The sequence below is a fragment of the Streptomyces sp. NPDC048434 genome, from assembly GCF_043200375.1.
Classification (GTDB): domain Bacteria; phylum Actinomycetota; class Actinomycetes; order Streptomycetales; family Streptomycetaceae; genus Streptomyces.
In genome coordinates this window covers 1-112,447 of record NZ_JBICXQ010000016.1, presented here as the reverse complement: position 1 = coordinate 112,447, position 112,447 = coordinate 1, and the positions used below count along the sequence as shown (strand labels likewise).

Sequence of the window (112,447 nt, the reverse complement as noted above, 5' to 3'; positions counted from 1 at the left end):
CGGGCGTCTCCATGGCGGCACGGCCCTGGGGCACCCAGGTCGTCCTGGAACTCGCCAACGTCAAGGGGCCGCTCACCTGCGACCTGGTCGCCGTCGGCAAGGACGGCAAACGGCAGACCATCACCACCTGGGCGGTGCCCAAGGGGGGCTACGGCGTCCCGGGCGGCGCCGCGAAGTGGAACCGCGAGCCGCTGTACGCGGCGGGCGGCGCGGGCTTCAACCGCGGCGACATCGACCACTTCGAGGTCACCACGATGGACGGCAAGCAGCTGGCGAAGGTGAACGTCTGAGCGGTGCGGGCAGGCGCCCCGGGCCGGGTACGGCACGGGGCGCCCGTCAAGGACCGCCATGCTTCCGATCGGCAATCCCTTCGGCCGGGTCACGCCCGACGTAAAGGCTTGAGTCAACATCCGACCAAACTCGCCCGACTTTGTCCCTTTCACCAGGTGCGCGCGGTGCCTGGTTCGCGTACGGTTGACGGCTGCCCTACGCACAGCAGAAGGGGGCCTGGGTGGCCGCGCACAACGCCACGCACGCACCGGATCACGCTTCGGATTCCGTTCGCGACCGTGAGATCGAATCCGAGCAGACGCATCTGGACCGCGTCTACCGGCGCCTCGAGGAGAAGATCCACGAGGCGGAGTTCCTGATGAACGACGCCGCCCAACGCGGCCAGGTCGGCACGCCCGGCGCACTCGCCGAACGTGACGCCCAGGTCTTCCAGGCCGGCGTCCATCTCCACCGCCTGAATTCCGAGTACGAGGACTTCCTCTTCGGCCGGATCGACCTGCTCCTCGGCAAGGACGGCCAGAAGGGCTCGGACGGCGCCTTCACCTCCGTCGAGCCCGCCGACGGTGCCATCGAGGACAACCGCGCCGCGATCGCCGAGACGCTGCACATCGGCCGCCTCGGCGTTCTCGACGCGGACTACTCCCCGCTGGTCATCGACTGGCGGGCGCCGGCCGCCGCGCCCTTCTACCGGGCCACCCCGGTCGCGCCGGGCCGGGTCGTGCGCCGACGGGTGATCCGCTCCAAGGGCCGCAAGGTCCTCGGCGTCGAGGACGATCTGATGCGCCCGGAGGTCACCGCCACGCTGGACGGCGAGGAGCTGCCGGCGATCGGTGACGGTGCGCTGATGGCCGCGCTGGGCCGGGCCCGCAGCCACACCATGCGGGACATCGTCGCCTCCATCCAGGCCGAGCAGGACATGGTGATCCGGGCTCCCGCCGCCTCCGTCACCGAGGTCGAGGGCGGTCCCGGCACGGGCAAGACCGCGGTGGCGCTGCACCGCGCCGCCTACCTCCTCTACCAGGACCGGCGCCGCTACGCGGGCGGCATCCTGATCGTCTCCCCGACGCCGCTGCTGGTCGCCTACACCGAAGGCGTCCTGCCGTCGCTCGGCGAGGAGGGCCAGGTCGCCATCCGGGCGCTCGGCTCGCTGGTGGACGGCGCCGAGGCGACCGCATTCGACCCGCCCGCGGTGGCCCGTATCAAGGGCTCCTCCCGGATGCAGAAGCTGCTGCGCAAGGCGGCACGCGGGGCACTGGAGCTGGCGGCCCCCGCGGCCGCGGCGCCGGAATCCTCCCCCCGGGCGGGCGAGGACGCCCAGCTCTCCCTGGAGGACCTCTTCACCGCGCCCGCCGAGAACGGCGCCGACGACGGGGAACGCAAGGGCCGCCGCACCCGCTCCAGACCCTCCCGCCCCGCCCCGGTCGTACCCGCCCGGCTGCGGGTGGTGGCCTTCGGCCAGCGGATCGAGCTGGACGCCGACGAGCTGCATGCCATCCGGCAGTCCGCACTCGGCGGCACCGCACCGGTCAATCTGCTGCGCCCGCGCGCCCGCCGGCTGATCCTGGACGCCCTGTGGGCCAAGTCCGGCGCCACCCGCCGCTACACGGACCCCGAACTGGCCGCCGAGGCCCGCGAGGGCTTCGACGAGGACATCACCACCGAGCCCGACTTCCAGGAGTTCCTGGACGCCTGGTGGCCCGAGCTGACCCCGCGCGGGGTCCTCGCCGCGATGGCCGACGAGCGCCTGCTGGGCCGTTGGGCGCGCCGGATCCTCCATCAGCGCGAGGTGCGCCAACTGGCCCGCTCGCTGCGGCGGTTGGACGACACGGGGCACGGTCCGCTGTCGGTGCACGATGTCGCGCTGCTGGACGAGCTGCAGCTGGTTCTCGGCGCCCCGATCCGCCCGCCCCGTCCGCGCGAGGCCGATCCGCTGGACCATCTGACGGGCCTGGAGGAGCTCTCGACCTACACGGAGCGCAACGGCGGCGGCCGCAGTCGGCGCGAACGGCTGGAGGAGGAGCGCACCGACTACGCCCATGTCATCGTCGACGAGGCGCAGGACCTGACGCCGATGCAGTGGCGGATGGTCGGCCGCCGCGGCCGGCATGCGACCTGGACGGTCGTCGGGGACCCCGCGCAGTCCTCGTGGTCCGACCCGGACGAGGCCGCCGTCGCCCGTGACGAGGCGCTCGGTACCCGTCCGCGCCGCCGCTTCACGCTCACCGTGAACTATCGCAACCCCGCGGAGATCGCCGAACTGGCCGCCAAGGTGCTGGCGCTGGCGATGCCCGGTATGCAGTCGCCGAAGGCGGTTCGCTCCACGGGCCTTCAGCCGCGCTTCGCGCTCGTCGCGGACGGGGACCGCGAGGCCCGGTCCGCCGACGAGGCGGCGCTGGCGCAGGCCACGGTGGCCGAGGCCGAGCGGCTGCTGGACGAGGTGGACGGCACGGTCGGCGTCGTGGTGGCCATGAACCGTCGGGCGCAGGCCCGCCGTTGGCTGGCCCCGCTCGGCGACCGGGTGGTGGCTCTGGGCTCCCTGGAGGCCAAGGGGCTGGAGTACGACGCCACGCTGGTGGTCTCGCCGGCCGAGATCGCCGATGAGTCCCCGGCCGGACTTCGGGTCCTGTACGTGGCGCTGACCCGGGCCACCCGGCAGCTGACCGTGCTGTCGGCCGGACGGGACGAGCCGGACGCGGCCGGGGTGCCGGATCTGCTGCGGGACTGACCGGCCGCCGGGCCGTTCCGGCACCCGTACGGCGGGCGCAGCCGCGCGCTGCGCGCCGCCGTACGAGGGGTCTTGAAATCGGCCCCGCGGGACGGGATTCGCTTCCGGGGTTGGTTTGTTAGCCTGGGTGACGGCACCGGCCCGATCCAAGCCCCCGGGCCCAACCATCGTCGCTACGAGCGACCACTTGCCGCGAGGCGAGCATGGCGGGTCGGTGTCATAGACCAGACAAAGAGGCCCACGTCACTTGATGGCGTGGGCCTCTTTGCTGTGGGCGCGAATTCTCGTATGGTGGAAGTCGTTTTCCGCAGGCACAGGCCCTCACGAACAAAATGTTCGCAATGTGGGGCGGCTACCGCATACTCCGCGGTAGGTGCGACGATCGGACGGCAATCCAGCGACACGGTGAAAGCAGAGGAAGTCGGCCATGGCAACGGCGCCCAGCGTCTCCTACTCGATGACGGTCCGGCTGGAGGTGCCCGCGAGCGGAACCGCGGTCTCCCAGCTCACCACGGCCGTAGAGTCCCACGGAGGCTCGGTGACCGGCCTCGACGTCACGGCGTCCGGACACGAGAAGCTCCGCATCGACGTCACCATCGCGGCGACCTCCACGGCCCACGCCGACGAGATCGTCGAGCAGCTGCGCCACATCGAGGGCGTCTCGCTCGGCAAGGTCTCCGACCGTACGTTCCTGATGCACCTCGGCGGCAAGATCGAGATGTCGTCGAAGCACCCCATCCGCAACCGTGACGACCTGTCGATGATCTACACCCCGGGTGTCGCCCGCGTCTGCCAGGCCATCGCCGACAACCCCGAGGACGCCCGCCGGCTGACGATCAAGCGCAACAGCGTCGCGGTCGTCACGGACGGCTCCGCCGTGCTGGGCCTGGGCAACATCGGCCCCAAGGCCGCGCTGCCCGTCATGGAGGGCAAGGCGGCCCTCTTCAAGCGCTTCGCCGGCATCGACGCCTGGCCGCTGTGCCTGGACACCCAGGACACCGACGCCATCGTGGAGATCGTCAAGGCCATCGCCCCCGGCTTCGCCGGCATCAACCTGGAGGACATCTCCGCCCCCCGCTGCTTCGAGATCGAGGCGCGGCTGCGCGAGGCCCTGGACATCCCGGTCTTCCACGACGACCAGCACGGCACCGCCATCGTGGTGCTCGCCGCGCTCACCAACGCGCTGCGCGTGGTGGGCAAGAAGGTCGAGAACGTCCGGGTCGTGATGTCCGGCGCCGGTGCGGCCGGTACCGCCATCCTCAAGCTGCTGCTGGCCGCCGGCGTCCAGCACGCCGTCGTCGCCGACATCCACGGTGTGGTGCACGCCGGCCGCACCGACCTGGTCGACGCCGACCCGGACTCGCCGCTGCGCTGGATCGCCGACAACACCAACCCCGAGGGCGTCACCGGCACCCTCAAGGAGGCCGTGGTCGGCGCGGACGTCTTCATCGGGGTCTCCGCGCCCAACGTCCTGGACGGCGAGGACGTCTCGAAGATGGCCGAGGGCGCGATCGTGTTCGCACTCGCCAACCCCGACCCGGAGGTCGACCCGGCCGTCGCCCGGCAGACCGCCGCCGTCGTGGCCACCGGCCGCTCCGACTTCCCGAACCAGATCAACAACGTCCTGGTGTTCCCCGGCGTCTTCCGCGGCCTGCTGGACGCCCACTCCCGTACGGTGAACACCGAGATGATGCTGGCCGCGGCCGGCGCCCTCGCGGACGTCGTCCTGGAGGACGAGGTCAACCCGAACTACATCATCCCCAGCGTCTTCAACGAGAAGGTCGCGGGCGCGGTGGCCGGAGCGGTCCGGGAAGCGGCGAAGAGCGGCGACCCGGCTGTGACGGCTGCCACGGCGGTCTGAGTACGGCGCGTCGCTGGACACGCCGTCGTTGGGGCCCCCATAGGGTGGCGGGCAGCAAGCGACCGCCGCCCTGTGGGGCCGGCCCGGAGCGGGAATGATACGGAGCGTCACCACTACGAGGCAGTGGCGCTTTTCGTGTGACCCTCCTGGGTGCCGGATTGGCTTTACCGCCGCAGGTGGGGGCAGGATGCGTAATCGGGCGCGAGGGTCTGGCACCAGACCCGGGTCCGGGGACTGTCCGAGGACCCTGGCAGCATCGGCTTCGATCTCACGCCTCATTGGCAAGAAGAACACGGGAGTACAAACATGAACCGCAGTGAGCTGGTGGCCGCTCTGGCCGATCGCGCCGAGGTGACCCGCAAGGACGCCGACGCCGTTCTGGCCGCCCTCGCCGAGGTGACCGGCGAGGTCGTCGCCAAGGGCGACGAGAAGGTCACCATCCCCGGCTTCCTGACCTTCGAGCGCACCCACCGTGCCGCTCGCACCGCGCGCAACCCGCAGACCGGCGACCCGATCCAGATCCCGGCCGGCTACAGCGTGAAGGTCTCCGCGGGCTCCAAGCTCAAGGAAGCCGCCAAGGGTAAGTAACACCCCCTAGCACGGCACAAAAGGCGGTCATCCCTTCCAGGGATGGCCGCCTTTCCGTGCGCCACGGGGGTGTTGCGGCCCCGGGAGCGGTCTGCGCCCGTCTGGGGCCGCCTGTGCCCGCCGGGATCAGACGGACCGGGCGAAAGGGAAGTCCGCCAGGTCCACGTCCTCCAGAGAGGCCGCCACGGCCGTGCGGGGCCCCGCAACGATGCCCGGCACGCTCGGTACGGCCAGCAGCCGGCAGCCCGCGGCCAGCGCCGCCGCGGCGCCCGTGGGGGTGTCCTCGACGGCCAGACAGTCCGCGGGGTCGACCCCGAGACCGGCCGCGGCGGCCAGATACGGGTCGGGGTGCGGCTTGCCGCGCGGCGCCTCGCCCGAGGTGACCGACAGCGCGAAGCGGTGCGCGCCGAGCGTGCGCAGCACCAGATCGGCGACATGCCGCTCGGAGGCGGTGACCAGGGCGGCCGGTATGCCCAGCGCCCGCGCCCGGTCCAGCAGCCGCAGCGCACCCGGCTGGACGGTGACGCCGGCCGCGACCTTGGCGGTGAAGTCCCGGTCCAGCCGGGCAGCCGTCCGGGTGACGTCGCAGCGCACCCCGTACTCGCGCACCAGACGCTCGGCGGCGTCGTCCACCGGCGCTCCGGCGAAGTCCGCCAGCACCTCGTCCGTGGCCGCGAGGCCCTGTTCCCGCAGGAAGCCGGCCACCGTGTCCAGCCACTGGTGCTCGGTGTCGACGAGGGTGCCGTCCATGTCGCACAGCAGGGCCGCGGGGAGCACGGGGGCGGGCGGGGGGATCACGGGCATGGGTGGGCTCGCTGTTCGCTGGTGAGGGCGTGAGGGCGTGAGGGCGTGAGGGCGTGAGGGCGTGAGGGGCTGAGGGGCGCCGGGGCGGCGGTGCCGGGTCAGTCGGCCGGGGTGCGGGCCAGCGGGTTGGCCTGGGTGGAGTTGCGGACGGTGAAGACCACAGCTCCGGGGCGGTAGCGGTCGTCGGAGGTCTCGACCGGGCGGCCCTCCGCAGTGGTGGTGGTGCGGCGTACGCGCAGCAACGGGCTGCCCCGTCGCACCCGCAACTCCCGGGCGTCCACGGTGCCCGCCGCGAGGGCGTCCAAGTGGTGCTCACCGTGGGCGAAAACCAGACCGCGGGAGTCCAGGAGCGCCTGGGTGACCGACTCGCAGTCGGCCGGCAGCTCCTCGACCGCACCGGCGATCCAGCCCGCGTAGACCGTGCGCTCCAGCAACACCGGCTCGCCGTCCAGGGTCCGCAGCCGCAGCACCCGCAGCACCTCGGCGCCCGGCGCCAGTTGCAGCAGCGCGGCCTCTTCCACGGAGGCCGTGCCGCGGATGCTCTCGTGTACCCGGCCGCCGGGGGTGTGGCCGCCCGCGTGCGCCCACTGGGCGAAGCTGCGCAGCTCGGTGAAGCTCTGGCTGGGCGCGGTGCTCAGCACGAGGTGCCGGGCGCCCTGGCGGGAGCCGATCAGTCCTTCGGCGAGCAGCGCGGCCAGCGCCTGGCGGACCGTGCCGCGCGAGACGCCGTGGGTGGCGGCGAGTTCGGTCTCCGAGGGCAGGGCGCTGCCCACGGGGAGCCGCCCCTCGGTGATCGCCCGGCGCAGCGCCTCGGCGATCTGCTGGTGGCGTCGGGTCAACAGGACTCCTCGCGGCCTGGTCAGGACGTGGCCGGCGGGACGGATCCGTACCTGCCGGAAGGGTCGGAACGAGCGGGTCAGCTGTGCACAGAGGTAGAGAGCCACGCCGTCACGGGGTATGCGTCTAACCACTGCGCCAAACTCTAAACCTTTTCCATTATAACGCTTATGACCTGCGGTTTTTATGTGCCAGGGGTTTGTCTGAGACTCATCTTGCGGTTATTTTGACGGGGCTTACTGACGGCGGCTTGTCCATACAGGTGGTGGGCCAAAGATCCAGGAGTAACCAGTGAAGCCACCCCGACCGGCCGGTACGCGCCGGGCACTCGCCGGCGGCGTTGCGGTCCTCGTGGCCGGCGCGGCCACCGGCGGCTGCGGCTACGCCCCGGCCGCCGTCACCAGCAAGGCGGCCACCGCGCGGTCGGCCGCGGACCTCGGCGGCATGGACGCACTCGTCAAGGCCGCCAAGAAGGAAGGCCGGCTCAACGTCTACGCGCTGGCCCCCGATTGGGCGAACTATGGCGAGATGATCAAGACCTTCGAGCGGAAGTACGGCATCGAGGTCAACAACGAGAACCCCGGCGGCACCAGCCAGCTCGCCCTCGGCGCCGCCGACAAGCGCCGCGGCCAGGACCGCGCCGTCGACGCCCTCGACCTGGGCACCGCGTTCATGCGCAACGCCCAGGGCAAGCGGCTGCTCGCCCCGTACGAGGTGACCGGCTGGCGCGACATCCCCCGCGCGCAGAAACAGGCCGACGGCTCGTACCTCAACAACTACGGCGGCTATATCTCCATCGGCTGCGACGCCAAGGCCGTCAAGAAGTGCCCCAAGACCTTCGCCGAGCTGCTGCAGCCGCAGTACCGGAACAAGGTCGCGCTCAACGGCAACCCGGCGGAGTCGTCCTCGGCGTTCTCCGCGATCTTCGCCGCCGCGCTCGCCAACGGCGGCTCGTTCGACGACGTCCGGCCCGGCCTCGACTTCTTCAAGAAGCTCAAGCAGAGCGGCAACTTCGTGCCCGTCGACTCCTCGCCGGCCACCATCCGCAAGGGCGAGACCCCGATCTCCCTCGACTGGGACTACCTCAACCTCGGCTACCGCAAGGAACTCACCGCCAAGGGCGTCGACTGGCAGGTCACCGTGCCCTCCGACGGCCAGTACTCCCAGTACTACAACCAGGGCGTCAACGCGTACGCCCCGCACCCCGCCGCCGCCCGGCTGTGGCTGGAATTCCTCTACAGCCCCCAGGGCCAGAACATCTGGCTGCGGGGCTACTCCCGGCCCGCCCTCCTCGACCGGATGGAGAAGGACGGCACCGCCGACAAGAAGGCCGCCGCCCGCCTCCCCGAGGTCCACGGCACCCCCCGCTTCCCCACACCGGAACAGGAGGACGCCGCCAAGGTGGCCATCAACGAGGGCTGGGGCAAGGCCGTCGGCTGACCCCCGCTCACCCCCCTCCCCGCCCCTTGGAGACCTCCCGCGTATGAGTGACCGACCCACGACGGCCGCCGGCCCGCCCGGCCGCCCGCGCCGCAGAACCGGCCGCCGCCACTGGCCGGCCGTCCTCCCCTTCTTCGTCTTCCTCGCGCTCTGCTTCGGCCTGCCGGCCGGCGCCCTGGTCCACGGCGCCTTCACCGCCACCGATCCGGCCACCGGCCACAGCCACGCCACCCTCGGCAACGTCCGCCAGTCGCTCAAGGGCATCTACGCCACCGGCCTCGGCGGCAGCGTCCAACTCTCGTTGATCTGCGCACTGCTGGCGACGCTCTTCGGCACCCTCATCGCGCAGGCCGTCGTCGCCTCCAGGCGCCCCGCCCTGCGCCGCGCCGTGGTCGCCGCCTCCGGGGTGCTCGCCAACTTCTCCGGCGCCCCGCTCGCCTTCGCCTTCGTCGCGACACTCGGCACCACCGGCACCCTCACCCGGCTGCTGTCCCTCGGCGACACCGGGTTCAGCCTCTACACCACCGCCGGACTGGTGCTGGCCTACCTCTACTTCATGATCCCGCTGATGGTGGTGACCGTGCTGCCCGCGCTCGACGGGCTGCGCACCCAGTGGCGGGAGGCCGCCGCCTCCTGCGGCGCCACCCGCGGCCAGTTCTGGCGGCACATCGGCCTCCCCGTCCTGCTGCCCTCGCTGCTCGGCGGCGCGGTACTGCTCTTCGGCACCGCCTTCGCCTCGCACGCCACCGCCGCCGTCATGGTCGGCAGCTCGGTGCCGCTGATCACCGTGCAGATCTCCAACGCACTGGCCGGAAACGTCCTGGTCGGCCAGGAGAACCTGGCCCTCGCCATGAGCCTCAACATGGTCGTCATCGCGCTGCTGGTGATGGCCGTGCAGATACCGCTGCAGCGCAGGAGCGCCCGATGGCTGGGATGACCACCGCCGCGCAGCCACCCGTGGCACCGCCCTCGGACCGCACCCCCGAGCAGCGCCCCGCACCCTCCGCCCGCGGCCGCCGCCCCTACGGGCGCCTCGCCGTCCTCCTCCTGGCGTTCCTCTACTTCGCGGTCCCCGTCGCCGCCTCCCTCTGGTTCACCGTCGACGACCCCGTCAAGGGCTTCTCCCTCGACGTCTACACCGGCCATCTGGTCTCCGGCGACATGCTGGGCAGCCTGCTGCTCTCCGTCGAACTGGGCCTGGCCACCGTCGCGCTGGGCCTGCTGCTGGTCGTCCCCGCCATGGTCGTCGTCCATCTCCGGCTGCCGCGGCTGCGCCCGCTCGTCGAGATCCTGTGCATGACGCCGCTGGTCGTCCCGCCGATCGCGCTGGTCGCCGGCGTCAACACGGTGCTGTCGTGGGCGCCCGGCCTGGCGAGGACGCCCTTCTACCAGACCCTGATGGTCATCCAGGACGAGAACTTCCCGCTCGTCCTTGTCCTGCTCTACACCGTCATGTCGCTGCCGTTCCTCTACCGCTCGCTGGACGCCGGACTGCGCGCCGTCGACCTCAAGACGCTGGTCGAGGCCTCCCGCAGCCTGGGCGCCGGACGGCTCACCACCCTGGCGCGGGTGGTCGTGCCCAATCTGCGGCCCGCCGTCGTCAGCGGCGCGGTCCTCAGCCTGGCCATGGTGCTCGGCGAGTACACCGTCGCCTCCGTGCTCGGCTACCGGCCGTTCGCCGTGTGGATGGTGGAGGTCGGCAACGAGGAGGCCGAACTCGCCGGTGCCGCCGCCATGCTGAGCCTCTTCCTCACCTGGGGCCTGCTGCTTCTGCTCACCCTCTTGGCGGGCGGCCGGACCCGCCGTACCCGCCGGCAAAGGAAGACGTCATGACCGTACCCGTACAACTCAAGGGGCTCCGTCGGCGGTTCGGCTCGACCACCGCGCTGGACGGCCTGGACCTGGACGTCGCGCCCGGCGAGATGGTCGCCCTGCTCGGCCCGTCCGGCTGCGGCAAGACCACCGCGCTGCGCATCATCGCGGGCTTCGAGACCGCCGACGGCGGCGAGCTCGCCATGGACGGCCAGGACGTCACCGGCCTCCCCGCGCACCGCCGCGACATCGGCATGGTCTTCCAGTCCTACAGCCTCTTCCCCAACATGACGGCCGCCCAGAACATCGCCTACGGTCTGCGGGTCCGCAAGGCCACCGCGGCCGAACGCGCCGCCCGCGCCGCTGAGTTGCTGGAACTGGTCGGCCTGCCCGGCCGTGAGGGCCACTATCCGCAGCAGCTCTCCGGCGGCCAGCAGCAGCGCGTCGCCCTCGCCCGCGCCCTTGCCGTCCGCCCGCGCGTACTCCTCCTGGACGAGCCGCTGTCCGCGCTCGACGCCAAGGTGCGGCTCAGCCTCCGCGAGGAGATCCGCCGCATCCAGCTCGAACTCGGCATCACCACCGTCTTCGTCACCCACGACCAGGAAGAGGCGCTGTCCATGGCGGACCGCGTCGCCGTGATGCAGGGCGGGCGGCTCGAACAGTGCGCCGCACCCGCCGAGTTGTACGAGCGCCCGGCGACACCGTTCGTCGCGGAGTTCGTGGGCACCATGAACCGCCTGCCCGGCACCGTCCGGGACCGCGGGGTGGTGGAACTGTTCGGCCGCCGCCTGCCGGTCCACGGGGCGGCACCGGGCGGCACCGAGGGCCGTACGGTCGACGTACTGCTCCGGCCGGAAGGTCTCGTCATCCGTACGGACGCGGGCGCGGAGGGGATGTCCGCGACCGTACGGGTGGCGACCTTCCTCGGCGCCACCACCCGTCTCCATCTCACCACCGAGACCGGCATCCAGCTCAAGGCCGATGTGCCCAGCTGGGAGGCAGGCGAGCTGACCCCGGGCGCACGGTGCACGGTCAGCCCGCACGAGAAGCCGGTGCTGGTGGCGGAGGGCTGAGCGGGGCTTCATTCGGGGGGAGTCCCGCTCGGCCCCTACGGGGTGTCGGGGGAGCGGTGGAAAGCCGCTCCCCCGGCGCTCAGTTGGGCAGTGCGCCGTTCGGCAGCTCGACGTCGGCACCCAGTTCCACGAGCTTCTCCATGAAGTTCTCGTAGCCGCGGTTGATCAGGTCGATGCCGTGCACCCGGGAGGTGCCCTGCGCCGCCAGCGCCGCGATCAGATACGAGAAGCCGCCGCGCAGGTCGGGGATGACCAGATCGGAGCCCTGCAGCTTGGTCGGTCCGGAAACGACTGCGGAGTGCAGGAAGTTGCGCTGCCCGAAGCGGCAGGCGGAGCCGCCCAGGCACTCCCGGTAGAGCTGGATGTGCGCGCCCATCTGGTTGAGCGCGGACGTGAAGCCGAGCCGGGACTCGTAGACCGTCTCGTGCACGATCGACAGGCCCGACGCCTGGGTCAGCGCGACGACCAGCGGCTGCTGCCAGTCGGTCTGGAAACCGGGGTGGACGTCGGTCTCCAGGGCGATGGCGTTGAGCAGGCCGCCCGGGTGCCAGAAACGGATGCCCTCGTCCTCGATCTCGAAGGCGCCGCCGACCCTGCGGAAGGTGTTGAGGAAGGTCATCATCGACCGCTGCTGCGCGCCGCGGACGTAGATGTTGCCCTCGGTGGCCAGCGCCGCGGACGCCCAGGAGGCCGCCTCCAGGCGGTCCGGGAGGGCGCGGTGGGTGTAGCCGTCGAGTTTGTCGACACCGGTGATCCGGATGGTCCGGTCGGTGTCCATGGAGATGATCGCGCCCATCTTCTGCAGCACGCAGATGAGGTCCTCGATCTCCGGCTCCACGGCGGCGTTCGACAGCTCGGTGACGCCCTCGGCCAGCACGGCGGTCAGCAGCACCTGCTCCGTGGAGCCGACCGACGGGTACGGCAGCCGGATCTTGGTGCCGCGCAGCCGCTGCGGGGCCTCCAGATACTGCCCGTCGGCGCGCTTCTCGATCGTCGCGCCGAACTGGCGCAGCACGTCGAAGTGGAAGTCGACCGGCCGGCCGCCGATGTCGCAGCCGCCCAGGCCGGGGATGAAGGCGTGGCCGAGGCGGTGCAGCAGCGGGCCGCAGAACAGGATCGGAATCCGTGAGGAGCCGGCGTGCGCATCGATGTCGGCGACGTTGGCGCTTTCGACGTGTGACGGGTCGAGGATCAGCTCGCCCGGCTCATCACCCGGGCGGACCGTGACGCCGTGCAGCTGCAGCAGCCCGCGCACCACACGTACGTCGCGGATATCGGGCACGTTGCGCAGTCGGCTGGGGCCGCTGCCGAGGAGGGCGGCGACCATGGCCTTCGGCACAAGGTTCTTCGCGCCGCGAACCCGGATCTCGCCCTCGAGCGGGGTGCCGCCGTGGACAAGCAGTACGTCGTCAGTAGAGACGGTCATGGATCTCGCGTTCCTGGAGACGGGCAGGGCCAAGCTGAAATGGTAAGGGCGGGCGGGGGTGAGTCCGTAGACCCCTGCAGTCTCGGAGCATGTAATGGCTTTGCCACAACACGCTCCGCTACGATCCGCCTTTGATCTGTAATCGACCTTTGGCCGAATTTGCCAGATAATGTCTTGAATGGCCTATCCGGCCCCGACGTTGTGCGCCGGTGCTGCCGCCGTACGCCCTGCCCTGCTCTCGCCCGGGTCCGGGCGTTGACTCCCCGCTTCGGGCAGAAGTGCGGGATCATGTGGCCATGACCGAGGTGTCCTCGCTCACAGGGCGGCTTCTTGTCGCGACGCCCGCGCTCGCCGATCCGAACTTCGACCGCGCGGTGGTGCTGCTCCTCGACCACGACGAGGAGGGCTCCCTCGGCGTGGTCCTCAACCGTCCCACGCCGGTCGGCGTCGCGGACATCCTCGCGCCCTGGGCCGGACTGGCCGGCGAGCCCGGGGTGGTCTTCCAGGGCGGCCCGGTGTCGCTGGACTCGGCGCTCGGGGTGGCCGTGGTGCCCGGCGGGCTGTCCGGCGAGGGCGGAATCCCGTCCGTGGACAGCGGCGCCCGGACCAAGGGCGACGGCGCGGAGATGGCCGGCGTACCGGCCGCGGACCGGGCGGAAGTGCAGTCGGGTGACGAGCCGCTGGGCTGGCGCAGAGTGCACGGCGCGATCGGCCTGGTCGATCTGGAGGCCCCTCCGGAACTCCTCGCGGCGGTCCTCGGCAGTCTGCGGATCTTCGCCGGGTATGCGGGCTGGGGTCCGGGCCAGCTGGAGGACGAACTGGTCGACGGCGCGTGGTACGTCGTCGAGTCCGAGCCCGGCGATGTCTCCTCGCCCGACCCGGAGCAGCTGTGGCGCGCGGTGCTGCGGCGGCAGCGCAACGAGCTCGCGATGGTGGCGACGTATCCGGACGATCCGTCGCTGAACTGACCTCGCCGGGTTGCGCTTCGCGTGGGTGCCGGGTCGGTGCCGGATGGGTTCCTGGTCTGCGTCTGGCCGGTGCCTGAGGGGTCGGCCGGGTCCCGGGCGAGGCAGGCGGACGGCGGGCCCGCGGGGGGCCCGGATTTTGTTGACGACTTGATTATTGTGACGGCTTCGTCATGGGGAATTGTCAGTCCCCGTCGCTATGGTTCGAGATGACAGGGGACGGTGCGCGGACACGTCGGCGGGTCCGCGCCGGACAAGCGGGGGAGGGGCCATGCACAGGCCGAGCGTGCCCGAGGACCTGGACCATCCACAGCGCCTGTGGGTGCGCGCCGCGACGCTGGCGGTAGTGGCGGCCGCCATGGACGACGGGGACGAATTCTCCTGGGGTGACCTGGGATTGCAGTGCTGGAACAGCGGCGGAAGCTACTGGTGGCGGCTGAAATTGTTCGAGGACGGCCGGGCCCTGCTGTGCGGCCAGGACTCGGACGGCAGCCATACGCGCATCGGCGGCCGGCAGATCGACTTCCTGGACGACGGCCCCGCATGGCTGCCCTGGGAGCGGTTGCGGGAGGACGCCGAGGGCAATCTCTTCGGGTTCGTCTACTGGTGGCAGGACGGCGCCTGGGCCCGTGCGCCGTACCCCGAGAAGATGCCGGACGACGGCCTGGAGACGGCCATGAGCTGGGTCGCGCCCGGTGACGACGCGGTCAAGGAGATCGCCGAGGGCCTCGTGGCCCGCACGGAGACCGAGGTCGACGCCATGGCGGCGGTCCGTGCCTTCCTGGCCGCCGCCGAGGCCCGCGTGGTCGGCGCCCAGGACATCACCACGCTGCTGGACACGGTCTGCGGCCAGGACTGCTGGTACGAGGTCCGCCCGGACGCCGCGCTGGCCTTCGCCACGGAGCTGGGCCTGACGTCCGGGGACCGGGGCGGGATGGCGGTGGCTTCCTAGGGCGTGCCCGCCCTGGGGGCACGACGCCCGGGAGCCGCCGGGCAGGCCCTGAGGGGAGGCGTCCGCCCTGGGAGGGCAGTGCGCCGGCCGGGGCCGCCGGCGGGCCGCACGGAGCGGGCACGGCGCCGTACGCACTGCCCTGGGTGGCAGTCGCCGTGGCGGCTGCGGGTCCTGCCCTTCACCTGGCGGGCGGGCCAACGCTCCCGGGTTGCCGCGGGCGTGAGTACCCTTGGCTGTTATGAGCACTCTTGAGCCCGAGCGCGGGGCAGGTACGGGGACCCTCGTAGAGCCGACACCACAGGTGTCGCACGGCGACGGCGACCACGAGCGCTTCGCCCACTATGTCCAGAAGGACAAGATCATGGCGAGCGCGCTCGACGGGACCCCCGTCGTGGCGCTGTGCGGCAAGGTCTGGGTCCCGGGTCGCGACCCGAAGAAGTACCCGGTCTGCCCCATGTGCAAGGAGATCTTCGAGTCCATGGGCGCCGGTGGCGACAAGGACAAGGGCGGCAAGGACGGCGGCAAGAAGTAACAGCCGCACGCCGTGACGCCCGGTCGGCCACTGCCGGTTGCGGGCGCACGAGGGCAGCAGAGCCGAGGAGCCGCAGGACGTAGCCGTCCGCCGGGACATGGCGTCGTCCGTCGGGACTCAGCCGTCCGCCGGGACATTGCCCTCGTCCGTCGGGACGTAGCCACGTAGCCGTCCGTGACGCGGTGGGCGGTGGTGGTGCCTCGCCTCGCAGCCTTGAATACGGGCCCTGGTCCCTCGCGGACCGGGCCCGTCGGCGTTCCCGGCCGGGCGGGCGAACCAGCATGAACCAGGACGAACCTGGGCGGTCCGGGGCCAGTTGCCGAACCCCGGACCGGGTGAACGGCCGACGTCCTGCGCCGGGGCGCACAACCACCCGTGATCTTCCGGGAATTGCACGGCGCGAGTCCCCACCGCCCTCTGCGGCCGATCGCCTCCGCCCCTGCCCGCCACCACGGCACACCCTGGGCGCCACGTCTCCCACCCCACAGGCCGGGCCCCCGCCAAGCCCGCCCCGCCCGCGCCACCCGGGTGAGCCACCGTCGCCTGAGGCGGCCGGTCTTCTTCACCTTCCACCGCTTCAACCGGACGGGAACGGCTTCCACCGGACGAGAACGGCCAAGGCGGGACCATGGCAGGGCGGGATCATGGCAGCATCGGCCGTGATGACCACCCCCGTGCTGGTCGTCTTCTCTTCCTGGTCTTCTTCTCTTCTTCGTACTCGTACAGGCCGACCGGTCCTGGGCCGGGCGGCGCGGTGAAGGACGGACGGCATGCCGGACACAGACATCACCCCCACAACACCGGGCGGCGGCCTGGTCCCGGCGCCGCTGAGCATCGACGGGCCCTACCGCAGCGCGGTCCGCCTCGGCGAGGACACCACGCTGGCGGCCGGGCTCGGCACCGAGGACACCGCGCGCTGGCTGCGTACCACCCTCGGCGCGGCCTTCGGCCTCCCGCTGCCGCCGGGCTCCGACGAGGCGACGGACACCCTCGCGCTCGTCGTCGACCCCGCCCTCCCCGCGGAGGGCTACCGGCTGGAGGCCGAAGCCCGTTGGGGAGTACGGATCACCGGCGGCGGCCCGGCCGGCGTCTTCTGGGGAGCGCAGACCCTGCGCCAGCTCCTCGGCCCGCACGCCTTCCGCCGGGCGCCGCTCGCCCCCGGGCGTGAGGCCGTCCTGCCGCAGCAGACCATCGAGGACGGCCCCCGCTTCGCCTGGCGCGGCATGCTGCTCGATGTCGCACGGCACTTCCTGCCCAAGGACGGTGTGCTGCGTTACCTCGACCTGCTCGCCGCCCACAAGCTCAATGTCCTGCACCTCCACCTCACCGACGACCAGGGCTGGCGGATCGAGATCGCGCGCTATCCGAAGCTGACCGAAACCGGCGGCTGGCGGGAGCGCACCAAACTCGGCCACCGGGCCTCTCCCCTCTGGGACGAGCGCCCGCACGGCGGCTACTACACCCAGGACGACATCCGCGAGATCGTCGCCTACGCCGCCCAGCGGCATATCACCGTCGTCCCCGAGATCGACATTCCCGGACACTCGCAGGCCGCCATCGCCGCGTACCCGGAACTCGGCAATACGGACGTCATCGACACCACCTCCCTGAAGGTCTGGGACACCTGGGGCGTCAACCCCAACGTGCTGGCGCCCACCGACCACACCCTGCGGTTCTACGAGCAGGTGCTCGAAGAGGTCCTCGCGCTCTTCCCCTCGCCGTTCGTCCACATCGGGGGCGACGAGTGCCCCAAGGACCAGTGGAAGGCGTCCGCCACCGCCCAGGCACGGATCGCCGAGCTGTCGCTGTCCGGCGAGGACGAGCTGCAGAGCTGGTTCATCCGGCACTTCGACCGCTGGCTCGCCGACCGCGGGCGGCGGCTGATCGGCTGGGACGAAATCCTGGAAGGCGGACTGGCCGAGGGCGCCGCGGTCTCCTCGTGGCGCGGCTACGCGGGGGGTATCGCCGCGGCCAAATCCGGCCATGACGTGGTGATGTGCCCAGAACAGCAGGTGTACTTGGACCACCGTCAGCATCACTCCCCGGACGAGCCGGTGCCGATCGGCTTCGTACGGACCCTGGAGGACATCTACCGCTTCGAGCCGGTACCGCCGGAGCTGACCGCCGACCAGGCCGCGCAGGTCCTGGGCACCCAGGCCAATGCCTGGACCGAGGTCATGGACAGTCAGCAGCGCCTCGACTACCAGGTGTTTCCACGGCTGGCCGCATTCGCCGAGGTCGCCTGGTCGCGGCTGCCCGCACCGGCCGAGCGCGACTACCAGGACTTCACCCGGCGGATGGCTGTCCACTACGCCCGCCTCGACGCCCTCGGCGTCGACTACCGCCCGCCCGGCGGCCCCCTCCCCTGGCAGAAACGGCCCGGAGTGCTCGGACGCCCGATCGACGGGGCGCCCCCAAACGTGTGAGCCCCCGGGCAAGGAGGGCGCTCGTGCGGCCGGACCCTGGGACGGTGGTGCGGTACGGCGGATACCCCGCACCGCGTAGTGCCGTACCGGGCATCGCCGTACCGGCGGTGTGCGCCCCGCCGGACGCTTCCGCCGATGCGCCACACCGCAGTTCCCGCACGGCCGACGGCGGACGAAACGGGACCAGCACCCTGTTCGGGGACGGAGCGCCGGTTCGCGGACCCTCGCGCCGGGGGCCCGGGAAGATGTGCCAGAGTTGCCACGTCCGGGCTGTGAGCACGTACCGTACGGCGGAGCGGAACTGCCGGGACACCGGGGAAGGGGCAGCTGGCTTGACCACGCACGCACCGCAGGCGTCGCACACGGTGACGTTGCCGGCCTCGCTCGACGAGGCGGTGGCGGCGCTCACCGCCATGCCCGCCGCCGTTCCCGTCGCGGGCGGCACCGACCTCATGGCGGCGGTCAACGCCGGACTCCTCAGACCCGCAGCCCTGGTGGGCCTCGGCCGCATCAGTGAGATCCGCGGCTGGCAGTACCTGGACGGCCATGCGCTGCTCGGCGCCGGCCTCACCCTCGCCCGTATGGGACGCCCCGACTTCGCCGCCCTGATCCCGGGCCTCGCCGCCGCCGCCCGCGCGGCCGGCCCGCCGCAGGTCCGCAACGCCGGCACCCTCGGCGGCAACATCGTGACCTCCGCGCCCACCGGCGACACCCTCCCGGTGCTCGCCGCCCTCGAAGCCACGGTGATCATCGCCGGTCCCGGGGGCGGCCGTCGCGAGATCCCGGTCAGCCACCTCCTGGCCGGCCGGGAGATGCTGAGCCCCGGTGAACTCGTCGGCTTCGTACGGGTGCCGCTGCTGCACGCCCCGCAGACCTTCCTCAAAGCCACCGGCCGTACCGGCCCCGGCCGGGCCACCGCCTCCGTGTCGCTCGTCCTGGACCCGGCCAGACGCGGCGTGCGCTGCGCGGTGGGCGCGGTCGCCGCCATGCCGCTGCGCCCCCTGGAGGCCGAGCAGTGGGTGGCCTCGCTCATCGACTGGGACGGCGAACGCGGCCTGGTGCCCGAGGCGCTGACGGCCTTCGGTGACTATGTCGCGGCCGCCTGCATCCCGGATCCGGCGCCGCCCGAGGACGGTTCGGAACCGGCCACCCTGCCGCCCGCCGCACTCCATTTGCGCCGTACGGTGGCAGCCCTGGCCCGCCGTGCACTGGGGAGGGCGCTCTCATGAGCGAGCGCAGCATGGGGGTCCCCCCGGTCGGAGACCGGGGGATCATCATCGAAAGGTGCGCGCCTCGCGACTGCGAGGCCGAGCGAAGTGAGGGCTCGGCATGAGCGACGCAGACAACCGCCATCCGTACCAGCCGCACCCCGAACAGGGCTGGCAGCCGCTGCCGCAGGGCGGCGAGTACGAGTCGGAGGCGACGGCCTTCGTGCAGCTCCCGGAGGGCTTCACCACTGGGGTCTACGGAGGCGGATCACCCCGGTACGGCACCCCGGGTGCCGAGCCGCTCGCCGCACCCGGTCACGGCTACACCCCGCCGGCCTCCTTCACGCCGCACGCCCCCACGCCGCCGGTCGCGGACGCGGGCGCCGACCCGGCGGCCACCGGCCAGTGGACGATGCCCTTCGCGGACCCCTCGGCCGGATACGCCGACCCGTCCGCCGGATACCCGGCCCAGGCGGAGTACGCGGCCCACCACGGCTCCCCCGAGGGCTACCACGGTGACGCGCCCGAGGCGGCCCGGTCATGGCACGGCGACCCGGTGGACTGGCCCGTCGCGGGCAGTCCGGAGGCGGGCGGTCCCGGAACCTGGTCGGTCCCCGCGGCGGCGGACGACGGCCTGGAGGAATCCGGCGAATACCTGGTTGGCGACGACCGGTTGACGGGGCATACGGCACCAACGGGAAGCCATCCGGGCCACCCGGGCCATTCGGTTCATCCCGGGCATCCCGGCCTTACGGGACCCGGTGGCGCCGCCGGCTACCAGGACGGCGGGTACCCCGGCGCCGGTGCGTACGACGACGCGGGGACGGACGCCGGCGAGGCCGCCCGTACCGGGCACTGGAACTTCACCACCGGGCTGACCGCCACGAGCGGGGCGGAAACGCACCCCGTGGCGCCGCAGGACGTCTCGCACGGCGGGGCGGCGCACGATCACTTCCACGCCGCCGCTGACGACCCCTATGCGCGCGAGCGCGGCCTCCCGGCCCGCGGCGCCGCGCCGGACGCCGAACTGCCCGGCGCCAGGGGCCCGTCGGGTGGCGACCCGTACGGGACGGGCGCGGGTGCCCTCAACGGCGAGGCGACCGGGCACTGGTCGCTGCCGGCCGACGCGCTGGCCCAGTGGCCGCCTGCCGCGGAGGCGGCGCAGCCGCCGCACGACGGGGCGCCGCAGCAGCAGGACGCAGCGGAGCGGCCCGACGGAACGGCGGACGGGCCCGGCACGGGCAGGTGGACCGTCCCGGTGGCCGAAGGCGAACAGCCGGAGGAATCCGGCGAGTTCGCGCTGAGCGACGCGACCGGGCCGGTGACGTCCGCCGCGTCGGGTGCCGACGGCTTTGCGGACGCTCCGCCGGAGCGCGTCGAGCACACCGGCCCCACGGACCCCGACGGCCTCGCGGACCCGGTGGCCGCCGGGCACAGCGGCGACGGCGAGGGCGCCGGGACCGGCGAGACCGCCGACGAGGACGGCGCCGGCCGCGCGCAGTCCACCGGCGGCGGCACCACCCGTACCGGGGCTCCTGACGGAACCGAGGGCTCCGCCGGCCCGGACGACCCCACCGAGCCCGACGACACGTTCGCGGCCGCCTCCGGCCTTGCGGGCGACCCCGGCACCGATGACCACGACGAACACCCCGCCGCCTCCTACGTCCTGCGGGTGAACGGCATCGACCGGCCGGTCACCGACGCCTGGATCGGGGAGTCGCTGCTCTACGTGCTGCGCGAGCGGCTCGGTCTGGCCGGCGCCAAGGACGGCTGCTCACAGGGTGAGTGCGGGGCCTGCTCCGTCCAGGTGGACGGGCGACTGGTGGCGTCCTGCCTGGTGCCCGCGGTCACTTCGGCGGGCAGTGAGGTCCGTACGGTCGAGGGGCTCGCGGAGAACGGTGTGCCCTCCGACGTGCAGTGCGCGCTCGCCGAGTCCGGTGCGGTGCAGTGCGGCTTCTGCGTACCGGGGATGGCGATGACCGTCCACGACCTCCTGGAGGGCAACCACGCCCCCAGCGAGCTGGAGACCCGTAAGGCGCTGTGCGGCAACCTCTGCCGCTGCTCCGGCTACCGGGGTGTGCTGGACGCCGTCGACGAGGTCGTCAAGGCCCGTGCGGAGGCGGCGGAGGCGGCCTACGGCCCGGCGGACGACCCGGACGGGGCGGCACCGGCGGACACCGCCCGCATTCCCCACCAGGCGGGCCCCGCCGACCCCATGGGTCGCGCCCCGCACGACCAGGATCCGCACACGGGAGGCTCCGCATGAGCGAGCGCAGCATGGGGGTCCCCCTGGCCGGAGGCCGGGGCAGCATGAGGGAGAGGTGCGCGCCGAGCGGATGCGAGGCCGGGCGAAGCGAGGTTTCGGCATGAGTGGCACGTCCGATGGCGCAGGTGCCGTCACCGCGCCCCCCGCGGCGGGCGTCCAGATCCCCGTCGAGCAGCGGGCCCACGGCCTGGGCGTGTCCCTGCCGCCCGCCGACGCACCGGCCAAGGCCGAGGGCACCTTCCCGTACGCCGCCGACCTCTGGGCCGAAGGGCTGCTGTGGGCCGCGGTGCTGCGCTCACCGCACCCGCGCGCGCGGATCCTGTCCATCGACACCAAGCACGCCGCGGAGATGCCGGGCGTGCGCGTCATCGTCACGCACGAGGACGTCCCCGGCGACTCGGGGCACGGCCGGGGCACCGCCGACCGCCCGGTTTTCGCCAAGGACGAGGTCCGCCACCACGGCGAACCGATCGCCGCGGTGGCCGCCGACCACCCCGACACGGCGCGGCTGGCCGCCGCCGCCATCGCCGTCGAGTACGAGGTCCAGGACGCGGTCACCGACCCCCAACTGGCCTTCGAAGCGGAGCCGTTGCACCCGGACGGCAACCTCATCCGGCACATCCCGCTCCGCTTCGGTGACCCCGATGCCCTGGGCGAGGTGATGGTCGAGGGGCTCTACCGGATCGGCCGCCAGGACCCGGCGCCCATCGGGGCCGAGGCCGGGCTCGCGGTGCCGCGCCCCGATGGCGGCGTGGAGATCTACACCGCCTCCACGGACCCGCACACCGACCGTGATCTGGCCGCCGCCTCCTTCGGCCTTGAACCGGACCAGGTCAAGGTCGTGGTGACCGGGGTGCCCGGCGCCACCGCCGACCGCGAGGACCCCGGCATCCAGCTGCCGCTCGGCCTGCTGGCGCTGCGTACGGGCTGCCCCGTCAAGCTCGCCGCGACCCGTGAGGAGTCCTTCCTCGCGCACGCCCACCGCCACCCCACGCTGCTGCGCTACCGCCACCATGCGGACGCCGACGGCAAGTTGGTCAAGGTGGAGGCCCAGATCCTGATGGACGCCGGTGCGTACGCGGACACCTCCGCCGACGCCCTGGCCGCGGCCGTGTCCTTCTCCTGCGGCCCGTATGTCGTCCCGCACGCCGTCGTCGACGGCTGGGCGGTGCGCACCAACAACCCGCCGTCCGGCCATGTGCGCGGCGAGGGCGCCCTGCAGGTCTGTGCCGCCTACGAGGGCCAGATGGACAAGCTGGCCGCCCGGTTGGGACTGGAGCCCGACGAGCTCCGGCTGCGCAACGTCATGACCACCGGGGATCTGCTGCCCACGGGGCAGACGGTGACCTGCCCGGCCCCGGTTGCCGAACTCCTGCACGCCGTCAAGGAAGCGCCGCTTCCCGAGCTGCCCAAGGATGCGCCCGAAGCGGAGTGGCTGCTGCCGGGCGGCCCCGAGGGTGCGGGTGAACCGGGCGCGGTGCGCCGGGGTGTCGGCTACGCGCTGGGCATGGTGCACATGCTCGGCGCTGAGGGCACCGACGAGGTCTCCACCGCCACCGTCAAGGTCAGCGGCTCGGTGGCCACCGTCATCTGCGCCGCCGTCGAGACCGGATCCGGGTTCTCCACCCTGGCGCGGCAGATCGTGCAGGAGACGCTCGGCATCGACGAGGTGCACGTCGCGGGCGTCGACACCGACCAGCCGCCGGCCGGACCGGCCTGCCACGGGCGGCACACCTGGGTCTCCGGCGGCGCCGTCGAGCGCGCCGCCAAGATGGTCCGTACGCAGCTGCTGCAGCCGCTGGCCCACAAGTTCGGGATGTCCACCGAGCTGCTGCAGATCAACGACGGCAAGATCACTTCCTACGACGGGGTGCTCAGCACCACCGTCGCCGAGGCGCTGGACGGCAAGGAACTGTGGGCCACCGCCCAGTGCCGGCCGCATCCGACGGAGCCGCTGGACGAGGGCGGTCAGGGCGATGCGTTCGTCGGCCTCGCCTTCTGCGCGATCCGCTGTGTCGCCGACGTCGACATCGAGCTCGGCACCATCCGGGTCGTGGAGATGACCGTCGCCCAGGACGTGGGCCGGGTGCTCAACCCCCGCCAGCTGCGCGCCCGTATCGAGGCCGGTGTCACCCAGGGCCTGGGCGCCGCCCTGATGGAGAACCTGCGCACCACCCGCGGTCAGGTCCGCCACCCCGACCTGACCGGCTATGCGCTGCCGACCGCCCTGGACGCCCCGGACATCCGCATCGTCAAGCTCGTCGAGGAACGGGACGTGGTCGCCCCCTTCGGCGCCAAGCCCGTCAGCGCGATCCCGGTCGTCACCTCACCGGCCGCCGTGGCCTCCGCGGTCCGCGCCGCCACCGGCCGCCCCATCGGCCGCCTCCCGATCCGCCCGCAGGCGGCGGTGGCGCAGGTGGCGCAGCAGTAAGGGGGGCTGCGGTTGTGGCTGCGGCTGTGGCTGTGGGTGCGGCTGGCGACGCGGGCGAGGCCGGGGACACCTACCGCTTCGTGGCCGCGCTGCCCATCGACCGGTGAGGGGTGGGGGAGCGGCGCGGCGGCCGAGCATCCCGGGGACATCGGCGGCGTGGGTGCTCCGCCGGGCCGAGAGGTGTGCCACACGCGTCCGGAGGCGGTCCCCACGGGGGTTGGGGCCGCCTCCGGACGTACAGCGCGGTCATCGTGCGTGGCGCGAGACCATGCGGTGCATCGAGGCCGTGGCGGGATTCGAACCCACGTAACTCGCTTTGCAGGCGAGTCCCTAAACCACTCGGGCACACGGCCGGGTTGCTGTGCTGCTCCCGACTGTAGGCCGCGTGATGGGGTGGCCGGCAAGGGTGCGGGGCGGGGTGCCATGAAGCTGCAATACGGGGCAACGCGGGGCAACATGCCGTTCATGAAAGGTGTGGGTGTCCCCGGGGCGGGGGTCCGGTGGTGCGTTCCTCAAGCCGAGTGCAGGAATTCCTCCACCACCGGCCGGAAGAGCGCCGGTTCGTCCACCCACGGGTAGTGGCCCGCCCCGTGCAGCGGCCGTACCCGTGCGTCCGGGATCGACGCGGCCACCAGTTCGCCCGCCCGCATGCCGCTCACCGCGTCCCGGTCGCCGGTCACCACCAGCACCGGGCAGGTCACCTCGTGCAGCCCGGCCAGCAGCGCCAGCCGCAGCTGCTCGTCCACGCCCTGCCAGAACCCGGCCCGCGGTACCGGCCCCAACTGCTCGCCCTCCGTGGCGGCGTGGGCCCGCTGGGGCTCCTCCCACCGCCCGTAGGCGAGCGGCGCCGCGGCGAACAGCAGCTCCCGTACCTCGCTCAGATCGGACGCCTCGGCCAGCTGCTCCACCGCCGCCGAAGCCTCCGGCCACCACTCCTCGTGTGACCGCGACGCGAAGATCTCCCGTGCGTCGTCGGGGAGTTCGCCCTGCAGCCGGGAGCCGGGGCAGACCAGGGCCAGTCGGGTCAGCCGCTGTGGATACCCCGCCGCGTACGCCTGCGCGACCGCGGCACCCGCGCCGTGCGCGAGCAGCGCGAACCGCTCCAGGCCCAGGTGTGCGCGGAGCGCCTCGAGGTCCTCGGCGAGCTGCGGGAAGGCGTAGCGGGACGGGTCGGCGGCGGCCGGGGAGGCGCCGGTGCCGCGGCTGTCCGGAATGATCAGCTGCCGGTCTGCGGCCATCCCGCCCAGGTCGCCCAGGTATGCGGCGTCCCGCCCGGGTCCGCCGGCCAGGCACACCAGGGGCGGCAGGGGCGAGTCGGCCGGGCCGAGCACGCGGTAGTGGAGCTCGGCGTCGTCGTACGTACGGAAGTGCGGCATAAAGACAGCTTGCCCCACGCGCGGCGGCGAGGGGGCGTGGCCAGATGGGGGACTGGACTCGCGGTGCGGGGCCCCGTAACGGCGTGTCGTGCAGGGCCGGCGTCCGCCCCGTAAAGCCGGCGTCCGCCCCCTGGCGCTGACGTCCGCCCCGTAACGCCGACGCCCGCGGCCTGCGACGGACGCCCGCGGCCTGCGACGGACCCCCGCGGTCTACGACGGACCCCCGCGGCCTACGACGGGCCCCCGCGCTCTACGGCCGACACCCGCGCCCTGCGACTACAGCCGACACCCGCGCCCTACGGCCAACACCCGCGGCGAGAACCCACGCCCGCGGCCTACGACAGACGACCGACCCGATCCCCGTCTCCCGACAGGGGCACCGCCGTCGTACGGCCCTTACGCTGGCCCGATGACCGCTGACCGCCCCCGCGGAAATGACCCTGGCACCGACACGGGCCGCGTCACCGACCCCGGCCTCGCCACCACCGGCCACCCCGCCCGGCCCGCTGACCCCGCCCGGCCCGCCGACCTCGCCCCCGACGCCGGCACGCACGGCAGCGGCGGGATCCTCGGCCGGACCCACCGCGCGCTCACCCTCGGCATCATCTCCGTCGTCTCGGTCGTCGCCTTCGAGGCGAGTGCCGTGAACACCGCGATGCCGGCCGCCGCCCGTGCGCTGGACGGCATCGGTCTGTACGCCTTCGCGTTCTCCGCCTACTTCACGGCGAGCCTGTTCGCGATGGCGCTCTCGGGTGAGTGGAGCGACCGGCACGGTCCGCTCGCACCGCTGTTCAGCGGGATCGCCGCGTTCGGGGCGGGGCTGCTGGTCGCGGGCGGCGCCCAGAGCATGGGGATGTTCGTCGCGGGCCGCGGGGTGCAGGGCATCGGCGGCGGGCTGGTGGTGGTGTCGCTGTATGTGGTCGTCGGCCGTGCCTATCCCGAACGGCTGCGCCCGTCGATCATGGCGTCGTTCTCGGCGGCCTGGGTGGTGCCGGTGATCGTCGGTCCGCTGGTCGCCGGGACCGTCACCGAACAGCTCGGCTGGCGCTGGGTCTTCCTCGCCATCCCCGTACTGATACTGCTGCCGCTCGCGGTGATGCTGCCCGCGCTGCGCAAGCTGCCCCGTACGCGGCCGGGCCCGCGCGGCGGCGCGCGGCAAGTGCTGGGCAACCGGCGGTGTCTGCTGGCGCTGGCCGTGGCCGTGGGCGCCTGCCTGCTGCAGTACGCGGGCCAGCAACCGACCTGGTTCGCGCTGCTGCCCGCGGTCGCCGGACTGGCCCTGCTGGTACCGGGCATCGTGCGGCTGCTGCCCCGCGGCACGTTCCGTGCGGCGCGCGGCCTGCCGAGCGTCGTGCTGATGCGCGGTCTGGCCGCCGGGGCGCTGGTCGCCGCCGAGAGCTTCATCCCGCTGATGCTGGTCACCCAGCGCGGGCTGTCCGCCACCCTCGCCGGCCTCTCCCTCACCGGCGGCGGAGTGACCTGGGCGCTCGGCTCGTACGTCCAGAGCCGGCCGCGTCTGGAGCCGTACCGGGAACGGCTGATGGGCCTGGGCATGGTTCTCCTGGCGGCGGCCATCGTGACGGTGCCGCTGGCGCTGGTCGACGGCGTGCCGGCCGCGATCGTCGCGGTGGCCTGGACGGTCGGCGGGTTCGGCATGGGGCTGAACATCGCCAGCGGCGGTGTGCTGCTGCTGAAGCTCTCCCGTCCGCAGGAGGCGGGCAGCAACTCCGCTTCCCTGCAGATGTCGGACGCGCTGGGAAATGTCACCTTCGTCGGTGTCGGCGGCGTGCTGTTCGTGGCCTTCGGCGGCGGCTCGATCGCGGTGAACGGGCCCGCGGCGACGGCCGGCGCCGGCTCGGCGAGCCATCCGGCGGCCTTCGCGGCCGTGTTCGCGGCGATGGCGGTGGTGGCGTTGGCCGGCGCCGGTGTCACAAGCCGGTTGCGACCCGATCGCGGCTGAGACAGCGGCGGCGCCGCCCGCATCACCCGTCCCACCAGGGAAACCACCGCCATCCGGGGCCGGATGGCGAATGTGACCTCGGTCCCACCCCGGGGTGACCCGGTGCCGTAACCCCGAAGCGTGAAGTGGGGCACGGGTAGGCTGACGCGGTTGCCGATCGCCGAGTTCAGCCGACGGAGACCGTGACTACCTCCACCAGCGCCACCAATAACCATCACCTGTCCCCGGCGTTTCCGGGACGGGCCCCTTGGGGAACCGCGAACAAGCTGCGTGCCTGGCAGCAGGCGGCCATGGACCGCTATCTCCAGACCCAGCCGAGAGACTTCCTCGCCGTCGCGACGCCCGGAGCCGGCAAGACGACGTTCGCGCTCACGCTCGCCTCGTGGCTGCTGCATCACCACGTCGTGCAGCAGGTGACGGTCGTCGCACCGACCGAGCATCTGAAGAAGCAGTGGGCGGAGGCGGCGGCACGGATAGGGATCAAGCTCGACCCGGAGTACAGCGCGGGGCCCCTGGGCCGCGAGTACCACGGCGTCGCGATCACCTATGCCGGTGTGGGCGTACGGCCCATGCTGCACCGCAACCGGATCGAGCAGCGCAAGACGCTGGTGATCCTCGACGAGATCCACCACGCCGGCGACTCGAAGTCATGGGGCGAGGCGTGCCTGGAGGCGTTCGAGCCCGCCACCCGGCGGCTCACGCTGACCGGTACGCCCTTCCGGTCCGACACCAACCCGATTCCGTTCGTGACGTACGAGGAGGGGAACGACGGCATCCGGCGCTCCTCCGCCGACTACACCTACGGATACGGCAATGCGCTCGGCGACGGCGTCGTCCGGCCGGTCATCTTCCTCTCCTACAGCGGCAACATGCGCTGGCGGACGAAGGCGGGCGACGAGATCGCGGCCCGGCTCGGCGAGCCGATGACCAAGGACGCGGTCTCGCAGGCCTGGCGTACCGCGCTGGATCCGCGCGGCGAGTGGATGCCCAATGTGCTGCGCGCCGCCGATCAGCGGCTGAGCGAGGTCCGTAAGTCCATCCCGGACGCCGGGGCGCTGGTGATCGCCTCCGACCAGGAGCAGGCGCGGGCCTACGCCAAGCTGATCCGGGAGATCACGGGGGAGGGCGCCACTCTCGTGCTGTCCGACGACTCCGGGGCGTCAGAGCGTATCGATGACTTCGCGTACTCCCAGGACCGGTGGATGGTCGCGGTCCGGATGGTGTCCGAGGGGGTGGACGTGCCGCGGCTGGCGGTCGGGGTGTACGCCACCACGATCTCGACGCCGCTGTTCTTCGCACAGGCCGTGGGGCGGTTCGTGCGGTCCCGTAAGCGCGGCGAGACCGCCTCCGTCTTCCTGCCCACCGTCCCGATGCTGCTCGGCTTCGCCAACGAGATGGAGGTCGAGCGCGACCACGTCCTGGACAAGCCGAAGAAGGACGGGGAGGAAGACCCGTACGCCGAATCCGAGAAGGAGATGGAGGAGGCGAACAAGGAGCAGGACGAGGACACCGGCGAGCAGGAGCAGTTCTCGTTCGAGGCGCTGGAGTCGGAGGCGGTCTTCGACCGGGTGCTCTACGACGGGGCCGAGTTCGGTATGCAGGCCCACGCGGGCAGCGAGGAGGAGCAGGACTACCTCGGCATCCCCGGGCTGCTGGAGCCCGACCAGGTGCAGATGCTGCTCCAGAAGCGGCAGGCCCGGCAGATCGCCCACAGCAAGAAGCGGCCGGATGCGGAGGCGGATCTGCTGGAGCTGCCGGCCGAGCGGCGGCCCGTGGTCACGCACAAGGAGCTGCTGGAGCTCAGAAAGCAGCTGAACACGCTGGTGGGGGCGTATGTCCACCAGAGCGGGAAGCCGCACGGTGTGATCCACACCGAGCTGCGGCGGGTGTGCGGCGGACCGCCGAGCGCGGAGGCCACCGCCGGGCAGTTGGGTGAGCGGATCAAGAAGGTACGGGAGTGGGCCACGCGGATGCGGTGAGCCCGTCCGTGGCCCGTGGGGGCGGTGTGCCGGCTGGACGGCGCGCCGCCCCCGCCGTCGTTTCCGGCACGGCGTGCCGGAGCCGGCTATGCACGTCGCTACGCACGGCGTGCCGGAGCCGGCTATGCACGTCGCTACGCACGGCGTGCCGGAGCCGGCTACGCACGTCGCTACGCACGTCGCTACGCACGTCGCTACGCACATCGCTTTCGCGCATACCGCCCGGACGGGTCTGTAGCCCTACCTGAAACACAACGGGACCTTCTGGACGGACGTACGGGGATATTCCGGGCTGTGGAGCCCGGATTCTGGACGGACTCTTCCGCTCACCGGACTGGCTCGCTACTGTCCCGGTCACGCACACGCCCCGTGGCAGCGCCGCCGCGGAGCGCAGCCGGTGCCATGCGGCCGGCGGCCTCTAGCGCGCGCTGCTCCGGGACCTGCAGCGCGTCGCGTCCGAGTGCCGCCACTCACCCAGGAGGCGTCGTGACCGCAGAGACCTCCCAGACCCTCGACCGAGGGCTGCGCGTCCTCAAACTGCTTGCCGACACCGACCACGGGCTGACCGTCACCGAGCTCTCCAACAAGCTCGGCGTCAACCGCACCGTGGTCTACCGTCTGCTGGCCACGCTGGAGCAGCACGCCCTGGTGCGCCGCGACCTAGGCGGCCGGGCCCGGGTCGGCCTGGGCGTGCTGCGCCTGGGCCGGCAGGTACATCCGCTGGTCAGGGAGGCCGCACTGCCCGCGCTGCGGTCGCTGGCCGAGGATGTGGGGGCCACCGCGCACCTCACCCTCGTCGACGGCACCGAAGCGCTGGCCGTCGCCGTCGTCGAGCCGACCTGGACCGACTACCACGTGGCCTACCGGGCGGGATTCCGTCATCCGCTGGACCGGGGGGCCGCCGGGCGGGCGATCCTCAAGGCCCGGCAGGGCCGCATCCACGACGCCGGACTCGCCTTGACGCACGGGGAGTTGGAGGCCGGCGCGAGTGGCGCGGCGGCACCGCTGCTCGGGGTGAGCGGCATCGAGGGAAGCGTGGGCGTGGTGATGCTCGCGGACACCGTCTCCGAGCGGATCGGACCGCGGGTGGTCGACGCGGCCCGGGAGGTGGCGGAAGCACTGCGCTGAGACCGAGGGTGCGGTCGAGGGTCGCGGGGTGTGAAGGGGCGGTGGCCGTGTGGTGAGGCGCAGCGCCTTGAGGCCCTGGTGGGGCGGGGGTCAATTAGGGTGGCGGAGTGTCCTCACGCACCCGAGCCCTGGCGGCCTGCACCGCCCTCGTTCTCGCCCTCCTCCTCACCGCGGTCCTCGCCCCGCTGCCGTATTCGGTCGCCTATCCGGGCATGACGGCGAATGTCCTCGGTGACGACAAGGGCAAGCCGGTGATCTCCATCACCGGCGCCGGGACCCGTAAGACGAGCGGGCAGCTGCGGATGACCTCGATCGTTGCCACCGGCCCGGACGCCTCAGTCCATCTGCCGGACATCCTCCAGGGCTGGTTCCGTAAGGACGAGGCCGTGATGCCGCGGGAGGCGGTCTACCCGGTGGGCAACAACACCGAGGAGATCGCCGAGCACAACGCGCAACAGATGGAGGAGTCCCAGGGCACCGCCACCAGCGCCGCCCTCGGGCAGCTCGGCAAGTCGGCCAAGGACATCAAGGTCAAGCTGAGCCTGGCGGACGTCGGCGGCCCGAGCGCCGGGCTGATGTTCGCCCTCGGCATCGTCGACAAGCTGGCCGGCGACGGCGCCGGCCATGATCTGACCGGCGGGCGCACCATCGCCGGTACGGGGACCATCACGGCCGGCGGGAAGGTCGGCGCGGTGGGCGGGGTCCCGCTGAAGACGCAGGCCGCGCACCGGGACGGCGCCTCGGTCTTCCTGGTCCCGCGCAAGGAGTGCACGGACGCGCGGACGGAGCTGCCGAAGGGGATGCGGCTGATCCCGGTCACGACGCTCGACGGCGCGGTGGACGCCCTGAAGGCCCTGCAGACCGGTGGCAGCGTTCCCCACTGCTGAGCCTGCCCCACGCTCCCGGGGCAGGCCCCGCCCCGTGCCTCACCCCTCCTTGATGAACCCCTCCCGGATCAGCCAGTCCTTGGCGACCTCGTGCGGGTCCTGGCCGTCCACATCGACCTTGCGGTTCAGCTCCTGGGCGACGGTGTTGTTCAGGGCCTTGGTGACCGGGGCCAGGACCTCGGCCATCGCCGGGTACTTCTTCAGGGCCGCCGCGTTGATCTCGGGCGCGACGTTGTAGTTGGGGAAGAAGTGCTTGTCGTCCGCCAGGACGTGCAGATGCATCGCCTTGATGCGGCCGTCGGTGGTGAAGACCTCGCCCAGCGCGCAGGTGCCCTTCTGCGTCTCGGTGTAGACGACGCCGCCGGTCATCTTGCGGATGTTGCCGGAGGGCACGTTCATGCCGTACGCCCGCGCCATGCCCGGCAGGCCGTCGTTGCGGGTGGCGAACTCGTTCTCCACGCACATCGTCACGGCGCCGGGGTTCTTGTGGGACAGCGTCGCGACCTCCGAGAGGTTGTGCACGCCCAGTTTCTTCTGGTTTGCGGTGTTCAGCGCCAGCGCGTAGGTGTTGTTCAGCGTCGAGGCCGGGAGCCAGACGATGCCGTTCTTCCGGTCCTCGTCGCGGACCGCCTTCCACTGCTTCTGCGGGTCGACGATCGGCTTGGTGTGGCCGAGGTAGGTGATCCAGCCGGTGCCGGTGTACTCGTACGCGGCGTCCGCCGTGCCGGACCTGACCGCTTCCCGCGCGCCGATCGAGCCCTGGATGCTGGTCTTGTCGATGACCTTGGCGCCGGCCGCCTCGAAGATGATGCCCATCATCTGCCCGAGGACGATCTGCTCGGTGAACTCCTTCGAGGTCACGGTCAGCTGCGCCCCGGTGAGCGGGCGGTCCGGGTAGCCGGCCTTTGGCCCCGGCAGCACGGTGTCGCTCATCGCGCTGCCGCTGACCAGGCCGCAGCCGCTGAGCACGGTGGCGAGCAGCGTGACGACGAAGCGGGCTCCCCGGCGCCTTCCGGGACGGCGGCGCGGGGCCGGACACGGGTGATTCCTCATGCCGTTGCCTCCAGTCCGCGCGGCCGCAGCAGCAGTTCGGCGAGCGAAGCCAGCCATTCGACCAGCAGGGCGAGCGCCACGGTGAGCACGGAACCGAGGATCAGTACGGGCATCCGCTGGGTGACGATCCCCGCAGAGATCAGGTCACCGAGGCCGCCGCCCCCGCCGAAGGTGGCCAGCGTCGCGGTGCCGACGTTCAATACCAGCGCGGTGCGGACGCCGGCCAGGATCAGCGGTACGGCCAGGGGGAGTTCGACCTTGGTCAGCACAAGGGTGGAGGACATACCGATGCCGCGGGCGGCCTCGGTCAGCGTCGGGTCGATGCCGCGCAGCCCGGCGATCGTGTTGGCGAGGACCGGCAGCACGGCGTAGATGACCATGCCGACGATCGCCGAACGGGCCCCGATGCCCAGCCAGATGACCAGCAGGATCAGCAGACCCAGGGCCGGGATGGCCTGCCCGAGGTTGGCGAAGGCCATCGCGACCGGAGTGGCCTTGCGCAGCTTGGACCGGGTCAGCGCGATGCCCAGCGGGATCGCGATGATCAGCACGAAGAAGGTGGAGATCGCGGTGAGCTCGATGTGCTGCTGCAGCGCCAGCCACACCTTGCCGTTGTCGACCGCCTGATGGGCGATGGAGTCCAGGCGGGCGCCGCGGAACCACAGCCAGGTGGCGAGCAGCGCGGCCACCAGGAAGGCCGGCATGAAGGTCCACTTCTGCCAGCTGATCCGGCGCCGGCCCGGGGTGGCGGGCGCGGTGGGCGCCTCACCGGCCGCCCGTTCCCGCTCCTGCATCTCGACGTCGTCACGGAAGGCGAAGGCCTCGTGGTCGCTCGGCGGGTGCTCGCTGTCCCGCGGACTGCTCCCGTCGCGGGGGCTCATGCCTCCAGGCCTTCCTGTTCCAGGTGCGTCTGTCGGGCGCGCTGTTCCTGGAGCTGGTGCTGGTGCTCCAGGGCCTCCATCCGGTCGGCCTCCAGCAGTTCTTGGACGTTGTTCATCAGCGTCTCCATATCGACCACGCCGATGTACTCGCCGCGCCGGCCGGTGACCGCGACCCGGCCCGCGCTGTCGGTGAGCACCGCCTCCAGCGCGTCGCGCAGCGTCGCATCGCGGGTCACGGTGTGCTGTACCGGCGTCCCGGCCCGTGCCAGCGACTCCTTGGCGAGGGCCAGATCGCCGCGGCGCAGCCACTTGTACGGGCGGCGGTTGGGGTCCAGCAGCAGCAGTTCGTTGTGGGAGCCGGAGCGCAGCCGGTCGAAGATGGACTCCAGCGGGTCATCGGCCGTGGCGGTGGGGAAGTCGACCACGCCGACGTCCCGTACGCGGGTCAGGTTGAGCCGTTTGAGTGCCGCTCCCGCGCCGACGAAGCCGGAGACGAAGTCGTCGGAAGGGTTGGTGAGGATGGCCTCGGGGGTGTCGAACTGGGCGATGTGCGAGCGCTCGCGGAGCACCGCGATACGGTCGCCGATCTTGATGGCCTCGTCGAAGTCGTGGGTGACGAAGCAGATGGTCTTGTGCAGCTCGTGCTGGAGCCGGATCAGCTCGTCCTGGAGGTGGTCGCGGGTGATCGGGTCGACGGCGCCGAACGGCTCGTCCATCAGCAGGACGGGCGGGTCGGCGGCGAGGGCACGGGCCACCCCGACGCGCTGCTGCTGGCCGCCGGAGAGCTGGCGCGGATAGCGGCCGTGGAATTCGCGCGGGTCCAGGCCGACCAGGTCGAGCATCTCCTCGACCCGGTTCTTGGTCTTCGACTGAGACCAGCCGATCATCTTCGGGACCAGTGCGATGTTCTGGGCGACCGTCATGTGCGGGAAGAGGCCGGACGACTGGATGGCGTAGCCGATCGTGCGGCGCAGCTTGACCGGGTCCATGTCGGTGACGTCCTCGTCGCCGATCCGGATCCGCCCGGAGCTCGGCTCGATCAGCCGGTTGATCATCTTCAGGGTGGTGGACTTACCGCAGCCCGAGGGCCCCACGAGGATCACGATCTCGCCGGCCTTGATCTCCATGTTGACGCTTTCCACCGCGGGGACGGGGTTCCCCTGATAGATCTTCGTCAGGTTCTCCAGCTGGATGCTCGCACCGGAGGTGGTGGTGGTCTCGGGCGTCTCAGGCACGGATCCCCCTGGAGATGGTCAGGCGTCCGATCAGGACGTAGGCGGCGTCGAAGAGAAGAGCGAGGATGGCGATCCCGAGGGTGCCGGAGAGCACCTGATTGAGGGAGTTGGCGCTGCCCAGCGAGGCGATCCCGCGGAAGATCTCATTGCCCAGGCCGGGGCCGGAGGCGAAGGCGGCGATGGCGGCGATGCCCATCAGCATCTGGGTGGCGACCCGGATGCCGGTGAGGATGGGCGGCCAGGCAAGCGGCAGCTCGACGCGGAAGAGCCGGGCGGTGCGGGACATCCCGATGCCGTTGGCCGCGTCGACGAGGTCCGGGTCCACCCCGCGCAGCCCGACGATGGCGTTACGGACCACCGGCAGCAGCCCGTACAGGGTCAGCGCGATCACCGTCGGGGGGACGCCCAGGCCGACGATCGGGATCAGCAGACCGATCAGGGCCAGGGAGGGGATGGTCAGGATGGTGGCGGTCGAGGTGGTGGCGAGGTTGCCCGCCCATTCGCTGCGATAGGTCATCACGGCGATGAAGACCCCCAGCACGGTGGCGAGCACCATGCACTGGAAGACCGCGCTGGCGTGCTGATACGTATCCGTCAGCAGTTGGCTGTGCCGGGTGCCGACGTACTCCCAGAAGCTCACTCGGTCTCCTCGGTCAGTCTCCCGATGCCTGTTTCACCAGCGGGATGATCCGCAACGGAACCGGATTTTCCATCACGATTGCCGTTGATGCCCGCACGATCCCATCAAAGCCCACAACCCGGTCGATCACCCGCTGTAGATCGGCGTTGGACCGGGCAACGAGCCTGCAGAGCATGTCCCCATGTCCCGTCGTTGTATGCAGCTCCAGCACCTCGGGAACGGTCGTCAAATGGGCCCGTACATCATTACCTTGGCCCTGTTTGATCTCAAGTGTCGCGAATGCGGTCACGGGATATCCGAGCGCCGCCGGGTCCACATCGGGCCCGAAGCCCCGGATCACTCCATTCGACTGAAGCCGGTCGAGCCGGGCCTGGACCGTCCCGCGTGCCACCCCCAGCCGCCGGGACGCCTCCAGGACGCCGATCCGCGGCTCCTCGGCGAGCAGCTCCAGCAGCGCCCCGTCCAAATGATCGATCGCCATCGCTCGCTCCATCCCTTTTGATGGTCATCATGTACAGATAGCTCGGCCGCTTCGGGCTTTTGCTAGGCATAATGCCCAGAGGATTCGCAAACTATTGCGCACCTTGTGGATCGGGAGGACTCTGCGGGCATGGCAGACACCACGATGCACCCCCAGCCCATCGCCCCCGACACGGCCCGGCAGGCGGACCCCTTCCCGGTCAAGGGGATGGACGCGGTCGTCTTCGCCGTCGGCAACGCCAAGCAGGCCGCGCACTACTACTCGACCGCCTTCGGCATGCGGCGCGTCGCCTACTCCGGCCCGGAAAACGGCAGCCGCGAGACCGCGAGTTATGTGCTCGAATCCGGCGGCGCCCGGTTCGTGTTCACCTCCGTCATCAAGCCCGGCACCGCGTGGGGCCGCTTCCTCGCCGACCATGTCGCGGCGCACGGCGACGGTGTCATCGATCTCGCCATCGAGGTCCCGGACGCCCGTGCCGCCTACGAGCACGCCGTCGCCCACGGCGCCACCGGCCTGGAGAAGCCCTACGAGATCGAGGACGAGCACGGGACCGTCGTCCTGGCGGCCATCGCCACGTACGGCAAGACCCGGCACACCCTCGTCGAGCGCGCCGGCTACCAGGGCCCCTATCTGCCCGGCTTCGTCGCCGCCGAGCCGCTGGTGGAGACCGGCCCGCGGCGCTTCCAGGCCATCGACCACTGCGTCGGCAACGTCGAACTCGGCAAGATGAACGAGTGGGTGGCCTTCTACAACAAGGTCATGGGCTTCACCAACATGAAGGAGTTCGTGGGCGACGACATCGCCACCGAATACAGCGCGCTGATGTCGAAGGTCGTCGCCGACGGCACGCTCAAGGTCAAGTTCCCGATCAATGAGCCCGCGATCGCCAAGAAGAAGTCGCAGATCGACGAGTACCTGGAGTTCTACGGCGGCCCCGGCGTCCAGCACATCGCGCTGGCCACCAATGACATCGTCGCCAGCGTCCGGGCGATGCGCGCCGCCGGTGTGGAGTTCCTGAACACCCCCGACTCCTACTACGACACCCTCGGCGAGTGGGCCGGCGAGACCCGGGTGCCCGTGGAGACGCTGCGTGAGCTGAAGATCCTGGTCGACCGCGACGAGGACGGCTATCTGCTGCAGATCTTCACCAAGCCGGTCCAGGACCGGCCGACCGTGTTCTTCGAAATGATCGAGCGGCACGGCTCCATGGGCTTCGGCAAGGGCAATTTCAGGGCCCTCTTCGAGGCGATCGAGCGGGAGCAGGAGCTGCGCGGCAACCTCTGACCGCCCGCCCGTCACCCGACCCGCACCCCCCGGAAGACCACGCTGCGCGCTGAGCGGACCCGTGGGCCGTACACGATCTTCCGTGTGCGGCCCATGGGTGCGAGGCTGAGGGTATGGACCTCATCGCACGGCTGCGCGCCGGACTTCCGGGTGAAGCGATCCTCACCGATCCCGACGTCACCGGCTCCTACGCCAACGACATGGCGAGTTTCTGCGAGGCCGGGACGCCCGCCGTGGTCGTCCTGCCGCGCACCGTCGAAGAGGTCCAGCACATCATGCGGACGGCCTCCGAGCTGCGGGTCCCGGTCGTCCCGCAGGGGGCGCGCACGGGCCTGTCGGGCGCCGCCAACGCCTCTGACGGCTGCATCGTGCTCTCCCTGGTCAAGATGGACCGGATCATCGAGATCAGCCCCGTCGACCGGATCGCGGTCGTCGAGCCCGGCGTCATCAACGCCGTCCTGTCCCGCGCGGTGAACGAACACGGCCTCTACTACCCGCCGGACCCCTCCAGTTGGGAGCAGTGCTCCATCGGCGGCAACATCGGCACCGCCTCCGGCGGCCTGTGCTGCGTCAAATACGGGGTCACCGCCGAGTACGTCCTCGGTCTGGACGTCGTCCTCGCCGACGGGCGGCTGCTGACGACCGGCCGGCGCACCGCCAAGGGCGTCGCGGGCTATGACCTCACCCGGCTGTTCGTCGGCTCCGAGGGGAGTCTGGGCATCGTCGTACGCGCCGTCCTCGCGCTCAAGCCGGAGCCGCCGCAACAGCTCGCGCTGGCCGCCGAGTTCCCCTCCACCGCGGCCGCCTGCCAGGCCGTCTGCGAGATCATGGCCCGCGGCCACGCCCCCTCGCTGCTGGAGCTGATGGACCGTACGAGCATCCGCGCGGTCAACGACATGGCGCAGATGGGCCTCCCGGACAGCACCGAGGCGCTGCTGCTGGCCGCCTTCGACACCCCCGAGCCGGCCGCCGACCTCGCCGCCGTCGGGGAGCTGTGCACCGCGGCGGGCGCCACCGAGGTCGTACCCGCCGAGACCGCCGCCGAGTCCGATCTGCTGCTGCAGGCCCGCCGGCTGACCCTGACCGCGCTGGAACAGGTCAAATCCGCCACCATGATCGACGATGTCTGCGTCCCGCGCTCCCGGCTCGCCGAGATGCTCGACGGCACCGCCGCCATCGCCGAGAAGTACGGCCTGACCATCGGCGTCTGCGCCCACGCCGGCGACGGCAACACCCACCCCACCGTCTGCTTCGACGCCGCCGACCCCGACGAGTCCCGCCGGGCCCGCGAGTCCTTCGACGACATCATGGCGCTCGGCCTGCAACTGGGCGGCACCATCACCGGTGAGCACGGCGTCGGTGTCCTGAAGAAGGAGTGGCTGGCGCGGGAACTGGGGCCGGTGGGAGTGGAGTTGCAGCGCGGCATCAAGGACGTCTTCGACCCGCTGGGGATTCTCAACCCCGGAAAGCTCTTCTGAAGCACACGGGCCCCGGCGCCGTTCCGTGCCGTGCGGTCGGTCATTTTACTCGTCGTTGCGGGCGCGCGCAGAAATGCTGATTTCCCGCCGGGGTTGTGACGTGGCAAGAGCGGACCTTTCTGCCTATCCTGAACACGAATATTTGCGTCCGCCGGTCCTTTCGTGAGGAGTTCGACCGCGGCGGCCATTTTTCGACCGCGTCGGCCATATATGGATTCCGTCGCTTGAGGTTGCGCCGTTCCCCGCGCGCACGATTTTCGTCGTGAGGGAGATCAGTTCCCATGGACCTCAACACCATCACCGAAGTCGTCCGGCGACCGTCCGACCGGCCTGGCGCGGACTGGCGGGCGGGAGATGCCTGGCTCGCCGGCGGAACCTGGCTGTTCTCCGTGGAGCAGCCGGGCCTGCGCCGCCTGATCGACCTGACGGCGCTGCGTTGGGAACCCCTCGTCCCGGGCGAAGCGGGCCTCGGAATCGGCGCCACCTGCACCATCAGCGAGCTGTACGCCCATGCGCTGCCGGAGGAGTGGACCGCGGGCCCCCTCTTCAGGCACAGCTGCGAGGCGTTCTTGTCCTCGTTCAAGGTCTGGAGCTCGGCGACGGTCGGCGGCAATATCTGCATGTCCTTGCCGGCCGGCCCCATGATCACGCTGACGGTCGCACTGGAGGCACAGTACGAGCTGTGGGCTCCTGACGGTTCCGCGCGCACCGTCGATGCCCTCACCTTTGTGACCGGCAACAAGGAAAACATTCTGGCCCCCGGGGAAATCCTGCGGCGCATCCACATTCCGGCGCACGCCCTGCGGAAACGCACCGCGCACCGCAGCTTCTCGCTGACCCGCCTCGGCCGTTCGACGGTATTCCTCATCGGTACGCAAACGCCGGGAACGCGCGATCTGCTGCTCACCGTCACCGCCGGCACCACACGGCCGGTGCGCATGGCCTTCGACACCGTGCCCGACGCCCGGACGCTGCAGCAGAGCATCGACGCCCTCGCTGCCGACGTCTGGTTCGACGATCCCAACGGGACTCCCGACCACCGCCGACATCTGACACGGCACTTCGCCGAAGAGATCCGTCGCGAACTCACGGCTGGGGGCCCGGCATGACCTACCTCGTGAACGGCAAGCGCTTCGACGAAGAACCGGAGCCCGGTCAGTGCCTGCGCACCTTCCTCCGGGCCCTCGGCCAGCACGGCGTCAAAAAGGGCTGCGACGCGGGCGATTGCGGTGCCTGCACGGTGTGGCTGGACGGCAGTCCGGTACACAGCTGCATCACCCCCGCGTTCCGCGCGGACGGCCGTGCGGTGACGACGATCGAAGGGATCGGGTCCCCGGGAAACCTGCATCCGGTGCAGCGGCAGTTCCGCGACGCCCCGGGATTCCAGTGCGGTTTCTGCACCGCAGGGATGATCATGACGTCGGCAACGTTCACCGAGGCTCAGAAGGCGGACCTGCCACGGGCGTTGAAGGGCAACCTCTGCCGCTGCACCGGTTATCGAGCGATCGAGGATGCCGTGAAAGGCGTCGTCGGCGTGGCGAAGGCCGCGCCGGGAAAAGCCGTCGGGACGAGCGTCGGTGCGCCGGCGGCCGATGACGTGGTGACCGGTCGCGCCGAGTTCACGATGGACACGCACCTCGACGGCATGCTGCACCTCAAGGTGCTGCACTCACCCCACGCGCACGCCCGGATCGTCTCGATCGACAAGACCGCCGCGCTCGCGGTTCCCGGCGTACATCGCGTCTACACCTGGGAAGACGTGCCGCGCAGGCGCTTCACCACGGCGATCCACACCGACCATCTCGTGGATCCGGACGACACCTGTGTCCTCGACAGCACCGTCCGCTTCGTCGGCCAGCGCGTCGTCGCGGTCCTGGCCGACTCCGTCGGGGCGGCAGAAGAGGGCTGCCGACGGGTCGTCGTGGCATACGAGGTGCTGCCGGCGGTATTCGACCCCGAAGAGGCAAGGGCGGAGGGGGCGCCACAACTGCACGGCGCGGTGGACCCCTTCGTCCTCGACCCCGTCCACAACACCTTGGTGGAGATCCATTCGCACCTCGGCGATATCGACGCGGGGTTCGCCGAGGCCGACGTGATCCACGAAGGCACGTACTTCTCCCCACGGGTGCAGCACGCGCATCTCGAGACCCACGGCTCGATCGCCTGGATGGAGGACGGCCGCCTGAACGTCCGCACCAGTTCGCAGTCGCCGTCGATCGGGAAGGTCAAACTGGCCCATCTGTTCGCGCTGCGCCCGGACCGGCTCCGGGTGTTCTGCGCCCGCGTGGGCGGCGGCTTCGGCGGCAAACAGGAAGTGATCTCGGAGGATCTGGTGGCGCTCGCCACCCTGGACACCGGGCGGCCGGTCGCCTTCGAGTACACCCGGGAGGAGGAGTTCACCACCGCGTCGCCACGGCATCCGATGACGCTGACGGTCAAGCTCGGCGCGAAGGCGGACGGAACGCTCACGGCGCTCCAGGTCCGCACCGTGTCGAACACGGGCGCCTATGGCAATCATGCCGGCGAAACGCTGTATGCGGGCGGCGCCGCTCTCATGCTCTACCGCTGCCCGCACAAGAAGTACGACGCGTTCTCCGTCTACACCAACACCGTGCCGAGCGGGGCACTGCGCGGTTACGGGATGACGCAGCCGTCGTTCGCCGTGGAATCGGCGATGGACGAACTCGCACGCGCCCTGCACATGGATCCGCTCGAACTGCGACGGCGCAATATCGTGCGGCCGGGCGATCCGCTCCTCGCCCTGCACGAGGGCCCCGACGACGTGGTGTTCACCGAGGACGGGCTCGCGAAGTGCATCGACCTGGTGGACGAGGCCATGGCCCGTACCGCGGATGAGCCGCCGCCCGGCCCCGGGTGGCTCGTCGGGGCCGGAGTCGCGAGTTCCCTGCACGAGACCGCGCCGCCGACCGAACACCTCTCCGAGGCCTGGGTCACGCTGGGCGACGACCTCGTGTACGAACTGGCCGTCGGCACCGTCGAATTCGGCGAGGGTACGTCGACCGCGCATGTCCAGATCGCGGCCAACCAGCTGGGCACGACCCCGTCGCGGATCCGCCTGGTGCAATCCGACACCGACCGCACGGGATTCGACACCGGTGCCTTCGCGAGTGCCGGCCTCTTCGTGGCGGGCAACGCGGTACTCCGAGCGGCCAATGCCGTGCGCGACCGCATCCTGGAATTCGCTGCCGCGTACACAGGTGAGCATCTCGTGATGTGCTCGATGGACGACGAGAGCGTCCTCTGCGGTGACCGGCGGGTGCCGTTGGCGGAGCTCGTCGCATCCGCCCGAGCGCGCGGCATCCGGTTCACCGCCGCCCGCAAGGCCCACGGCTCACCCCGCAGCGTCACCTCCAATACGCAGGGGTTCCGCATCGCCGTCCATCAGGTGACGGGGGAGATCCGCATTCTTTACAGCGTCCAGGCGACCGACGCCGCCGTCATCATCAACCCCGCGCAGGTCCGGGGACAGGTGGAAGGCGGTGTCGCCCAGGGAATCGGCTTCGCCCTCACCGAGAACCACCATGTCGACGCGAACGGGGTCATGGTCAACCCGAACTTCCGCAATTACCGCATCCCCGCCTACGCCGACGTCCCCCGCACCGACGTGCTGCTGGTGGACTCGGCGGATTCCGTCGGACCCCTGCGGTCGAAGGGGATCGCGGAATGCTGTATCAACCCGGTGGCCCCCGCGCTGGCGAACGCGCTCCATGACGCCACGGGCGTCCGCTACCGCGCGCTGCCCCTGACACCGGAACGCATCTACCGACGGCTCGGCGAAAGCGCGTCGGTGACGACGGGCCTGCGCACATGACCACCGGAAGGTCGGAAGGTGCCGAGGCGACGGTCATCATCGGCCAGAAGGTCCGGCCCGGACTGGAGCGGGAGTTCGAAGCGTGGCAGGAGGACCTCAACGCCGCTGCCGCCGACTACGACGGTTTTCTCGGCGCCGAGATCTCCCGGCCGACACCCCTGCAACCCGACTGGCTGGTCGTCTACCGATTCGACTCGATAGCCCATCTGCAAGCGTGGATCAACAGCGCCACCCGGCAGAGCTTTCTCGACCGCGGCAGCGCCTATCGTGACGGCCCGGCAACCCAGCAGGTCGTCAGCGGCGGCATACGGCCACCGGACCCGCTGGTGACCGTTGTGGTCACCCACCGCGTCCACCCGGATCACGTCGACGCCTTTCTCGCCTGGCAGCGCCATATGGACCGGGAGGAGAGCGCCTTCGAAGGTTTTCGCGGAACCGAACTCTTCCGTCCGGTCGAGGGGCTTCAGGACGAATGGACCACGCTGTACCGATTCGACAGCGCCGAGCACCTCGATGCCTGGCTGACGTCGCCCGAGCGGCAGGGACTTCTCGCCGAGGGCGAGAGGTTCCACGACTTCCGCATGCGCACGATCGACAGCTCGTTCGGCAGCTGGTTCGCCTTCGAGAAGAACGGCAGGGAAGCGCCGCCGCCCTCGGAGACCAAAACCTCCGTCGCGGTCTGGGTCGGCCTGTACCCGACCGTGGTGCTGCTGACGCTCCTGCTGTCACCGCTGAAGATGCCGCTCTGGCTCGGGCTGCTCGTGGGCAACCTGCTGTCGAGCTTCATCATGAGCTTCGTGACGATGCCCTTCTACGTGAACCCGCTGCTGAGGCGGTGGCTGCGGCCACGCCCGGACGCACCGGCGACGAAGACCAACCTCGTCGGCCTCGGCACCGTCGCCGCGGTGATGGTGTTCTGGGCCGTGGTCTTCTACCTCGTGACGACCCAGATCTTGCATCTGCCCTGATCCGGCGCCCCCGAACGCCGCCGCACGGGCCAGGGCCCGGATGTACACGGCAAGGGAAAGGACGGTTGACTGCCCCCATGACGATCAACGATCCGCACAGATCCGGCGAGGGCATGGTCACCTTCCGCGTGACCGGCCAGGGCGTCGACGACCTCACCTACGCCGTCCAGGCGCCGGGTGACTCCGGCGGCGAACAGCAGGTGGTCCGGCCCGAATTGCCGTGGTTCGTGGTGACCGACGCCCGGGGCGTGGGTGCCATGCCGATGCTCACCCTCACCCTCGACGGGCCGGACGCCTATGCCGAGTGCGAGATCCTGACCGACGGCGCACCGGCCGTCCGCGGCACCGTGCACGGCCCCGCGGCGACTGCCGTGTTCATGGCACGCGCCGCCGCCTCGTAGAGTGCCGCCATGGAATCCGCGTCCCTCATTGCCATAGCCGTCCTCCTGCTCGGCGCCTACCCGGCCGCGCTGGCCAGTGACCGCCGGGCCAAACGGCTGGAAACCCGGCTCCAGCGGCTGGAACGCAAGATGGACCTGCTGCTCGTGCAGGCCGGGATCGTCGAGCCGGAGCACCCCAGGATGGCCGAGATCGACGCCCTGCTGGCGCAGGGCAAGAAGATCCAGGCCATCAAGGTGCACCGCGAGGTGACCGGTTCCGACCTCGTCGAGGCCAAGGAAGCGGTCGAACGCCGGATGCGCTGACGCCCCGTTGGGCAGAGGATGGCCAGAAGGACCCGCCGGGCCACCTCATGCCGACGCAGGAAGCGAGAGCCGATGGCAGCGACCGAAGCGACCAAAGCCGCTGATGAGGCGTATGACGTCATCGTGCTGGGGGCGGGGCCGACCGGTGAGAACGTCGCCGACCGGGCGCACGCCGCCGGGCTGAGCGCGGTGGTGGTGGAGAGCGAACTGGTCGGCGGCGAATGCTCCTACTGGGCGTGCATTCCGAGCAAGGCCCTGCTGCGCCCGGTCACCGCCCGCTCCGAGGCGCGCCGGGTCCCCGGCCTCAAGGACGCCGCGGATGTGCCGCTGGACGTGCCCGCGGTGCTCGCGCACCGAGACGAGTTCGTCTCCTACTGGAAGGACGACGGACAGGTCCGCTGGCTGGACTCGGCCGGCATCGACCTGGTACGCGGCCCCGGCCGGCTGGCCGGGCCCCGGCGGGTGGTCGTCGACGGCGGACGGGTGCTCAGCGCGCGGCATGCGGTCGCGGTGTGCACCGGCAGCCGCGCGGTACTGCCCCCCATCCCCGGGCTCGCCGAGGCCAGGCCCTGGACCAGCCGCGAAGCCACCAGCGCCAAGGCCGTGCCGGGCCGCCTGGTCGTGGTCGGCGGCGGCGTGGTGGGCGTCGAGATGGCCACCGCCTGGCGGGCCCTGGGTTCCTCCGTGACGCTGCTGGTACGCGGCGACGGGCTGCTGCCCCGTATGGAGCCCTTCGCCGGCCGTCTGGTCGCGGAATCGCTCGCCGAGGCCGGGGTCTTCCTGCGGACCGGCGTCGAGGTGCGCGCGGTGCGCAGGGAAGCCCCGGGCGGCCCGGTCACCGTCGAGCTGGACTCCGGCGACGAGATCGTCGCCGATGAGCTGCTGATCGCCACCGGCCGGGCCCCGCGCACCGAGGACGTAGGCCTGGAGACGGTCGGCCTGACCCCCGGCTCCTGGCTGGACGTCGACGACAGCCTCCGGGTGACGGGGGTGACCGGCGGCTGGCTCTACGGCGTCGGCGACGTCAACCACCGCGCGCTGCTGACCCATCAGGGCAAATACCAGGCCAGGATCGCCGGCGCCGCGATCTCCGCGCGCGCCCGGGGCATCCCGATCCTGGAGTCCGACCCCTGGGGCGCGCACGCCGCCACCGCGGACCACCTCGCCGTCCCGCAGGTCGTCTTCAGCGACCCCGAAGCCGCCTCGGTGGGCCTGACCGCCGCCGCGGCGGAGGAGGCCGGGTACCGCACCCGGGTGGTCGACCAGGATCTGGCGGCCGTCTCCGGGGCGGCCCTGTACGCGGACGGCTACCGCGGCCGGGCCCGGATGGTCGTCGACCTGGACCGTGAGGTGCTGCTCGGCGCCACCTTCGTCGGCTTCGGGATCGGCGAACTGCTGCACTCCGCGACGGTCGCGGTGAGCGGCGAGGTCCCCATCGAGCGGCTGTGGCACGCGGTGCCCTCCTACCCGACGATCAGCGAGGTGTGGCTGCGGCTGCTGGAGGCGTACCGCGGCTGAGGCGTCGCGAAGGGGCGCTCAGACGTCCGCGCCCAGCGCCGCGGCGATCCGCAGCTGCCCGGCGGCCTCGCCGGCACGCCCCTGGCGCTCCAGGGTGCGGCCCAGCATCAGCCGGGCGTACGCCTCGACCGGATCGCGGTCCAGTACGGCCCGCAACTCGGTTTCGGCGCGCCCCAGTTGGGCGGAGTGGTAGTAGGCGCGGGCGAGCAGCAGCCGCGGTGCGACCGGCCGCGGGTCCTCGTCCACCACGCCGCGCAGGATCCGGGCCGCGGCCGTGAAGTCCTTCGCCTCGAAGAACAGCTGGGCCCGCGCCCAGCGGTCGGCGGCGGCGCCGTGCTCGTAGTAGTCCGCGTCGTACGCCGTGGAGCCGGTTCCGAACACCGCGACACCGGTGCCGTACGCCGTGGAGCCGGTGTCCTGACCCGTCCGTGCGCGGTAGCTCTCGTTCATACCGCGCCCAACAGCGCGGCCCCCGGGAACATTCCACCGGGCCGGCGCGGTGCGGCGCCGGCCTCCCCGTCCCGTCCCCCGAAGGCCCGGTCCGTCACCCCCTACGCCCCGGGCTCGGGGGACTCGTCCGAGGGCCGCGGGCCGCTCGGCCACAGATCGTCCGACGACGCCATGGCGAGCAGGTCGCCCAGCCCTTTGTCGAGGTCCAGATGCCGCTGCTCGGACCCCGGCGGCACCATCCGCAGGGTTGCGCTCCAGCCATGCGGAGACCGCGGCGGCCGGTGCCTCCAGCAGCGCCTGGCCGTTCGGCGAGTCCAGCTCGATGCAGACCAGGCTGCGGCCGTCGAGCTTGGTCGGCCACACCCGCACATCGCCGTTGCCGCACGGTCGGAACACGCCCTCGACGAGCAGTTCGCGGGCGAAGGTCCAGCTGACCGGGGAGTGCGAACCGATATGAAACGTGACACGGACGGCGTACGGGTCGTCCGTCCGGTACGTCAGCCGGGCCGGCACCGGAACGCTCCGCTCCGGTGACAGGACCAGGCCCAGCTCCAACTCTCGCTCCACCACGGTGTGCATGACGTCCGCCTCTCTCCGCTCCCCGCGGACACCCGGTACCGGGCCCGCATAGAGGAAGAGGCGCCGGGCGCCGGACCATTACACGACTTCGTACAACTTTTTTGCCGCCCCTCTTACAGGTGGTCGTGGGCGGGCATGGGCACCGATGCAACCGGGGTCTGATAGATGTGGACGCCGCGTTGCGGCAGACTGCATCCCACACCCACCAGGCCGAGTACAGATACGGGACTTCGGACATGAGCGCTCCTACCTCAGGATCCGCCGGCGGTAGCCCCACGCCAGGCTTCTACCCGGACCCGTCCATCCCCGGCTACATCCGGTACTGGAACGGTGCCGCATGGGTGCCGGGTACCAGCCGGCCCGCCCCCGCCGAGGGCGAGGCGATGCCCGCGCCGCCACCCGGCATGGCCCCGCCGTCCGCCCCCGCCGTCGAGGAGACCGGCCCGGTCTTCTTCGACGAGGAGGAGGCGGCCGGCGGCTCCGCGGTGCCGGCCGTACGCCGGAGCGGCGAGGTCGAGGCCCGGCCCGCGGTCGGCTGGGACGACCCGGCCAGGCTGCACGGCACCAGCCCCGAACCGGCGGCCGCCTGGCAGGCCGACGCCTCCCGGCAGGGCGGCTACGGCAACGAGACCGACCGCCGGATCTCCTGGGGCTCACCGGACCAGGCGCCCCCCGGTACGCCGTCGGGCGCGCCTTCCTGGGGTGCGGTGCCGCCGCAGCGCGAGGAGCAGGCCGGTGCCGAGGCACCGGCCGGCGAGGCGCCCGGTGCGTCCTCGCCCGCCCCGCGCCCGGAGCGCCCCACCGACGGGACGGTCGCCATCCGGGCCGTGAACCCGGCCGCCCGCCGCGGCGGGAACTCCCAAGACCAGGGCACCACCGCGATCCGTGCGGTACGGCCCGACGCCGGCAAGCCCGCCAAGGGCGGCGAGACGATGGCGATCCGGGTCGCGGGCGGCGGCCGTACCCCGTCCGCCGCGCCCGCTGAGGGCTCCCCGCAGTCGCTGCCGTCCGTCGGCGCCCAGCAGCAGGGCCGCCAGGCCCCGCAGCACCAGGCCCCGCAGCACCAGGCTCCCCAAAGCCCCGCGCAGCACCCCGCCCCGCAGAGCCCGGCGCAGCAGACCCCTGGTCCGCAGGCGTCCGCCCCCTCGGCCGGCTTCCCGCCGCAGGGCGGTACCGCACCGGCCGGGTCCGGCGCGCAGGGCGCCGACGCCGACGGCGTCATCCCCTGGAAGCCGCCGGCCGCCGCCGATCCCTTCCAAGCCGCCGCCGAGGCTGCGCAGGGCCACCCGGCGGGCCTCGGCCGCAGGCTGGCGGCCCGGCTGATCGACACGCTGGTGCTGGGCGCGCTCACCTCCGCGGTGGCCGTCCCGATGTGGAGCACCGTCACGGACCACATCGACGCCAAGGTCGAGGCGGCCAAGCAGTCCGGCCGCCAGGTGACGGTCTATCTGATCGACGGCACCACCATCCCGGTCCTCGCCACGATCCTGGCCGTCCTGCTGATCGGCGGTGCGCTCTACGAGGCGCTGCCGACCCTCAAGTGGGGCCGCACCCTGGGCAAGAAGCTGTGCGGCGTACGGGTCCTGGACATCGAGGGCCATGACACCCCGACCCTCGGGGCGGCGCTCAAGCGCTGGTTCGTCTACAGCGTGCTCGGCGTGCTCGTCGTCGGTGTGCTGAACGTCGTCTGGTGCGTGTTCGACCGGCCGTGGCGCCAGTGCTGGCACGACAAGGTCGCGCGGACGTTCGTCGCCTCCGGCTGAGGCACCTCGCCGGGGCGGCCGTCCGCCCGTCCCGTCCGTGACCGTGCCGCGGCGGCCGAGCGCCGCCGCGGCACACCGCTTCCCGACGGGCGGTTTCCGTCCCCCGAACGGACTTCGCCGGATGCGGCGGGCCCTGACAAGGGGTCGACTCGGGCCATGAGTACCGACCAGCCCCGGCCCGGCCCCGGTGAGCCACCGGAGAACGACCCGTTCCTGAAGAAGCCGCAGGAGCCCCCGGCGGGCGGCGCTCCCCGTAACAGCTCTCCCCGTGAGAACGGCTCGCCTCGTAACCACGCTCCGCGCGGCAACGGCGTGGGCGGAGGCGCTGCGGGTGGAGACGCTGCGGGCGGCGGCGCGGGCGGTACGCCACCCCCGGGAGGCCCGCCGCCCCCGCCGCCCGGTGGCACCCCGCCGCCCCCGCCGCCCTCGTACGGCAGCGGCCCGTATGCCGGCGATCCGTACGGCGGACAGCCCGGCCCGGCCGATCCGCTGGCCGGGATGCCGCCGCTGGCGAACCGCGGCCGGCGCCTCGTGGCGCGCATCATCGACGCGATCATCATCGGTGTGCCGGTGTCCGTGATCATGACCCTGATCGTCGGCGGGGTGGACTACTTCAGCACCGACAGCGTGGAGGCCGGTAGGCAGTCGACGGTATCGGGCGTCACCATGCTGGCGTATCTCATCTACGAAGGGCTGATGCTCTCCAGTCGCGGCCAGACCCTCGGCAAGATGGCGATGAAGATCCGGGTGGCGATGCTCTCGAACGGCTCGATCCCGACCAACCAGGCGGGCTGGACCCGGGCCGCTGTCTATACGCTCCCGGAGATCATCCCGTGCTGCGGCTTCATCTTCTGGCTGGTCAACGTCCTGTGGTGTACCTGGGACAAGCCGTACCACCAGTGTCTGCACGACAAGGCGGCGAAGACCGTGGTGGTATCCACGGAGACGGGCGGCGCCCCGTCAGCGTGAGTGCTCGCCGACCCGGGTGTCCGTGGCGGCAGCCGGGCCGGTGAGGTTTCCCCAGCGGGCGAGGGGAGGCGCCGCCACGGGCCGAACGTGCTCGGGCGGCGTCGGTACGGCCCGCAGGGGGGCGGGCGCGGCGGGCGCCTTGGCCCGTGCGAGACGCCGGAGGACCACCCGCGGCACCCCGGGCATCGGGACCGTCATGGCGACCAGCAGCCCGAGCCCGAGCCCGGCGATGGCGATGACCGCGACCCCGACCCCGGTCTGCGTCTGCGAGAGCAGCAGCATCGCGAGGGTGGAGAGAAAGACGGTGGCCGAACCGTAGGCGAGCTGTGCGGCAGTCGGTCGAGGCATGACGGAATCCGTCCTCGGAGGGTCGGCAGGGGGGTGTCGGTCAAGGGCGCGCCATCAAACGAGCCTACGGTCGTTACTGCCCGAACGGAACGCCAAGTAAGCGTGACCTAACCCACGGTTCGGGTGCACGGGGGGCGCACAATGCCGCCTCGCGTGTGCATACGCGCTGCCGTCATGGCTGTTGGGGGCGGGGGCGCATGCCCAGCGGGCATATACACCCGGTCCCTGCCGCAGGAGATGACGCCCGACGTGACGCTGCCGTCCGGTGTCCGATACCCGTAACTCGCGGACCAAGTAACGTACTTCGCTGACGTGCCCAAGTCAAGACCTGTCTTTTTCCCCGTAGTTCCGGTCGAATGCCCTCGAACAGTGACCGGTTCGAAGGGGAGGACAGCGCCAAGTGAGAGAACACAGAACGGTGTTCAGATCGGCCGCCCTGGCCACGGCAATCGCCGCGATCGGGGCGGCCGCTTTGTCTTCGGGGGTGGCCGCGGCCGATGGGCAGGGCCCGTCGTCCGTAGCCGGGCGCCATGACCCGGCTCCCGAGCGGGCCGTGGACCATGACCTCAAGGGGCCCTTCAGCGACCGGCAGGCGGCCGCGCGCAAGGAAGCGCTCCAGGAGGTCATCTCCGGCGACGCCAAGGCGACCGAGCGGGGCGGCTCCAAGGTCGTCAAGCTCGGCAAGAGCAAGTACGTCGAGCTCGCCCGGCAGAAGACCGACAAGATCTTCACCATCCTCGTGGACTTCGGCGACAAGGTCGACGACACCACGATGTTCGACCCGGACGGCGACGGTCCCAAGCCGCCGGTGAAGAAGTACGGCGGCGATCCCGGCCCGCTGCACAACCGGATAGCCCAGCCGGACCGTGCCAAGGACAACAGCACGGCCTGGCAGAAGGACTTCAACCAGAAGCACTTCCAGGACCTCTACTTCTCGCACGACAAGAAGAAGCAGTCGCTGGCCAAGTACTACGAGAAGCAGTCCTCCGGCCGCTACTCGGTCAACGGCGAGGTCTCCGACTGGGTCAAGGTGGACTCGAACGAGGCCCGCTACGGTTCCAACTACTGCGGCCAGACCAACTGCGCCAGCGCCTGGGACCTGATCCGCGACGGCACCAACCAGTGGGCCAAGGACCAGAAGGCCAAGGGCCGCACCGACGCCCAGATCAAGACCGACCTGGCCAAGTACGACCAGTGGGACCGCTACGACCACGACGGCGACGGCAACTTCAACGAGCCCGACGGTTATATCGACCACTTCCAGATCGTGCACGCCGGCGAGGACGAGTCCGCGGGCGGCGGTGTCCAGAAGACCAACGCGATCTGGGCGCACCGCTGGTACGCGTACGGCACCGACGCCGGCAAGACCGGTCCGGGCGCCAACAAGGCGGGCGGCACCCAGATCGGCGACACCGGGATCTGGGTCGGCGACTACACCATGCAGCCGGAGAACGGCGGACTCGGCGTCTTCGCCCACGAGTACGGCCATGACCTGGGCCTGCCGGACGAGTACGACACCAGCGGCACCGGCGAATCCTCGGTGGACTTCTGGTCGCTGATGTCGGGCGGCTCCTGGCTCGGCACCGGCAAGAACTCCATCGGCGACCTGCCCGGCGACATGAGCGCCTGGGACAAGCTGCAGCTGGGCTGGCTCAACTACGGCAAGGCGAAGGCCGGGAAGAAGTCCACCCACAAGCTGGGCGTCGCCGAGTACAACACCAAGAACAAGCAGGCGGTGGTCGTCGAACTGCCCGCCAAGCAGGTCAAGACCGACATCGTCGCGCCCGCGGAAGGCTCCCACCAGTGGTGGAGCGACATGGGCAACGACCTGAAGAACACCCTGTCCCGGCCGGTGGACCTCACCGGTAAGGCCAAGGCGTCGCTGACGCTCAAGGGCTGGTGGGACATCGAGAAGGACTACGACTACCTCTACGCCGAGGTCTCCACCGACGGCGGCAACAACTGGACGGCCCTCGACGGCACCGCGGGCGGCAAGGCCATCCCGCGCGACGGCAGCGACAAGCCCGCCCTGACCGGGACCGTCGACGCCTACCAGGACCTCGCCTACCCGCTGGACGCCTACGCGGGCAAGAAGATCGACCTCCGCTTCCGCTACCAGACCGACGGCGGCGCGGCGCAGAAGGGCTTCGCGGCCGACAGCATCGGCGTCACCGCCGACGGCCAGCCGCTCTTCGGCGACAACGCCGAGAACGGCGACAACGGCTGGACCAGCAAGGGCTTCTCGCGCATCGGCGCGTCCTTCACCAAGGACTACCCGCAGTACTACCTCGCCGAGAACCGCCAGTACGTGTCGTACGACAAGACCCTCAAGGTCGGCCCGTACAACTTCGGCTGGACCACCGCCAAGCCGGGCTGGGTGGAGCACTTCCCCTACCAGAACGGTGTACTGATCTGGCTGTGGGACACCTCGCAGCCGGACAACAACGTCGGCCAGCACCCCGGCTTCGGGCAGATCCTGCCGGTCGACGCGCACCCCAAGGCCGAGCGGTGGACCGACGGCAAGCTGATGCGCAACCGCTTCCAGTCCTACGACTCGACCTTCACGCGCTTCAGGACCGACGCGCTGACCCTCCACAAGGACGGCAAGACGGTCAAGATCAAGTCGAAGCCGGGCGTGACGCTCTTCGACGACCGGCACGGCGTCTACTACGACAAGGCGAACCCGACCGGCGGTGTGATCGTTCCTGACACCAACACCCGGATCAAGATCACCAACGAGGCCCGGGACGGCTCCGCGGTGACGCTTCGGGTCGGGGCAGCCGGTAAGTAAAAGGTAAAATCGCAGGTCAGAGGCTATTCAGCCGCCGCCCCCTAGCGGGCGGCGGCTGATTCGCGTTTAGATGCGTTCTACAGTTCCTTGTTGACGCGAAGTCTCACGGGGGAGATATGACGATGTCCGGTGGTGGTTTCATCAGGCTTCCTGGCGGAAGCGTGGTGGTCGCCCTCTCGCTGCCCAGACCGCCCCACGGGGCGCGGGCCGGCCTGTACGACTGCGGTTGCCGGGTGCGGGTCCTGGTCCACGCCGTGAACCGACAGCGCGCCCTGACCAGGCTGCGCAATCTCGGGCTGCGGGCCGTCTACCTGCGCGGCAACACCGAGCCGCCCACACCCGACGAGATCACGGCCGTACTGCACCATCCGGACGGCCTGGTCTGGCGCGAGGCCCCGGAGGACGACACCGAGTCGTGGCACCCGATACGGGCGCTGCTGCGGAATCCGGCCCTCCCGGGCAGAGGGGAGGAGCCGGACGGGGACGACGAGCGCCCCGCATCGGCCGCCTGACGGGCCCAGCGGGCGGCTCAGCCGCCGAGGACCACCGGCTTGCCGGTCAGCTCGGCACCGGCCGCGCGCAGCTCCTCCAGCGCCCGCTCGGTGGTGTGCGCGGCCACGCCCGCGGTCAGATCCAGCAGGACGCGGGTGCGCAGCCCGGACCTGAGCGCGTCCAGGGCGGTGGCGCGCACGCAGTGGTCGGTGGCGATACCGACCACATCGACCTCGCTGACGCGGTGCGCGTGCAGCCAGTCCGCGAGCGAGCTGCCGTTCTCGTCCGCGCCCTCGAAACCGCTGTAGGCGCCGGTGTAGGAGCCCTTGTCGAAGACCGCGTCGATGGCGCCGGAGGCGATCGCCGGGGCGAAATTGGGGTGGAAGCCGCTGCCTTCCGTGCCGGCCACGCAGTGCACCGGCCAGGAGTGCTCGTAGTCCGGGGTGTCGGAGAAGTGGTCGCCGGGATCGATGTGGTGGTCCCGGGTGGCCACGACATGGCGGTAGCCGCCGCAGGCCGCCTGGCCGATCAGATCGGTGATGGCCGCCGCGACATCCGCACCTCCCGCCACCGCGAGGCTGCCGCCCTCGCAGAAGTCGTTCTGCACATCAACGACGATCAATGCCCGGTGCATGGTGCGTGCCTTCCGGCTGGGAATCGGGGGAGGGGCGCGGAGTGATGGTGTGACCGAGGGTAGCCACTGGACGGGGATTGCGGGAGTGGTCCGGAGCCCGGCGGCGCGACGGCCGCCGGGCGCGGTGTGGGGCGGCGGCCGCCCGGCACCCCGCTCACGGGCGGTGGCGCCGGGTCAGACGTACTCGGTGGGCAGGACGGCCTCGCCGCGGGAGAGCTGGGTCGCCGACAGCGGCAGCTGGGCGCGGGCGGCGATATGCCGGTCGCGGGCGGCGTCCAGCGGCTCGCGGGCCACCACCTTGCCGCCGCTGACCAGCGGCACCAGCAGCTGCCGGTCGGCCAGCTCCGCCGGGACCGGCCCGGTGCCGATGACCTCGGCCACGGCCACACCGTCCTCGTCGAGCCGGCGCGCGGCCCATTTGCGGCCGCCGATCGAGGTCTTGGCGCCCATCGACTTCTTCGCGACCGGCCGCAGCGAGGCGCCGGGCTCCTCGCTGTCGGCGCGGGCGACGAGCTTGTAGACCATCGAGCAGGTCGGGTGCCCGCTGCCGGTCACCAGCTGGGTGCCGACGCCGTACGCGTCCACCGGCGCGGCGGCCAGCGAGGCGATGGCGTACTCGTCCAGGTCGCTGGTGACCACGATCTTGGTCTTGGTGGCGCCCAGCTCGTCCAGCTGCTGGCGCACCCGGTGGGCGATCAGCAGCAGGTCACCGGAGTCGATCCGGACGGCGCCGAGGCCGGGGCCGGCCACCTCCACGGCCGTGCGCACCGCCTCGGTGACGTCGAAGGTGTCCACGAGCAGGGTCGTACCGCTGCCGAGGCTCTCGACCTGCGCGGTGAACGCGTCCCGCTCGGTGTCGTGCAGCAGGGTGAAGGCGTGGGCGCTGGTGCCGACGGTGGGGATGTTGTAGCGGAAGCCGGCCGCCAGGTCGGACGTGGTGTGGAAACCGCCGACGTATGCGGCGCGGGCCGCGGCCACCGCCGACAGCTCATGGGTGCGTCGGGCGCCCATCTCCATCAGCGGGCGGCCGCCGGCCGCCACCGACATCCGGGAGGCGGCCGCGGCCACCGCGGAGTCGTGGTTGAGGATCGAGAGGATCACCGTCTCCAGGAGGACCGCCTCGGCGAAGGTGCCCTCGACCCGCACGAGCGGGGAGCCGGGGAAGTAGACCTCGCCCTCCGGGTAGCCCCAGATGTCGCCGCGGAAGCGGAAGTCGGCCAGCCACTGGAGCGTCGGCTCGTCGAGGATGTCGCGCTCGCGGAGGAAGCCGAGGATCGTCTCGTCGAAGCGGAAGTTCTCCACCGCGTCCAGCACCCGGCCGGTGCCGCCCACGACGCCGTAGCGGCGGCCCTCGGGAAGCCGGCGGGTGAAGACCTCGAAGACCGAGTGCCGGTCCGCGGTGCCGGACCGCAACGCGGCCTGCAGCATGGTGAGTTCGTACTGGTCGGTGAAGAGTGCAGTCGACGGCACGGCCACCGGCAGCCCCAGGTCTGCTGTGTTCATAGGGGAGATGCTACCCCTCATACTCGTCACTTTGACGATAGCGGGTCGGGTGCCTCGGGGTGCCCCCGGCGGCCGCCGCGCCCGGCCCGCCGACGCGGCCCGCGCGAGGGGCATTTGTGCGTCGCCCGCCCCCGGGTGGCAGCATGGGGCCTGTGAGCGCCCACCCGTCACCCACGATTACGCTCCGGCCGCATCGCTGCACCCTCAGTGTCCCGGTCGAGGTCGAGCGGCCCGAGTCGAGCGAGGCCCCCTACGAGGTCCCCGAACCCGACGTCCCGTGGGTCACGATCGTCCACAACGACCCCGTCAATCTCATGAGCTATGTCTCCTATGTCTTCCAGTCGTACTTCGGCTATTCCAAGGACAAGGCGCACCAGTTGATGCTCGACGTCCATCACAAGGGACGCGCGGTGGTCTCCAGCGGCAGCCGCGAGGAAATGGAGCGCGACGTGCAGGCCATGCACGGCTACGGCCTGTGGGCGACCCTTCAGCAGGACCGCCGATGACCGGGCACTTCGAGCCGCTGCCGGGCGGCGGCGCCGCCGTACCCCTCGACGAGGTCGAGATCTCCATCCTGCGCAGCCTCGCCGTCCAGCTGATGGAGCTGATCGGTCCGGGCGAGGAGGCCGGGGAGAGCGAGAGCGACGACCTGCTGGCCTCGATCTTCAACGACGGCCCCAGCGAGCCGCCCGCCGACCCGGTGCTGGCCCGCTTCTTCCCCGACGCCTACGGCGGACCCGATCTCGTCCCCGACGACGATGTGCGCGCCGCCTCCGCCGAATTCCGCCGCTACACCGAGAACGATCTGCGCTCGCGCAAGCGCGAGGACGCCCTGGCGCTGATCCGTGCGCTGGACACGCTGGCGCCCGCCGGTGACAGCGCGATGCTCCGCCTCGACGCCGGTGAGTGCCGGCAGTGGCTGGGGGCCCTCAACGACCTCAGGCTGGCCATCGGTACGCGGCTTGAAGTAACCGATGAAGAGGACGGCGGAGAGCTGCTGCGGCTCCCGGACAGCGACCCGCGCAAGCCGATGGTGATGGCTTACCTCTGGCTCGGCGGGCTCCAGGAGACTCTCGTCGAGTCCCTGATGGGTTGAAATTCGGGCATACTGCCCCGGTTGTTTCCGCGGCGTTCGCTCAGCGGATGCTCAAATCCGGATAACGATCGCGTCACCACCCCCATGTGAATTGCGGCACTTCGGGGTTCTTGTCCTCTTTATCTCGTGGTTTGATTCACGCCATCCCTAGGCGGTCCAAGAGACGCCGTGATACATGTTCACGACCTGCCGTGAGTGACGCCACCCCTGTCGCCACGGGAGCGCTGTGCCGGCCGACCGTCGGCGTGCAGGAACTCCATCCGGGGGGATCGGGACCCGATCCGGACAGACCGGGTCGGTATGGAGAAAGGCGCACCACACATGACCTCTGTGCAGGTCGACAAGCAACACGACGGCAGCGAGGCAGCTGAGCACCCCCCCGAAGAGGGCTATCAGCGAGGTCTGGGAAACCGTCAGATCCAGATGATCGCCATCGGTGGCGCCATCGGTACCGGCCTCTTCCTCGGAGCCGGTAAGGCGATCTCGATGGCCGGGCCGAGCATCATCCTCGCCTACGCCATCGTCGGTCTGGTCATCTTTTTCATCATGCGGGCCCTGGGCGAACTGCTCATGTACCGGCCCGTCTCCGGCTCCTTCTCCGAGTACGCCCGGGAATTCCTCGGCCCCTTCGTCGGCTTTGTGACCGGCTGGACGTACTGGCTGTTCTGGGTCGTCACCGGCATCACCGAAGTGACGGCAGCGGCCACGTATGTGCAGTACTGGAACAAGGGCATACCGCAGTGGGCCGCGGCGCTGGTCTTCACCGTCGCGCTCTTCGGTATCAACCTGATCTCCGTGAAGATCTTCGGTGAGCTGGAATTCTGGTTCTCGATGGTCAAGGTCACCGCGATCATCGGCATGATCCTGATCGGCCTCGGCGTGATCACCCTCGGCTTCTCCGACGCCGGTGACACCGCCTCCTTCACCAACCTGTGGTCCCACGGCGGTTTCTTCCCCAAGGGCATCGGCGGCACGCTGATGACGCTGCAGATCGTGATGTTCGCCTTCCTGGCGGTCGAACTCGTCGGCGTCACCGCGGGCGAGGCGACCAACCCCAAGAAGGTCCTGCCCAAGGCGATCAACACCGTGCCGTGGCGGATCGGCCTCTTCTACATCGGTGCGCTGATCATCATCCTGTCCGTCGTCAGCTGGACGGTCTTCAAGCCGGGCGTCAGCCCCTTCGTCGCCGCTTTCCAGCAGATCGGCCTGCCGGCCGGTGCCGGCATCGTCAACTTCGTCGTGCTGACCGCCGCGCTCTCCTCGGCCAACTCCGGTATGTACTCCACCGGCCGGATGCTGCGCGACCTCGCGCTCAACGGCCAGGGCCCGAAGTTCTTCACCAAGCTCAGCAAGAACGGCCTGCCCACCTGGGGCACCGGCGTCTCGGTCGCGATGATGCTGTTCGGCGTCTACATCAACTACCAGTGGCCCGGTGAGGCGTTCAACTACGTCGTCTCCTTCGCCACCATCTCCGGTATGTGGGCGTGGATCGTCATCCTGGCCTCGCAGCTGCGCTACCGCGCCAAGGCGAACCGCGGCGAGCTGCCGCAGTCCGAGTTCAAGGCCCCCGGCAGCCCCTTCACCTCGATCTTCGCGCTGGCCTTCATCGCCATGGTGATCGTGATGATGGGCGTCGACCCGGACGCGAGGATCTCGCTCTACGCGGCTCCCGTGTGGGCGCTGATCCTGGGCGTGGGCTACCTCTGCATCAAGCGGCGGGACGCGGCGAACGGCCTGACGGCCGGCGCGGCACCGCAGGACGCCTCCACCAAGAACACCAAGGGCTGAGGCACCTCCCGGACGCAAACGGGGCGAATCCCCCCGATCGTCCAGCATGCGGGCCCGTGCGTACCACTCTTCGGTACGCGCGGGCCCGCTGTTTATTCTTGGCGCCATGCTGACCCTCACCAAGGCGCTTTTCGACCGGATCGTCGAGCACTCCCGCCAGGACCACCCCGACGAGGCCTGCGGCGTGATCGCGGGACCGGTCGGCAGCGGCCGCCCGGAGCGGTTCATTCCGATGCTGAACGCCGCCCGTTCGCCCACGTTCTACGAATTCGACTCCGCCGACCTGCTCAAGCTCTACCGCGAGATGGACGACCGGGACGAGGAGCCGGTGATCATCTATCACTCGCACACCGCCACCGAGGCCTACCCCTCGCGCACCGACATCTCCTATGCGAACGAGCCCGCCGCCCACTATGTCCTGGTCTCCACCGCCGACACCGACGACGCCGGGCCCTTCCAGTTCCGCTCGTACCGGATCGTGAACGGCGAGGTCACCGAGGAAGAGGTCGAGGTCGTGGCGGCCTACTCCTGAGGTCGTCCCACCTGGTGTACACCAATCGTCCGCATCATGGGACGAGGTTCCAATACCCGGACCGGGAATCGATACGATGACCGCATGGTTGACCACGACGTGAGTGAGAAGAGGCCGGGCATGCAGCTGCTCGCTCCGCTCGCCACGCGTCGCTCCGCATCCGCACTGCTGGGCGCGTTCGGCTGCGGAGCCGCACGGCTGCACGTGGATCTGTGCCGCCTTTCCAGCGCCATCTGTCCGCGCTGCGCAGCCGCCTGACCCGGCCGGTACGGCCGCGCGACGCGCGCCTCCCACAGCCCCGCACGTCCGGCGTCACCCGACGCCCTCCCCGCACGCCATAGCGCCGTGCACACGGGACGCACAGCCCCCGCCACCGCACTCCGACAGGAGCACTCTCATGGCCATCGAGGTCCGAATCCCCACCATCCTGCGCACCTACACCGACGGCGAGAAGGCCGTCGAGGGCAGCGGAGAGACCCTCGGCGACCTCTTCGCCGACCTGGACAGCCGGCACACCGGCATCCGCGAGCGCATTGTCGACGGCGAGCAGCTGCGCCGCTTCGTGAACGTCTACCTCAACGACGAGGACGTCCGCTTCCTGGAAGGCATCTCCACCAAGCTCGCCGACGGCGACAGCGTGACGATTCTTCCGGCAGTGGCCGGCGGAATGGTCTGACGTGCGGTACGACTCCCCGCTGGCGGCGGTCGGGAACACTCCTCTCGTCCGCCTCCCGCGCCTGTCCCCGGCCGACGACGTCCGCATCTGGGCGAAGCTGGAGGACCGCAATCCCACGGGCTCGGTCAAGGACCGGCCCGCGCTGCACATGATCGAGCAGGCCGAGAAGGGCGGCCGGCTCACCCCCGGCTGCACCATCCTGGAGCCGACCAGCGGCAACACCGGCATCTCACTCGCCATGGCGGCCAAGCTCAAGGGCTACCGCATCGTCTGCGTCATGCCGGAGAACACCTCGTCCGAGCGGCGCGAGCTGCTCGCCATGTGGGGCGCCGAGATCATCTCCTCGCCGGCGGCGGGCGGCTCCAACACGGCCGTCCGGGTCGCCAAGGAGCTGTCCGCCGAGCACCCCGACTGGGTGATGCTCTACCAGTACGGGAACCCCGACAACGCCGGTGCGCACTACGCCACCACCGGCCCCGAGATCCTCGCCGACCTCCCCTCCGTGACCCACTTCGTGGCCGGTCTGGGCACCACCGGCACGCTCATGGGCGTCGGCCGCTATCTGCGCGAGCAGGTCCCCGGCATCCGGATCGTCGCCGCCGAGCCCCGCTACGACGATGTCGTCTACGGTCTGCGCAACCTCGATGAGGGCTTCATCCCCGAGCTCTACGACGAGTCCGTGCTCACCACCCGCTTCTCGGTCGGCTCCGAGGACGCGGTCCGCCGCACCCGTGAACTCCTCGCCGAGGAAGGCATCTTCGCGGGCATCTCCACCGGCGCGGCGCTGCATGCCGCCATCGGTGTCGGCAAGAAGGCCGTCAAGGCGGGGGAGAGCGCCGACATCGTCTTCGTCGTCGCCGACGGCGGCTGGAAGTACCTCTCCACCGGCGTCTACACGGCCGAGACCACGGAAGCGGCGATCGCCACGCTGCACGGCCAGCTCTGGGCGTAGCCGACCGGCGTCGGATCGGCCGAACGTGCTCGCCGTGCCCGGTACGTATGCCGCCGGATCCCCGCCGTCGCGGCTCCGCGCCGCGGCGGGGGGACGCTTTCCCGGGGGTGCGCCCCCGAAGGCCGGGCGCCCGCAGAACCGTCCCCCCGCCACGGCGGCCGGCCCCCTCGGGGGCGCGGCGGAATGCCGGGCGGCCCCGGCCACTACGTACGGGCGTACGGGGCGACAGCCCAGACTGGTGATTCCGCCCACAGCTCGCCCCGCTGGAGGAGCCACAGGACCTTTTGCGCCTTACGCTCGTGGGCACCGCACCGACCGCCAAGGACCCGGCACAACCCGGCAAGGCCCCGCCGGGATCCCCGGCATGGACCTGCCGACCGCCGCCCCCGCCCACGGAGGTTCACGCCCGCTATGAAGCTCACTGTCGTCGGATGCTCGGGGTCGTTCCCTTCCGTGGAATCGGCCTGTTCGAGCTACCTCCTGGAGGCCGACGGCTTCAGGCTGCTCATCGACATGGGCAACGGCGCCCTGGGCGAGCTGCAGCGCCACATCGGCCTCTATGACCTGGATGCCGTACTCCTGTCGCATCTGCATGCCGATCACTGCATCGACCTGTGCGGCTACTTCGTCGTGCGCTATTACCGCCCGGACGGCGGACGTTGCGCGCCGATGCCGGTCTACGGGCCGACCGGTACCGAGCGCCGGCTGACCGTCGCGCACGCCGATCTGCCGTACGACGGGGCGATGAGCGAGGTCTTCGGGTTCCGCACCCTGACGCCGGGCACCTCCACCATCGGGCCGTTCACGATCCGCACGGAGCGGGTCAGCCATCCGGTGGAGGCCTTCGGCTTCCGTTTCGAACACGGCGGCAGGTCCCTGGTGTACTCCGGCGACACCGGCCCCTGCGACGCGCTGGAGAGCCTGGCCGTCGGCGCCGACTTCTTCCTGTGCGAGGCGTCCTTCACCTACGGCAAGGAAGACATCCCGGACCTGCATCTCAACGGCCGGGAGGCCGGCGGGATCAGCCGGCGGGCCGGTGCGGGGCGGCTGGTTCTGACCCACATCCCGCCGTGGACCGACCCGGCCATCAGCGTCCGTGACGCCCAGAAGGTCTACGACGGGCCGGTCGAGGTCGCCAAGGCGGGCGCGGTCTACGAGATCTGAGCGGGGCGCGCCGCGCGCCACGACGAAAGGGCCCCGGAACCGTGCTGCGGTTCCGGGGCCCTTCCTGTGCCGTGGCCTGCGCGGCTTACGCCTTCGTCAGGTCCTCGATCTCCTCCTCGGGCTCCCGGCCCGGGGTGGTGAGGTTGAACTTGGTGATCGCGAAGCGGAACAGCACGTAGTAGACGGCCGCCATGACCAGGCCGATCGGGATGATCATCCAGGGCTTGGTGGCCAGGTTCCAGTTCAGCGCGTAGTCGATGAAGCCGGCGGAGAAGGTGAAGCCGTCGTGCACACCGAGCGCCCAGGTGAGAGCCATGGACAGGGCGGTCAGCACCGCGTGGATCGCGTACAGCACCGGGGCGATGAACAGGAACGAGAACTCGATCGGCTCGGTGATACCGCAGACGAAGGAGGTCAGCGCGAGCGAGATCATCATGCCCAGTACGGCCTTGCGGCGCTCGGGGCGGGCGCAGTGCGCGATGGCGAGGGCGGCGGCCGGCAGACCGAACATCATGATCGGGAAGAAGCCGGACATGAACTGACCGGCGGACGGGTCACCGGCGAAGAAGCGGCCGATGTCGCCGTGCGCGACCTTGCCGGCGGCGTCGGTGAAGTCACCGAGCTGGAACCACGAGACGGTGTTGACGAACTGGTGCATCCCGATCGGCAGCAGCGCGCGGTTGATCAGACCGAACAGGCCGGCACCGCCCGCACCCAGGCCGGTCATCCACTCGCCGAAGCTGGAGATGGCGCTGCCGATGGGCTCCCAGATCAGCAGGAAGAGCACGCCGACGGCGGTGCCCACGAAGGCCATGATGATCGGGACGAGCCGGCGGCCGTTGAAGAAGCCCAGCCAGTCCACCAGCTTCTTGCGGTGGTAGCGCTGCCACAGGACCGCGGCGAGCAGGCCCATGATGATGCCGCCGAGGACGCCGGGATTGTTGAGGACCGGCTCGACCCACTTGCCCTTCTCGATATGGCCTTCCGTGACCGGGAACGCCTTGAGGACATTGCTGTAGACCAGAAAGCCGACCAGCGCGGCGAGCGCCGTCGAGCCATCGGACTTCTTCGCGAAGCCGATGGCGACGCCTATGCAGAACAGCATCGGCAGGTTGTCGAAGACCGCGCCGCCGGCGGCGGCGAAGACCTTGCTGACGTCGATCCAGCCGAGGCCCTTCTCGCCGAAGACGTCCGGCTGGCCGAGGCGGTTGAGGATGCCCGCGGCGGGCAGTACGGCGATCGGCAGCTGGAGGCTGCGGCCGATCTTCTGCAGGCCCTGGAACAGGCCGGAGCCCCGCTTCTTCGCGGGAGCCGCCTGCGTGGCGGTGGCCGAACTCATCGGATTCCTCCTGGTGAGGCGGGCACTCAAAAGGGGGGAACGGCCCGCGCTTGGTCTGCACCTTGGTCTAAACCACTAGTGGTTTAGACCATTCTTAGCACGTAGCCCCGACATAAAGGAATCCATTCTTCCAAGTGGTGTGGACCACACGACGACCGGCCCCCGGGCGGTGGAACCCGGGGGCCGGCGGAGGCGGCACGGAAGGGCGGACGGGGGCCGGTGCGCACCCCCCGGCAGGCGCCGTCGCGCCCGCCCTGCTCCCTGCCCGTCCCGCTACTTCACGTTCTCCCGCTCCATGGCGTCCCCCACCTCATCCGGCTCGCGGCCGGGCGTCGCCAGATTGAATTTCGTGATCACGAAACGGAAGAGGGCGTAGTAGACCACCGCGAAACACAAACCGATGGGAATGATCAGCCAGGGCTTGGTCGCCAGCCCCCAGTTGATGACGTAGTCGATCAGACCCGCCGAGAAGCTGAAGCTGTCGTGCACCCCCAGCGCCCAGCTCACCCCCATCGACACACCCGTCAGCACGGCATGGATCGCGTACAGCACCGGCGCCACGAAGAGGAACGAATACTCGATCGGCTCGGTCACACCCGTCACGAACGACGTCAGACCGACCGACAGCATCATGCCCGCGATCTCCTTGCGCCGATGCGGCTTGGCGCAGTGTGCGATCGCCAGCGCCGCGGCCGGCAGCGCAAACATCATGATCGGGAAGAACCCCGTGGTGAACTGCCCCGCATCCGGATCGCCCGCCAGGAACCGGTTGATGTCACCGTGGACGACCGTGCCGTCCGGCTTGGTGAAACTGCCGAACTGGAACCAGACGAAGGTGTTCAGGAACTGATGCAGGCCGATCACCAGCAGCGCACGGTTGGCGACACCGAAAATCCCCGAACCCCACGCCTCCAGCCCCGACAGCCATTCGCTGAAGCTCGTCAGCGCATCGCCGATCGGCTGCCAGACGAACAGGCACAGCACCGCGAACACCAGGCCCACGAAGGCCATGATGATCGGGACCAGCCGGCGGCCGTTGAAGAACCCCAGCCAGTCCACCAGCTTCACCCGGTGAAAGCGCTGCCAGAGCCAGGCGGTCAGAAACCCCATGACGATGCCGCCGAACACCCCCGGATTCTGGAAGGCGGCCGGCGTCACCGTCTGCGTCTTGTCCACGCACACCCCGCTCCACAGGCCCGCCTGTGTGTACGTCTGCCCCGCGGAGCAGCCCGCCGGGAACGCATGCATGACCGAGAAGTAGACGAGGAATCCGGTCACCGCGGCCAGCGCCGTCGACCCGTCCGCCTTCTTGGCCATACCGATCGCCACACCGATGCAGAACAGCAGCGGCAACCCGAGCCCCGAATCCAGCAGCGCACCGCCCGCGGCCGCGAACACCTTGCCGACGGCGTCCCAGCCCAGCCCGTCCGCGCCGAACACATCCGGCTGGCCAAGGCGGTTGAGAATCCCCGCAGCGGGCAGGACGGCAATCGGCAACTGCAGACTGCGCCCCATCTTCTGCAAACCCTGGAAGAGATTCGACGCCCAGTTCTTCCCCGGTGCCGCCGCCGCCGCGTTCGAACTCATCCGTGTCCTCCCGGCAGTCGGCCCGTCGACAACCGACCTCGTGCTTGCCGCATACTGGTGGTGTAGACCACTTGTGGTGCCCACCGTCCCCGGTGTGCACTCCGGTGACCGTCATCCTTCGTCAGACAGCGGACAAACGCCCATATTGTTGGGCTGAACGTGCGTTACGGTGTGAAAACCGCACGGCGGAACCGCCGGCGGCCGAGACAAGCAGGAGTGGACATGGCCAGCAAGGCTGAGAAGATCGTCGCCGGGCTCGGCGGACTCGACAACATCGAAGAGGTCGAGGGCTGCATCACCCGCCTCCGCACCGAGGTCGTCGACTCCTCGCTCGTCGACGAGGCCGCCCTCAAGGCCGCCGGCGCCCACGGCGTCGTCAAGATGGGCAACGCGATCCAGGTCGTCATCGGCACCGACGCCGACCCCATCGCCGCCGAGATCGAAGACATGATGTGAGCTGACGAGCCGGCCTCCGGGCCGCTCCCGAAGGCCCCGCACCGGACGGTCCACCGCCCCGGAGTGGGGCCCTCGCCATTCCCGATAGGGTCTACGCCATGTCTCGCATCGACGGCCGCACCCCCGAACAGCTCCGCCCGGTCACCATCGAACGCGGCTGGAGCAAGCACGCCGAAGGCTCCGTCCTCATCTCCTTCGGTGACACCAAAGTCTTCTGCACCGCATCCGTCACCGAGGGCGTACCGCGCTGGCGCAAGGGCACCGGCGAAGGCTGGGTCACCGCCGAGTACTCGATGCTGCCCCGCTCCACCAACACCCGCGGCGACCGCGAATCCGTACGCGGCAAGATCGGCGGCCGCACCCACGAGATCAGCCGCCTCATCGGCCGCTCCCTGCGCGCCGTCATCGACTACAAGGCCCTCGGCGAGAACACCATCGTCCTGGACTGCGACGTCCTCCAGGCCGACGGCGGCACCCGCACCGCCGCCATCACCGGCGCCTATGTCGCCCTCGCCGACGCCATCACCTGGGCCCAGGGCAAGAAGCTCATCAAGCACGGCCGCAAGCCCCTCACCGGCACCGTCTCCGCCGTCAGCGTCGGCATCGTCGGCGGCACCCCCCTCCTCGACCTCTGCTACGAGGAAGACGTCCGCGCCGAGACCGACATGAACGTCGTCTGCACCGGCGACGGCCGCTTCGTCGAGGTCCAGGGCACCGCCGAAGCCGAACCCTTCGCGCGCGACGAACTCAACTCCCTCCTCGACCTCGCCGTCGCCGGCTGCGCCGAGCTCGACGAGGTCCAGCGGGCGGCACTGGCCCGCACGCTCTGAGCGCACGGCGGCGGGCCCGCCCACCGCACTGACGCCACGCACCACAGGGGGAGGACCCGGACCTCCCCCTGTGACCCTTTTCTCATGGGGCGTCCCTCTCTGGAAAAGGCCCCCGCCGGCGTCGCATGGTGGATCCATGCCCACGACTGCCGTGACCGCACCCCGCGTCCGCGCCCGCACCGGCGGGCCCCAGGACGACTCCCGGCTCCTCGAGAACATCCTCGGCTGGACCCTCGTCGTCGTCCTCGCCATGCTGCTCACCCAGACCGGCCTCATCTGATCGGTTGGCCGGTTGGCCGGTTGGCAGGTTGGCCGGCTGTCTGGGCCGGGGATCCGGGGCCCGGGTGTCCCGGCTGTCGGGGCCTCCGCTGCCGGTGCCGGGTGTCCGGCCCCTGGCTCTTGTTTCCCGGCTGCTCGGTCCTCGGCTCTCGGTGCCGGGTGTCCGGCCCTTGGGTTCCCGGTCCTGGCCGTCCGGCTCCCGGCTCCCGGTCCCGGCCGTCCGGCTCCCGGCTCCCGGCCGTCCGGCCCCCGGCTCCCGGCCCCGGCCATCCGGCCCCCACTTCCCGGCCCCGGTGTCCGATCCTCGCCCCCGGTCCCGGCCCCCGGGCAACCAAACAACCCCGCACCGCGTTTCTTCCTTTGCCCGAGCATGACCCAAGGGAAGGAACCGCACCATGGCCCCGCGCCCGCGCCGGCACCGTCGCCCCGCCACCACCGCACTCGCCGCGTTAGCCGCCGCCACCCTCGCGATACCACTGCTCTCCGCCTGCGGAGCGGTCCAGAAGGCCATGGACTGCGCCAACACCGCCACCTCCGTCGTCAACGCCGTCGACAAACTCCAGCAGGCCGCGGACAACGCCCTCACCGATCCGCAGAAGGCCGAGCAGGCCCTCGACAACATCGACGCCAACCTGAAGAAGCTCAGCAAGGACGCGAACGACCCCAAGCTGTCCCAGGCCGTCGACAAGACGAACAACGGCATCAAGGCCGCCCGCAAGGCCCTCGACAGCAACAAGGCCCCCGACATCCAGCCGATCGTCGACGGGGCCCATGAAATGACCAAGATCTGCACACCGGGATAATCACTCCCCATGCAGCCTCAAACCGGTGGACGCCCCGCAAGCCCCCGTCGCCTCATCCTCGCCACCCGTAACGCCGGCAAGGTCATCGAACTCCGGGCCATCCTGGAAGCCGCTGACCTCGACGTCGACCTCGTCGGCGCCGACGCCTACCCCGACATCCCCGACGTCAAGGAAACCGGCGTCACCTTTGCCGAGAACGCCCTCCTCAAGGCCCACGCCCTCGCGGAGGCCACCGGCCACCCGGCCGTCGCCGACGACTCCGGCCTGTGTGTCGACGTCCTCGGCGGCGCCCCCGGCATCTTCTCCGCCCGCTGGGCCGGCACGCACGGCGACGATCAGGCCAACCTCGCCCTGCTCCTCGCCCAGCTCGCCGACATCGCCGAGGAACACCGCGCCGCCCACTTCGCCTGCGCCGCGGCCCTCGCCCTCCCCGACGGCACCGAGCGCGTCGTCGAGGGCAGGCTCGAAGGCACCCTCCGCCACGCCCCCACCGGCACCGGCGGCTTCGGCTACGACCCCGTCCTCCAGCCCCTCGGCGACACCCGTACCTGCGCCGAACTGACCCCCGACGAGAAGAACGCCATCAGCCACCGCGGCCAGGCGTTCCGGGCGTTGGCACCGGTGGTGCGGGAGTTGTTGGGCTGAAGCCGCTCACGCACACGAGGTAAAGGCCCGGCCCTGCGTTACCGCAGGGCCGGGCCTTCTATCCACGATGTACGGCCGGAGGGACTCGAACCCTCACGCCTCGAAGGCACTGGTACCTAAAACCAGCCTGTCTCACCAATTCCAGCACGGCCGCTCGTCACAGCCATAGTACTGGGTGGTGCACGCGCCACGGGAGCTACCGCTTCCGTCGACCGCCCCGGCACCAAGTGTCGGTGACTGCATGGCAGTTGGGGCACAGTAACCGCAGGTTTTCGAGCCGGTCGTCGCTCCAGTCGCCGTTGATGTGATCGACCTCCAGAGTCATGGGGTTCCCACGCCAAACAGAGCCGGTGCCGCACTCGGTGCAACGCTCGGGCACGCCGATCTGCCGCAGGGCTCGTCTTAGCATCACGGTTCGTGTCCGACGCTCACCGCAGTGCTTGACGAGTATCTGCTCAGGACTCCTGACCGGTGTGGTCCCCCGCTTCCCGCGCATATGCGCCTGCCCCAGGAACTGACTCGTGTCGATGCCGTAGTCGGATACCCACTGACGGAACAGCGCGCGACTGCGAGAGTCGTCGGGCCTCTCCAGATGCCGCAGGGCGGCAGCGATGGAAGGCGAGGCGCTGACGGATTCCTGAAGGGCTTCCCTGCTGGGACGGCGGCGATGAATGGCACACCGTGCGACGGGCTTGAAGTGCGATACATCGATTCCGAAGTGTTCGAAGCGCCTGAACAGATGCCGCCGCAGTTGATGGTAGGAGCGGCCACCGCAGAACGCGATGACTTCGTCAATGTTCGTGCATTGCCTTGCGGCTTCGGTCAACAATGCCTGGGTGTAGCGCATGCTGTCGCTCATTGCGTCGCTCCGGAGCCCCGGGCGCAGATGCCCTTGTTGCGCCCCCGGTAAGTATCCGTGGCCGAGTGGCAATTGGGGCACAGAAACCGCAGATTCTCCCGACAGTTGTTACGCCAGTTTCCGTCGATGTGATCGACCTCCAGCGGCAGCGGGCGGTTGCGCCAGACGGGCCCGGTACGGCAGACAGCGCAACGCTCATCCGCCCCGAGCGCGAGCATTGCAGCCTTGAGCCGGTTGCTCGGCGTTCGTCGACCGGGGTTTTCCGCGTGCACAAGGAGTTCCTGGGGGTTGCACCGCCGACGAGCCTTGGTTTTCCTCCGGCCGATCGGAGAAAAGTGCGAAGTGTCGATCCCCAGGTTCCGGATGCGTCGGCTGATGTGGGTGTGCTGGCCGCCTACGGGGTCGAGACCGAGCCGTCGTAAGACCTCGCACATATTCGTCGACAGCGCCACCACATCCTCGAGGAGCTCCTTGGTCCAGCGCGTCCCTTCACGCTCAAAGTGTGAAGTATCTACGCCCATTGACCTCATTCGATCATGGAGGTACCGCCGCGACACCCCTTTCGGATCCACCCCGAGCTTGAGTAACGCCTCCGAGAGCGTCTGCGAAGACGAAGCCGCCTCTGCGAGGCGCTCCCGGGTGTACGGACTGGCCGGCATGATTCCCCCTCTTTCCGCGCACCAGACCCACCCCCGCGCGCCTCTCGAACTGAACAACGATCGAACGTGGGGCCGGTTACGGCGGGTGACGGAAAAGGCGGAAGGGGCCTCGGGAGGAGATCTCCCGAGGCCCCTTCGCGCTGTGCGGCGCAGGTCAGAAGCGTGGTTCCGGTGTTTGTGCCTCGATGAGTTCGACGGCTTCCTCCTTGGTGGCCACGGAGGGCGGGGAGCCTTCGAGGGGCTGCTGGGCGGTCTCCTTCATGCAGGCCACGGCGATGACGCCGACGAGGGCGGCGCCCATCGTGTAGTAGGCGGGGACCATGACGTTCTGGTTGAAGGCGTCCATGAGGGCGGTGATCACCAGGGGTGTGGTGCCGCCGAAGAGGGAGACGGCCAGGTTGTAGCCGATGGAGAGGGAGCCGTAGCGGACGCTGGTGGGGAAGAGGGCGGGGAGAGCGGCGGACATGGTGCCCAGGAGGCAGACCAGGGAGAGGCCGAGGAGGGCCATTCCGCCGATGACCGCGCCGATGCTGCCCTGATTGACCAGGAGGAAGGCCGGGATGGCGGTGATGAAGAAGCCGAGCATGCCGGTCATCAGGAGCGGCTTGCGGCCGTAGTGGTCGTTCAGTTTGCCGATGGTGCTGATGATGCACATCAGGGCGATCATCGTGCCGAGAAGGATCAGCAGGCCGTGAGACTCCTCGTAGTGGAGGGTGTCCGTCAGGTAGGTCGGCATGTACGACAGCAGCATGTAGTCGGTGATGTTGTACGCGCCGACCAGGGCGATGCACAGGATGAGGGTGGGCCACTGCTGGGCGAAGATCTCGCTGATCTTCTTCTTGGGGGCGTTCTCGGAGAGGTGCGAGAACTCGGCCTCGGCCTCGACGACGGAGCCGGTGGCACTGTGGGTGTGGGCGGCCTCGAACTTCTGGAAGGCGGGGGTCTCGTCGAGCTTGACCCGGAGGTAGAGACCCACCAGGCCGAGGGGGCCGCCGACCAGGAACGGGATGCGCCAGCCCCAGTGGAGCATGGCGTCGTCGCCGAGCGTGGTGTTGAGCAGCAGCACGATGCCAGCGGCACCGGTGTAGCCGATGAGGGTGCCCATCTCCAGGAAGCTGCCGAAGAATCCGCGCTTCTTGTCGGGGGCGTACTCGGCGATGAAGGTGGAAGCGCCGCCGTATTCGCCGCCGGTGGAGAAGCCCTGGACGAGGCGGAAGAGGATGAGCAGGGCGGGGGACCAGAACCCGATGGTGGCGTAGGACGGGATCAGGCCGATGCAGAAGGTGCCCAGCGCCATCATGATCATGGTGAAGGCGAGGACCTTCTTGCGGCCGATCCGGTCGCCGAGGGGGCCGAAGTAGGCGCCGCCGATGGGGCGTACGAGGAAGGCCACGGCGAAGGTCGCGAAGGACGACAGCAGGCTGGTGGTGTCGCTGCCGCCGGGGAAGAAGACCTTGCCGATGACGACCGCGAGATAGCTGTAGATCCCGAAGTCGAACCATTCCATGGCATTACCGAGTGCGGCGGCCTTCACGGCACGCTTGACGACGCGTTCGTCGGTCACGGTGATGTCGGTGCGCCGCAGTTTGGGATTCTTGCGCCGGGCGACGGCACGGAAGAGCACCCGGTGGCGTTTGAGCGCGTCCCGGTCAGGGTCGGGAGCGGGTTCGGCTTCGGTGCTGCCGGTCGGCACGAGGCGGTCCTCTCGGTCGGTCAGCGCGCGGTGCGCGGTGGGTATACGACAGGTGCGCCTGCGCAGCGGAGCGCGGATCCAAACCACTCTGGCGGGATGAAGCGATATTCGTCACGCCGGATGGGCTGTCCGGTGCACCGGGACCGGGTCCGGAAAGGCCGGGGCGGGGTCCGCGCCAGAGGTATGACAGGGCTTGTTACAGGACTGGTACACAGCCGAGCGGTCACCGCAGCGTTCGAGCAATCAGCCTGTGTCCGGGGGACGGGAGAGTGGGGCGCCGGGCGCGGCATTCGTGTTTGCTGGGTGGGGGTACGGGGCTGGTCCCCGGGAGGAGATCGTGATGACCGATCGCGAAGGGTCCCGCTGGGTCCGGGGGCGTACCGCGCTGGCGTCCTTCGGCGTGGTGACGGCGCTGGCGGGCGGCGGGGTGTGGTTCGGCCAGGCGTCGGACCGTGCGTCGGCCCTGGATGCCGCGCCGAAGACGTCGGCGGTGCAGGACGTGAAGGAGGACGCCAAGGAGCCGGGAGGGCTGCCGGGCGTCCGGGACTGCGGGATCGGCAAGCCGGCGGTCAAGCCGCATGTGATTACGCTGACCTGCCGGGATGCGGGGATGGTGGCGACCGCGATCCGGTGGAAGGCCTATGGCGCGCGGGAAGCGTTCGGTGCGGGTGTGGTGCAGGTGGAGAAGACCGCCGCGGGGGCGGGCGCGGATTCGGGTTACCCGGCGACCTTCCGGCTCTACGGTCCGAAGCCGGTCGACGGCGGGCTGGTGTTCACCGGTCTTGAGGTGACGTACGACGGCTCGACGCCGCTCGGTGACACGACGGAGATGTACAACCTCGCGTGATGGGCATTCGAGGCCGGATCGCCCTGGCCATTTCATGTATGACGGCACTGGCCGTGGTGGTGCTCGGGTTTGCGGTGCATCACATAGCGGATGCCGAGCGGGAGCGGTCGGCGCGGGCGTATCAGGACGACCGGCTGAGTTCGGCGCTGCAGATCTACGAGCGGGACGGCACGCTGGCGCTGGGGGCGCAGCTGGACGATGCGGCCTTGCCGGGGCCGTTGCGGGCGGCGGTGTTCCACAAGCAGTCGGGGACGTACGTCAGCGGCGGTGAGGATCCGCGGGTGTGGGCGGCGACCGGGGTCGGTGACGGCGGCGGGAGCGCTCCGACGCGCTCGCTGTCGGTGTCGGTGGCGTATCCCCATGACGATTCGGCGCAACTGGCCCTGGACCGGGCGCTGCTGATCGCGGGGTGCGGCACGGTCGTGCTGATGGCGGGGGTGTCGTGGTTCGTCGCGCAGCGGCTGTCGCGGCGGCTGCGGCTGAGTGCGGCGGCGGCGCGGCGGATCGCGGCGGGTGCGGCGCCGGACGCGGATGCGCTGGCCAGTCATGGCCGCGACGAGGTGGCCGAGTTGGGCCGCAGTGTCCATCACATGGCGACCTCGCTGGCGGCACGGGTGGAGGCGGAGCGGGAGTTCACCGCGGATGTGGCGCATGAGCTGCGGACGCCGGTGGCCGGTCTGGTGGCGGCCGCGGAGCTGTTGCCGCAGCCGCGGGCGGTGGAGCTGGTGCGGGACCGGGCGCAGGCGATGCGGCGGCTGGTGGAGGATCTGCTGGAGGTCTCGCGGCTGGACGCGGGCGTGGAGCGGGCGGATCTGGACGCCTGTGAGCTGCCGTCGCTGGTGCGCGGGATCGTGCAGCGGGCGGCGCGTCAGCGCGGGGTGGACGAGGTGTCGGTGACCGTGGAGGGCGAGCCGCGGATCGTGGAGACGGACCGGCGGCGGGTGGAGCGGGTGCTGGTGAATCTGCTGGCGAACGCGGCCAAGCACGGCAAGCCGCCGATCGAGGTGGTGGTGGCGGGGGCGCGGATCGTGGTGCGCGATCACGGTCCCGGCTATCCGGCGGAGCTGTGTGCGGAGGGGCCGCGGCGGTTCCGTACGGCTGCGCCGGAGCGGGGTACCGGGCACGGTCTGGGGCTGACGATCGCGGCCGGGCAGGCGGATGTGCTGGGGGCCCGGCTGGACTTCGGCGCCGCCGCGGACGGCGGCGCCGAGGCCGTGCTGGAGCTGCCGGACCGGGTGGGGGCGACGTGCGCTACAGCCCCAGGTCCTTGATGATCTTGGCGACATGGCCGGTGGCCTTGACGTTGTAGAGGGCGCGCTCGACCTTGCCCTCCTCGTCGAGGATGACGGTGGAGCGGATGACGCCGGTGACGGTCTTGCCGTAGAGCTTCTTCTCGCCGAAGGCGCCGTATGCGGTGAGGACCTGCTTGTCGGGGTCGCCGAGGAGGGTGACCTTCAGGTCTTCCTTCTCCCGGAACTTGGCGAGCTTCTCCGGCTTGTCGGGGGAGATACCGATGACGTCGTAGCCGTGGCCGGTGAGGAAGTCGAGGTTGTCGGTGAAGTCGCAGGCCTGCTTGGTGCAGCCGGGGGTCAGGGCGGCCGGGTAGAAGTAGACGATGACCTTGCGGCCCTTGTGGCCGGCGAGCGAGACCTGCTTGCCGTCCGCGTCGGGCAGGGTGAAGGCGGGGGCGGTGTCGCCGGGCTGCAGTCGCTCGCTCATGGCTCTCCTTAGCGTGGGTCCGTACGCCCCCGACATTAGCCAGCCGGAGTGCGGAACGGTGCCGGGGGCGTCTCGGGGGTGCGAAACGGGGGTGCTGTGGGGCGCATGGGGGCGTGAGCTGACAGACTGTCCATCACGAATCGGCAGTCAGCTAGGTGGCCGGTTCCGTACGGGGCCTCGTGCCCGGCCCTCGTACGCATCGGCGCGAGACGACGGAGGCAGCGCGGTGGCGGAAGCCAGGACCCCGGCGCAGATCGAGGCGGATATCGTCCGCAGGCGGCAGGAACTCGCCGTCACGCTCGACGAGATCGGTGTGCGGCTGCACCCGAAGACGATCATGGACGATGCCAAGGCGAGGACGGCGGCCGCCGTGGACCGTACGGCGGGGCGGGCGTATGTGGCCGCCAATCGAGCGATCTCGGATGTGCGGGCCCAGTTCGTGTCGGAGGACGGAGTGCCGCGGCTGGAGCGGATCGTTCCGGTGGCGATGGCCGGCGTGGCCGTGATCGGTCTGCTGACGCTGCGCGCCAGGCGGCGCGGCTGAGCGTTCGGCGGGAAGTGCCCAGCGGTGCCGTCCCGTCCGTGGCTGCGTCGTGGCGGGTCGCGCAGTTCCCCGCGCCCCTTCCGGGTGCGACCCCATCGCACCGGACGTCGCCGAGGCCGTTCGGGGCGGGACCCGGCGCGGCCGCGGTGCGTGCCGGGCGTCCGCGGGCAGGTACGGTCATGCCGTGAGCCCGAATAACACCAAGGACACCCACGACAAGCTGCCGATCCGGATGCTGCACGACCGTGTGCTGGTCCGGACGGACATCCCCGAGGGCGAGCGCCGCTCGTCGGGGGGCATCGTCATTCCCGCGACCGCGGCGGTCGGCCGTCGCCTGGCCTGGGCCGAGGTGGTGGCGGTCGGGCAGAACGTGCGGACCGTCGAGGTGGGCGACCGGGTGCTGTACGACCCGGAGGACCGGGCCGAGGTCGAGGTGCGCGGGGTGGCGTATGTGCTGATGCGCGAGCGCGATCTGCATGCGGTGGCCGCGGAGCGGCTGGAGGGCGCGGAGGACGCGACCGGGCTGTACCTGTAGCCCCGTCCGCGGTTCCCCCGGGCCGGGCCGGTACGTCGGCCACGTGGAGCCGGTAACTCCTGGTTTTTCCGGGCCCTTGTCCGGGCACCGGTGGGCGGTGACCGAGGTCACCGCCCGTTTCGCTGCCCTTTGCTAGCCTCGGGAAGCACCCGACGAGACGCGCCGTACCGGGTCACGACAAGACGACGCACCCCTGTTGAAGTTCTTTTCGCGGAGGTGCCCGTCATGGCATGGATTCTGCTCATGGTCGCCGGCCTGCTGGAGGTCGGCTGGTCGATCGGGATGAAGTTCACCGATGGGTTCACCCGGCTGTGGCCCAGTGTGTTCACCGGCGCGGGCATCGTCGTCAGCATGCTGCTGCTCTCGTACGCGGCCCGGACCCTGCCGATCGGTACGGCCTACGGCGTGTGGGTCGGCATCGGGGCGGCCGGCGCGGCGGTGGTCGGCATGATGGTGCTCGGCGAACCGGCCACGGCGGCCCGGGTCTTCTTCATCTGCCTGTTGCTGGTGGCGGTGGTCGGCCTCAAGGCGACGTCGGGGCACTGACGGGACGTCGGCTCCGTGGCGCGCCCCTGCCGTGCTGCGTGCCCCGTACGCGGTCCCCGTACGCGGTCCCCGTACGGCCTTCCCGTCCCCTTACGGCCTTCCCCGTCCCCGTACGGTGGCCCGGCCCCTGCCCGCCGCCTGCCGTACGGCGCGCCGCTACCCGCCGCCCCACCGCCACCGCAGCCGCTGCTCCAGGTCGTCGCTCTGGGGCTCGAACGTCGGGAAGTCGTTGGTGGGCTCGGCGGTCGGTGCGGGTGGGGTCGGCGGGGTGGGGGTGGGCGGTTGGTCGGTCGGCGGGGTCGGGCCGCCGGGGGTCGGCGTGGGGAGGGTGGGTGAGTCGCTGGGGCCGGTGGACGGCGAGTCCGAGACGCCGGGCGAGGCCGAGTCGCTGCCGGACGGCGACGGTGACACCGACTCCGCGCCTGCCTCCAGTTGCAGGTCGAAGTCGCGGACCGGGCGTCCGTTCAGCGCGGCCGCGGTGTAGTCGGCCCAGATCTGGGCGGGGTAGTCGCCGCCGTTGACCCGCGACAGGCCCCCGGCGCCGTACAGGGGCTCCTGTGCGGCGCTCTCCGGGTTCTGGCCGAGCACCGCGACGACGGTGGCGAGGTCGGGGGTGTAGCCCGCGAACCACGCGGCCTTGTCCTCTTCGGCGGTTCCCGTCTTGCCGGCCGCGGGCCGCCCGGCGCCCTGGGCGGCGGTGCCGGTGCCGCCGTCGACGACGCTGCGCAGGATCGAGGTGGTGGTGTCGGCGGCGGCGCGCGGGACGGCGGTGGTCTCCTCGCGCTCGGGCAGTTCGAGGTCCTCTTCGCTCTTGGTGACCTTGTCGACCAGGGTGTACGGCCGGTGGGTGCCGTGGTGGGCGAGCGTGGCGTAGACCTGGGCCATGTCCAGGACGCTGGGGGTGGCGGTGCCCAGCGAGATCGCTCCCTGCGACGAGGCGAGACTGGGGGTGCGGGCGGGGATACCCAGGTCGACGGCGGTGGCCTTGACCTTGCCGGGGCCGACGTCCATACCCATCTGCGCGTAGACGGCGTTGACGGATTTGTCGGTGGCCTCGGTGACGGTGATCGGGCCGTAGGAGCGGTCGTCCTCATTGGCGGGCGCGAAGCCGGTGCGGGAGCCGTGACTGATCGTCATCCGCTTGTTGGTGCCGTCGTAGACAGTGTTGGGGGTGATCCGGGCGCCGTCCTGGGTGGTGGAGTTGTTCTGTACGGCGGAGGCGAAGACGATCGGCTTGAAGGTGGAGCCGACCTGGTAGTCGCTGCGGGTGGCGCCGTTGACGAACTGTTTGGCGTAGTCGATGCCGCCGTAGAGGGCGACGACCCGGCCGCTCGCGGGGTCGATGGAGGCGCCGCCGGCCCGGACGTAGCGGTCGACCTTCCGGGAGTCGTCGAGGCGGTCCATCACCCGGGTGTTGACCGCTTTGACGAAGGCGTTCTGGCGTTTCTTGCTGATGGTGGTGGTGATGCGGTAGCCGCCGGCCCGCAGGGTGTCCTCGTCGAGGATCTTGTTGTCGGTGAGGTAGTTCTTGACCGTCTCGACGAGGTAGCCGCGCTGGCCGGACAGTCCCGCGGACGGCTTGGCGGCCTTCGGCATGGGGAACTCCAGCGCCGCCCGGTCGGCCTTGGTGAGCCACTTCTGCTTCACCATGCCGTCCAGGACGTAGTTCCAGCGCGCCAGCACCCGGGCCCGGTTCCCGGGGTGGGCGGTGATGTCGTAGGCGCTGGGGGCGTTGAGGAGGGTGGCGAGGTAGGCGCCCTGGGCGAGGGTGAGCTGATCGGCGTTGCGGCCGTAGTAGGACTGGGCGGCGGCCTGGATGCCGTAGGCGTTGCGGCCGTAGTAGCTGGAGTTGAGGTAGCCCTCCAGGATGTTGTCCTTGCTCACCTCGCGGTCCAGTTTGATGGCGATGAAGAATTCCTTGGCCTTACGGGTGACGGTCTGTTCCTGGCCGAGGTAGTAGTTCTTCACGTACTGCTGGGTGATGGTGGAGCCGGACTGCTTGCCCTTGCCGGTCACGGTGTTCCAGGCGGCGCGGAGCATCGCGGCGGGATCGACCGCGGACTCGGCGTAGAAGTCGCGGTCCTCGGCGGCGAGTACGGCCTGCTGGACGGATTTCGGGACCTGGCTGAGGGTGACGTTCTGCCGGTTGATCTCACCGTCGCGGGCCAGCTCGGAGCCGTCGGAGTAGAGGTAGACGGTGCTCTGGGCCTTGGCGGCGCTGTTGGCCGGCGGGATGCCGACGAGCAGATAGCCGGCGACCAGCCCGCCGACGATGAGCAGCAGGAACAGCAGCACGGTGCCCAGCACCATGCGCCAGGTGGGGAGGACACGGCGCCAGCCCGTGCGTTGTCCGCTCATGTAGGTAAGGACTCCTCGGCCGCCGCCGAAGGTTGTACCGCGGCGGTCGTGTCGTGTCGGGGGTTTCGCGCGGTGCGCCGCAAGAGCAACTGCCGCCCGTTGGGAAACTCTCGCATCAAGTGCCCCGGTCAGGTGGGGTGGCGCGCACCGAAGTCCGCCAGCTGACTGGCTGAACGGCGCCCACGGCTCACCCGAAGCGGTGATAATGCGATGGCGGCTGCCGCGCCCGGGGGCCTAGGCTCCGGTTCTTTGGCCGTCCGACGACAACGGGGCTGGGGGAACGCGTCGTGTGGTACGTCGCGGTGGCGGCCGGCAGCTTCCGGCGGTACGCCACCTACCGGATCGCGACCGTGGCGGGCGTGTTCACCAACACCGTCTTCGGCTTCATCGTCGCCTTCACGTATATCGCACTGTGGGACGAGCGGCCGCATCTGGGCGGCTACGACCAGGCGCAGGCGCTGACCTTCGTGTGGACCGCGCAGGCGCTGCTGGCCACCACGGGGCTGATGGGCGGCGGGCTGGACGAGTTGCAGGAGCGGATCCGTACCGGCGATATCGCGGTGGACCTCTACCGGCCCGCTGATCTGCAGCTGTGGTGGCTGGCCGCTGATCTGGGGCGCGCCGGGCTGCAGCTGATCGGCCGTGGGGTGGTGCCGATGACGGTGGGCGCCCTGGCCTTTCCGCTCGCACTGCCCGGCGATCCGCTGACCTGGGGCTGTTTTCTGCTGTCGGTGCTGCTCGGGGTGCTGGTCAGTTTCACGCTGCGCTATCTCGTCGCACTGGCCTCGTTCTGGCTCCTCGACGGCGCGGGGCTGGCCCTGATCAGCGGCCTGGCCTGCATGTTCTTCTCAGGGATGGTGCTGCCGCTGCGGGTCTTCCCCGGCGGTCTGGGCGAGGTCGCCCAGCTGCTGCCATGGGCGGCGGTCCTGCAGGTGCCGGCCGATGTGCTGGTGGGCGTGCGGAGCGGCGGCGCGCTGCTGGGGGGCCTGGTGTTCCAGGCCGCGTGGGGTGGGGCGCTGCTGGCGCTGGGGCGGCTGGTGCAGTCGGCGGCGACCCGCAAGGTGGTGGTGCACGGTGGCTAGGGGCGGGCCGGGGGACCGGGCCGACGGGGGAGGGGGCCGCGTCGCCCAGGGGCTCTTCGCGTACGGGCTGATCGTGCGGATGTGGGTGCGCTCCGCCCTCGCCTACCGGACCTCGTTCCTGATGATGGCGTTCGGCAACTTCGCGGCCAACGCCCTGGACTTCGTCGCGATCATGCTGATGTTCTCGCGGATCGACGCCCTCGGCGGGTTCTCGCTGCCCGAAGTGGCCTTCCTGTACGGGACGTCCGGAGTCTCGCTGGGCCTGGCGGATCTGCTGCTGGGCAGCATCGAAGGGCTGGGCCGGCGGGTCAGGGACGGCACCCTGGACGTTCTGCTGCTGCGCCCCGCACCGGTCTTCGCGCAGATCGCGGCGGACCGTTTCGCGCTGCGCAGGCTGGGCCGGATCACCCAGGCGCTGCTGGTGCTCGGCTGGTCGCTGTCCCGCCTCCAGGTGGACTGGACGGTGGGCCGGGTGCTGATGGTGCCGCTGATGGCGGTGTGCGGAACGGCCATCTTCGCTGCGGTCTTCACGGCGGGCGCCGCCTTCCAGTTCTGGGCGCAGGACGCGGCCGAGGTGCAGAACTCCTTCACCTACGGCGGCAACGCGATGCTGCAGTATCCGCCGACGGTGTTCGCCAAGGAGCTGGTGCGCGGTGTCACCTTCCTCGTCCCGCTGGCCTTCGTGAACTGGCTGCCCGCGCTGCGGCTGCTGGGCCGCCCCGATCCGCTGGGGCTGCCGGGCTGGGTGGACTTTCTGGGGCCCGTGGTGGCGGCGCTGATGTGTACGGGGGCCGGGCTGGCGTGGCGGCTGGGGCTCCGGTCGTACCGCAGCACCGGTAGCTGACGGCATATCAAGTAGTGGACGGCGAACGGGACGACGGAGGAGGACGCGTGGTGGGCGAGGGAGCCGCGGCACAGCCGCTGATCGAGGTGGACGGCGTCGAGAAGGTCTTCTCGGTGCGGCGCAAGGCGGGCCGGCTGCGGAGGGTACGCCAGGAGGTCCGGGCCGTGGACGGCATCTCCTTCCGGGTGCCGCGCGGCGAGATGGTCGGCTACATCGGTCCCAACGGCGCCGGAAAGTCCACCACGATCAAGATGCTGACGGGCATTCTGGTCCCCAGCGGTGGCCGGCTGCGGATCGCGGGCATCGACCCGGCGCGCGAACGGACCCGGCTCGCCCGCCGGATCGGGGTGGTCTTCGGGCAGCGCACCACCCTGTGGTGGGACCTGCCGCTGAAGGACTCCTACGAGCTGGTGCGGCGGATGTACCGGATCCCGGACGCCGTCCACCGCGCCAACCTGGAGCGCTGTGTCGAGCTGCTGGACCTGGGCCCGCTGCTGGCCGTACCGGTGCGGCAGCTGTCGCTGGGGCAGCGGATGCGCGGCGATATCGCGGCGGCGCTGCTGCACGACCCCGAGGTGCTGTATCTGGACGAGCCGACCATCGGGCTCGATGTGATCAGCAAGGCGAAGGTGCGCGAGTTCCTGCGCGAGGTGAACGCCGAGCGGGGCACCACCGTCCTGCTGACCACCCATGACCTCACCGACATCGAGCAGTTGTGCCGCCGGGTGATGGTCATCGACCACGGCCGTCTGGTCTACGACGGCGGCCTCGACGGGCTGCGGGCGGCCGGTGACGGTGAGCGGATGCTGGTGGTGGACCTGGAGCGGCAACTGCCGCCGATCGAGGGCGTACCGGGCGCCCGGACGGTCAAGGTGGACGGACCCCGGCAGTGGCTGGCGTTCCCGGCGTCGCAGAGCGCGGCGCCGCTGGTCGCGGCGGTCGCCGCGCGCTATCCGCTGGTGGATCTGTCGGTGCGGGAGCCGGACATCGAGACCTTGATCGCCGAGCTGTACGCGGGGGGCGGGAAGCGGGCGGATACCGGGCGGAGCGGGGGCAAGGGGGGCCGCGCCCTCTAATGTGTCCGTATGACTGAAGACCTCCCTGAATTGCGCGCCTCCGACGCCGACCGTGAGCGGGTCGCCGAGATCCTGCGGGACGCCGTCGCGGAAGGGCGGCTGGCGATGGAGGAGTTCGACGAGCGGCTCGACGCGACGTACAAGGCTCGCACCTACGGGGAGTTGGAGCCGCTCACCGCCGATCTGCCGGTGACCGCGGCGGGCCCGGCCCCGCTTTCGCTGCGCAAGGAGAGCGCGGCACCGACGCCGTGGGCGGAGCGGATCGTGGACGGCGCGGAAGGTTCCGCGGTCGGCCTCGCCCTCCTGGGCGGCTTCCAGCGCAAGGGCCGGTGGACGATCGGTCGCCGCTTCACGGCGTGCTGCCTCATGGGCGGCGGCGAGATCGATCTGCGCGAGGCGAACTTCGCCGGGTCCGAAGTCGTCATCACCTGCTGGGCGCTCATGGGCGGGGTGAACATCGTGGTGCCGCCGGGCGTCGATGTCGATGTGCGCGGTCTGGGCATCATGGGTGGCTTCGACTCGCGTGAGGACGGGGTGCCGGGCGAGCCCGGTGCGCCCCGCGTGATCGTCCGGGGCCTGGCGCTGATGGGCGGCGTCGGCGTCGAGCGCAAGCTGCTCAAGGCCGAGAAGCGCCGGCTGAAGGAGGAGCGCCGCCTGGAGGGCAATCCGCGCAAGGAGTTGGGCTGAGGCGGCGGCTGCTCCGTTCGCCTGCGGGCCGGTCCGACGGTTCACGGTCCTGGCGGTGCTGATCCATCGGACCGGCCCTACAGTGCGGCGGGCGCGGCCAGCTTGAGGTGGGCGAGGTTCACCGCGTTGGCCATCGCCCGGAAGCCCTCGTCGCTCGGGTGCAGATGGTCACCGGAGTCGTAGGCGGGCCGCAGCCGCAGCGGCGCCGACGGGTCGCGCAGCGCCTTGTCGAAGTCCACGACCTCGTCGTAGACGGTGCCGGAGCGGATGATGCGGTTGACCCGTTCGCGGACCGAATTCAGCAGCGTGGAGTAACCGCGGTGCCCCCCGAACGGCGTAAGGGTGCTGCCGGTGACGCGCAGACCGCGGGCGTGGGCCTGGCGGACGAGCTCCCGCATCCCCGCGACGACCTTCTGCGGGTCGAGCTGGCGCGGGGTCTTGAACAGGTCGTTCAGCCCGATCTCGACGATCACCGCCTTCACTCCGGTACGGGACAGCGCATCGCGCTCCAGGCGGGTCAGCACGCTGGGCCCGTTGTTCGGGGAGAACCGGGAGCCGTTGACCAGCAGACGGTTCCCGCTGATGCCCTGGTTGAGGACGCCGTAGCGGGGTGAGCCGGGTTCGTTGCGCAGCCTCGCCGCGAGGAAGTCCGTCCAGCGGTGGTTGGCGCCGGCGGTGGAGGTGATGCCGTCGGTGATCGAGTCGCCGATCGCGACGACCGAGCCGCGGGCCTGGGTGCTCCACACGTCCACACCGGTCAGATAGCGCCAGTACGGGCTCTGCTCGGTGTAGGCCGCGCCGGTGGCGTCCTCGGCGCGGTCGCCGCGCGCCAGGTAGGAGGTCTGCCGGGCGTACGGGTGATAGGTGGCCGGCCCCGAGGGGGACGGGGAGTACGTGGTGACCAGCAGGTCCGCGTCGCCGGGCACCTTCAGCCGGGTCGGGTCGCTGGTGACCGCGCCGCCCGCCGGGATGGTCACCGCCGGCTTGCCGCCGAAGGACAGCCGCCGCATGGTGCCGCTCGCCGCCGTGGGGTTGCTGGGGGCGGCGGCCAGCGCCATGGTGGCGTGGCTGACCACCAGCGGACGGGTGCCGTAGAGGTTGGAGAGCTGGATGCGGACGCCCGAGCCGCCGACGCTGGTGTGCACGACGTTGCGTATCGACATCCCCGCGTAGCCGTTCAGGGTGCCGGGCTCGGCCGCCGCCGCGGCCGCCGACCAGGTGCCGATCCACTGTCCGGAGACCGCCGGCGCCGCCGGGTCGCGCGGCTTGTGCGGAGAGCTGCCCAGCCCGCCGTCATCGCCGCCGAAGCCGACGAATATCGCGGTCGAGATCAGCACCACCACTGCCGCCAGACCGGCGAGCAGGGAGTAACCCACACTTTTCTTCATGCGGGAGAGGTCTCCTGGGTAAAGCGGAGCAGCACGCTCCGGGCGGGCAAGGGCAGCGGATGATCAGCGGCACCGTTGCGGTCCGATCGATCCTTCATGATCCCACGGACCTCGGGCGCGCCGCCCGGCGCCCCGCTCGATGCCCCCATGGCATGGACGCGGGGAACTCGTGGTTCGTTCCAGGAGTAGGTCACAGTGGGATATACGGCCGGACCGGCGGCCGGTGTGCGGAGCGGGACGGTCCGGATGGATGGCGGGGGGCACGGTGGGAGCGGTGGAGCGGATGGAACGCACAAATGCGGATACGGCGCCGAAAGCGGAACGGGCACCGGTGCCGCACTCGACGCCGGCGGGCCGGCCCGCGCCGGCCGGCGGTTTCGCGTACGGCGCCGCCGACGAGGAGCGCCGGCGCGCCGTACGCCGGATGAAGACACTGGCCACCGGCCTGCTGCTGGCCGTCGCGCTGGTCTACGTCCTGGCGAAATGGGCCGGGGCCTCCGGGGCGGGCGGCTGGACCGGGTTCGTCGCGGCGGCGGCGGAGGCCGGGATGGTCGGTGCGCTGGCCGACTGGTTCGCGGTCACCGCGCTGTTCAAGCGGCCGATGGGGCTGCCGATCCCGCATACCGCGATCATTCCCACCAAAAAGGACCAACTGGGTCAGAGTCTGGGTGATTTCGTCGGTGAGAACTTCCTCTCCGGCGAGGTCGTCCGCAGCCGGCTGCGCTCCGTCGGCATCGGCCGCCGGGTCGGCGGCTGGCTCGCCGAGCCCGGGAACGCCGACCGGGTCACCGCCGAGCTCTCCACCGCACTGCGCGGCGCGCTGACCGTGCTGCGCGACTCCGATGTGCAGGCGGTGGTCGGTGAGGCGATCACCCGCCGCGCCGACGCCCAGGAGATCGCGCCCGGGATCGGCACGATGCTGGAGAAGGTCGTCGCCGAGGGCGGCCACAGGCGGGTGGTGGATCTGGTCATCGCCCGCGCCCATGACTGGCTGGTCGAGCACGGCGACTCCGTGATGAGCGCGGTCTCCGGCGGCGCGCCCGGATGGACCCCGCGATTCGTCGACCGCAAGGTGGGCGACCGGGTCTACAAGGAGCTGATGCGCTTCGTCACCGAGATGCGCGATATGCCCGAGCACCCGGCGCGCGGGGCGATCGACCGCTTCCTGCGGGACTTCGCGGGCGATCTGCAGTCCGACCCGGACACCCGCGCCAAGGTCGAGCGGCTGAAGTCCGAGGTGCTGGGGCGCGGCGAGGTGCAGGACCTGATCGCCTCGGCCTGGGGCTCGGTGCGCGCCATGATCGTCGCCGCGGCCGAGGACGAGCGCAGCGAACTGCGGCTGCGGGTGCGGGCGGCGCTGCTGTCCCTGGGCCGGCGGCTGGCCGGCGAGGAGCGGCTGCAGCACAAGGTGGACGGCTGGCTGGAGGGCGCGGCCGTCTATGTGGTGACGACTTATCAGAGCGAGATCACCTCCCTGATCACCGACACCGTCGCGGGCTGGGACGCCGAGCACACCTCGAAGAAGATCGAGGCGCACATCGGCCGTGATCTGCAGTTCATCCGCATCAACGGCACGGTCGTCGGTGCCCTGGCCGGGCTCGCCATCTACGCCGTCTCGCAGGCCTTCGGCGGCTGACCCCCGTCCGCGGAGCGGGCCGTGCGCCGCCTCTGGTGGCTTGCGCCCGCAGGGCTTACGGTGCCCGCGTGCGGGAGCGGATACCGGTAGTCGTACAGGGGCGGCGCACCCGTCGCTCCCGTGCCGCGCGGGCGCTGTGGACGGGTGCGGAGCTGGCCGTGACGCTCGGCGCCGTACTCCTGCTCCTCGTGGTCCACCAGCTGTGGTGGACGAACCGTCAGGCGCAGCACGCGGCGGACGACCAGGTGGACCGGCTGGAGCGGCAGTGGGACGCGCGGCCGCCGTCACCCGCCGCGCCCCCGGCACGCGGTGACGACGACGCAGCGGCGGCGCGGACCGCGGAGAGCGCCCCGCCGCCGGGTACGCCCGCCCGCCGCGCCGCCGGCCGGCCACCGTCGCCGCCCCGGAACCTGGCGTACGCCGTCCTGCGCATCCCGCGGATCGGCATCACCGCCCCCGTCGCCCAGGGCGTCGGCAAGGCCGCGGTCCTCAACAAGGGCTACGTCGGCCACTATCCGCACAGCGCGCAGCCCGGCGAGGCCGGCAACGTCGCGCTGGCCGGGCACCGCAACACCCACGGCGAGCCGTTCCGCCGCCTCGACCGGCTGCGCACCGGCGACACCGTCCTCATCGACACCGCCGAGGCCCGCTACACCTACGCCGTCCGGCGCACCCTGCCGCGGACCACACCCGCCGACGGCACGGTCCTGGCCACGGTCCCGTACAGCAGCGTGCACCCCGCCTACCGCTTCACGGAGCCCGGCGCCTATCTGACCCTGACGACCTGTACGCCGGAGTACACCTCCACCTACCGGCTGGTGGTGTGGGGCGTGTTGCGGTCGACACAGTCGCGGTGAGCCCGGCCACGGGTGGCCTAGGCTCTCGCCACGTGCGAAACGAGTCCTCCGAGGGGCGATCCCCGGGTACGAGAAAGCGTCCGGCGCTGCTGTGGCTGCTGCTGCCGTATGTGCTGTTCCTGGCGGTGCTGCCGCTGGTGAACCGGGTGACACCGACGGTGCTCGGGCTGCCGTTCCTGTTCTTCTGGATGCTGGTGGCGACGCTGGCGACACCGCTGTCGGTGTGGCTGGCGCGGCGCAGTGACCTCAAGCGGGGCCGGATATGAACGCCACGGTTGCCACCGCCGTCTTCGGCGGCTTCATGGTGCTCACCGTCGCCCTCGGCCTGCTCGCGGTGCGCGGCGGCTCCGGTGGGGGGCTCGCCGAGTGGTCAGTGGGCGGCCGGAGCCTGGGGACCGTCTTCATCTGGGTGCTGATGGCCGGCGAGAGCTATACGAGCTTCAGCTACCTCGGCGCGGCCGGCTGGGGCTACAACTCCGGCGCCCCGGTGCTCTATGTCCTGGCCTATATGTCCTGCGGCTATGCGATCGGCTACGTCGTCGGGCCGATGCTGTGGGCCTACGCCCGCCGGCACCACCTGGTCGGCATCACCGACATGGTCGCGCACCGCTACCGCGCGCCCTGGCTCGGCGTCGCCGTCGCCCTCCTGGCCACCGTCTGTCTGCTGCCGTACATCCAGCTGCAGATCACCGGCATGGGCGTGGTCGTCTCCACCATTTCCTACGGCGCCATCAGCCTCAACTGGGGCTATTTCCTCGCTTTCGCCGTCACCACCGGCTTCGTCGTGATCAGCGGGCTGCGCGGCAGCGCCTGGGTGTCGGTGCTCAAGGACATCCTCGTCATCGCCACCCTCGGCTTCCTCGCGGTCTATGTGCCGCTGCACTACTTCGACGGCTACGGGCCCTTCCTGCACCGGATCGTCGCCGAGAAGCCGCAGTGGCTGACCTTCCCGGGGCATGCGTCGGGCGGACTGGGCCCGGTCTGGTTCGCCACCACCACCATCGTCAACTCCCTTACGGTGGTGATCTTCCCGACGACCGTGGCGGGCTATCTGGGTGCCCGCAACGCCGATGTGCTGCGCCGCAACGCCCTCTACCTCCCCTTCTACAACGTGCTGTTGTTCGTGCCGATGCTGCTGGGGATGGCGGCGCTGTTCGTGGTGCCCGGGCTGGTGGGCGCGGACTCCAATCTCGCGCTGTTCAAACTGGTGGTGGACTCCCTTCCGGCCTGGGCCGTGGGGCTGATCGGGGTGGCCGCCGCCCTCTCCTCCATCGTGCCGATGGCCGTATTCATGCTGGTCATCGGCACGATGTGGGGGAGGAGCGTGCTGGGCGCGCTACCGCGTCCGGGCGGCGGGGCAGCCGGGGAGGCTTCCGGGGAAGGACGGTTGGCGGCGGGCGGGCGTCAGAAGCTGTGGGCGCAGCTGGTCGTGGTGGTGGCCGGCGCGCTGGCGCTGCTGCTGACCTACACCGCCCCCGACACCCTCGTCCGGCTGTCCTTGATTTCGTACGAGGGCATGGCGCAGCTCGTGCCGATGCTGCTGCTGGGGCTGGTGTGGCGGCGGCTGACGCTGTGCGCCGCGGTGAGCGGCCTGGTGGCGGGCTTTGCGCTCGTCTGTGTCCTGGTCTTCGGGGGACACGACCCGGTCTGGGGGATGAACGCGGGGATCGTCGCTCTCGCCGTGAATGTGGCGGTGGCGCTCCTGGTCACCTGGCTGGGGCCGCGCGACAGGGACGAGAGGCCGGACGCCGAGGTGCTGGCGCTGGACGACGCCTTCCCCCGGGACGGTGCGTCCTCGCGGGGCGGGACGGTCAGCCCGCCGGCGTCGTCGTGATCTTCTTACCCTCCTTGGAGACCGCGAACCACAGGCCCATCTTGCCCTGGCCGTTGATGTCACCGGGCTGCTTGTCACCGGTGAACCAGTAGACCGGCCAGCAGTCGACGGCCAGCTGGCGGGTGCCGTCGGGGCGGGTGACGGTGGAGATGAGCTTGGGGGCGATGCCGTTGAGCTTGGAGCGGTCGGCCGGCTTGGCGGGCTTCCAGGTGTCCAGGCAGGCGTCGTTGCAGCCGAACTTCATCGGCCAGGCGCTGTCCTTGTTGAAGCGGTAGAGGGTGCGGCCCTCGCCGTCGACGAGGATCGAGCCGAGCTGGGGGTGGTTGAACACCGAGACGTCGCCGGGCTTTTCGGCGCCGGCCTTCTTGCCGTCGGCCGCCAGCGCGTTCCAGGTGCCGCCCACGCCCTGGCCCTTGGTGTCGCCGGCCTTGGTGTCCTTGGCGTAGCGGTAGGCGGGCCAGCCGCCGATGGTGAGCTGCTTGGTGCCGTCGGCGCGGGTGACCGAGCCCAGCTTGCTCTTGTCGATGCCGGCCGGGGCGCTGGCGCCGTCGGCGGGGACCACCGGCCAGGTGGTGGCGCAGGAGCCGGAGCAGTTGGACTTGGACGGGTCCGGGGTGTCCTTGTCGAAGCGGTAGAGGGTCATGCCCTTGGAGTCGGTGACGACCGGGCCGAGCTCGCTGTCCTGGTGCAGGGCCAGCGTGCCGGCGCTGGGCGCGGCCTGCGGGGCCTTGCCGCCGTTGTCGCCGCCCGCCTGGCCGCCGTAGCTGTTGCTGCCCGAGCCGCCGGAGGAGCCGTAGCCGTAGTCGCTGGTGCCCTGGCCGGCGGGCTGGACGTTGTCGGTGGTGGCGGTGCCGGCGCTCTGGTTGGCGCTGCTGCCGCAGGCGGCGGTCAGGGCCAGGGTGGCGACCGCGGTGGCCGCGAGACCCGCACGACGTCGAGTGATCATTGTGTCTCCTCTGTCGGGTGGTGATTCCGTCGCTTGCTGGGGTGAGGGCTGGGACGGTGGCCCGGGTGCCGGTGTGGCCCGGGGCCCCCGGCGGGGTGCCGTCGCCGGGGGAATACGCGCTACGGGGTGCCGGGCGTTCAACGGGGCCGAAGAATTTTCTCCGGGGGCAAAAACCGTGCCCGGCGGGTCAGTTGCCGCCCTGCACCCGCAGCGCGAGTGCCGGGCAGCGGCGCACCGCGAGCTGCGCGCGGCGCCGCATCCGGGCCGGCAGCGGCATGCTGGCCTTCTCCGGATAGCCGTCCGGGCCGAGCTTCACGACGCCGGGCACCACGTCCGCGCACAGGCCGTGGCCGCGGCACAGCGTCCAGTCGACCAGCAGCCGCTCCTGCGGCGGCGCAGGCGCCCGAGCGGGCAGCGGCGTGGCGATCGGTGGCGGCGTGTGCCCGGTGACCGGCAGCGCACCGGTCACCGGGCGGCCGCATCCGAACCCCTGCGCATGACGCTCGAACTCCTCGGGGAAGGCGGCGAGGGCCGAGGCGACGAAGCGCGAGGTGCCGTCCGGATGGCTGCAGGCGCCGCGCTTCTCGACCGCCCGCATCCGGGCCTGTACGGCCTCCAGGGCGCTGGTACCGCCGCCCCGTACGGCGCGGTCGAGCTGCTCGGCGAGCGCGGGCAGGCCCAGCACACAGGGGCCGCACTGGCCGGCCGATTCGGCGCCCATCCACTGCGCGACGCGTACCGTCTCGCCCGCCGGACAGGTGTCGTACGGCAGCGGCAGCACCGCACCGGCACCGAGCACCGCGTTGTACTCGGCCAGCGATTCCTTCGACAGCGTCGCGGTCAGCGCGTCGGTGGGCGACACGAAGGTGCCGTGGTAGCCGCCGATCAGCACGCCCTGGCCCTGGTCCATGCCGCACAGCGCCAGGACCCGGGCCAGCGAGACGCCGTAGGGGACTTCCACCACCCGGCTGCCGGCGACCGTCAGCAGCAGCGTGCCGGGTTCCGTGGGCAGGCCCGTGGTGCGGTAGCCCAGCGCGCCGAGCCGGGCGGCCACGGCGAGCTGGGCGTAGGTCTCGGTGTTGGACAGCAGCGTCGGCAGACCGTTCAGGCCGCGCTCGCTGGAGCGGATCTTGCGGCCGGAGGGGAGCCCGGGGCCGCCCCCCAGCCCGTTCGTCATCGCGGAGCCCTCGCCGGTGACGAACCGTTCGGTCAGCAGGGTGACCCGTAACGTCGGCCGCACCGGACCGCGTTCGTCGATGGCCCGCTGCACGGAGTTCAGGACGTCCATACGGGTCACCCCGATCGCGATCTCATGGGCGCCGAGCGCGTCGGCGGCCAGCAGGGCGCCGTCGAGCATCAGATGCGGGGCGCGCAGCAGCAGCGCGGTGTCCTTGAGGCAACTGGGCTCGCCCTCGCTGCCGTTGACGACCACCGCGCCCTTGCCGTCGGCCTTGCGCATCCCGTCCATGACGGCGGTGAGCTTGCGGGCGAAGGGGAAGCCCGCACCTCCCCGGCCGCGCAGGTCGATGTCCTCGGCCAGCGCCACCAGCTCCGTGGAGCTGAGCTGGGGCAGGCTGCCGTGCCGGGACAGGTGTGCCACCCGGTTCATGCGCGGCAACTCGTCGAGGCCCGCCAGCAGGCGCGGCGGGCCGAAGGATGCCAGCGTCGGTACGGGCTCCGGGTCGCGGACGGCCGGGAGCGGGCGGGTGGGAGCGGGGGCGGTCATGGGAGTTCTCCTGTGTTCCTGCGTGAGTCGCGCATACGGAGCGCGAGTCGTACGGCCACCGCGACGAGGCAGATGGCATAGCCGGCGAGGGCATAGCCGGCCGGGCCGCGGCCCGCCCTGAGGCCGTGCACCAGGGCCAGCCCCCAGGCGACGTACGCGCTCATGTGCAGGCCCCGCCACCACCGGGAGGCGGTGATGCCGGTGAAGGCGCCGCGCACCGCACCGGTGACCGCGACGGCGACGAACACGTAGGCGGCGAGGGTGCCGAGGCCGATGAGGCCGGGGCGGGCGCCATCGGTGAAGGGCACCGCGGCGGCCGTCGCATCGGTGTGGGCCTGGGAGATTTTCACCCAGATGTGCAGGCCGAGGAAGCCGAGGCCGGCGACGCCGGTGCCGCGGTGCACGGCCTGGGCGAGCAGCCGGTGGCCGGAGTGCAGCACCATCCGGTCGGTGGCGGCCAGGCCCCACAGCACGGTGACCGACAGGGAGACCAGCGCGAGCACCCCGGCGCCGTAGTCGAGGAAGCTCAGCAGGGCGTCCATCGCGCCGGAGCGCAGCATGACCGCGATGAAGAGCAGCAGTGCGGCCGGAAGTGCCGGGCGGAGCATGGCAGTTCCGCCGAAGCCGCCGGCCGGACGTCGGGCCGGCGGCCCGGGTTCGTTCGGGGGACGCCGGGGGCGAGGCACGAAGGGCGAGGGTCGGGCTCGGTGTGCGGCGCGGCGGCTCTGCATACGCGGTGCGGACATCGGACCTCCCGGTGTCAGGGCGCGGGTGCGGGATGCGAATTTCGATGAAATCTCCCGGGGGTGCAATTTGCCCGGGGCTTTTGTTCGGGTGACCCCCGGTAACACTAAACATTCTGTAACCGGTCGGATACGCAGGGCCGTAATCCGGATGTGTAAAAGCATCTCCGAACGCGTTCAGGCTTTCGTAAGGTTTATCGCGCTGTGACAAATTCCTGCACTGGCATCGCGGTCGCGCGGCGTGACTCCGGATGATGCCGACTCAGGCGCCCGGGGGGCGCCAATCCCCAGTAACAGCCGCATCCCCGCCAGGATCGAGGTAGCGATGTGTGATCTCCTGAACCGCATCTGGTCGCGTCCCCGAGGCGAGTGGAACCGGGTAGTCAGAAATGAACTTCCGGATCTCGCCGACAAGTTGGTCGTGGAGTTGCAACGCGGATTTCCCGCATTGTCCGCACTTCTCGGGGATACTCCCGTAGAAGAGGCACAATGGGCGCTTGAACAGGCCTTGCTGACAGTTCTTGGGTACCAAAAAGAGTCGGAGAGTAAACCTAGGGCGGTACCGTCCGTTGTCACTCCGATGCCGGTGGCACGGGCCCGCCAGGACCTGTTCGACGTACTCGCCGGACAACGGGAGCTGCCGGAGGAGGGTTTGAGCGAGCTGGCCCGTGCGGCCGGCTGGCCGGTCCCTGACACCCTCCAGGCCGTCGTCCTCGCCACACCTGCCGAGGCGGCCCAACTCGCCGCGGCGCTCGGGCATGCCCTCATCGGCTCCGTCGACGGCTACACCTGTCTGTTCGTCCCCGACCCGGCCACCCAGACCAGGGCCCGCCTGGAGGCGGCGCTCAAGGGGCGGCCGGCCGCGGTCGGACACGTCGTTCCGGCCACCGACACCGCGTCCTCGCTGCGGTGGGCCCGCTATCTGCTCACGCTGGCGCCGGGCCGGGTCGGCCCGGAGTCGCGGCCCGCGTTCGTCGACGACCATCTCTCGGCGCTGCTGCTGCTCCAGGACGAGTCGCTGGCGGACGCGCTGACCTCCCGCTGGCTCGGCCCGCTGGAGGAGCTGACGCCCCGGCAGAGCGAACGGCTCGAAGTCACGCTGCTGGCGTGGCTGGAGGGCGGCGGAGCCCCCGAGGCGGCCAAGCTGTTGCATGTGCACCCCCAGACGGTCCGCTACCGCCTCCGTCAGATCGAGAAGCTCTTCGGTCCGGTGCTGCGCGATCCGCGTACCCGCTTCGAGCTGGAGATGGCGCTGCGCAGCCGCCGGCTGATGGCGCATGTCCGCAGCTACCGCGCACGGGCCGGCCGCCGCGCACGGGCCGTCGCCTCGTCCATACGCCCGTTGGGCATGGCGCGTGAGGCCCGCGTCAACGGTCTTTGAGGAACCGACGGTTGAACCGCGCCCCTTGAGCTGACAAACCGGCCGGTACGGCGAGAGCCTTCCGGTACAGCGGCAGCGCAGCCACCCGGCGCCAAGCGGCGGCCCCGACCCCCGGGACATCCGGGTCGGGGCCGCTGCTTTGCCATGGGCCATGGGCCAGGGGCTGAGGCCATGGGCCAGGGGCTGAGGCCAGGGGCCACGGGCTGAGGCCACGGGCTGAGGCCACGGGCTGAGGCCACGGGCCACGGGCCACGAGCCAGGGGCCACGGCCACGGCCAGGGGACACAGGCCACGGCCGGGGGCCCCAGGCCACGAGCCAGGGACCACGGACACGAGCCAGGGACCACGGGCCGCCAAGGGCCCGTGAGTGAGCCCCTCGGGGGAATCCCCCGAGGGGCTCACCGGGGCCCTCAGGTGCAGTTGCGGCCGCCGTTGATGCAGTCGACCGCCTTGCTCATCAGCTGGTCCGGCATCACGTTGATGAAGTCACCGTGGTCGGTCACCGGTTTGTGCAGCTGCTCGGGGAAGCTGTCCACCGCGAAGCTCTTGCCCTGCGGGACGTCGTAGGTGATCCGCTGGGTGAGCTGCGGGATCGCCTTGAAGCCGTTGGGGCAGACACCGTTCTGGTCCGAGAACGTCACGTGGTCGCGGTGGTTGCCGCTGTCGATGTCCCGGCCGTTCCAGCAGTTCTGGAAGGCGAAGGTCCGCACCACCTGGGAGCCCTCCGGGCACAGCGGGTACTTGTCCTTCAGCTGCCGGTCCTCGAAGCCGGTGCAGCTCCAGGAGGCGTTGGCGTTCTTGGTGCCGTTGGTGAACGCCTTGGCGTCACCGGTGATGATCTTCATGAAGCGGGGCATCGCCTCGACCTGGCCGACCTGGCTGCCACGGAACTTCAGGGTCACCGTGGCGGGGGTCAGCGTCGTGCCGACGTTGGCGTCCTGCGCGGCGCCCGGCTTCTGCTCCGCGTTCCCGTCCAGCTTGCGCAGCACCGGCCAGTAGTGGGTGGACTGGTCGCCGTTGTTGCAGGTGGTGTCGGAGGCGGCGAGCTTGTTGTCGTCGGAGAAGGCGTCGGTGGCCTTGTTGCCGACGTAGTCGTGGGTGTGGTGCGCGCCGTTGCTGACGCCCGGCGTCACGATGACGTTGTCGGAGTTGAAGTGGCCGTCCTCATTGCGGCCGCACTCGGTGGTGAAGGTGCCCGTCGAGGCGTTGCCCCCCTTGGGGGCGGCGAACGGCGGGGCGTCCGCGTTCGGCTGGACGCTGGTGATGTCGACGAAGTCGTCGGGGGAGGGCCCGCCGGCCTGGCCCTGCTGGCCGCCGTTCTGGTCCTGGCCCTGCTGGCCCTGATCCTGGCCCTGCTGCTGGTCCTGGCCCTGCTGCTGGCCCTGCTGGTCCTGGCCCTGCTGCTGGCCGTCCTGGGTCTGGTTCTGCCCCTGGTACCAGCCGTCCTGCACGGACTTCGTGGAGTCGTTGCCGCCGGCGCCGGCGCCCTCGTCCACGGGCTTGGTGGTACAGCCGCTCATCTTCAGCAGATAGCCCGGCCGCTTGGTGTTCTTGGCGATCGCGGTGACCATCATCTTGATGGTCTTCTGCCGCTGCGCCTTGAGCGGGGACATGACGGCGGTACCGCTGCCGCCCATCATCTTGTGGTAGGCGTCGTGCACCTGCTTGTCGAGGGCGGACAGCCCCTTGGAGACCGGGAGCTGGGCGCTGCGCGGGACGGTCCGCAGCCGCTCGCCCACATCGGGGCAGGAGATGGTGATGCCGGACGCGGTGTGCTGATGGCCGGACGTCGTGCCGGGGGTGTTGTTGCCCGCCAGCGCCGTGGTGGCGTAGGCGGCCAGTCCGCCGCCGCCCAGCAGGAGGGCGGTGGCGCCGATGAGCATTCTGTTCGTCAAACGCGAGCGTTTATGGGCCTGTTGCCGTTGCCTCATGAGATCACTTCGCTTCGTCCGATGTGAGGGGTGTCGTCCTGTTTCGGTTGACAGATGGTCGGGGTGGGGCGCAGCCGCAACGCGGCAGCTGCGCTCGGTCAGCTGGTGTGCAGGGTGTTGAAGTCGACGTCCCCGGTCTTCTCCAGGACCGTGATGTGGTCCAGCACGACGCTGTTGGCGCGGTCCGCCAGGGCACGCACCATCGTGTTCTTGGTCTGATCGCGGACCAAGGCGATCAGCCCGAAGACCTTGCCGTGGGCCCGGCGCAACAACTCGGCCAACGTCGCGTCGAATTCCTTTCCCTGGGCGGCCTTGAGCTGCCCGAGCCAGCCCTGCTGGGCGACGTTGGGCTCCGAGGGCAGGGCGACGCCCAGCGCCTGTCCGGCCTCGTTCGACCGCCGGTCCAGCTCGGTGTGTCCCGCCACGAGATGGTTGCCGGCCGTGCGGACGGCGGTGGTTGTCCCGCGCTGCTGGGCCATCCGGCCCGAGGGCAGCTCCCACAGCCCGGCCAGCTTGACCTTGCGCACGAAGTCCCGGTCCATCGCGGTGAGCGGACCGTAGCGGGTCTCCACCGTGCCCCCGCCGTCGTCGTCGTACGTGAGGGTGGTGGTCGCCGCGGCCGCGGACTCGCCGAAGAGCTGGACGGGCAGCAGCAGCGCCCCGAGCGTGGCGACGAGCGCGGCTACCACCAGTCCGGTGGCGATGGCCCGCCCGGATGTTGCGGAATTGCTGAGGATCGACCGCACACGGCCTCCCGGTTCGGCACTACTGGAATCTCACCGGACGCTAAGTGCCGTAACGAGCCCGCGGGCCCGGGTCCTCACCCCTGGACAAATAACGGCCGGGCCCGCCGCGGCACTGCTACGGTGCCGCGGGCGGGCCCGGCCGGGGGAACGGGTGACGTGCGCCGGCTTCCGTATGCCCGGCCGGGCCCGTCCAGTGCTGCCTGAGCTGCGCTCAGCGCGCGTACAGCCCCGCCGCCGCCCATCTGCGACGGTCCCGCCGCGTGCCGGGCTCCTCGCGCTTGCCCTCCGCGTACAGGGCGTCGATCTCCCCCGCATACGTCCGTACGATCGCCGCCCGCCGCAGCTTGAGCGACGGCGTCATCAGCCCGGACTCCTGGCTGAACTCGCCCGGCAGCACCCGGAAGGCGCGGATCGACTCGGACCGCGACACCGACGCGTTCGCCCGCGCCACCGCCCGCCGCACCTCCGCCTGCAGCTGTTCCTCCGGTGACGGTGCCGTGCAGTCCGGGCCGGGCTCGTCACGCAGCTTGCGCCAGTGCCTCAGCGCCTCGGGGTCCAGCGTGATCAGCGCCGTGACATAGGGCCGGTTGTCGCCGACCACCACACACTGCGAGATCAACGGATGGGCGCACAGCCGCTGTTCCAGACCCTGGGGGGCCACGCTCTTGCCGTTGCTGGTGATGATGATGTCCTTCTTGCGGCCGGTGATGACGAGATAGCCGTCCTCGTCCAGATGGCCCAGGTCGCCGGTCGGCAGCCAGCCGTCGTACAGCCCGCTGCCCGGTGTGCCGCCCTCGTCGAGGTAGCCGGCGAACACCACCGGACCGCGCACCCACACCTCACCGTCCAGCGCCAGATGCACCGCGCTGCCCGGCAGCGGGCGGCCCACCGTCCCGAACCGCACCTTGCCGGGCGGCTGCACGGTGATCGCGCCGCTGGTCTCCGTCAGGCCGTAGCCGTCGTAGACGGTGATACCGATCCCGGCGAAGAGCAGCCCCAGCTCACGGAAGAGCGGTGAGCCGCCGGAGACCGCGGTCCGCACCCGGCCGCCCAGCGTCTCCCGGATGCGGGAGTACACCAGCCGGTCGTAGAGCGCGTGCCGGGCCCGCAGGAACGGGTCGGGCCCGCGCCCGGTGCCCCGCGCCTCCTGGGCGAGGGCCTCCGCGTAGCGCACCGCCACCGTCATCGCCGCGTCGAACGTCCGCCGCCGGCCCGCCGCTTCCGCGGCCAGCCGGGCGCGGGTGCAGATCTTCTCGAAGACGTACGGCACCGCGAACAGAAAGGTCGGACGGAACGAGGCGAGGGCCGGCAGCAGCTCCTCCGACGTCACATCGGGCTGATGGGCGAGCTTCACCCCGCCGCGCAGACAGGCCACCTGCACCATCAGCCCGTAGATGTGCGCGAACGGGAGAAAGGCCAGCAGCGACGGGCGTTCACCGGGCGCGGCCAGCAGCCCGCCCCATCCCGCGTAGAGGGTGTCGCACTCGGCGGCGAGATTGGCGTGGGTGATCACACAGCCGCGCGGGCGCCCGGTGGTCCCCGAGGTGTACACGATCGCCGCGACGCTGTTCGGCGAGACCAGGTGGCGCAGCCGGTGCACATCCGCCTCGGGCAGCCGGGTGCCCTCCTCCGTCAGCCGCTGGACGCAGTGCAGGTCCAGTTGCCAGAGCCGGCGCAGCGTGGCCTGCTCGTTGCAGGCCTCGGCCACCGTCATGGCCTGCGCCTCGTGCTCGACGACGATCGCGGCGACCTTCGCCCCGACGAGAATGCAGCGCAGCTGCTCGGCCGATGCGGTCGGATAGACCGGTACGAGCTGTCCGCCGATCGCCCACAGGGCATAGGAGAACAGCGTCCACTCGTAACGCGTCCGGGACATCAGTGCGACCCGGGTGCCGGGCCTGATCCCGTCCGCCAGCAGCCCCCTGGCCAGGGCCATCACTTCGTTCCGGAATTCCGCCGCGGACACCTCCTGCCAGCCGTCGGACGCTCTGCCGTCGCGGCGGGCGAGCTGAGCGAAATCCGGCTGGTGAGTGGCGGTGTCGAAAACGGAGTCGGCGAGACCGCCGGTCCGCAGTGGAGCCGCGACGGCCGGAACGCTGATGTCGCGCACAGCACCTCCTAGGTGTTCCCCCTTGGTCCCCCTGGTCTGCCGTCGTCCCAACGGCAAGGTGGGCAAGTTATCGGCCGGTCTCCCGGCTGCCCAGAGGTGTGGCTACTCTTGAGCGGAAGCCGATAAGTCTTGACGACCTGACAACCTGAGGAGGGCGCCGCATGTACCGCATCGTCGGCTCTCCCCTGGACTTCGTCCGGGCGGTGCGCCCCGGCGTCCGCTGCACCACGGCGCTGTTCTTCGTCCTGGCCGGTTTCCTGCTCACGCAGACCGGGCTCACCACGGCCCTGACCGCCGCCGCGACCACCGGCGCGCTGCTGCTGCTGTGCCGCGCCTTCCTGATCGCGGCCTGCGCCCGGCCCGTACCACCGGGCCGGATCCGTACGGCCCTGCGCGACCGCGAGCGGCGTACGGCCTTCCTGCCGCAACGTGATCCCGACGCGGCCGGCCGCCCGCGCCCCCGAGCACCGGGCCGTCCCCTCCCGACGGCCGCGTAGGCGCCCGGACCGGTCACCGCACCGCATTCCGCGTCCGCGCGGCTCGTCACGCCGAATCCACATCCCGGCACGACGAGACCCGTGGAGGGCTCATCCATGTCCATGTTCGGCTTTCTCGGCGAGGCGCTGGCGCACGGCGCCGAGGCGATCGCCCCGCTCTTCGGCACCGCGGCCATGGCCGCCACCATCGTTCTGTTCACCCTCGGCGTCCGCGCCGCGCTGCACCCGCTCGCCCGCGCCGCGGCCCGCGGCGAGAAGGCCCGCTCGGCGCTCGCTCCGCAGATCACCGAGCTGCAGCGCAAGCACAAGGGCAACCCCGAGCGGCTGCAGAAGGCGACGTCCGAGCTGTACGCCAAGACCGGCGCCTCGCCGCTGGCCGGCTGTCTGCCGAGCCTGCTGCAGCTGCCCGTCTTCTTCGTGATGTACCACCTGTTCTCGACCGGGGGCGGCGGCCTCCTGGACCACGCGCTGCTGGGTGCGCCGCTCGGCGGTCACTGGGGCGAGGCGCTCGGCGACGGCGGGGTTTTCGGGCCGCACGGGCTGGTCTACCTCGGGCTGTTCGTCCTGATCGCGGCGGTCGCCACCTGGAACTTCCGGCGGGCCCGGGCAGCGGCGGCCAAGGCCCCGCAGCCGGCCGCGGGCGGCAGCGCGGCACTGCCTGGTATGGCCTCCATGGCCAAGGTGATGCCGCTGCTGTCCTTCGGCACGCTGATCACGGTGGCCGTGGTGCCGCTGGCCGCCGGGCTCTACATGGTCACGACGACGACCTGGACGGCGTGCGAGCGGGCGCTGCTGCACCGGGACCGGGCGCGCGGCGACGGGGATGCGGCCACCGCGGCGGCCCCCGCCAAGGGGAAGCCGGCGGGCGCCCCGGCTGACGGTGCGTCGGGCACCCGGTCCCCGCAGCAGCCTCCGGTCCCGCAGCGTGCGGACCGGAAGGGCGCGCCGAAGAGCCGCGCGGCCCGGCAGCGGGCGGCCCGGGCCCGGGCCAACTCCCAGGCCGGGAACCGCCCGTCCGACGGGGCGAAGCCGCAGGCCGGCGGGGCTCCCGGGGAGATCGTCACTACCGCTCGGTAACGGTCCAGTCCTTGAACGGGGTCTTGCGGACCGGACCCCCTTCTTGGACGATCGGCCAAATCGCTCGATGGCCGTCCCCCATCGGCCGGCCCGGAAATCCCTTTCCTGGGCCGACCCTTCGACCACGGGAGTTGAACCGATGAAGCTGCTGCGAGTCGGCACGGTGGGGGCGGAACGCCCGGCGCTGCTCGACGGGACAGGGGCCCTGCGGGACCTGTCCGGCCTGGTGCCGGACATCGACGGAGCGCTGCTCGCGGACGACGGGGCACTGGCGCGGATCCGCACCGCCGCCGCATCCGGTGAGCTGCCACAGCTCGACGCGGCCGGGCTGCGCACCGGTCCGCCGCTGGCCCGGATCGGCAAGATCGTGTGCATCGGGCTGAACTACCACGACCACGCCCGGGAGACGGGGGCCGCGCCCCCCGAGGAGCCGATCCTCTTCATGAAGGCCCCGGACACGGTCGTCGGCCCCGATGACACCGTGCTGGTGCCGCGGGGCAGTGTGAAGACCGACTGGGAGGTGGAGCTGGCGGTCGTCATCGGCCGCACCGCCCGCTATGTGGAGAGCGACGAGCAGGCGCTGGCGGCGGTGGCCGGCTATGCGGTGGCGCACGATGTCTCCGAGCGCGCCTTCCAGATCGAGCGCGGCGGCCAGTGGGACAAGGGCAAGAACTGCGAGACGTTCAACCCCCTGGGGCCGTGGCTGGTGACCGCCGACGAGGTGCCCGACCCGCAGGCCCTCGGCCTGCGGCTGTGGGTCAACGGCGAGTTGAAGCAGGACGGCACGACCGCCGAGCAGATCTTTCCGGTGGCCGAAGTGGTCCGCTATGTCAGCCGGTTCATGACCCTCTACCCGGGCGATGTGATCAACACCGGCACCCCGGCCGGCGTCGCCATGGGCCGGCCGGAGCCCAAGCCGTATCTGCGGGCCGGTGATGTCGTGGAGCTGGAGATCGACGGCCTGGGCCGCCAGCGCCAGCAACTCAAGGACGCCTGAGCCGGTCGGTGCCACGGCAGGGCGAGCGCCCCGGTCCGCCCGGGGCTCTCGCCCTGCCGTGCAGGGGCAGTTGGGCCGTGGTGACCCGCTCAGCCCGCTGCCAGAAGCCGCTCCAGCGCCTCCACCACCAACGCATGATCGTCGGCCTGGGGCAGCCCCGACACCGCGACCACCCCGACCACACCCGTCCCGCGCAGCCGGACCGGAAACGCCCCGCCGTGCGCGGCATAGCGGTCCGGGTCCAGCCGGGAGGACTCCTCGAAGGTGCGGCCCTTGGCGCGGAAGCGGGCGCCGACCAGGTACGAGGACTCGCCGTAGCGTTCGACGACGGCGCATTTGCGGGCTATCCAGGCGTCGTTGTCGGCGGAGGTCCCCGCCAGTGCGCAGTGGAACAGCTGCTGGGCACCGCGCCGGATGTCGACCGTCACCGCGGCGCCGCGCTCCCGCGCCAGCTCCACCAGCAGCGAGCCCAGTTGCCAGGCATCCTCGTTGCTGAAGGCGTCGAGGACCAGCCGCTCCTCCTGCGCCGTCAGCTCGCCGATCTCCTCGCCCGCCGTCCGTCCGCCGGCCGGGCTCATGCGCGGGCCTCGATCCGGACCGTACGGCCTTCGGCGGCGGAGAGCTTCGCGGCCTCCAGGACGCGCAGCGCGGCCGCGGCCTCGGTGGCGGTCACCGGCGGCCGGCCGCCCTCGCGCAGCGCACGGGCGATCGCGGCGTAGTAGGCGGGGTAGTCGCCCGGCAGCGTCGGTACCCGCTCGCCGCCACCGGTCTGCGGGGACGACCCGGCACCGAGCCGGCCCCAGCAGGACTCCGGCTCCACGCCCCATTCCCCGCCCTCGTCGCCGGGCCGGCGGCCCTCGCGCAGCGCGGCCTCCTGCGGGTCCAGGCCGTGCTTCACATAGCCGGCCTTGCTGCCCAGCACCCGGAAGCGCGGGCCCAGCACGGCGGTGACGGCGCTCATCCACAGATGGGAGCGGACGCCGTCCGCATGGGTCAGGGCGATGAAGGAGTCGTCGTCGGCCTCCGCGCCCGGTCGGCGGACGGCGGACTCGGCGTACACGGAGACGGCCGGGCCGAAGAGCACCAGCGCCTGGTCGACGAGGTGGCTGCCGAGGTCGTAGAGCAGCCCGCCGATCTCCGCCGGGTCGCCGGACTCGCGCCAGCCGCCCTTGGGCTGCGGCCGCCAGCGCTCGAAGCGGGACTCGAAGCGGTAGATGTCGCCGAGCGTGCCCTCCTCGATCAGCTTGCGGGCGGTGCGGAAGTCGTTGTCCCAGCGGCGGTTCTGGAAGACGGAGAGCAGCAGGCCGCGGTCATCGGCGAGGGCGGCGAGCTTCTCGGCCTCGGCGGCGGTCGCGGCCAGCGGCTTGTCGACCACCACCGGCAGACCGGCCTCCAGCGCGGCGGTGGCGAGCGGCACATGCGTCTTGTTGGGCGTCGCCAGCACGATCAGATCGAGGTCAGCGGCGCGTTCGAGCACCGCCTCGGGGGTGTCGACCGTACGGACCCCCGGATGCTCGGCGCGGGCCTGCGCCTGCCGCTCCGTGTTGGCGGTCGAGACGGTGTCGAGCTGCAGGCCCTCGGTGGCCGCGATCAGCGGGGCATGGAAGACCGAGCCCGCCAGGCCGTAGCCGATGAGGCCGACGCGGAGCGGGTCGTGGGGGGCAGCGGTGCCGGTGGAGTCGCTCATCTCGCTCATGGCTTCCACTTAAGCAACGGTGTTGCCAAAGTGCAAGCGATGCGGACAATGGGTGGGTGAGCAGCAACGACCTCTCCCACGGCACCGCCGGCCATCCGGGCGCCAATCTCCCCGCCCTGCGCGGCCACAACGCCGCGCTGGTGCTCGGGCTGCTGCGCGCGGCCGGCGAGGAGGGGGTCAGCCGGCTGGAACTCGCCGCCCACACCGGGCTGACCCCGCAGGCCGTCAGCAAGATCACCGCCCGGCTGCGGGCCGACGGCCTGGTCGCCGAGGCGGGCCGCCGCGCGTCCACGGGCGGTAAGCCCGCCACCGTCCTGCGGCTGGTCCCCGGCGCCCGGCACGCCGTCGGGCTCCATCTGGACCGCGATGAGCTCACCGCCGTACTCGCCGACCTCACGGGCGAAGCGGTTGCCGTACGCCGTGCCCCGCTCGACTTCGAGGCGGGCGCCGGGCAGGTGCTCGCCGCCGCCGGACGGGAGGTCGCCGCGCTGCGTGCGGAGGCCGGCGGGCCGCCGGTGCTGGGCGCCGGGGTCGCCTGCCCCGGACCGCTGGACCACACCACCGGCGTCCTGCGCCGGGTCACCGGTGCGCCCCGGTGGGACGGCTTCCCCCTGCTGGAGGCGCTCGCCGAACGGCTCGGCCTGCCCGTCGTCGTCGACAAGGACACCAACGCGGCGGCACTCGGCCTGGCTCAGGGGATACCGTCCGGCGCCGGTTCGTTCGGATACCTCCACCTGGGCACCGGCCTCGGTGCCGGGCTCGTACTCGACGGCAGCATCTACCGCGGTCCGCGCACCGGCGCCGGTGAGTTCGGCCACCAGATCGTGCAGTGGGACGGGCCGCGCTGCAGCTGCGGACGGCGCGGCTGCATCGAGGCGCTGTGCCTGGCGGCGGTGGCCCGCGGCGATTTGCCGGGCGCGGCACGGGCGCTGGGCGTGGGCGCCGCCAACCTCGTCGAGCTGCTGGACATCGACCGGGTGCTGCTCGGCGGGCGCACCGTGCTGGAGCACCCCGAGACGTTTCTGAGCGGGGTGGCCCAGGCGCTCGACGAGCAGGCGCGCACCCGCGGCAGGGCCGGGGCCGGGGAGGTGGTGCCGGTGGCGCTCGCGCGCGGCGGTGCGCGGGTGGTCGCCGACGGGGCGGCGGAGCTGGTGCTGGCGCCGCTGTTCGGGGCGCGGCAGTCCGCGCTCGCGCCCTGAGGGGAGCTCCGGGGCGCCCCTCACCCCGGGGCGGGGGGAGCCGGCCGCGCCACAGCCGCCGCCCGCCGCCGCCCGCCCCGCCCCGTGGTGCGAGGATCACGCCGTGGAGTTCCCGTACGGCCAGGATCCTGGCGCACCCGTCCGGTCCGGCATCCCCGAGCACGGACGCATTCCCAAGTACTACGCGGCCAAGGTCGATATCGCCGCCCTGCTGGCGGAGCTGGGCGAGGGCGAGGTGCTGCCCACCGAGCGCGAGCTGGCGCTGCGCTTCGAGGTCTCGCGCGAGACCCTGCGCCAGGCGCTGCGTGAGCTGATCCTGGAGGGGCGGCTGCGGCGGCTGGGGCGCGGCACGGTCGTCGCGGGCCCCAAGATGGAGCAGCCGCTGTCGCTCGCGAGCTATACGGAGGGCGTACGCGGCCAGGGCCGCAGGCCGGGCCGGCACCTCGTCGGCCTGGACCGGTTCCCGTGCCCGCCGCAGCTCGCCGGCGATCTGGGGCTCGAAGTGGGCGACGCCGTATGGCACATGGAGCGGGTGCTGCTCGCGGACGACGAGCGGGTCGGACTGGAGAGCACCTATGTCGCGGTCGAGCGGGTGCCGGACCTGGCCACCGGCTTCGAACCGGACTCGTCCTTCTACGCCTATCTCCACCAGCGGCTGGGCATCGGCTTCGGCGACGCGGACGAGCGGCTGGAGACCGTCCTTGCCACCCCGCGCGAGGCGCTGCTGATCGGCACGCCGGGCGCGCTGCCGATGCTGCTGATCCACCGGCTGTCGCGGGACACCCGGGGCCGCCCGCTGGAGCGGGTGCGCTCGCTCTACCGGGGGGACCGGTTCTCCTTCACCGCCCACCTGGGGAAGCCGGCGACGTCGGACTGAGGGGCGGAGCCCCTGGGCAGGTCCGCACACGGTCCGCCGCTGCGCGGCATCCGAACTCCAGATATCACGAGAAGATAACGGGTCTAGGCCAAGTTTGAGACCCTGTTCACCGTCGCGTCGCCCACTCACCCCCCACGGGCCACCCACCGCCGCGACCGTCTGGGGCATGCGAGTCATAGTTGTCGGAGCCGGTGTGCTGGGAACCATGCACGCCTGGCACGCAGTCGAGCGGGGCCATGACGTCCTGCACATCGAGCGCGAGGCCGAGGCCCGCGGCGCCTCGGTCCGTAACTTCGGCCAGATCTGGATCAGCGGCCGGGCGGGCGGCGAGGAGCTGACGACCGCCCTGCGCGCCCGCGAACTCTGGGAGGGCATCGGCGCACGCGTCCCCGAGACCGGCTTCCGGGCCATCGGCTCGCTGACCGTCGTCAAGAACGCCGCGGAGCTGGCCGTCGCCGAGGCCGCCACCCGCCGCCCCGACGCCGCCGCCCGCGGCTACCGGCTGCTGGACGCCGACGAGGCCCGCGCCCGCAACCCCGCCCTGCGCGGCGCGTTCGCCGGCGCGCTGTGGTGCGAGCGGGACGCCGCCGTCGAGCCGCGGATCGCCCAACGCGCCCTGAAGGCGGCGCTGCTGGAGTCCGGCCGGTACACCTACCTCGGCGGCCGTGAGGTCCGCGAGGTGGCCGGCGAGCGCGCCGTACGCGACGACCACGGCGACCTCCACCGCGGCGACGCCGTCCTCCTCTGCACCGGCGCCTGGCTCGGCGGCCTGGTCCGTGAGCTGGTCCCCGAGCTGCCGGTGCGCCGGGTGCGGCTGCAGATGATGCAGACCGACCCGCTCGGCGAACCGCTGACCACCTCCGTCGCCGACGCCGACAGCTTCCGCTACTACCCGGCGTACCGGAGCGACGCCCTGGACGCGCTCAACGCGGGCCAGGCGCAGGCGCCGACCGCCGCCGAGCACAAGATGCAGCTGCTGATGGTCCAGCGCGCCGACGGCGGACTGACCATCGGTGACACCCATGAGTACGAGGCGCCGTTCGCCTTCGACACCGTCGAGGAGCCCTACGAGCACCTGACCGGCGTCGTCGAATCGATCCTGGGCCGCCCGCTGCCCCGTATCCGCCACCGCTGGGCCGGGGTCTACGCACAGTGCACCGACACCTCCCGTGTGGTGCACCGTCAGCAGGTCCGCGACGGCGTCTGGCTGGTCACCGGGCCCGGCGGGCGTGGCATGACCTGTTCCCCGGCAATCGCCGAGACCACCGCGAACGAACTGGGCTGGTGAGTGAGTTGACCGACAACACCGATACCACCGATAACACTGACAACACAGACAGCGCCGTCGACACCCATGGTGCCGACAACGCCGACCACCACGCCGACCACCACGCCATCGAGCTGATCGTCCTCGACATGGCCGGCACCACCGTCGCCGACGGCGGCCTGGTGGAGCAGGCCTTCGACGTCGCCGCCCGACACCTGGGCGTCGAGCCGGGCAGCCCCGATCACGCCGAGAAACTCGCCTATGTGCGGGCCACCATGGGCGAGTCCAAGATCTCCGTCTTCCGCCATCTCTTCGGCGACGAGGCCGCCGCCCGGCGCGCCAACACCGCCTTCGAGGCGGCTTACGGGGAACTGGTCGACGGCGGACGGATCGCGCCCCTCCCCGGCGCCCGCGAGGCCATCGAGGCGCTGCAGGCCGCCGGCCGCACCGTCGTGCTCTCCACCGGCTTCGCCCGGGTCACCCAGGACGCCATCCTCGGCGCGCTCGGCTGGCAGGACCTGGCCGACCTCACCCTCTGCCCGGCCGACGCGGGCGGCCGCGGCCGCCCCTACCCCGACATGGTCCTCACCGCGCTGCTGCGCACCCACGCCACCGACTCCGTCCGGCGGATCGCGGTGGCCGGCGACACCTCGTACGACATGCTCTCCGGGCGGCGGGCCGGCGCCTCGGTCGTCGCCGGGGTGCTGACCGGCGCGCACGACGAGGCGCAGCTGGTGTCCGCCGGGGCCACTCATGTCCTCGGCTCGGTCGTCGAACTGCCCGCGCTGCTGGGAGTGGTGTGAGATGCCCGCCCCCGCCGCCACGGCACCCGGCCGGACCGTCGGCCCGTCCGCCGCTCAGGCCCCGCCCGCCTCGGGCATCCGCTTCGACCAGGTGTCCGTGGCGTACGGCAGGCACGGGGAGCACACCGTCCTGGACTCCTTCGACCTGACCGTCGAACCGGGCGAGGTGATGGCCCTGCTCGGCCCGTCCGGCTCCGGGAAGACGACCGCGCTGCGGGCGGTCGCCGGATTCGTCCAGCCGGTCGCGGGGCGGGTGCTGATCGGCGGCCGGGACGTGACCGGGCTGCCGCCCCACAAGCGCGGCATCGGCATGGTCGTCCAGCAGTACGCGCTGTTCCCGCACATGAAGGTCGCCGAGAACGTCGCCTTCGGACTCAAGGCGCAGAAGACACCGCGCGCCGAGATCCCCGGCCGGGTCGCCGAGGCGCTGGAGATGACCGGGATGGCCGCCTACGCCGACCGGCACCCGCGGGAACTGTCCGGCGGGCAGCAGCAGCGGGTCGCCATCGCGCGGGCGCTCGCCATCCGTCCCGGCGTGCTGCTGCTGGACGAACCGCTGTCCGCGCTCGACGCCCAGCTGCGCTCCGGCATGCTCGCCGAACTCGCCCGGCTGCACCGCGAGTTGCCCGATATCTCGCTCCTCTACGTCACCCACGACCAGGTGGAGGCGCTGACCCTGGCCGACCGGATCGCGGTGTTGGACCGGGCCCGGCTGCAGGACTGCGGCACCCCGCAGCAGCTCTACCGCCGCCCGCGCACCGAGTTCACCGCCTCCTTCGTCGGCACCGCCAACCTGCTGCCGGTGACGGTGCGCGGCAACGGGGTCGACTTCGCCGGCCGGACGCTGACCGTGCCCGTCGGCGACGGTGTGGCCGAGGGCGCCACCGCCACCCTCTGCCTGCGCCCGCACCTCGTCGGCCTCGGCGGGGGCCCGCACGGCGGCGGCCACGGCAATACCCTGCGCGGCACGGTCACCGAAGTGCAGTGGCGCGGCTCGACGCACCGGCTGTATGTGGCGGTCGACGGCCACCGCGTCCTGGCCGATGTGCGCGAACTGCGCGAGACACCGGCGCTGGGCGAGGAGGTCGCACTGCACTTCGCGCCCGAGGACGCGGTGCTGATTCCGGCGGGGCTCACGGAGGACGGTGCCCGGTATGCCTAGGACGGATACGGCGGTGGCGGTCACGACGGCCGCACCGGTCCCGGCGGCGGGAAGCGCCCGCCCGCCGGCCCGCCCCCGCCGCACCGGGGCCGCCCTCTGGGCCCTGCCCCCCGTCGCCGCCCTCGCGCTGGTCTTCCTCTACCCGCTGGCCCTGGTGGTGTGGCAGTCCTTCAGCCCCGAGGACGGCGGCCACTCCACCGCCCCCTACGCCACGGTCCTCGCCGAGGCCTCCTTCCGCGAAGCGCTGACGAACACCGTGCTGATCGCCGTCGGCGCCACCGTCGGCGCCCTGCTCCTCGGCCTGACGCTCTCCCTCGTGATCGCCTTCGTCCCGTTCCCCGGCGGCAAGGCGCTCAGCCGCTTCGTCGACATCTTCCTCGCCTTCCCCTCCTTCCTGATCACCCTCGCCCTGCTGTTCCTCTACGGCACCGTCGGCATGGCCAACGGCCTGTGGACGGAGGCGACCGGTGCCGCCCACGGGCCGCTGGACTTCCTCCACACCCCCTGGGGCGTACTGCTGGCCGAGGTCACCTACTTCACCCCGTTCGTGATGCGACCGCTGCTCGCCGCCTTCTCGCAGGTGGAGACCGGGCAGCTGGAGGCCGCCGCCTCGCTCGGTGCCCGGCCGTGGCGGATCGTACGGAAGGTGATCCTGCCGGAGGCGCTGCCCTCGCTCGCGGCGGGCGGCGCGCTGGTACTGGTGCTGTGCCTCAACGAGTTCGGGATCGTGCTCTTCACCGGCGCCAAGGACGTCGTCACCCTGCCGATGCTCGTGTACACCAAGGCCATCCTCGACGGCGACTACACCGGAGCCTGCGTCGTCGCCGTCGTCAACGTCGCGCTGTCCGTCGCGCTCTACGCCCTCTACCGGACGGTGATGTCCCGTACGGGCGGCGGCGCCGGCCCGCGTACAGGAGGTGCACCCCACCGTGCTGGTGCATAGCAGGACCGCCCGCCGGGCCGTCCACCTCCTCTTCTTCGCCCTCTTCCTGCCCGTCTTCGCCCTGCCGCTGCTGGTGATCGTCGCCGCGTCCTTCGCGAGCAGCTGGAGCGGCGCACTGCCCTCCGGCGCCACCCTGACGCACTATCAGGACATCGCCCACGGCGATGCGCTGGACGCCCTGCTCACCAGCGTTCTGACCGCACTGGCGGCGAGCCTGGCCGCGCTCACCGCCGGCACCTGGGCGGCCCTGGCCGCCGAAAAGCTCGGCCGCCGCGCCCGCCGCCTCCTGGACGGGCTGTTCCTGCTCCCCGTCGCCGTCCCTTCCGTGGTCGTGGGCCTCTCCCTCCTCGTGGCCTTCTCCCGGCCCCCCTTCCTGCTCAACGGCACTCCCCAGATCGTGATCATCGCCCACACCGTGCTGGTCACCGCCTTCGCCTACCAGTCCGTGACGGCCGCGCTGGCCCGCCTCGACCCGGCGTACGAACAGAGCGCGGCCGGCCTCGGCGCCCGCCCCGCCTACGTCCTGTGGCGGGTCAGGCTCCCCCTGCTGCTGCCGTCCCTCACCGCGGCCGTGGGCCTGTGCTTCGCCCTGTCCATGGGCGAGTTGAGCGCCACGATGATGATCTATCCGCCGGACTGGCTGCCGCTGCCGGTCCAGATCTTCGCCGCCACCGACCGCGGCTCCCTCTTCGCCGGTGCCGCACTGGCCGTCGCGTTGATGGCCACCACCCTGCTCGTCCTGCTGGGCGTCTCCCGCGTCCGCACCAGGGCCTCCTACCGCTGACCCCCGTATCCGCACCACGGCCTCCTGCCACTGCCTCCGACGCGTCCGCACCGAGGCCTCCTACCGCCGCCTCCCCGTATCCGCCCAAGGCTCCCTACCGCCGCTTCCCCGCAACAGCCACGCCCTTCTGAGGAGTTATCGCGCCATGTCCCGCCCCCGCCCCCTCCGCAAGCCGCTCGCCGCCTGCAGCGGCGCCCTCGTCCTCGGCGTCTCGCTCACCGCCTGCGGCGGCGCCTCCACCGCCGACCCCCACGCCAAGGAGATCACCGTCTACAGCGCCGACGGCCTCAAGAGCGAGAAGGGCGACGGTTTCTACGACACGGTCTTCAAGGACTTCGAGAAGAAGACCGGCATCAAGGTCAACTACGTCGAGTCCGGCTCCGGTGCCGCCGTCCAGCGGCTGGCCCGCGAACGGGTCAACACCAAGGCGGACGTGGTCGTCACCCTCCCGCCGTTCATCCAGCAGGCCGATGGCAAGGGCCTCCTGGACACCTACCGCCCCAAGGGATCCGACCAGGTCGCCGCCGCGGACAAGGACCCGTCCGGCAAGTGGACCTCGATCGTGAACAACTACTTCTGCTTCATCTACAACAAGAAGGAGCTCAAGCAGCCCCCCGCCACCTGGCAGGACCTGCTGGACGCCAAGTTCAAGAACCACCTCCAGTACTCCACCCCCGGCGTCGCCGGTGACGGCACCGCCGTCCTCATCAAGGCGCTGCACGACTTCGGCGGCCGGCGCCCGGCGATGGACTTCCTCAAGAAGCTCCAGGCCAACAACGTCGGCCCGTCCTCCTCCACCGGCCAGCTCGCCCCCAAGACCGACAAGGGCGAACTCCTGGTCGCCAACGGCGATGTCCAGATGAACTACGCCAACATGACGTCGATGCCGCACCAGGGCATCTTCTTCCCCGCCGCCAAGTCCGGCAGCAGGCCCACCACCTTCGCCCTGCCGTACGCGGCCGGCCTGGTCAAGAACGCCCCGCACAGCGCCAACGCCAAGAAGTTCCTGGACTACCTGCTCTCCGCCCCCGTCCAGCGCCAGGTCTCCTCGGTGGGCGGCGGCTTCACCGCCCGCAAGGACATCAAGGCCACCGACGCCCACGCCACCGAACTCGCCAGGATCATGAAGGACGTCGAGATCTTCCGGCCGGACTGGAGTGACATCGACAAGAACCTGGACTCGTACGTGGAGGCGTGGCGGACGGCGACGGGGAGCTGAGCGCGGCGGCCGGTGTGCCCGTGCCGACCCGCCCGCCCGGTTGGGTACGGGCACACCGGCCGCGCCCGGCCGTGAACTCGTCGCCAGGTGTCGAACGGCGAGCTGTGCCTCCTCGCCGCACGGCTGACCGCGGCGCCGCGTGACGCATTGCGGACTGCGGATTTGCAGACCGCGGAGTGCGGAGAACCGAGGGGCAGGCCGGTCCACGGCAGAAGATCCGGAGTGATCGCGGGGGTCAGGGCTTCCGCCCCCTGACTTAGGGTGGAGGCGTCGGCCGTGCGTACGACGTGTGGGCCATTCGCGTGGGCCACGACGCGTACGGGAGACGGCCGGCGCCCCTGGTCAACACGCACGGCAGGAGTCCGGCAGTGGCAGAGCGCAAGCCGATCGAGTCATGGCTCACCGACATGGACGGCGTCCTGATGCACGAGGGCATTCCGGTCCCCGGGGCGGACGCCTTCATCAAGCGGCTTCGCGAGTCGGGCAAGCCCTTTCTCGTGCTGACCAACAACTCCATCTACACCCCGCGTGACCTGCACGCCCGCCTGAACCGCATCGGGCTGGAGGTGCCCTGGGAGTCGATCTGGACGTCCGCGCTGGCCACCGCCCAGTTCCTGGACGACCAGCGGCCCGGCGGCACGGCGTACGTCATCGGGGAGGCGGGCCTGACCACCGCCCTGCACGACATCGGCTACGTCCTGACCGACCACTCCCCGGACTATGTGGTCCTCGGCGAGACCCGCACCTACAGCTTCGAGGCGCTGACGAAGGCGATCCGGCTGATCAACGAGGGGGCGCGGTTCATCGCCACCAACCCCGACGAGACCGGTCCCTCCCCGCAGGGCGCGCTGCCCGCGACCGGCTCGGTGGCCGCCCTGATCACCAAGGCGACGGGCATCGATCCGTACTTCGTCGGCAAGCCCAACCCGCTGATGATGCGGCACGGTCTCAATGTCATCGGCGCCCACTCCGAGACCTCCGCGATGATCGGCGACCGGATGGACACCGACGTGCTCGCCGGTCTGGAGGCGGGCATGGAGACCTTCCTCGTACTGACCGGACTGACCCGCCCCGAAGAGGTCGACCGGCACCCGTTCCGGCCCTCCCGTGTGGTGGACTCGATCGCGGACCTCATCGACCTGGTGTGAGCGGGCTCGGGGGCGCGTGACCTGGCGGGAGCTGCGTCTGGAGGGCTTGGCCGGGCGGGGGCTGCGGTGAGGGTGCTTTGCCCTGGTGGTCGTCGAACGTCGCCACAGGCGTCCCGGCCTCGGACGCCTCGGACGCCTCGGACGCCCCGGACCCCCACCCGAACGGCGCAGCCTCGGACCGCACCGGATGCGGCCGGGGGCGCGCGGGCGGACCTTCGGAGTTATCGGAGGTTCACCATGCGCTCACGGCAACTTGCTCTCTGTGCCGCGGTCGCGGCTTGCGCGGTGACGACGCCGCCCGCGTACGCCGGGGACGCACGCGCCACCCGGACCGGAACGGTCTCGGTCACCCCCGCGCCGGCCGCCCCCGGCGGTGCGGTCACCCGGCGAGACACCGGCTGCCACGCCGGGCGGGCCACCATCCGACCGGAGGCCTTCACCGACGCGGTACCGCTCGTCCGTGCCGCGGGGGGCCTGACCGACGGCGCCCGGATACGTCCCGACGCCTTGCCCGATGTCTTGCCCGGCGCCCACCCGCGCACCGTCGTCTGTCCGGTCGGTACCGGCCGCACGGCAATCCCTGCGGGGACGACGCACGCCGGCACGGCCACCACGGCGGCGGCCCCGGCCGCCCACCCCGCTTCGGCCGCCCACCTCGCGTCGACCACCCAGCTCGTCCCGGCCGCCCACCCCGCTTCGGCCGTCGACCCCATTCCGGTCATCCACCTCGCTTCGGCCGCCGACCCCGACGCGCCCGCCAAGGCTTCCCCGAGTCGCGAGCTGAGCAGCACCTCGGCCGTCGGCCTGGTGCTGGCCGGCGGCGCCATCCTGGTCATCGCGGGCCAACTGCTCCGGCTCCGGCTGCGACTGCGCCGCGAGCGGCAGGGCGACGCCGATGAGCACTGAGGAACAGGGGCGGGCCGAGGCAGTGGTCGGGGTGCGTGCCCTGTCCGGCGCGGGCGGCGTTCGCAGCAGGGACGGCGTACGCAGCAGGGACGGCGTACATGGCGCGGCCGCTGCGACCGGCATGAGCGTCGTATTCGGTACCTCCGGCGCACCCGGTACGTCCGGCTCACCCGGCGCATCCGGCACCCCTGACACCCTCAGCCCCCTCGCCCCGCCCGGCACCCACATCACCTCCTCCCACACCACGTCCACCCGCACCACGTCCACCCGCACCACCCCCGCTCCCGGTGCCGCCCACAGCCCCAGCCGCAGCTCCGGCCCCGCCCCCGGAAAGCTCCTCGCCGGTGTGGCCTGGGCCGTGCTGCTGCTGGGCCTGTGGCTCTGGGGCCGAGATCTGGCGGACGGGGTGGCCGCGCAGCTCGCCACGACCGGTGATGTCGCCGCCGTCGGGCGCCCGTTGGGCCGCCAGGCGCCCCCGCATGCGCACACGCCGGTGCCCGCCGCGGCGACCGCGAAGCCCGTCGGGATCACCGTCGACGCACTCGGTGTACGGGAGGGCGGCATCGCCGAACGAGGCCTCGACGACCACGGCATCCTCACCCCGCCCCCGGGCACCTCCCCGGACCTCGTCGGCTGGTACGCCGAAGGGCCGCAACCGGGCGCGGCGGGCGCGGCGTTGCTCGTGGGCCGGGCCGGCGCCGATCGCGGCCCGCGCGCCCGGCGGACCGTCGTCCACCGTCTGACCGCCGTCAAGCCGGGGGAGCGGGTGGACATCCAGCGCTCCGACGGCAGTACCGCACACTTCACCGTCGAGGACGTCCAGCTCTACGACCGTGACCGCTTCGACGCGCGCAAGGCCTACGCCTCCCGAGAACGGGGCCGTTCCGAACTCCGGCTGATCCTCGAAGACGGCGGCCACGGCGGCCACGGCACCGGCCACGCGCGCGGCAACGGCCTCGCGAACGTGGTCGTGATCTCGGCCTACTTGACGTCCCTTCAGGCGGCGGGCGCGGGTGACGGCTGAACCACCACGAACGCCATTCGTCAAGCCTCTTAGCAGCCTGTGGACAGCCCCCTCCACAGGCCGACCCCGGCGGACGGCCGTGTGCCACGATGTTTGTGGTCGGCGTCCCCGCCGGTCGTGTTCGATGTTCCGAGGGGGAGTGGATGTACGGCGATCTGCGACGGATGGCCGGGGTCGGTCCGCCGGGCGGGCCCCGCGACGGCCGGCGGCGCACCGCGCATGCCAGGGCGGCAACGACGAGGGCGACCGTGGGGGCACTGGCTCTGCTGCTGCTCGCCGGGTGCTCCTCGTCCGACGGCACCGACGACAGTGTTCCGGCCAAACCGGGCCAACGCCCCAAGTCCGTCGCACCGTTCTGGGTCAACCCGGAAAGCAAGGCGGCCCGCCAGGTGTCCGCCTACGGCAACGAGGGCAGGGCCGCGGACGCCCGCCTGGCCAACAAGATCGCGGCGCAGCCGGTCGCGGAGTGGATAGGCGTCGACGACCCGCAGGGGGAGGCGAGCGGCTTCACCCAGGCGGCCGCGAAGGCCGACCGCGAGGCGCTGCTCGTTCTCTACAACATCCCGCACCGCGACTGCGGCCGCTACTCCAAGGGCGGCGCCGCCGACGGCAATGCGTACCGGACCTGGCTGGACGGCGTGCTCAAGGGCATCGGTGACCGCGCCACCACCGTCATCCTGGAGCCCGACGCGCTACCGCACATCGCGGACAAGTGCACCCCGCAGCAGTTCCACGAGGAGCGTTACGCCCTGCTGACGGAGGCGGTCGGCAAGCTCAAGGCGCTGCCGCACACCAAGGTTTATCTCGACGCCGGCAATCCCCACTGGATCAAGGACCCGGGCCAGTTGGTCGAGCCCCTCAAGCGGGCCGGTATCGACCGCGCCGACGGCTTCGCGCTGAACATCTCCAACTACCAGACCACCGCGGAGAACACGAAGTACGGCAAGCGGCTGTCCGCCATGGTCGGCGGCAAGCACTTCGTCATCGACACCAGCCGCAACGGCAACGGTCCGGCCCCCGGCGGCGACGACCCGGAAAACTGGTGCAACCCGCCCGGCCGCGCCCTGGGCACCCCACCGACCACCAAGACCGATGACCCCCTGATAGCCGCCTACCTGTGGATCAAACGCCCGGGGGAGTCCGACGGCACCTGCAAGGGCGGCCCCAAGGCGGGCGCGTGGTGGCCCAAGTACGCACTGGGGCTGGCGCGTAGCGCGAAGTAGCGTCCGTACCCCGTGGCGGCGACCGCTCCCGTGCCTGCGTCGCCGACCGTGGGGGGGGGGGGGGGGGGGGGGCGCCCCCCCCCCCCCCCGCGCGGCCCGCCCCGCGGGCGCCCCCCCCCGCCCCCCCCCCCCAACCCCCGGGGGCAGGGCCCGCACCCCCC

Annotated in this window: 101 protein-coding genes, 2 tRNA genes, 2 pseudogenes and 1 riboswitch (1 of these 106 cut by a window edge); of the genes and pseudogenes, 73 read left to right on the top strand and 32 right to left on the bottom strand. The window is 71.2% G+C overall.

Annotated elements, in window-relative coordinates; genetic code table 11:
- The 4 genes from ACGFWI_RS20335 to ACGFWI_RS20320 all read left to right on the top strand — a co-directional run.
- Window positions 1–290, top strand: the final stretch of a protein-coding gene (locus ACGFWI_RS20335; protein ID WP_393907355.1) for an anti-sigma factor family protein. The gene continues 454 nt to the left of window position 1, outside the view; the window shows 290 of its 744 coding nt (coding positions 455–744); the start codon falls outside the window, past its left edge; the stop codon is at window positions 288–290.
- A 221-nt stretch (window positions 291–511) separates the two neighbouring features.
- On the top strand, window positions 512–3,016 hold the full coding sequence (locus tag ACGFWI_RS20330; protein ID WP_393907354.1) for a HelD family protein: 2,505 nt from the start codon (window positions 512–514) through the stop codon (window positions 3,014–3,016).
- Between the two features lie 427 nt (window positions 3,017–3,443).
- Entirely contained in the window at window positions 3,444–4,877 is a 1,434-nt protein-coding gene (locus ACGFWI_RS20325; protein ID WP_393907353.1) for an NAD-dependent malic enzyme, read from the top strand.
- 306 nt (window positions 4,878–5,183) lie between these two features.
- Window positions 5,184–5,465, top strand: coding sequence for an HU family DNA-binding protein (locus ACGFWI_RS20320; RefSeq protein ID WP_006605312.1), 282 nt, complete (start codon window positions 5,184–5,186; stop codon window positions 5,463–5,465).
- Window positions 5,466–5,591: 126 nt separating this feature from the next.
- On the opposite strand, the gene ACGFWI_RS20315 is transcribed toward ACGFWI_RS20320, so the two are convergent.
- Together ACGFWI_RS20315 and ACGFWI_RS20310 are read right to left on the bottom strand one after the other, a co-directional pair.
- Entirely contained in the window at window positions 5,592–6,269 is a 678-nt protein-coding gene (locus tag ACGFWI_RS20315) for an HAD family hydrolase (RefSeq protein ID WP_393907352.1), read from the bottom strand.
- Window positions 6,270–6,367: 98 nt separating this feature from the next.
- Complete coding sequence (locus ACGFWI_RS20310; protein ID WP_393907351.1) at window positions 6,368–7,108, bottom strand: GntR family transcriptional regulator; 741 nt, start codon at window positions 7,106–7,108, stop codon at window positions 6,368–6,370.
- Between the two features lie 349 nt (window positions 7,109–7,457).
- Here ACGFWI_RS20310 and ACGFWI_RS20305 point away from each other — a divergent pair, with 349 nt between their 5' ends.
- Genes ACGFWI_RS20305 through ACGFWI_RS20290 form a run of 4 tightly spaced genes read left to right on the top strand, consistent with a single transcriptional unit; the run spans window position 7,458 to window position 11,431 of the window.
- Window positions 7,458–8,546, top strand: coding sequence for an extracellular solute-binding protein (locus tag ACGFWI_RS20305; RefSeq protein ID WP_393907412.1), 1,089 nt, complete (start codon window positions 7,458–7,460; stop codon window positions 8,544–8,546).
- A 43-nt stretch (window positions 8,547–8,589) separates the two neighbouring features.
- Window positions 8,590–9,483 (top strand): ABC transporter permease, encoded by an 894-nt coding sequence (locus tag ACGFWI_RS20300; RefSeq protein ID WP_393907350.1) that lies wholly within the window; start codon window positions 8,590–8,592, stop codon window positions 9,481–9,483.
- Complete coding sequence (locus ACGFWI_RS20295) at window positions 9,471–10,379, top strand: ABC transporter permease subunit (RefSeq protein ID WP_393907349.1); 909 nt, start codon at window positions 9,471–9,473, stop codon at window positions 10,377–10,379. The genes ACGFWI_RS20300 and ACGFWI_RS20295 overlap by 13 nt, the downstream gene beginning before the upstream one ends.
- Window positions 10,376–11,431: an ABC transporter ATP-binding protein gene (locus tag ACGFWI_RS20290; protein WP_393907348.1), complete on the top strand. Its 1,056-nt coding sequence runs from the start codon at window positions 10,376–10,378 to the stop codon at window positions 11,429–11,431. Before ACGFWI_RS20295 ends, ACGFWI_RS20290 begins: the two co-directional genes overlap by 4 nt.
- 79 nt (window positions 11,432–11,510) lie before the next feature.
- On the opposite strand, the gene murA is transcribed toward ACGFWI_RS20290, so the two are convergent.
- Window positions 11,511–12,857, bottom strand: coding sequence for a UDP-N-acetylglucosamine 1-carboxyvinyltransferase (gene murA, locus ACGFWI_RS20285; RefSeq protein WP_393907347.1), 1,347 nt, complete (start codon window positions 12,855–12,857; stop codon window positions 11,511–11,513).
- 296 nt (window positions 12,858–13,153) lie between these two features.
- On the opposite strand from murA, the gene ACGFWI_RS20280 reads away from it, so the two are divergent.
- From ACGFWI_RS20280 to ACGFWI_RS20250, 7 genes are all read left to right on the top strand, one after another.
- Window positions 13,154–13,825 (top strand): YqgE/AlgH family protein, encoded by a 672-nt coding sequence (locus ACGFWI_RS20280; RefSeq protein ID WP_393907346.1) that lies wholly within the window; start codon window positions 13,154–13,156, stop codon window positions 13,823–13,825.
- Between the two features lie 268 nt (window positions 13,826–14,093).
- Complete coding sequence (locus ACGFWI_RS20275; protein ID WP_393907345.1) at window positions 14,094–14,774, top strand: hypothetical protein; 681 nt, start codon at window positions 14,094–14,096, stop codon at window positions 14,772–14,774.
- A 238-nt stretch (window positions 14,775–15,012) separates the two neighbouring features.
- On the top strand, window positions 15,013–15,306 hold the full coding sequence (locus ACGFWI_RS20270) for a DUF3039 domain-containing protein (protein ID WP_026169910.1): 294 nt from the start codon (window positions 15,013–15,015) through the stop codon (window positions 15,304–15,306).
- Window positions 15,307–16,076: 770 nt separating this feature from the next.
- Window positions 16,077–17,732 (top strand): beta-N-acetylhexosaminidase, encoded by a 1,656-nt coding sequence (locus ACGFWI_RS20265; protein WP_393907344.1) that lies wholly within the window; start codon window positions 16,077–16,079, stop codon window positions 17,730–17,732.
- A 332-nt stretch (window positions 17,733–18,064) separates the two neighbouring features.
- The gene (locus tag ACGFWI_RS20260) at window positions 18,065–18,961 is read left to right on the top strand and encodes an FAD binding domain-containing protein (RefSeq protein ID WP_393907343.1); all 897 of its coding nucleotides are present in this window, start codon (window positions 18,065–18,067) and stop codon (window positions 18,959–18,961) included.
- 100 nt (window positions 18,962–19,061) lie between these two features.
- Window positions 19,062–21,206, top strand: a complete 2,145-nt coding sequence (locus tag ACGFWI_RS20255) for a 2Fe-2S iron-sulfur cluster-binding protein (RefSeq protein ID WP_393907342.1) — start codon at window positions 19,062–19,064, stop codon at window positions 21,204–21,206.
- Window positions 21,207–21,306: 100 nt separating this feature from the next.
- A complete protein-coding gene (locus ACGFWI_RS20250) occupies window positions 21,307–23,637 on the top strand; it encodes a xanthine dehydrogenase family protein molybdopterin-binding subunit (RefSeq protein WP_393907341.1) in 2,331 nt (776 codons plus the stop codon).
- Between the two features lie 281 nt (window positions 23,638–23,918).
- On the opposite strand, the gene ACGFWI_RS20245 is transcribed toward ACGFWI_RS20250, so the two are convergent.
- Window positions 23,919–23,990, bottom strand: a tRNA-Cys gene (locus ACGFWI_RS20245).
- A 159-nt stretch (window positions 23,991–24,149) separates the two neighbouring features.
- The gene (locus ACGFWI_RS20240; RefSeq protein WP_393907340.1) at window positions 24,150–25,013 is read right to left on the bottom strand and encodes an alpha/beta fold hydrolase; all 864 of its coding nucleotides are present in this window, start codon (window positions 25,011–25,013) and stop codon (window positions 24,150–24,152) included.
- 409 nt (window positions 25,014–25,422) lie between these two features.
- Between ACGFWI_RS20240 and ACGFWI_RS20235 the strand changes: the two genes are divergently transcribed.
- The 4 genes from ACGFWI_RS20235 (at window position 25,423) to ACGFWI_RS20220 (ending at window position 30,967) form a co-directional block, all read left to right on the top strand.
- Window positions 25,423–26,973: an MFS transporter gene (locus tag ACGFWI_RS20235; protein ID WP_393907339.1), complete on the top strand. Its 1,551-nt coding sequence runs from the start codon at window positions 25,423–25,425 to the stop codon at window positions 26,971–26,973.
- 182 nt (window positions 26,974–27,155) lie between these two features.
- A complete protein-coding gene (locus ACGFWI_RS20230) occupies window positions 27,156–28,952 on the top strand; it encodes a DEAD/DEAH box helicase (protein WP_393907338.1) in 1,797 nt (598 codons plus the stop codon).
- A gap of 486 nt (window positions 28,953–29,438) precedes the next feature.
- Window positions 29,439–30,080, top strand: a complete 642-nt coding sequence (locus ACGFWI_RS20225) for an IclR family transcriptional regulator (RefSeq protein WP_393907337.1) — start codon at window positions 29,439–29,441, stop codon at window positions 30,078–30,080.
- A gap of 107 nt (window positions 30,081–30,187) precedes the next feature.
- The gene (locus tag ACGFWI_RS20220) at window positions 30,188–30,967 is read left to right on the top strand and encodes a S16 family serine protease (RefSeq protein WP_393907336.1); all 780 of its coding nucleotides are present in this window, start codon (window positions 30,188–30,190) and stop codon (window positions 30,965–30,967) included.
- Window positions 30,968–31,006: 39 nt separating this feature from the next.
- On the opposite strand, the gene ACGFWI_RS20215 is transcribed toward ACGFWI_RS20220, so the two are convergent.
- The 5 genes from ACGFWI_RS20215 to ACGFWI_RS20195 are packed head-to-tail and all read right to left on the bottom strand — an operon-like array spanning window position 31,007 to window position 35,257.
- Window positions 31,007–32,020, bottom strand: a complete 1,014-nt coding sequence (locus ACGFWI_RS20215) for a glycine betaine ABC transporter substrate-binding protein (RefSeq protein ID WP_393907335.1) — start codon at window positions 32,018–32,020, stop codon at window positions 31,007–31,009.
- The gene (locus ACGFWI_RS20210; RefSeq protein WP_393907334.1) at window positions 32,017–32,901 is read right to left on the bottom strand and encodes an ABC transporter permease; all 885 of its coding nucleotides are present in this window, start codon (window positions 32,899–32,901) and stop codon (window positions 32,017–32,019) included. Before ACGFWI_RS20210 ends, ACGFWI_RS20215 begins: the two co-directional genes overlap by 4 nt.
- A complete protein-coding gene (locus ACGFWI_RS20205) occupies window positions 32,898–34,136 on the bottom strand; it encodes a betaine/proline/choline family ABC transporter ATP-binding protein (protein WP_393907333.1) in 1,239 nt (412 codons plus the stop codon). The genes ACGFWI_RS20210 and ACGFWI_RS20205 overlap by 4 nt, the downstream gene beginning before the upstream one ends.
- Window positions 34,129–34,776 carry an ABC transporter permease gene (locus ACGFWI_RS20200; RefSeq protein WP_393907332.1) on the bottom strand — a complete coding sequence of 216 codons (648 nt, stop codon included), beginning with the start codon at window positions 34,774–34,776 and terminating at the stop codon, window positions 34,129–34,131. The genes ACGFWI_RS20205 and ACGFWI_RS20200 overlap by 8 nt, the downstream gene beginning before the upstream one ends.
- Window positions 34,777–34,789: 13 nt before the next feature.
- Complete coding sequence (locus ACGFWI_RS20195) at window positions 34,790–35,257, bottom strand: Lrp/AsnC family transcriptional regulator (protein ID WP_069567503.1); 468 nt, start codon at window positions 35,255–35,257, stop codon at window positions 34,790–34,792.
- 129 nt (window positions 35,258–35,386) lie between these two features.
- Here ACGFWI_RS20195 and hppD point away from each other — a divergent pair, with 129 nt between their 5' ends.
- The 8 genes from hppD to ACGFWI_RS20155 all read left to right on the top strand — a co-directional run bounded on the left by hppD (window position 35,387) and on the right by ACGFWI_RS20155 (window position 45,041).
- On the top strand, window positions 35,387–36,541 hold the full coding sequence (gene hppD, locus ACGFWI_RS20190) for a 4-hydroxyphenylpyruvate dioxygenase (RefSeq protein WP_393907331.1): 1,155 nt from the start codon (window positions 35,387–35,389) through the stop codon (window positions 36,539–36,541).
- Between the two features lie 113 nt (window positions 36,542–36,654).
- A complete protein-coding gene (locus ACGFWI_RS20185; protein ID WP_393907330.1) occupies window positions 36,655–38,019 on the top strand; it encodes an FAD-binding oxidoreductase in 1,365 nt (454 codons plus the stop codon).
- A gap of 281 nt (window positions 38,020–38,300) precedes the next feature.
- Complete coding sequence (locus tag ACGFWI_RS20180) at window positions 38,301–39,128, top strand: FAD binding domain-containing protein (protein ID WP_393907329.1); 828 nt, start codon at window positions 38,301–38,303, stop codon at window positions 39,126–39,128.
- A complete protein-coding gene (locus ACGFWI_RS20175; protein ID WP_393907328.1) occupies window positions 39,125–41,851 on the top strand; it encodes a molybdopterin-dependent oxidoreductase in 2,727 nt (908 codons plus the stop codon). Before ACGFWI_RS20180 ends, ACGFWI_RS20175 begins: the two co-directional genes overlap by 4 nt.
- Complete coding sequence (locus ACGFWI_RS20170; RefSeq protein ID WP_393907327.1) at window positions 41,848–42,819, top strand: antibiotic biosynthesis monooxygenase; 972 nt, start codon at window positions 41,848–41,850, stop codon at window positions 42,817–42,819. Before ACGFWI_RS20175 ends, ACGFWI_RS20170 begins: the two co-directional genes overlap by 4 nt.
- A gap of 77 nt (window positions 42,820–42,896) precedes the next feature.
- The gene (locus ACGFWI_RS20165) at window positions 42,897–43,220 is read left to right on the top strand and encodes a hypothetical protein (RefSeq protein ID WP_393907326.1); all 324 of its coding nucleotides are present in this window, start codon (window positions 42,897–42,899) and stop codon (window positions 43,218–43,220) included.
- A 9-nt stretch (window positions 43,221–43,229) separates the two neighbouring features.
- Window positions 43,230–43,523: a ribosomal protein L7/L12 gene (locus tag ACGFWI_RS20160; RefSeq protein WP_393907325.1), complete on the top strand. Its 294-nt coding sequence runs from the start codon at window positions 43,230–43,232 to the stop codon at window positions 43,521–43,523.
- Window positions 43,524–43,595: 72 nt separating this feature from the next.
- Window positions 43,596–45,041 (top strand): dihydrolipoyl dehydrogenase family protein, encoded by a 1,446-nt coding sequence (locus tag ACGFWI_RS20155; RefSeq protein WP_393907324.1) that lies wholly within the window; start codon window positions 43,596–43,598, stop codon window positions 45,039–45,041.
- Window positions 45,042–45,059: 18 nt separating this feature from the next.
- Here ACGFWI_RS20155 and ACGFWI_RS20150 read toward each other — a convergent pair whose 3' ends face one another.
- Both ACGFWI_RS20150 and ACGFWI_RS20145 read right to left on the bottom strand, forming a co-directional pair.
- Window positions 45,060–45,491: a tetratricopeptide repeat protein gene (locus ACGFWI_RS20150; protein ID WP_393907323.1), complete on the bottom strand. Its 432-nt coding sequence runs from the start codon at window positions 45,489–45,491 to the stop codon at window positions 45,060–45,062.
- 101 nt (window positions 45,492–45,592) lie between these two features.
- Window positions 45,593–46,070 (bottom strand): annotated as a pseudogene (locus tag ACGFWI_RS20145) (SsgA family sporulation/cell division regulator).
- 236 nt (window positions 46,071–46,306) lie between these two features.
- Between ACGFWI_RS20145 and ACGFWI_RS20140 the strand changes: the two are divergent.
- On the top strand, window positions 46,307–47,833 hold the full coding sequence (locus tag ACGFWI_RS20140; RefSeq protein ID WP_393907322.1) for an RDD family protein: 1,527 nt from the start codon (window positions 46,307–46,309) through the stop codon (window positions 47,831–47,833).
- Window positions 47,834–47,989: 156 nt separating this feature from the next.
- Entirely contained in the window at window positions 47,990–48,802 is an 813-nt protein-coding gene (locus ACGFWI_RS20135; RefSeq protein ID WP_393907321.1) for an RDD family protein, read from the top strand.
- Here ACGFWI_RS20135 and ACGFWI_RS20130 read toward each other — a convergent pair.
- Entirely contained in the window at window positions 48,794–49,150 is a 357-nt protein-coding gene (locus tag ACGFWI_RS20130) for a hypothetical protein (RefSeq protein WP_393907320.1), read from the bottom strand. The genes ACGFWI_RS20135 and ACGFWI_RS20130 overlap by 9 nt on opposite strands.
- A 400-nt stretch (window positions 49,151–49,550) precedes the next feature.
- Between ACGFWI_RS20130 and ACGFWI_RS20125 the strand changes: the two genes are divergently transcribed.
- Both ACGFWI_RS20125 and ACGFWI_RS20120 read left to right on the top strand, forming a co-directional pair.
- On the top strand, window positions 49,551–51,941 hold the full coding sequence (locus tag ACGFWI_RS20125; RefSeq protein ID WP_393907319.1) for an immune inhibitor A domain-containing protein: 2,391 nt from the start codon (window positions 49,551–49,553) through the stop codon (window positions 51,939–51,941).
- 122 nt (window positions 51,942–52,063) lie between these two features.
- A complete protein-coding gene (locus tag ACGFWI_RS20120) occupies window positions 52,064–52,453 on the top strand; it encodes a hypothetical protein (RefSeq protein WP_393907318.1) in 390 nt (129 codons plus the stop codon).
- 17 nt (window positions 52,454–52,470) lie between these two features.
- On the opposite strand, the gene ACGFWI_RS20115 is transcribed toward ACGFWI_RS20120, so the two are convergent.
- The gene (locus tag ACGFWI_RS20115; RefSeq protein ID WP_393907317.1) at window positions 52,471–53,067 is read right to left on the bottom strand and encodes an isochorismatase family protein; all 597 of its coding nucleotides are present in this window, start codon (window positions 53,065–53,067) and stop codon (window positions 52,471–52,473) included.
- A 174-nt stretch (window positions 53,068–53,241) separates the two neighbouring features.
- The gene (locus ACGFWI_RS20110; RefSeq protein WP_393907316.1) at window positions 53,242–54,570 is read right to left on the bottom strand and encodes a nicotinate phosphoribosyltransferase; all 1,329 of its coding nucleotides are present in this window, start codon (window positions 54,568–54,570) and stop codon (window positions 53,242–53,244) included.
- A 152-nt stretch (window positions 54,571–54,722) separates the two neighbouring features.
- Between ACGFWI_RS20110 and clpS the strand changes: the two genes are divergently transcribed.
- The 8 genes from clpS to ACGFWI_RS20070 all read left to right on the top strand — a co-directional run bounded on the left by clpS (window position 54,723) and on the right by ACGFWI_RS20070 (window position 60,778).
- Window positions 54,723–55,076 (top strand): ATP-dependent Clp protease adapter ClpS, encoded by a 354-nt coding sequence (gene clpS / locus ACGFWI_RS20105; protein WP_393907315.1) that lies wholly within the window; start codon window positions 54,723–54,725, stop codon window positions 55,074–55,076.
- Complete coding sequence (locus ACGFWI_RS20100; RefSeq protein ID WP_393907314.1) at window positions 55,073–55,666, top strand: DUF2017 domain-containing protein; 594 nt, start codon at window positions 55,073–55,075, stop codon at window positions 55,664–55,666. Before clpS ends, ACGFWI_RS20100 begins: the two co-directional genes overlap by 4 nt.
- A 321-nt stretch (window positions 55,667–55,987) precedes the next feature.
- Complete coding sequence (locus ACGFWI_RS20095) at window positions 55,988–57,454, top strand: amino acid permease (RefSeq protein WP_393907313.1); 1,467 nt, start codon at window positions 55,988–55,990, stop codon at window positions 57,452–57,454.
- A gap of 106 nt (window positions 57,455–57,560) precedes the next feature.
- The gene (locus tag ACGFWI_RS20090) at window positions 57,561–57,986 is read left to right on the top strand and encodes a Mov34/MPN/PAD-1 family protein (RefSeq protein ID WP_393907312.1); all 426 of its coding nucleotides are present in this window, start codon (window positions 57,561–57,563) and stop codon (window positions 57,984–57,986) included.
- Between the two features lie 84 nt (window positions 57,987–58,070).
- Window positions 58,071–58,244, top strand: a complete 174-nt coding sequence (locus tag ACGFWI_RS20085) for a putative leader peptide (protein WP_393907311.1) — start codon at window positions 58,071–58,073, stop codon at window positions 58,242–58,244.
- A 139-nt stretch (window positions 58,245–58,383) separates the two neighbouring features.
- Complete coding sequence (locus tag ACGFWI_RS20080; protein ID WP_393907310.1) at window positions 58,384–58,662, top strand: MoaD/ThiS family protein; 279 nt, start codon at window positions 58,384–58,386, stop codon at window positions 58,660–58,662.
- A 1-nt stretch (window position 58,663) separates the two neighbouring features.
- Entirely contained in the window at window positions 58,664–59,614 is a 951-nt protein-coding gene (locus ACGFWI_RS20075) for a PLP-dependent cysteine synthase family protein (protein WP_393907309.1), read from the top strand.
- A gap of 411 nt (window positions 59,615–60,025) precedes the next feature.
- Window positions 60,026–60,778, top strand: a complete 753-nt coding sequence (locus ACGFWI_RS20070) for an MBL fold metallo-hydrolase (protein WP_393907308.1) — start codon at window positions 60,026–60,028, stop codon at window positions 60,776–60,778.
- A gap of 85 nt (window positions 60,779–60,863) precedes the next feature.
- Here ACGFWI_RS20070 and ACGFWI_RS20065 read toward each other — a convergent pair whose 3' ends face one another.
- Window positions 60,864–62,117, bottom strand: a complete 1,254-nt coding sequence (locus ACGFWI_RS20065; protein ID WP_393907307.1) for a PTS transporter subunit EIIC — start codon at window positions 62,115–62,117, stop codon at window positions 60,864–60,866.
- Window positions 62,118–62,390: 273 nt separating this feature from the next.
- The gene (locus tag ACGFWI_RS20060; protein ID WP_393907306.1) at window positions 62,391–63,704 is read right to left on the bottom strand and encodes a PTS transporter subunit EIIC; all 1,314 of its coding nucleotides are present in this window, start codon (window positions 63,702–63,704) and stop codon (window positions 62,391–62,393) included.
- Between the two features lie 216 nt (window positions 63,705–63,920).
- Between ACGFWI_RS20060 and ACGFWI_RS20055 the strand changes: the two genes are divergently transcribed.
- From ACGFWI_RS20055 to rdgB, 5 genes are all read left to right on the top strand, one after another.
- Complete coding sequence (locus ACGFWI_RS20055) at window positions 63,921–64,160, top strand: glucose PTS transporter subunit EIIB (protein WP_393907305.1); 240 nt, start codon at window positions 63,921–63,923, stop codon at window positions 64,158–64,160.
- A gap of 98 nt (window positions 64,161–64,258) precedes the next feature.
- Window positions 64,259–64,990 (top strand): ribonuclease PH, encoded by a 732-nt coding sequence (rph, locus tag ACGFWI_RS20050; RefSeq protein ID WP_393907304.1) that lies wholly within the window; start codon window positions 64,259–64,261, stop codon window positions 64,988–64,990.
- 136 nt (window positions 64,991–65,126) lie between these two features.
- Window positions 65,127–65,270 carry an SCO1431 family membrane protein gene (locus tag ACGFWI_RS20045; RefSeq protein WP_393907303.1) on the top strand — a complete coding sequence of 48 codons (144 nt, stop codon included), beginning with the start codon at window positions 65,127–65,129 and terminating at the stop codon, window positions 65,268–65,270.
- 394 nt (window positions 65,271–65,664) lie between these two features.
- Window positions 65,665–66,072, top strand: a complete 408-nt coding sequence (locus ACGFWI_RS20040; protein WP_393907302.1) for a hypothetical protein — start codon at window positions 65,665–65,667, stop codon at window positions 66,070–66,072.
- 9 nt (window positions 66,073–66,081) lie between these two features.
- Window positions 66,082–66,717: an RdgB/HAM1 family non-canonical purine NTP pyrophosphatase gene (gene rdgB / locus ACGFWI_RS20035; RefSeq protein ID WP_393907301.1), complete on the top strand. Its 636-nt coding sequence runs from the start codon at window positions 66,082–66,084 to the stop codon at window positions 66,715–66,717.
- 70 nt (window positions 66,718–66,787) lie between these two features.
- Here the strand turns inward: rdgB and ACGFWI_RS20030 are convergent.
- From ACGFWI_RS20030 to ACGFWI_RS20015, 4 genes are all read right to left on the bottom strand, one after another.
- Window positions 66,788–66,871 (bottom strand) — tRNA-Leu (locus tag ACGFWI_RS20030).
- Window positions 66,872–66,913: 42 nt separating this feature from the next.
- Window positions 66,914–67,576, bottom strand: a complete 663-nt coding sequence (locus ACGFWI_RS20025; RefSeq protein ID WP_393907300.1) for an HNH endonuclease — start codon at window positions 67,574–67,576, stop codon at window positions 66,914–66,916.
- Window positions 67,573–68,235 carry an HNH endonuclease gene (locus tag ACGFWI_RS20020; RefSeq protein ID WP_393907299.1) on the bottom strand — a complete coding sequence of 221 codons (663 nt, stop codon included), beginning with the start codon at window positions 68,233–68,235 and terminating at the stop codon, window positions 67,573–67,575. Before ACGFWI_RS20020 ends, ACGFWI_RS20025 begins: the two co-directional genes overlap by 4 nt.
- A gap of 154 nt (window positions 68,236–68,389) precedes the next feature.
- Window positions 68,390–69,928 (bottom strand): MFS transporter, encoded by a 1,539-nt coding sequence (locus ACGFWI_RS20015; protein ID WP_393907298.1) that lies wholly within the window; start codon window positions 69,926–69,928, stop codon window positions 68,390–68,392.
- Window positions 69,929–70,268: 340 nt separating this feature from the next.
- On the opposite strand from ACGFWI_RS20015, the gene ACGFWI_RS20010 reads away from it, so the two are divergent.
- Together ACGFWI_RS20010 and ACGFWI_RS20005 are read left to right on the top strand one after the other, a co-directional pair.
- Window positions 70,269–70,775: a hypothetical protein gene (locus ACGFWI_RS20010; protein WP_393907297.1), complete on the top strand. Its 507-nt coding sequence runs from the start codon at window positions 70,269–70,271 to the stop codon at window positions 70,773–70,775.
- A complete protein-coding gene (locus tag ACGFWI_RS20005) occupies window positions 70,775–72,046 on the top strand; it encodes a sensor histidine kinase (RefSeq protein WP_393907296.1) in 1,272 nt (423 codons plus the stop codon). Before ACGFWI_RS20010 ends, ACGFWI_RS20005 begins: the two co-directional genes overlap by 1 nt.
- Here ACGFWI_RS20005 and bcp read toward each other — a convergent pair.
- Window positions 72,027–72,494 carry a thioredoxin-dependent thiol peroxidase gene (gene bcp, locus ACGFWI_RS20000; RefSeq protein WP_393907295.1) on the bottom strand — a complete coding sequence of 156 codons (468 nt, stop codon included), beginning with the start codon at window positions 72,492–72,494 and terminating at the stop codon, window positions 72,027–72,029. The genes ACGFWI_RS20005 and bcp overlap by 20 nt on opposite strands.
- Window positions 72,495–72,720: 226 nt before the next feature.
- Between bcp and ACGFWI_RS19995 the strand changes: the two genes are divergently transcribed.
- The 3 genes from ACGFWI_RS19995 to ACGFWI_RS19985 all read left to right on the top strand — a co-directional run bounded on the left by ACGFWI_RS19995 (window position 72,721) and on the right by ACGFWI_RS19985 (window position 74,119).
- Complete coding sequence (locus tag ACGFWI_RS19995) at window positions 72,721–73,038, top strand: DUF3618 domain-containing protein (RefSeq protein ID WP_393907294.1); 318 nt, start codon at window positions 72,721–72,723, stop codon at window positions 73,036–73,038.
- A gap of 232 nt (window positions 73,039–73,270) precedes the next feature.
- Window positions 73,271–73,573, top strand: coding sequence for a co-chaperone GroES (locus tag ACGFWI_RS19990; protein WP_048828920.1), 303 nt, complete (start codon window positions 73,271–73,273; stop codon window positions 73,571–73,573).
- 121 nt (window positions 73,574–73,694) lie between these two features.
- Window positions 73,695–73,765: riboswitch (guanidine-III (ykkC-III) riboswitch) on the top strand.
- Between the two features lie 33 nt (window positions 73,766–73,798).
- The gene (locus ACGFWI_RS19985; protein ID WP_393907293.1) at window positions 73,799–74,119 is read left to right on the top strand and encodes a DMT family transporter; all 321 of its coding nucleotides are present in this window, start codon (window positions 73,799–73,801) and stop codon (window positions 74,117–74,119) included.
- A gap of 156 nt (window positions 74,120–74,275) precedes the next feature.
- On the opposite strand, the gene ACGFWI_RS19980 is transcribed toward ACGFWI_RS19985, so the two are convergent.
- A complete protein-coding gene (locus ACGFWI_RS19980; protein WP_393907292.1) occupies window positions 74,276–76,477 on the bottom strand; it encodes a transglycosylase domain-containing protein in 2,202 nt (733 codons plus the stop codon).
- Between the two features lie 287 nt (window positions 76,478–76,764).
- Between ACGFWI_RS19980 and ACGFWI_RS19975 the strand changes: the two genes are divergently transcribed.
- The 4 genes from ACGFWI_RS19975 to ACGFWI_RS19960 all read left to right on the top strand — a co-directional run bounded on the left by ACGFWI_RS19975 (window position 76,765) and on the right by ACGFWI_RS19960 (window position 80,166).
- On the top strand, window positions 76,765–77,559 hold the full coding sequence (locus ACGFWI_RS19975) for an ABC transporter permease (RefSeq protein WP_393907291.1): 795 nt from the start codon (window positions 76,765–76,767) through the stop codon (window positions 77,557–77,559).
- A gap of 79 nt (window positions 77,560–77,638) precedes the next feature.
- Complete coding sequence (locus tag ACGFWI_RS19970) at window positions 77,639–78,403, top strand: ABC transporter permease (protein ID WP_393907411.1); 765 nt, start codon at window positions 77,639–77,641, stop codon at window positions 78,401–78,403.
- A gap of 47 nt (window positions 78,404–78,450) precedes the next feature.
- Window positions 78,451–79,479: an ATP-binding cassette domain-containing protein gene (locus tag ACGFWI_RS19965; protein ID WP_393907290.1), complete on the top strand. Its 1,029-nt coding sequence runs from the start codon at window positions 78,451–78,453 to the stop codon at window positions 79,477–79,479.
- A gap of 9 nt (window positions 79,480–79,488) precedes the next feature.
- On the top strand, window positions 79,489–80,166 hold the full coding sequence (locus tag ACGFWI_RS19960) for a DUF1707 domain-containing protein (protein ID WP_393907289.1): 678 nt from the start codon (window positions 79,489–79,491) through the stop codon (window positions 80,164–80,166).
- Between the two features lie 77 nt (window positions 80,167–80,243).
- Here the strand turns inward: ACGFWI_RS19960 and ACGFWI_RS19955 are convergent, their stop codons facing one another.
- Window positions 80,244–81,554, bottom strand: a complete 1,311-nt coding sequence (locus tag ACGFWI_RS19955; protein ID WP_393907288.1) for an SGNH/GDSL hydrolase family protein — start codon at window positions 81,552–81,554, stop codon at window positions 80,244–80,246.
- A gap of 283 nt (window positions 81,555–81,837) precedes the next feature.
- Between ACGFWI_RS19955 and ACGFWI_RS19950 the strand changes: the two genes are divergently transcribed.
- From ACGFWI_RS19950 to ACGFWI_RS19935, 4 genes are all read left to right on the top strand, one after another.
- Window positions 81,838–83,190: a DUF445 domain-containing protein gene (locus tag ACGFWI_RS19950; RefSeq protein ID WP_393907287.1), complete on the top strand. Its 1,353-nt coding sequence runs from the start codon at window positions 81,838–81,840 to the stop codon at window positions 83,188–83,190.
- A gap of 68 nt (window positions 83,191–83,258) precedes the next feature.
- Window positions 83,259–84,047: a class E sortase gene (locus tag ACGFWI_RS19945; protein ID WP_393907286.1), complete on the top strand. Its 789-nt coding sequence runs from the start codon at window positions 83,259–83,261 to the stop codon at window positions 84,045–84,047.
- Window positions 84,048–84,079: 32 nt separating this feature from the next.
- Entirely contained in the window at window positions 84,080–84,313 is a 234-nt protein-coding gene (locus tag ACGFWI_RS19940; protein WP_393907285.1) for a DUF3311 domain-containing protein, read from the top strand.
- On the top strand, window positions 84,310–85,881 hold the full coding sequence (locus ACGFWI_RS19935; RefSeq protein ID WP_393907284.1) for a sodium:solute symporter: 1,572 nt from the start codon (window positions 84,310–84,312) through the stop codon (window positions 85,879–85,881). Before ACGFWI_RS19940 ends, ACGFWI_RS19935 begins: the two co-directional genes overlap by 4 nt.
- Here ACGFWI_RS19935 and ACGFWI_RS19930 read toward each other — a convergent pair.
- The 3 genes from ACGFWI_RS19930 to ACGFWI_RS19920 form a co-directional block, all read right to left on the bottom strand.
- Complete coding sequence (locus tag ACGFWI_RS19930; protein WP_393907283.1) at window positions 85,859–86,827, bottom strand: SCO0930 family lipoprotein; 969 nt, start codon at window positions 86,825–86,827, stop codon at window positions 85,859–85,861. The two genes, ACGFWI_RS19935 and ACGFWI_RS19930, sit on opposite strands and share 23 nt — an antisense overlap.
- Window positions 86,828–87,014: 187 nt before the next feature.
- A complete protein-coding gene (locus tag ACGFWI_RS19925; RefSeq protein ID WP_393907282.1) occupies window positions 87,015–88,553 on the bottom strand; it encodes an NADH-ubiquinone oxidoreductase-F iron-sulfur binding region domain-containing protein in 1,539 nt (512 codons plus the stop codon).
- The gene (locus ACGFWI_RS19920; protein ID WP_393907281.1) at window positions 88,550–89,161 is read right to left on the bottom strand and encodes a hypothetical protein; all 612 of its coding nucleotides are present in this window, start codon (window positions 89,159–89,161) and stop codon (window positions 88,550–88,552) included. The genes ACGFWI_RS19925 and ACGFWI_RS19920 overlap by 4 nt, the downstream gene beginning before the upstream one ends.
- Before the next feature lie 715 nt (window positions 89,162–89,876).
- Between ACGFWI_RS19920 and ACGFWI_RS19915 the strand changes: the two genes are divergently transcribed.
- Complete coding sequence (locus ACGFWI_RS19915) at window positions 89,877–90,677, top strand: PucR family transcriptional regulator (RefSeq protein WP_393907280.1); 801 nt, start codon at window positions 89,877–89,879, stop codon at window positions 90,675–90,677.
- A gap of 410 nt (window positions 90,678–91,087) precedes the next feature.
- On the opposite strand, the gene ACGFWI_RS19910 is transcribed toward ACGFWI_RS19915, so the two are convergent.
- The 3 genes from ACGFWI_RS19910 to ACGFWI_RS19900 all read right to left on the bottom strand — a co-directional run bounded on the left by ACGFWI_RS19910 (window position 91,088) and on the right by ACGFWI_RS19900 (window position 95,464).
- Window positions 91,088–92,560: a DUF1996 domain-containing protein gene (locus ACGFWI_RS19910; RefSeq protein WP_393907410.1), complete on the bottom strand. Its 1,473-nt coding sequence runs from the start codon at window positions 92,558–92,560 to the stop codon at window positions 91,088–91,090.
- A 146-nt stretch (window positions 92,561–92,706) separates the two neighbouring features.
- A complete protein-coding gene (locus ACGFWI_RS19905; protein ID WP_393907279.1) occupies window positions 92,707–93,354 on the bottom strand; it encodes a DUF4142 domain-containing protein in 648 nt (215 codons plus the stop codon).
- Between the two features lie 211 nt (window positions 93,355–93,565).
- Window positions 93,566–95,464 (bottom strand): AMP-dependent synthetase/ligase, encoded by a 1,899-nt coding sequence (locus ACGFWI_RS19900; protein ID WP_393907278.1) that lies wholly within the window; start codon window positions 95,462–95,464, stop codon window positions 93,566–93,568.
- Window positions 95,465–95,625: 161 nt separating this feature from the next.
- Between ACGFWI_RS19900 and ACGFWI_RS19895 the strand changes: the two genes are divergently transcribed.
- The 3 genes and pseudogenes from ACGFWI_RS19895 (at window position 95,626) to ACGFWI_RS19885 (ending at window position 98,035) form a co-directional block, all read left to right on the top strand.
- Window positions 95,626–95,961, top strand: a complete 336-nt coding sequence (locus ACGFWI_RS19895) for a DUF6412 domain-containing protein (RefSeq protein WP_393907277.1) — start codon at window positions 95,626–95,628, stop codon at window positions 95,959–95,961.
- A gap of 96 nt (window positions 95,962–96,057) precedes the next feature.
- A pseudogene (locus ACGFWI_RS19890) lies at window positions 96,058–96,801 on the top strand (YidC/Oxa1 family membrane protein insertase); the annotation flags it as partial.
- Between the two features lie 376 nt (window positions 96,802–97,177).
- A complete protein-coding gene (locus tag ACGFWI_RS19885) occupies window positions 97,178–98,035 on the top strand; it encodes a fumarylacetoacetate hydrolase family protein (protein ID WP_393907276.1) in 858 nt (285 codons plus the stop codon).
- Between the two features lie 89 nt (window positions 98,036–98,124).
- Here ACGFWI_RS19885 and ACGFWI_RS19880 read toward each other — a convergent pair whose 3' ends face one another.
- Together ACGFWI_RS19880 and ACGFWI_RS19875 are read right to left on the bottom strand one after the other, a co-directional pair.
- Entirely contained in the window at window positions 98,125–98,613 is a 489-nt protein-coding gene (locus ACGFWI_RS19880) for a heme-degrading domain-containing protein (protein WP_393907275.1), read from the bottom strand.
- The gene (locus ACGFWI_RS19875; RefSeq protein ID WP_393907274.1) at window positions 98,610–99,731 is read right to left on the bottom strand and encodes a Gfo/Idh/MocA family oxidoreductase; all 1,122 of its coding nucleotides are present in this window, start codon (window positions 99,729–99,731) and stop codon (window positions 98,610–98,612) included. The genes ACGFWI_RS19880 and ACGFWI_RS19875 overlap by 4 nt, the downstream gene beginning before the upstream one ends.
- A 56-nt stretch (window positions 99,732–99,787) precedes the next feature.
- On the opposite strand from ACGFWI_RS19875, the gene ACGFWI_RS19870 reads away from it, so the two are divergent.
- The 12 genes from ACGFWI_RS19870 (at window position 99,788) to ACGFWI_RS19815 (ending at window position 112,286) form a co-directional block, all read left to right on the top strand.
- Complete coding sequence (locus ACGFWI_RS19870) at window positions 99,788–100,930, top strand: ROK family protein (protein WP_393907273.1); 1,143 nt, start codon at window positions 99,788–99,790, stop codon at window positions 100,928–100,930.
- A 103-nt stretch (window positions 100,931–101,033) separates the two neighbouring features.
- Window positions 101,034–101,807: a GntR family transcriptional regulator gene (locus tag ACGFWI_RS19865; RefSeq protein ID WP_393907272.1), complete on the top strand. Its 774-nt coding sequence runs from the start codon at window positions 101,034–101,036 to the stop codon at window positions 101,805–101,807.
- Window positions 101,808–101,973: 166 nt separating this feature from the next.
- A complete protein-coding gene (locus tag ACGFWI_RS19860; protein ID WP_393907271.1) occupies window positions 101,974–103,095 on the top strand; it encodes a TIGR03364 family FAD-dependent oxidoreductase in 1,122 nt (373 codons plus the stop codon).
- Between the two features lie 107 nt (window positions 103,096–103,202).
- Complete coding sequence (locus tag ACGFWI_RS19855; protein WP_393907409.1) at window positions 103,203–103,877, top strand: phosphonatase-like hydrolase; 675 nt, start codon at window positions 103,203–103,205, stop codon at window positions 103,875–103,877.
- A gap of 1 nt (window position 103,878) precedes the next feature.
- On the top strand, window positions 103,879–105,039 hold the full coding sequence (locus ACGFWI_RS19850; RefSeq protein ID WP_393907270.1) for an ABC transporter ATP-binding protein: 1,161 nt from the start codon (window positions 103,879–103,881) through the stop codon (window positions 105,037–105,039).
- On the top strand, window positions 105,032–105,982 hold the full coding sequence (locus ACGFWI_RS19845; protein ID WP_393907269.1) for a 2-aminoethylphosphonate ABC transporter permease subunit: 951 nt from the start codon (window positions 105,032–105,034) through the stop codon (window positions 105,980–105,982). The genes ACGFWI_RS19850 and ACGFWI_RS19845 overlap by 8 nt, the downstream gene beginning before the upstream one ends.
- The gene (locus ACGFWI_RS19840) at window positions 105,969–106,766 is read left to right on the top strand and encodes an ABC transporter permease (protein ID WP_393907268.1); all 798 of its coding nucleotides are present in this window, start codon (window positions 105,969–105,971) and stop codon (window positions 106,764–106,766) included. Before ACGFWI_RS19845 ends, ACGFWI_RS19840 begins: the two co-directional genes overlap by 14 nt.
- A 145-nt stretch (window positions 106,767–106,911) precedes the next feature.
- Complete coding sequence (locus ACGFWI_RS19835; protein ID WP_393907267.1) at window positions 106,912–107,985, top strand: 2-aminoethylphosphonate ABC transporter substrate-binding protein; 1,074 nt, start codon at window positions 106,912–106,914, stop codon at window positions 107,983–107,985.
- A 368-nt stretch (window positions 107,986–108,353) separates the two neighbouring features.
- Entirely contained in the window at window positions 108,354–109,133 is a 780-nt protein-coding gene (locus tag ACGFWI_RS19830; RefSeq protein WP_393907266.1) for an HAD-IIA family hydrolase, read from the top strand.
- Window positions 109,134–109,418: 285 nt separating this feature from the next.
- Complete coding sequence (locus ACGFWI_RS19825; RefSeq protein ID WP_393907265.1) at window positions 109,419–110,039, top strand: hypothetical protein; 621 nt, start codon at window positions 109,419–109,421, stop codon at window positions 110,037–110,039.
- Window positions 110,029–111,063, top strand: a complete 1,035-nt coding sequence (locus ACGFWI_RS19820; RefSeq protein ID WP_393907264.1) for a sortase domain-bontaining protein — start codon at window positions 110,029–110,031, stop codon at window positions 111,061–111,063. Before ACGFWI_RS19825 ends, ACGFWI_RS19820 begins: the two co-directional genes overlap by 11 nt.
- A 143-nt stretch (window positions 111,064–111,206) precedes the next feature.
- Window positions 111,207–112,286, top strand: a complete 1,080-nt coding sequence (locus ACGFWI_RS19815) for a glycoside hydrolase family 6 protein (protein WP_393907263.1) — start codon at window positions 111,207–111,209, stop codon at window positions 112,284–112,286.
- Window positions 112,287–112,447: the final 161 nt, after the last annotated feature.

What these genes read in the sequence shown, in the direction of transcription:
- ACGFWI_RS20325 (WP_393907353.1), top strand. Translation starts at nt 3,444, where the DNA reads ATGGCAACGGCGCCCAGCGTCTCCTACTCGATGACGGTCCGGCTGGAG.
- ACGFWI_RS20320 (WP_006605312.1), top strand. Translation starts at nt 5,184, where the DNA reads ATGAACCGCAGTGAGCTGGTGGCCGCTCTGGCCGATCGCGCCGAGGTG.
- ACGFWI_RS20315 (WP_393907352.1), bottom strand. Translation starts at nt 6,269, where the DNA reads ATGCCCGTGATCCCCCCGCCCGCCCCCGTGCTCCCCGCGGCCCTGCTG.
- ACGFWI_RS20300 (WP_393907350.1), top strand. Translation starts at nt 8,590, where the DNA reads ATGAGTGACCGACCCACGACGGCCGCCGGCCCGCCCGGCCGCCCGCGC.
- ACGFWI_RS20295 (WP_393907349.1), top strand. Translation starts at nt 9,471, where the DNA reads ATGGCTGGGATGACCACCGCCGCGCAGCCACCCGTGGCACCGCCCTCG.
- ACGFWI_RS20290 (WP_393907348.1), top strand. Translation starts at nt 10,376, where the DNA reads ATGACCGTACCCGTACAACTCAAGGGGCTCCGTCGGCGGTTCGGCTCG.
- murA (WP_393907347.1), bottom strand. Translation starts at nt 12,857, where the DNA reads ATGACCGTCTCTACTGACGACGTACTGCTTGTCCACGGCGGCACCCCG.
- ACGFWI_RS20280 (WP_393907346.1), top strand. Translation starts at nt 13,154, where the DNA reads ATGACCGAGGTGTCCTCGCTCACAGGGCGGCTTCTTGTCGCGACGCCC.
- ACGFWI_RS20275 (WP_393907345.1), top strand. Translation starts at nt 14,094, where the DNA reads ATGCACAGGCCGAGCGTGCCCGAGGACCTGGACCATCCACAGCGCCTG.
- ACGFWI_RS20270 (WP_026169910.1), top strand. Translation starts at nt 15,013, where the DNA reads ATGAGCACTCTTGAGCCCGAGCGCGGGGCAGGTACGGGGACCCTCGTA.
- ACGFWI_RS20265 (WP_393907344.1), top strand. Translation starts at nt 16,077, where the DNA reads ATGCCGGACACAGACATCACCCCCACAACACCGGGCGGCGGCCTGGTC.
- ACGFWI_RS20255 (WP_393907342.1), top strand. Translation starts at nt 19,062, where the DNA reads ATGAGCGACGCAGACAACCGCCATCCGTACCAGCCGCACCCCGAACAG.
- ACGFWI_RS20250 (WP_393907341.1), top strand. Translation starts at nt 21,307, where the DNA reads ATGAGTGGCACGTCCGATGGCGCAGGTGCCGTCACCGCGCCCCCCGCG.
- ACGFWI_RS20240 (WP_393907340.1), bottom strand. Translation starts at nt 25,013, where the DNA reads ATGCCGCACTTCCGTACGTACGACGACGCCGAGCTCCACTACCGCGTG.
- ACGFWI_RS20235 (WP_393907339.1), top strand. Translation starts at nt 25,423, where the DNA reads ATGACCGCTGACCGCCCCCGCGGAAATGACCCTGGCACCGACACGGGC.
- ACGFWI_RS20215 (WP_393907335.1), bottom strand. Translation starts at nt 32,020, where the DNA reads ATGAGGAATCACCCGTGTCCGGCCCCGCGCCGCCGTCCCGGAAGGCGC.
- ACGFWI_RS20210 (WP_393907334.1), bottom strand. Translation starts at nt 32,901, where the DNA reads ATGAGCCCCCGCGACGGGAGCAGTCCGCGGGACAGCGAGCACCCGCCG.
- ACGFWI_RS20195 (WP_069567503.1), bottom strand. Translation starts at nt 35,257, where the DNA reads ATGGCGATCGATCATTTGGACGGGGCGCTGCTGGAGCTGCTCGCCGAG.
- hppD (WP_393907331.1), top strand. Translation starts at nt 35,387, where the DNA reads ATGGCAGACACCACGATGCACCCCCAGCCCATCGCCCCCGACACGGCC.
- ACGFWI_RS20185 (WP_393907330.1), top strand. Translation starts at nt 36,655, where the DNA reads ATGGACCTCATCGCACGGCTGCGCGCCGGACTTCCGGGTGAAGCGATC.
- ACGFWI_RS20180 (WP_393907329.1), top strand. Translation starts at nt 38,301, where the DNA reads ATGGACCTCAACACCATCACCGAAGTCGTCCGGCGACCGTCCGACCGG.
- ACGFWI_RS20175 (WP_393907328.1), top strand. Translation starts at nt 39,125, where the DNA reads ATGACCTACCTCGTGAACGGCAAGCGCTTCGACGAAGAACCGGAGCCC.
- ACGFWI_RS20170 (WP_393907327.1), top strand. Translation starts at nt 41,848, where the DNA reads ATGACCACCGGAAGGTCGGAAGGTGCCGAGGCGACGGTCATCATCGGC.
- ACGFWI_RS20165 (WP_393907326.1), top strand. Translation starts at nt 42,897, where the DNA reads ATGACGATCAACGATCCGCACAGATCCGGCGAGGGCATGGTCACCTTC.
- ACGFWI_RS20160 (WP_393907325.1), top strand. Translation starts at nt 43,230, where the DNA reads ATGGAATCCGCGTCCCTCATTGCCATAGCCGTCCTCCTGCTCGGCGCC.
- ACGFWI_RS20155 (WP_393907324.1), top strand. Translation starts at nt 43,596, where the DNA reads ATGGCAGCGACCGAAGCGACCAAAGCCGCTGATGAGGCGTATGACGTC.
- ACGFWI_RS20150 (WP_393907323.1), bottom strand. Translation starts at nt 45,491, where the DNA reads ATGAACGAGAGCTACCGCGCACGGACGGGTCAGGACACCGGCTCCACG.
- ACGFWI_RS20140 (WP_393907322.1), top strand. Translation starts at nt 46,307, where the DNA reads ATGAGCGCTCCTACCTCAGGATCCGCCGGCGGTAGCCCCACGCCAGGC.
- ACGFWI_RS20135 (WP_393907321.1), top strand. Translation starts at nt 47,990, where the DNA reads ATGAGTACCGACCAGCCCCGGCCCGGCCCCGGTGAGCCACCGGAGAAC.
- ACGFWI_RS20130 (WP_393907320.1), bottom strand. Translation starts at nt 49,150, where the DNA reads ATGCCTCGACCGACTGCCGCACAGCTCGCCTACGGTTCGGCCACCGTC.
- ACGFWI_RS20120 (WP_393907318.1), top strand. Translation starts at nt 52,064, where the DNA reads ATGTCCGGTGGTGGTTTCATCAGGCTTCCTGGCGGAAGCGTGGTGGTC.
- ACGFWI_RS20115 (WP_393907317.1), bottom strand. Translation starts at nt 53,067, where the DNA reads ATGCACCGGGCATTGATCGTCGTTGATGTGCAGAACGACTTCTGCGAG.
- ACGFWI_RS20110 (WP_393907316.1), bottom strand. Translation starts at nt 54,570, where the DNA reads ATGAACACAGCAGACCTGGGGCTGCCGGTGGCCGTGCCGTCGACTGCA.
- ACGFWI_RS20100 (WP_393907314.1), top strand. Translation starts at nt 55,073, where the DNA reads ATGACCGGGCACTTCGAGCCGCTGCCGGGCGGCGGCGCCGCCGTACCC.
- ACGFWI_RS20095 (WP_393907313.1), top strand. Translation starts at nt 55,988, where the DNA reads ATGACCTCTGTGCAGGTCGACAAGCAACACGACGGCAGCGAGGCAGCT.
- ACGFWI_RS20090 (WP_393907312.1), top strand. Translation starts at nt 57,561, where the DNA reads ATGCTGACCCTCACCAAGGCGCTTTTCGACCGGATCGTCGAGCACTCC.
- ACGFWI_RS20085 (WP_393907311.1), top strand. Translation starts at nt 58,071, where the DNA reads ATGGTTGACCACGACGTGAGTGAGAAGAGGCCGGGCATGCAGCTGCTC.
- ACGFWI_RS20080 (WP_393907310.1), top strand. Translation starts at nt 58,384, where the DNA reads ATGGCCATCGAGGTCCGAATCCCCACCATCCTGCGCACCTACACCGAC.
- ACGFWI_RS20070 (WP_393907308.1), top strand. Translation starts at nt 60,026, where the DNA reads ATGAAGCTCACTGTCGTCGGATGCTCGGGGTCGTTCCCTTCCGTGGAA.
- ACGFWI_RS20065 (WP_393907307.1), bottom strand. Translation starts at nt 62,117, where the DNA reads ATGAGTTCGGCCACCGCCACGCAGGCGGCTCCCGCGAAGAAGCGGGGC.
- ACGFWI_RS20060 (WP_393907306.1), bottom strand. Translation starts at nt 63,704, where the DNA reads ATGAGTTCGAACGCGGCGGCGGCGGCACCGGGGAAGAACTGGGCGTCG.
- rph (WP_393907304.1), top strand. Translation starts at nt 64,259, where the DNA reads ATGTCTCGCATCGACGGCCGCACCCCCGAACAGCTCCGCCCGGTCACC.
- ACGFWI_RS20045 (WP_393907303.1), top strand. Translation starts at nt 65,127, where the DNA reads ATGCCCACGACTGCCGTGACCGCACCCCGCGTCCGCGCCCGCACCGGC.
- ACGFWI_RS20040 (WP_393907302.1), top strand. Translation starts at nt 65,665, where the DNA reads ATGGCCCCGCGCCCGCGCCGGCACCGTCGCCCCGCCACCACCGCACTC.
- rdgB (WP_393907301.1), top strand. Translation starts at nt 66,082, where the DNA reads ATGCAGCCTCAAACCGGTGGACGCCCCGCAAGCCCCCGTCGCCTCATC.
- ACGFWI_RS20025 (WP_393907300.1), bottom strand. Translation starts at nt 67,576, where the DNA reads ATGAGCGACAGCATGCGCTACACCCAGGCATTGTTGACCGAAGCCGCA.
- ACGFWI_RS20020 (WP_393907299.1), bottom strand. Translation starts at nt 68,235, where the DNA reads ATGCCGGCCAGTCCGTACACCCGGGAGCGCCTCGCAGAGGCGGCTTCG.
- ACGFWI_RS20010 (WP_393907297.1), top strand. Translation starts at nt 70,269, where the DNA reads ATGACCGATCGCGAAGGGTCCCGCTGGGTCCGGGGGCGTACCGCGCTG.
- ACGFWI_RS20005 (WP_393907296.1), top strand. Translation starts at nt 70,775, where the DNA reads ATGGGCATTCGAGGCCGGATCGCCCTGGCCATTTCATGTATGACGGCA.
- bcp (WP_393907295.1), bottom strand. Translation starts at nt 72,494, where the DNA reads ATGAGCGAGCGACTGCAGCCCGGCGACACCGCCCCCGCCTTCACCCTG.
- ACGFWI_RS19990 (WP_048828920.1), top strand. Translation starts at nt 73,271, where the DNA reads ATGCTGCACGACCGTGTGCTGGTCCGGACGGACATCCCCGAGGGCGAG.
- ACGFWI_RS19985 (WP_393907293.1), top strand. Translation starts at nt 73,799, where the DNA reads ATGGCATGGATTCTGCTCATGGTCGCCGGCCTGCTGGAGGTCGGCTGG.
- ACGFWI_RS19980 (WP_393907292.1), bottom strand. Translation starts at nt 76,477, where the DNA reads ATGAGCGGACAACGCACGGGCTGGCGCCGTGTCCTCCCCACCTGGCGC.
- ACGFWI_RS19970 (WP_393907411.1), top strand. Translation starts at nt 77,639, where the DNA reads ATGTGGGTGCGCTCCGCCCTCGCCTACCGGACCTCGTTCCTGATGATG.
- ACGFWI_RS19960 (WP_393907289.1), top strand. Translation starts at nt 79,489, where the DNA reads ATGACTGAAGACCTCCCTGAATTGCGCGCCTCCGACGCCGACCGTGAG.
- ACGFWI_RS19955 (WP_393907288.1), bottom strand. Translation starts at nt 81,554, where the DNA reads ATGAAGAAAAGTGTGGGTTACTCCCTGCTCGCCGGTCTGGCGGCAGTG.
- ACGFWI_RS19950 (WP_393907287.1), top strand. Translation starts at nt 81,838, where the DNA reads ATGGAACGCACAAATGCGGATACGGCGCCGAAAGCGGAACGGGCACCG.
- ACGFWI_RS19935 (WP_393907284.1), top strand. Translation starts at nt 84,310, where the DNA reads ATGAACGCCACGGTTGCCACCGCCGTCTTCGGCGGCTTCATGGTGCTC.
- ACGFWI_RS19930 (WP_393907283.1), bottom strand. Translation starts at nt 86,827, where the DNA reads ATGATCACTCGACGTCGTGCGGGTCTCGCGGCCACCGCGGTCGCCACC.
- ACGFWI_RS19925 (WP_393907282.1), bottom strand. Translation starts at nt 88,553, where the DNA reads ATGACCGCCCCCGCTCCCACCCGCCCGCTCCCGGCCGTCCGCGACCCG.
- ACGFWI_RS19920 (WP_393907281.1), bottom strand. Translation starts at nt 89,161, where the DNA reads ATGCTCCGCCCGGCACTTCCGGCCGCACTGCTGCTCTTCATCGCGGTC.
- ACGFWI_RS19915 (WP_393907280.1), top strand. Translation starts at nt 89,877, where the DNA reads ATGCCGGTGGCACGGGCCCGCCAGGACCTGTTCGACGTACTCGCCGGA.
- ACGFWI_RS19910 (WP_393907410.1), bottom strand. Translation starts at nt 92,560, where the DNA reads ATGCTCATCGGCGCCACCGCCCTCCTGCTGGGCGGCGGCGGACTGGCC.
- ACGFWI_RS19895 (WP_393907277.1), top strand. Translation starts at nt 95,626, where the DNA reads ATGTACCGCATCGTCGGCTCTCCCCTGGACTTCGTCCGGGCGGTGCGC.
- ACGFWI_RS19885 (WP_393907276.1), top strand. Translation starts at nt 97,178, where the DNA reads ATGAAGCTGCTGCGAGTCGGCACGGTGGGGGCGGAACGCCCGGCGCTG.
- ACGFWI_RS19880 (WP_393907275.1), bottom strand. Translation starts at nt 98,613, where the DNA reads ATGAGCCCGGCCGGCGGACGGACGGCGGGCGAGGAGATCGGCGAGCTG.
- ACGFWI_RS19875 (WP_393907274.1), bottom strand. Translation starts at nt 99,731, where the DNA reads ATGAGCGAGATGAGCGACTCCACCGGCACCGCTGCCCCCCACGACCCG.
- ACGFWI_RS19860 (WP_393907271.1), top strand. Translation starts at nt 101,974, where the DNA reads ATGCGAGTCATAGTTGTCGGAGCCGGTGTGCTGGGAACCATGCACGCC.
- ACGFWI_RS19850 (WP_393907270.1), top strand. Translation starts at nt 103,879, where the DNA reads ATGCCCGCCCCCGCCGCCACGGCACCCGGCCGGACCGTCGGCCCGTCC.
- ACGFWI_RS19845 (WP_393907269.1), top strand. Translation starts at nt 105,032, where the DNA reads ATGCCTAGGACGGATACGGCGGTGGCGGTCACGACGGCCGCACCGGTC.
- ACGFWI_RS19835 (WP_393907267.1), top strand. Translation starts at nt 106,912, where the DNA reads ATGTCCCGCCCCCGCCCCCTCCGCAAGCCGCTCGCCGCCTGCAGCGGC.
- ACGFWI_RS19820 (WP_393907264.1), top strand. Translation starts at nt 110,029, where the DNA reads ATGAGCACTGAGGAACAGGGGCGGGCCGAGGCAGTGGTCGGGGTGCGT.
- ACGFWI_RS19815 (WP_393907263.1), top strand. Translation starts at nt 111,207, where the DNA reads ATGTACGGCGATCTGCGACGGATGGCCGGGGTCGGTCCGCCGGGCGGG.